Origin of the sequence: Klebsiella sp. YJ (genome assembly GCF_002108615.1) — a bacterium.
In the GTDB taxonomy this organism is placed as follows: domain Bacteria; phylum Pseudomonadota; class Gammaproteobacteria; order Enterobacterales; family Enterobacteriaceae; genus Klebsiella; species Klebsiella planticola.
This window is the reverse complement of the sequence record NZ_MTEG01000011.1, coordinates 57,672-173,014: the sequence shown is the minus strand read 5'-3', so window position 1 is coordinate 173,014 and position 115,343 is coordinate 57,672. Positions and strand designations below refer to the sequence as shown.

Genomic DNA, 115,343 nt, shown 5'->3' with positions numbered 1-115,343 from the left:
TGGAGTAGCAACGTGCCGCAGCTGACGCTCAAGGTCGACCGTGACCAGGCGTCGCGGCTGGATGTGCCGGTATCGCGGATCTTCAATAGTCTGCAAACGGCGTTTGGCGGGACGCGCGCCGGAGATTTCAGCATCAACAATCGCGTCTACCCGGTGGTGGTGCAAAACGAGATGCAGTGGCGCGAGCGGGCGGAACAGATCGGCGAGCTGTACGTGCGAAGTCATCACGGCGAGCGGATTCGACTGAGTAATCTGGTGACCGTGACCCCCACCGTCGGCGCGCCGTTTATTCAGCAGTACAACCAGTTCCCGTCGGTGTCGGTGAGCGGCTCCGCGGCGCAGGGCGTCAGCAGCCGCACGGCGATGGCGGTGATGGAGCACATTCTGCTGACGAATTTGCCGCAGGGGTATGATTACGCGTGGAGCGGCATCTCCTGGCAGGAGCAGCAGACCGGCAACCAGGCCATCTGGATAGTCCTGGCGGCGGTGGCGATGGCGTGGTTGTTCCTCGTCGCCCAGTATGAAAGCTGGACGTTGCCGGCCAGCGTGATGCTGTCGGTGCTGTTCGCTATCGCCGGGGCGCTGCTGTGGCTATGGATAGCCGGCTATGCCAACGATGTGTATGTGCAGATAGGGCTGGTGTTGTTAATCGCGCTGGCGGCGAAAAACGCGATATTAATCGTCGAGTTTGCCCGGGCCAGACGGGAAGAGGGGATGTCGGTTGTGGATGCTGCCCGCGAGGGGGCCACCCGGCGTTTTCGGGCGGTGTTGATGACCGCCGTCTCCTTTATTATCGGTATTATGCCGATGATGCTGGCCACCGGCGCCGGGGCGCAGAGTCGCCGGATTATCGGCACCACGGTGTTCAGCGGCATGCTGGTGGCGACGGCGATCGGGATTGTGTTTATTCCGTCGCTGTTCGTGCTGTTCCAGCGTTTACGCGAGTGGGGCCATCGCCGGATGTAGGCGCTCCGTGGCTGGCGTTGTGCGGTCCGGAGTCAGACATTGACGCCGCGGCCCGGGGCTCTGACCGGGCCGGGTTCATTTACTGTTTCGTCTCCACCGCAATCATGGTGACGAACGGGTGATACTGCCACGGTATGCTGCCGCCTTGTCGGTACATCTTTGAAATGGTGCCGTCGAGATAGAGCATCTGCCGCACGTTGAGCTTTGACTGCGCGTAGCAGGCGAAATCGTAGAAGTTGGTTTCGCGATCGCTGAGCATAAAAATCACCTGGCCCTGCCGGGTGATACCGACGCCATTGCGCAGCTTGCGTGAGCCGGCAGACGGCTTCAGGCGCCAGTTTATTGTGCCGTTTTCAATCAGCATTGGGCCGGACTGTACGGCGTAATCAATACCCGGCGTCGGCTTAAATTTGTCGATACTGACGATTCTCGCCCGCTCGCCTTGCAGATAAAATACCCCGCCGGGGCGGATAAAAAAGTTGCCGCCGCCGGAAGCGCGATTAAGCGGAACCTTCTGCACCCCCTTTTCGATATACAGCCCCAGCGGCGCGTAGCTCCTGGCGTAAATACCGCCGTTCATCGCCATCTGCACGCGCCCATCCTGATTGATATCCGCCAGCAGCGCCCGCAGCGATCCGAAGGCCTCGCCATCCGTTTTTTTCCAGTACATCGCGATGCGCTCGCGCTGCGGATTGACGCTATAGCTTTGTAGCGTCAGCGACGGGTCGGTGAGGGTGCATTTTCCGCTGGCCAACGCGGAGAGGGGAAGCAGCAGCGCTGGCAGCAGCGGCAGGAGGCGAAAAGTCATGAGAACGTTCCAGGTATGCCGCAGGAAGAGGCGGGGCGGCGAAATCAATATTGGCCGCAGTATACCTTTTTGCCGGACTATGCCGCCCAGATTTCGCAGTGCTTTTGCACCAGACCGATCAGCGAGCCGCCGCCGGCGACAAACTCACGCATCTGCCGGGCTTCGCTCTTCTCCTGCTGCAGCTGGCGCCCGATCGCCTCAAGGGCGCTGGCGGCATTGAGGCGATCGGCGTAGGGCATGAGGCGGGGGATCAGCTGTAAAATCTCCTCGCGAAGCTGGCGCTGCTCGCCGCTGTGCACATCGGTATTAATGCCCTCCAGCCCGTAGCGACAGGCCTGGTAGCGGTTAAAAGGGTACAGCAGATAGTCATCGGGGTGCGGTTTAAACGGCCTCTCCGTCAGCAGCCAGCAGGCGAGAGTCTGGATGAATCCGGCGGCATTGATGGCCTGCGCGCGAGTGAGCGGGGTATCCATCACCCGTACTTCGACGGTGCCAAAACGGGGGCTGGGGCGAATATCCCAGTGCAGATCCTTCATACTGTCGATCATGCTGGTATAGCTGAGACGCCGGAACAGGCGGGTAAACTCCTGCCAGCTGTTGACCCACGGCATCGGCCCGTTGTCAGGATACGCGGCGAACAGATTCAGACGCGAACAGGCAAAACCGCTGTCGGCACCGTCGAGCCACGGCGAGGCCGCATTCAGCGCAATACAATGCGGAACGAAGCGCGACAGCCCATGCAAAAGATAAATCGCATCATCGCCGTTCTGGCAGCCAACATGGACGTGCTGGCCGAATATCGTGGCCTGCTGCGCCAGATAGCCGAAGTGCTCCACGGTTTTCAGATAGCGCGGATTATCGCTGATTTGCTGGCGCTGCCAGGTCTGGAAAGGGTGGGTGCCGCCGCCGCAGATTTGCAGATGGTGCCGGGCGGCCGCGCGTAAAACCGCTTGCTGGATGGCGCCCAGCTGCGTCGAGGCCTGGTGGATATCGCGACAAACTCCGGTGGCGATTTCCAGCATGCTTTCGGTGATGTCATGTTTAGCCTCACCGACGCTCAGCCCGCTCTTCACGTCGTCGATAAGCAGCGAGGAGTCCTGGCTCAGGTCGTAGCCAGGCGGATTGACCACCTGAAGCTCCAGTTCAATCCCGAGGGTGAAGGGGGCGGAGCGGTGAAAGTCGGGTAGCGGCATGGTGACTCCCTGATTAGCGCGATAAACGAAGTATAGATGGCTTCGCTGCGGGCTGATAACCGCGCGGAAATGATGAATTTATTTTATAAAACGTGAGGCTAAGTGATTATCCGGCTTCGCCCGTGCGGCAATAAACAGGCTGGTGCAATTGTGCAACCACTTTCACTCTGGTGGTGCGTAAAGATAAGAGTTGTTTATTTTTTCAATTAAAATCATTTGGATATAATAGGTTGCTCTTATTTTATAAGCGCTTTCATACTTATTTTTCGCACTGATAAACTGGTATGCATCTTGCCTGTTAAATAACGACTTTTATTTAACAGGGACAATGTGATGCTAAATAACACCGTACTTTTGCGCAAACGTCATCTTGCCGTTGCTGTCAGCGGCGCGCTGGCGCTCTTTGCCTCCCTGCAGTCCAGTGCCTCTACTCTGCGGATCGCCATGACCGCCGCCGATATCCCCCTGACGCTTGGGCAGCCCGATCAAGGATATGAAGGCAACCGCTTCACCGGTATCCCGCTGTACGATGCCCTGGTCGAGTGGGATCTTTCGCAGGGCGAAAAGCCCAGTGGCCTGGTTCCGGGCCTGGCGACGGAGTGGCACGTTGACCCGCAGAATCAAAGTCGCTGGATTTTTACCCTGCGACCCGGCGTGAAGTTTCATGATGGCAGCGAGGTGAACGCCGACGCTATCGTCTGGAACGTCGATAAGGTGCTGAACAAAGCTGCGCCGCAATATGCGCCGGGGCAGATTGGCAACACGCTGTCCCGTATGCCGACGCTGATCGGCGCGGAAAAAATCGATCAATATACGGTCGCGCTGACCACCTCCGAGCCGGATGCACTGCTGCCGTACAACATCACCAACCTGTTTATTGTCTCGCCGACGGCCTGGCAAAAACAGTATGACGCGGTGCCGGCCAGCATCGGCGATGCGGCGGCCCGCAGCAAGCAGGCGTGGACGGCGTTCGCCGCTCAGGCGGTGGGCAGCGGTCCCTTTAAAATGGAAAAACTGGTTCCGCGCCAGCAGCTGATTCTCGATAAAAACCCGGATTACTGGAATAAAGCGCGCATTCCGCGGGTCGATAAAGTGGTGCTGATCCCGCTGCCGGAGGCCAATGCTCGTACCGCCGCGCTGCTGTCAAAACAGGTGGACTGGATTGAAGCCCCGGCGCCGGATTCTGTCGATCAGATTAAAGCCCAGGGGTTTAAAATCTACGCCAACACCCAGCCGCACCTGTGGCCGTGGCAGTTCTCCTTTGCAGAAGGCTCGCCGTGGAAAGATATTCGCGTGCGCAAAGCCGCCAACCTGTGCCTTAACCGCGCCGAACTCAAAAGCTATCTCGGCGGCTACATGACCGAAGCGACCGGTGTCTATGAAGCCGACAGTCCGTGGCACGGCAAACCCACTTTCCAGATCAAATACGACCCGGACAGCGCCCGTAAACTGATGACCGAGGCCGGATTTAGCGCCGCAAAACCGCTGCACGTCACGGTGGCGACTTCCGCTTCCGGCTCCGGGCAGATGCAGCCGCTGCCGATGAATGAATATATCCAGCAGAGCCTGAAAAGCTGCTTCTTCAATGTCGATATCAAAGTGACGGAATGGAACACCCTGTTTACCAACTGGCGTCTGGGGGCAAAAGATCCCTCGGCGAAGGGGATCGATGCGATCAACGTCAGCGCCGCGGTCAACGATCCTTACTTCGGCCTGATCCGCTTCTCGACCGCCAAAGCTTTCCCGCCGGTCGCCACCAACTGGGGCTACTTCTCGACGCCGGAGACGGAAAAGCTGGCGACGGCGGTGAAGCACGCCTTTACCCCGGCGGAGATGGATAAAGCCGCCGGAGAGCTGCACGCGGCGCTGGTGGATCAGGTGCCGTTCCTGTTTGTCGCCCATGACGTCGGGCCGCGCGCCATATCGCCTGCGGTGACCGGGGTGGTCCAGCCACAAAGCTGGTTTATCGATCTCAGCCTGGTGAGTAAGAAAGAGTAACCGCACAGGGGGAACAGATGATCAATACGCTGCTATACCGCATTCTGCTGGCCATCCCGACGATGCTCGGCGTGGCGCTGATCTGTTTTATGCTGGTGCAGATCGCCCCGGGCGACCCGCTGGTCTCGGTGATGCCGCCGGATGCCTCCGAGGCGCTGCGCCAGACATTAATGCAGGCCTATGGCTTTGATAAACCGCTGCCGCTGCAGTTCGTGCACTGGCTATGGCGGGCGCTGCATGGGGATTTGGGCATGTCGGTGGCGACGGGCCGGCCGGTGCTGGGCGAAGTGCTGACGGCGGTCAGCTATTCGCTGCGTCTGGCGCTGCTGGCAACCATTATCGGCTTTGTGCTGGGCAGCCTGTTTGGTTTTGTCGCCGGCTATTTTCGTAACAGCATCGTTGACCGCCTGGCGTCACTGCTGTCGGTTTTCGGCGTCAGCGTGCCGCATTACTGGCTGGGAATGCTGCTGGTCATCGTCTTCAGCGTCAAATTCTCCCTGCTGCCGGCCACCGGCGGCGGACCGATTGGCGAGATTGGCTGGCAGTGGGACCGGGAGCATCTGCAGTTCATGCTGCTGCCGGCGATTACGCTGTCGGTGATCCCGACCGGGATTATCGCCCGCACCGTGCGTTCGCAGGTGGCGGACATTCTTAGTCAGGAGTTTATCGTCGGCCTGCGCGCCCGCGGGCTGAACGAATCGCGCATCTTCCTTCACGTGGTGAAAAACGCCGCGCCGACCGCGCTGGCGGTGATGGGGCTGCAGGTGGGGTATTTGATGGGCGGCTCGATTCTCGTTGAAACGGTCTTCTCCTGGCCGGGGACCGGTCTGCTGCTGAATACGGCGATTTTCCAGCGCGACCTGCCGTTGCTACAGGGAACTATCTGGGTGCTGGCGCTGTTTTTTGTGCTGCTCAATCTGCTGGTGGATATTCTGCAAACCACCCTCGATCCGCGAATTAAGAGGAGCTGACTATGGTGGATACCGCGACGACGAAAATGGCGCCGGTTTCTCCGGTTCTGGCTGCCCGGCAGGGCTACTGGCGCGGCGTGTTTCGCCGCCTGCTGCGCGATCCCGGCGGCCTGATCGTCGGCGCCATCATTTTGCTGCTGCTGGCGCTGGCGCTGTTTGGCCCGTGGCTGATAGTCAAAGACCCTTATCAGACCTCGATGTTTTTACGCCTTAAACCTATCGGCAGCGACGGCTTTGTACTGGGTTCTGATGAACTCGGCCGCGATATGCTGTCGCGCCTGATTCTCGGCGCCCGGCTGTCGCTGTTTATGGGCATTGTTCCGGTGGTGTTCGCCTTTTTCATCGGCGGCGCCATCGGCATTATCGCCGGCTATACGGGGGGGAAAACCAATACCCTGATTATGCGCACCGTCGACGTGTTTTACGCTTTCCCTTCAGTGCTGCTGGCGATTGCGCTCTCCGGCGCGCTGGGGGCGGGGATTGGCAATGCGCTGCTGTCGCTGACGCTGGTGTTCGTGCCGCAGGTGGCGCGGATTGCGGAAAGCGTCACCGCCCAGGTCCGCCATATGGACTATATCGAGGCCGCCCGCGCTACCGGGGCCAGCGCCTTTACCATTATTCGCGTCCAGGTCCTCGGCAACGTGCTGGGGCCGATTTTTGTCTTCTCCACCGGCCTGATTTCGGTGTGCATGATCCTCGCCTCCGGCCTCTCTTTTCTTGGCCTGGGCGTGCGGCCGCCGGAGCCAGAATGGGGATTGATGCTCAACACCTTACGCACGGCCATCTACACCCAGCCGTGGGTGGCGGCCCTGCCGGGACTGATGATTTTTATCACCTCCATTTCGTTCAACATCCTCGCTGACCGCCTGCGCACGGCGATGGCGATTAAGGAGTAACGATGCAACCTTTTATCAATATCGACCTTGGCGGCCCGGCTCAGCCGCTGCTGAAGGTCAATCAGCTGTTGAAGTATTTTCGTGCCGGTGGCGCAAAAAGCCGTGAAGTGGTGCAGGCGGTGGATAACGTCAGCTTTACGGTGATGAAAGGTGAAACGCTGGGCGTGGTAGGGGAGTCCGGCTGCGGCAAATCGACGACGGCGCGCCTGCTGATGCAGCTGCTTAATCAGGACAGCGGCGAGCTGATCTTTGATGGCCTGACGGTGGGCTCCTCGCGCCTGCCGATGAAAGAGTATCGTCGTCAGGTACAGATGGTGTTTCAGGATAGCTATGCTTCGCTCAATCCGCGTATGACGATGGAGGAGAGTATCGCTTTCGGCCAGCGCGTACACGGAGTGAGCGCCAAAGATGCCAGCGAATATGCGCGCTATCTGCTGGCCCACGTTGGCCTCGAACCCGAACGTTTTGCTCACCGCTATCCACATGCGCTCTCCGGCGGCCAGCGTCAGCGCGTCAACATCGCCCGCGCTCTGGCAATGAAGCCGCGGCTGGTGATTCTCGACGAGGCGGTGTCGGCGCTGGATAAATCGGTAGAGGCGCAGGTTCTGCAGCTGTTGCAGGAGCTCAAGCGCACCCTTGAGCTGACCTATGTGTTTATCAGCCACGATCTGCACGTGGTGCGCTGGTTGTCGGATCGCATTCTGGTGATGTATCTCGGCGAGGTGGTGGAAATTGGGCCGGCGGAACAGTTGTTTACCCGCTCCGCTCATCCTTATACCCGCGCATTGCTCAGCTCGATGCCATCGATGGACCCGCAAAACCGCACCCTGACCTCGCCACTGAACGGCGATCCGCCGAGCCCGATATCACCGCCTGCGGGCTGTCGGTTTCATACCCGCTGTCCGCACGCCAGAGCGGTGTGCTCCGAGGTGAAACCGAAGCTCGAAAGCGTCGGCGAGGGGCATCAAAGCGCCTGCCTGATGGCCCAACCGTCGTCGCCCTGGCATCAGAACATCGCCATTCAGGAGGTGAGTCATGTCGCATGAGGCTTTTGTCCATATTCGCGATCTGCGGGTGGAATTTCGCCGCGATGGCCAGACGGTGAATGCGGTTAACGGCGTCTCTTTTGATGTCCATAAAGGCGAAGTGATGGCGCTGATCGGTGAGTCGGGGTCCGGTAAAAGCGTCACGTTGAGGGCGCTGATGCGCCTGCATCCGCCAACAAGCAGCGTGCTCTCGGGGACGCTACGCGTCGGCGATGAGGAGGTGCTGAAGATGAGCGCTTCCCGGCTGCGGGCCTATCGCGGCGCCCGCTGCGCGATGATTTTCCAGGAGCCGCTGTTGGCGTTTGACCCGGTGTATACCGTCGGTCAGCAGATCGTCGAAGGGTTGCGTCGCCACGAAGGGCTATCGCGTCAGGCGGCAAAAGAACGGGCGCTGGAAGCGCTGCGCCAGGTGCGGATCCCCAGCCCGGAACGGCGGCTGGACGCCTATCCGCATGAGATGTCCGGCGGGATGCGTCAGCGGGCGATGATTGCCCTGGCGCTGTCGTGTAATCCCCAGCTGCTGCTGGCGGATGAACCGACGACCGCGCTGGACGCCACGGTGCAGATCCAGATTCTGATCCTGCTGCGCGAACAGCAAAAGCAGCGCGACCTGGCGATTATCTTTGTGACTCATGATATTGGCGCCGCGGTGGAGATAGCCGACCGGGTGGCGGTGATGTACGCCGGGCGGATCGTCGAAGAGGCCTCGATGACGGATATTTTGTCCCGTCCTCGCCATCCCTATACCCAGGTGCTGCTGGGCAGCCGTCCCAAAGACGGCTTGAAAAAAGGCGACGCGCTGCACTGCATTCCCGGTTCGCCGCCGGATCTTTCCCGCTTGCCGCCGGGCTGCGCGTTCGCCGACCGTTGCCCGCATGCGAGAGCCGTTTGTACGCAAACTCAACCCGTGACCGAACAGGTTGGCCAGCGTCATGTGGTGAGTTGTCATCGCTGGCGAGAACTGACGACGGCCGTCGAAAAGCCGGCGCTGTATGCCTGAACGGTCGGCCGAATAAAAGAGGTGATACGCATGCAGGATGATAATCACGCATTTATGCCTTACCCGCCGCAGCCGGTACCTCACGCGCTGAGCGGGCCGCTCAGCGGGATGACCTTTGCCGTCAAAGATCTGTTTGATGTTGCGGGCTATCCCACCGGCGGCGGTAACCCGCATTTACTGGCGCTCTCCGGCATTAAACGCCGCACTGCTCCGGTGGTGCAGCGCCTGCTGGATAACGGCGCACGTTTTATCGGTAAAACCCACACCAGCGAGCTGGCCTACTCGATGAGCGGCCACAATGTGCATTACGGGACGCCGCGCAACGGCGCCGCGCCGAACCATATTCCCGGCGGCTCGTCATCCGGGTCGGCGTCGGCGGTGTCGAACGGCGTGTGCGATTTTGCGCTGGGTACCGATACCGGCGGTTCGGTGCGTACCCCGGCAAGCTACTGCGGCTTGTTTGGTCTGCGCCCCACGCACGGGCGCATTTCGCTCGACGGCTGCCAGCCGCTGTGCGCCACGATGGACACCTGCGGTTTCTTCGCTCAAACGCCGGAGGTCTTTCGGGCGGTCGCTGATTGCCTGCTGGACGCGAAGCCTCCGGCAATTGCCGGCGTGGCGCTGGCGTGCCATGACACCCTCTTTTCCCGCCTGCCGTTGCGCAGCCAGCAGGCATTGTTGCCCGTTCGGCAGCGGCTTGAGCGCGCGTTTGGCGCCATCACGCCGCTGAATGCGCCGCTGCCGGACATCGATGAGATCTATCTCGCCTTCCGGCAGATTCAGGGATTCGAGGCCTGGCAGGCGCAGGGGGAGACGATAGAACGCTATGGCCTGCAGTTGGGACCGGATGTGCGTGAACGCTTCTTATGGGGAAAAGCGGTGACGCCGGCGCAGTATGAGGCCGCCTGCCAGCGGCGGGAGCACGTTACCCACTGGTGGGATGCGCTGTTGGGCGACGCGATACTGGTTCTGCCCACCGTGCCCGACGGCGCGCCGCTGTTGACGGCGCAGGCTGAGGAGATTGAGACCACCCGGCGCCTTTCCCACGATTTATTGTTGATTTCGGTGATGACCCGGCGCCCGCAGGTGACGCTGCCGGTCGCCCAGGCCGGCGGTCTGCCGCTGGGCATCTCTTTTTTAGGGCCGCGCGGCAGCGATCGTCTGCTGGTGGAGCTGGCCGTTGCCTTCGCGCAAGGAGACAAAAATGAGCAGTGAGATTCTTTTCACCCCGGTTGCCGAGGCGACGGGTTGGCGTATTAACGGTGAGCGGTTATGGGATTCATTGATGGCGCTGGCGGAAATCGGCGCGACGCCGAAAGGAGGCTGCTGTCGCCTGACGCTCACCGATCTCGACCGACAGGGACGAGATTTAGTCATCGGCTGGGCGCAAGCGGCGGGGATGAGCGTTACCGTTGATAAAATCGGTAACGTGTTTATGCGCCGGGAAGGGCGCAATCCGCTGCTGCCGCCGATTGTCTCCGGCAGCCATATCGATACTCAGCCTACCGGCGGGAAATTTGACGGTAACTACGGGGTGCTGGCGGCGCTGGAGGTCGTGCGTACGCTGAACGACCTCGATATTGAAACCGAAGCGCCGATTGAAGTGGTGTTCTGGACCAATGAAGAAGGTTCGCGTTTTGTGCCGGTGATGATGGGGTCCGGCGTTTTTGCCGGCGTATTCCCGCTGGAAACCATCTATGCCGCGCAGGATGCGCAGGGAAAAACGGTGGGCGAGGAGCTGGCGCGTATCGGCTATATCGGCAGCCAGACTCCCGGCGATCATCCGATCGGCGCCTACTTTGAAGCCCATATCGAGCAGGGACCGATCCTTGAAGATGAAGAGAAAATCATCGGCGTGGTGCAGGGCGTGCTGGGGATCCGCTGGTACGATTGCGTGGTGACGGGGCAGGAGTCACATGCCGGGCCGACGCCGATGCGTCTGCGTCAGGATGCCTTGCAGGTGGCGACGCGGATTATGCAGGAGGTGGTGGCGATTGCCGGGCGGAGCGAAGAGGGGCGCGGCACCGTCGGGATGGTGCAGGTCTATCCCAATAGTCGCAACGTGGTGCCGGGCGAGGTGACGTTCTCTATTGATATGCGCAATCTCAGCGACGCGGCAGTGGATGATATGGACCGCCAGCTGCGCGCCTTTATCGCGCGCGTGCAGCAGGAGAGCGGGCTGACGGTACAGTTGAAAGAGGTCAGCCACTATCCGGCGGCGCCGTTTCATCCCGATTGCCGGCAGGCCATTGCCGAGGCGGCGGCACAGCTTGGCTATCCATCGCGGGAGATTGTCTCCGGTGCCGGGCATGATGCGGTGTATATGAGCTATCTGGCGCCGACGGGAATGATCTTTATTCCCTGCAAAGACGGGATTAGCCATAACGAAATCGAATATGCCTCGCCGGAACACGTTGCTGCCGGCGCAAACGTGCTGCTGCAGGTCATGCTGCAATACGCGCAGGTGGCGTAACCCGGAGTCGGGATTCCCCGGCTGGCGCTACGCTTAGCCAGGCTACGGCGTTGTGCTGCCCAGACCACGGACCGGTGGGGATGGTAGCCCGGATAAGGCGCAAGCGGCGCTACCCGGGGGAGGGCAGGCCATGGAGCCTGCCTATTCCAGCTGCGCCAGCTGGTGGCACAGCACCTCGACGCCGGGCGCAATCGCATCGGGATTGATGGCGTGAAAGCCCATGCGGAAAAAGTTTTCCGGCGGCGTGGCGTTGAGGAAATGGCGCGCGCCGGGTTCAATCAGCACCCCGGCATGGGCGGCACGCCAGGTCAGCTGCTGCGTATTGATCTGTTTCGGTGTCGACAGCCAGAAAGCATTGGCATGTTCGCTCCCGGGAATAATTCGGCACTCCGGCAGGTAGCGGTGCAGCGCATTATTCAGCCGCTCCCAGCGCTGGGCGGAGTCATAGTGGTAGCGGCGCAGGTGGGTTTCATAGTGCCCCTGGGCGAGAAAATGGGCCATCTGATACTGAATATTGGTGGGCGGGTGGCGGTAAATCAGCCGCCGCAGCGCGCGGGCTTCATCAATCAGGTCCGGGTCGGCCACCATAAATCCCAGCCGCAGGCCGGGAGAGAGCGCCTTCGACAGGCTGCTGACGTAAATCACCCGCCCGCTACGGTCGCTGGCTTTCAGTGCCGGTAGCGGGTTGAGGGTAAAGTTACTTTCCGAGTCGTAATCATCTTCAACGATCACCGCATCGTAGCGGGCCGCATGTTCCAGCAGCTGGCTGCGCCGCGCCTGGCTCATCGCCACCCCCGTCGGCACCTGGTGGCCGGGGGTGACGTAGTAGTAATCGCAGGGAGCATCGTCGAGCACGATCCCTTCTTCGTCCACCGGGTGCGGCACGATGTCGGCGTCCGCCAGCAGGAAGGTATTAATCGCTTCGCGGAAGCAGGGATTCTCCACGCCGACCCGGGTTCTGGACGACATCAGCAGGCGGGTGAGCAGGTAGAGCGCGTTCTGCGAGCCGAGCGTAATCAGGATCTCATCCGCTGCGGCGACGATGCCGCGCTTGGGCAGAACCCGGGTGCGGATCTGCTCAATCAGCATCGGGACGTCCTGGTCGATATGATCGACGACCCAGGCCGGATCGCGCACGCCGCCGTGCAGCCAGTTGGCCGCCGAACGCCAGGTGGTCAGCGGGAACTGGCGGGTATCCGGCTGGCCATAGATAAACGGATAGCGATAGTTCATCCAGCCGGCGGGTTTCAGAATCGACTCCTGCTGGCTGGGGGTGATTTGCAGTCGTGCGCCCCAGCGTGGTGCAGTACGCTCGTCATCCGGTGCACCCTGCACGGCAACCGTCGCGGCGGAATGCTGATAGTCGGGATGCAGATAGTATCCGCTGCGCGGGCGGCTGATGAGATACCCTTCGCTGACCAGACTCTCAAAAACCAGCGCCGTGGTATTGCGCGACACCCGCAGCTGGCTGGCCAGCTGACGACAGGATGGCAGCGGCGTGTCGGCGGAAAAGATACCGCTCAGAATGGCGTTAACCAACGTCTCCCGCACCTGTTCCTGTAAACCGCGACGTTGGTCGAACTCGACGTGCAAAAGGTGACGGATCATGCGGGGCTCCTTAGGTGAATACTCTGACTACCTTGCAGCAAATTCCATACCACCCTGAAAAAGTCTGACACACGGACGCAACGAAACTGGCTCTATCCGGAAAACAAAAACGCTCCCTACAGTAAAAACGCATTCATCAGTCGCGGAACGGAACTTCCGTCGGCACAAGTTTTGCAAAACCTTTTCATGTTCGGGAATGAACACGTCTGGCGAATTAATTAGGGGTGGCTTGATGAACAAATCGTTGGCTTCAATGTGTCTGGGCGCCGTTATGGCACTGGCTTTCTCTTATCACGCAGCGGCAGCAGATCTCCCGGAAATTGAAAAATCCGGCACCCTGAAAGTCGCGACCGAAGATGATTACGCGCCGTTTAACTTTATGAGTAACGGCCAGGCCGATGGCTTTAACAAAGATATGCTGGAGGAGCTACGCAAGTATGCGAAATTCCACGTCGACCAGAGCATCCTGCCGTGGACCGGCCTGTTAGCGGCGGTCTCCACCGGCCAGTACGATATGGCGTTAACCGGCGCGGTGATCACCGATGACCGTCTGAAGGTCTTTGACTTCACGCCGCCATGGGCTTCGGCGCAGCACTACTTCGTAAAACGCGCCGGGGATAATTCACTCGATACCATCGCCGACCTGAGCGGCAAAAAAGTGGGCGTCCAGGCGGGCAGCGCGCTGCTGGCGCGACTGCCTGAGCTGAAAGCGATGCTGGAAAAAACCGGCGGCAAGCTCGGGCCGGTGGTGGAGTATCCCTCTTACCCGGAAGCCTACGCCGACCTTGCCAATAAGCGCCTCGATTACGTGATTAACGTGGTGATTTCAGTCAACGACCTGGCGAAAGCCAAACCGAAGGTCTTTGCCAAAGGGCTGGCGGTGTCCGGTCCGGGCTATATGGCGTGGCCGATTCCGAAAAACTCCCCGCAGCTTTTGGCCTACATGACCAAGTTTATCAACCATATGCGTGAAACCGGCAAGCTTGCGGAGCTGCAGAAAAAATGGTTTGGCGAAACCTACGATAACCTCCCGACGGAAGCGATTACCAGCCCGGAACAGTTCCATAAACTGGCTGGTTTGTAACAGTTTGCGGCGGGTCACCGCCGCGTTTTTAATCCACAGGAGGGCCATATGGATGCAATTTCCTGGCAGTTATTGATTGAAGGCGCATGGACGACCCTCTGGATTTCGGCTATCGCTATCGCCTTTGGGGTGGTGATTGGCCTGCTGATCGCGCTGGTGAGGATGCTGCGTCTCCCGATTGTCGACCAGCTGCTGGTGGTCTATATCAGCCTGGCGCGCGCCACGCCGCTGGTGACGCTGGTGCTGTTTCTGTTTCTCTCGCTGCCCACGGTGGGGATTAATCTTGATAAAAACGTGGCGGCAATCGTGGCGCTGACCCTCAACACCTCGGCTTTTAACGCCGAAATCTGGCGCAATGCGTTTCGCACCTTCCCGCGCGAGCAGCGCGAGGCGGCAGAATCCGTGGGGATGCGCCGCTGGACCTATTTTCGCTACATCATGCTGCCGCAAATGTGGATCGAAAGCCTGCCGGCGCTGGTGAACGAAATGTCTTTCCTGATTAAAGGCAGCCCGGCGATTGCGGTGATCGGCGTGGTCGATTTGACCCGCGTGACCAATCGCATCTCATCCGTCACCTATGAGCCCCTGTCGCCGATTCTCGCGGCGGGTCTGCTTTATGTCGTGATCATCGGCATGCTGCTGAAGCTGCAGGGACTGGCGGAACGTAAAGCAAAACGCCTGGCACGATAACAACAGGAGGATCTATGAATCAGTGGGCCATTATCTGGTCAGCGCGCGACAGCTTTATTGCCGGCCTGATTGCCACTCTTGAGCTATTCATTGTGGCCGCCGTTGTGGGGTTAGCCATTGGCATTGTGCTGTGCTATTTGACCGAATATCAAAAGCGCTGGCTTAACCGCGTGATTATCGGTTTTGTCAGCCTGATGCGTGCAATTCCGTTCTTAATCCTCGCCTATCTGCTCTATTACGGCCTGCCGGAAGTGGGGATCAGTATGGACGCCTGGAGCGCAGGTCTGGTAGCGCTGATGATCTACCACGGCGCCTATTTCTTTGAAATCCTGCGCAGCCAGCGCCGGGTCTTCTCCGCCGGATATATCGAGGCCGCGGTGGCGCAGGGTTTTTCTCGCTACCAGATATACCGGCGGATTATTTTGCCGAATATCGTCTCATCGGCGCTGCCGCTGCTCGGCAACCAGCTGATTATTTGCCTGAAGGATACCGCTTTTCTCAGCATTATCACCGTTCAGGAAATTACCGCCGCGGCCAACAGCGTGCAGGCGACCTGGTTCATCCCGTTTAACGCTTTTATCGTCGCGATTGCACTCTACTGGGCGATCAGCATTTTGCTGGAGTTGCTGATTAAGCGACTGAGCGCCCTCGGAGCTAAAAGAGGAATGAGTCATGCCTGATACCACCGCAGTAAGCATTAAAAACGTCTCTAAACAGTTTGATAATATTGAAGTTCTGCGAGACATCAATCTGACCGTCGAAAAGGGGTCGGTGGTCAGTATCCTGGGGTCATCAGGTTCCGGTAAATCGACGCTGCTGCGCTGCATGAACTGGCTGGAACAGCCGGACCGCGGGGAGATTCATATCGGCGGCCAGCGGCTGGGGATTGATGAACAGAACGGCAAAGCCATGTCCCACCGCCAGCTGTCGAAGATTCGTGAGCGGGTGGGGATGGTGTTCCAGAGTTTTAACCTGTGGCCGCACCTGACCGTGCAGCAGAATGTCAGCGAAGCGCTGCTCCACGTCAAAGGGATGAAGCGCGATGCAGCCTCTGCAATAGCCATACAGCAGCTGGAAAAGGTCGGGATGGCGCACAAGGCCGACGCCTGGCCGATTACCCTCTCCGGCGGGCAGAAGCAGCGGGTGGCGATAGCCCGTTCGCTGGCGATGTCGCCGGAGGTGATTCTGTTTGATGAGCCGACGTCGGCGCTGGATCCCGAGCTGGTCAACGAAGTGTTGGGGGTGATGAAGGCGCTGGCGGCGGAGGGCTACACCATGGTGGTGGTGACTCATGAGATGGACTTTGCCCGCCAGGTATCGGATGAAGTGGTGTTTCTCGAAAAAGGGTTGTTGATTGAGAAAGCGCCGCCGGAGAAATTTTTCACCAACCCCGACTCTGAACGCGTACGCCAGTTTCTGCAGAGCCGCCGCTAATAAGAGGGGGCCCGCTCGCCTGCGGCCGCTCTCCCCGGTGGCGCTGTGCTTACCGGGGCTACGGGGTCGTGCGATCGGATAGACCGCATAAGGCGCTGGTGCCGCTAGCCGGGAAAATCCCCGCTGGCGCTGCACTTACCGGGGCTACGGGGTCGTGCGGTCAGGTAGCCCGCATAAGGCGCTGGTGCCGCTAGCCGGGAAAATCCCCGCTGGCGCTGCGCTTACCGGGGCTACGGGGGGCGTGCGATCGGGTAGCCCGCATAAGGCGCTGGTGCCGCTAGCCGGGAAAATCCCCGGTGGCGCTGCGCTTACTGGGGCTACGGGGTCGTGCGTCGGGTAGCCCGCATAAGGCGCTGGCGCCGCTAGCCGGGAAAATCCCCGGTGGCGCTGCACTTACCGGGGCTACGGGGTCGTGCGGTCAGGTAGCCCGCATAAGGCGCTGGTGCCGCTAGCCGGGAAAATCCCCGCTGGCGCTGCGCTTACCGGGGCTACGGGGGGCGTGCGATCGGATAGACCGCATAACGCGCTGGCGCCGCTAGCCGGGAAAATCCCCCACTGGTGCTGCGACCCGGGGAGATGTTCCGGCAGCAAGGTACATGGTTCCGTTCGTCATCAATCGGCAAAACAGGTTTGTGGCACATCAACGGAAACAGAGGGAGTCCTCTTTACAATCCCCGCTTGCGCGCAAAGAAATCGGCCGCCCGGCGCTCAGCCTGCGGTCGGCATCAACTCGATGCTACTGGTCCCGTCCCTGGCGTCCAGCCCCTGCTTTCCGACCTCCGTTTCGCCGATTTCAGCGGATACCAGAGCATCGCGTAAGTCTTGTTATTGCCGAATGACTACAGCTGCCGTCAGCGCTTTTCCCTGGCTGCAGACGGCTGGAAACAGGTAGCCCCGGTAAGCGCAGCGCCACCGGGGAGGGGGAGATAAATTGCGTTGGTCTACAATCAATCCCGGTCAATCGCGAACGGCTGCCAGGCCTGGCGCACCGGCATCACTTCTACGCGGTTGATATTCATATGATCCGGCAGGGTGGCGATGTAGAACATCTGCCCGGCGATATCCTGCGCGCTCAGAGGAGTGGTGCCGCGATACAGATTATCGGATGCCGCCTGGTCGCCTTTAGTGCGCACGAGAGTGAATTCGGTCTCGGCAATGCCCGGCGCCAGATCGGTCACCCGCACCCCGGTACCGAGTAGATCGCAGCGCAGGTTGTAGCTGAACTGCTTCACAAACGCTTTGCTGGCACCGTAGACGTGGCTGCCCGGATAGGGCCACTGACCGGCAATGGAACCGACATTGATGATACTGGCGCCGGCGCCGTGCTGAATGAGCGTCGGCAGCAGCGCGTGGGTGACGTTAACCAGACCGGTAACGTTGGTGTCGATCATCGTTTTCCAGTCCTGCAGGTCCACCTTCTGCGCCGGCTGCGGCGCCAGCGCCAGCCCGGCGTTGTTAATCAGCGTTTTGATATCGGCAAAGGCGGCAGGCAGCTCTGCCACCGCGGCGGCAACGGCCTCGCTGTCACGCACGTCCAGCTCGATAATATGTACCGGCACCAGCAGGCTCAGCCGGTCATACAATTTTTGCAGGCGCGCCAGACGACGCCCGCTCAGCACCAGCGACCAGCCCGCCTCGGCAAACACCTGTGCCGCTGCCTCCCCAAAACCGGAGGTGGCCCCGGTAATAAACACTACGTTGTTGGTGGTCATTTCACTCTCCTGTGCGCATTGTTGTCCTCACTATAAAAACGCCGTGCACGACCACACAGGGCCAGTTGTCAGGTGGCGTTGTGACACGGTGTCACAACTTTTTCGACCGACTGGCTCTATCCCTTTTTCCGCCGGGCGACCAATGATGGGGGGAACAACAATGACATCAGAGGGCAGGGTATGAAGCTGGCAATACAGAACGATGTAACGGTAAGCAACGATGACGTTCGCCAACTGGATCGCGCTTATGTTTTCCATTCGTGGTCAGTACAGGGCAACATCAACCCGCTGGTGATTGCCGGGGCCAGGGGCTGTGAACTGTGGGATTATGAAGGCAAAACCTACCTTGATTTCAGCAGTCAGCTGGTTAACGTCAATATCGGCTATCAGCACCCGCGCGTGCTGGCGGCGATGAAAGCGCAGCTGGAGGAGCTGGTGACGATTGCGCCGGCGACCGCCAACCTCGCCCGCGGCGAAGCGGCGAAACGCATCGTCGAGCTGGCGCCGGAAGGCTTCAGCAAAGTGTTCTTTACCAATGCCGGAGCCGACGCCAACGAGAATGCCATTCGCATGGCGCGGCTGTACACCGGACGCGATAAGGTGCTGTCGGCCTATCGTTCATACCACGGCAATACCGGCAGCGCGATTGCCGCCACTGGCGACTGGCGCCGCGTGCCGAATGAGTACTCCCGCGGCCACGTGCACTTTTTCAACCCCTACCTCTATCGCAGCGAATTTAATGCGGTGACGGAAGAGGAGGAGTGTCTGCGCGCGCTGGCGCATCTACGCAGAATCATTGAGTGTGAAGGCCCTGGCGCGATTGCCGCCATTCTGCTGGAGTCGATTCCCGGTACCGCGGGTATTCTGGTGCCGCCTGACGGCTATATGCAGGGCGTACGGGCGCTGGCCGATGAGTTTGGTATTGTGCTGATCCTCGACGAGGTGATGGCCGGGTTTGGCCGTACCGGCAGCTGGTTTGCCTTCGAGCAAGATGGCGTGGTGCCGGATCTGGTGACCTTTGCCAAAGGGGTTAACGCCGGGTATGTGCCTGCGGGCGGGGTGCTGATTAGCGATCCGATTGCCCGTTATTTTGACGACCATTTCTTTGCCGGTGGCCTGACCTACTCCGGCCATCCGCTGGCGATGGCGGCGATTGTGGCGACGATCGATGCCATGAAAGAGGAAAACATCGTCGAAAACGCGGCGCAGATGGGGAATCACGTCCTGCGTCCGGGGCTGGAGGCGCTGGCGGAAAAACATGCGATTATCGGTCATGTCCGCGGCCGTGGCCTGTTCCAGGCGCTGGAACTGGTCAGCGACCGCGAAGCTAAAACGCCGTTAACCGCGGCGGATATGGCGGCGATTAAGGGGGCGTTAACCGAAGCGGGTCTGCTGGCCTTTGTGGTGGAAAACCGCATTCACGTGGTGCCGCCATGCACCATCAGCGCTGAGCAGATTGCGAAAGGGCTGGCGATTTTTGACAGCGTATTCGCCCGCTTCGCCACTCTGGCGAAATAAACCAACCTTATTCCCGGATAGCGGCGCCAGCGCCTTATCCGGGCTATCCGACCGCACGACCCGGTAGCCCCGGTAAGCACAGCGCCAGCGGGGATTTTCCCGGCTGGCGGCGCCAGCGCCTTATGCGGGCTACCTGACCGCACGACCCCGTAGCCCCGGTAAGCGCAGCGCCACCGGGGATTTTCCCGGTTGGCTGGCTATCACGCCATCCGGTGTTCGCCCTGTATCAGCGCTTCACGGTCGAAGAAGTGCTGAATTACCCCCTCGGCCATAAACGCCGCCCGATCCGACATATGCGCAATCACATCGGCATCATGACTGACCAGCAGATAGGTCATACCGTGCTCCTGTTTCAATCGGTTCAACAGATTGAGAATTTCCGCCTGCACCGACATATCCAGCGCCGAGGTGGGCTCATCTAACAGCAGGATCTGCGGGCGCAGCAGCAGCGCGCGCGCGATTGCCACCCGCTGACGCTGGCCGCCGGAAAGCTGATGCGGATAACGACGCGCGGCGTCGGCGGGGAGCCCCACCTGTTCCAGCGCGGTGTCGACCCGCTGCCGGATGGCGTCGAGGCCGTGGATTTTCAGCGGTTCGGCCAGGGTACGCCACAGCGTATGGTTGGGGTGCAGAGAGGCATAGGGATCCTGAAACACCATCTGCACGTTGCGGCGCAGCTCGCCCTGAAAACGAACTCCGGGAGCTATCGCTGTGCCAAACAGCTGAACGCCGCCGCGCCACTCGCGCTGTAGCCCGGCGAGAACCCGCAAAATCGTCGATTTTCCGCAGCCGGAGGCGCCGATCAGACTGAAAGTTTCCCCGGCCTCAACGCTGAAGCTGGCGGCGGAAACCGCCGTTTTTTCCGCAAAAATGACCTGTAATGCATCGAGATTAACGACTGCCATGCGCCGCCTCCGTAAAGTCCTGGGTTCTGTCGAGAGTGGGCAGCATCTGGCCGTAGGTGCTCGCATCGGGACGACAGGTCCACAGCGTACGGGTGTAGGGATGCGTGGCCTGAGGCAGCTCGCGGGCGGGCATCTCATCGACCTGCGCGCCCTGATACATCACCAGCACCCGGTGGCAATGCTCCGCCACCAGCGGCAGATCGTGGCTAATCAGCAGCATCGCCATTTGCCGCTGCTCGCACTGTTCCACCAGCAGTTCGAGGATCTGATTGCGCAGGCGGGAATCGAGCGCCGAGGTCGGCTCGTCGGCAATCAGCACCTTCGGGTTGTTCAACAGCGCAATGGCGATCATCACCCGTTGCCCCATCCCGCCGGAGAGTTCGCCGGGGTAGCGGCTGAGTACGGGTAAATCGAGACCGACGGCAGCAACGGCGGCTTTCACCGCCTCCAGTCGCGCGCGGCGGCTCAGGCGCTGATGCAGCGTTAATGCCTCTTCCAGCTGTGCCTGAATGTTCTGTACCGGATTCAGCGCATAGCGCGGATCCTGCAACACCATGGCGATATCGTTGCCGCGCAGCGCGCGCCAGCGGCGTTCGTTGAGGGTCAGAAGATCGTGGCCCAGCACGTTCAGCGTTTCTGCGCTGACCACGCCCGGACGACGCACCAGCCCCATCAGCGCGCGGGCGGTCATCGATTTGCCGGAACCGGATTCGCCCACCAGCGCCAGCCGCTCGTTGCCGAGCGTAAAGTTGACGTTATTCACCACCCGGGCAGAGGGGTAGTCGATGCACAGCCCTTGAACGGCGAGTCGGGTATCAGTCATGTTGCGGCTCCAGAACATCGCGCAGGCCGTCGCCCAGCAGGTTAAAGGCAAGGCTGGCTATCAGGATCACCGCTCCGGGCGCGGCGGCAATCCACCACTGATCGAAAATGACCTGCATTCCGTCGGCGATCATCGCGCCCCATTCCGCCATCGGCGGACGTGCGCCGAGGCCAAGGAAGCCCAGTCCGGCGGCGGCGAGAATAATGCCGGCCAAATCCAGCGCCAGGCGCACGATGGCGGAAGGCAGGCACAGCGGCAAAATATGGCCAATCAGCAGCCGCCAGCCGCGAATGCCCATCATCTCCGCCGCGGCCAGATAATCGCTATGACGCAGACGCTGAATTTCGCTCCGCGCCTGGCGAGCGTAGGCGGGCCAGGTGGTGAGCGCCAGCGCCAGAGCACCGTTGACCAGCCCAGGCCCCAGCATGGCGACAAAGGCAAAGGCGAGGATCAGGCGCGGCATTGACATCACCACGTCGGTAAACCGCATCAGAATACGCTCCAGCCAGCCGCCGTAATAGCCGGAAAGAATCCCCACCAGCAGGCCGGCGGGGAGCGTAATCAGAGTGACTAACGCCACCAGCCCCAGCGCCGGGCGCGCGCCGTAAATCAGGCGGGAGAGCAGGTCACGGCCATAGCTGTCGGTGCCGAGCCAGTGCCGGGCATCGGGGCTTTGCAGGCGAGCCGCCGCATCCTGCCAGTTGGGATCGAGCGGCGCCAGCCACGGCGCGAACAGCGCCACCAGCAGGAGCAGCGCGATAACGATCAGCCCGCAAAAGGCGGCGGGGGAGCGACGCAGACGACGCAAAAACAGATAAGCCGGCATCAGCGCACCCTCGGGTCGGTCAACCGCACCAGCAGGTCGGTGAGGTTATTAATGAAAACAAAGCTGGCGCCAATCAGCAGCGTACCGCCCATGATCGCCGTGGTATCCCCGGCAAACAGCGCGGTAGTCAGATAGCGGCCAATTCCCGGCCACGAGAAGACGGTTTCCGTCAACACCGCGCCTTCCAGCATCGAGGTCCAGGCCAGGGCGATGACCGTCAGCAGAGTGCCGCGAATGTTGGGGAGCACATGACGCAGCAGAATCGTCATTTCGCTGGCGCCTTTGGCGCGCGCCAGCAGGATGTACTCTTTGTTCATCTCGCTGAGGCAGGCGGAGCGGGTCAGGCGGGTGATGCTGGCCAGTGAATAGTATCCCAGTAGCAGCACCGGCAGCAGCAGATGGCCGATGGCGTTTTTGAAGGCCTCTTTATCGCCGGAGAGCCAGGTATCAATCAGCACGAAGCCGGTTCGCGGTTCGACGGTATATTGATAGATATCGTCCAGTCGCCCGGGGCCCGGCGTCCACTGCAATTTGGCATAGAACAGCGCCAGCATCAGCAGCCCGAGCCAGAAGATGGGAACCGAGTTGCCGATCAAGGTCAAGGTGCGTACCGCCAGATCCCACGGGGAACCGGCGTAGCGGGCGCACAGCACGCCGGCAATCACCCCGAACAGCGCCCCGACGATCAGCGCCAGGGTGGCCAGTTCGAGGGTGGCGGGAAAGGTAGCGAGCAGGTCGTGCAGCACCGGCTGGCCGGTGGAGCTGGCCGTGCCGAGGTCGCCGTGGGCAAGGTTAACCAGATAGTGCCAGAACTGCACCGGCAGCGGGCGATCGAGCCCGAGCTGGTGGCGAACCTGATCGTAGGTCGACTGGCTGGCATGATCGCCGACGATTTGTAGCACCCGATCGACAGGTGAAAACGCGGAGAGCGCGAACGTGACGAGCAAGAGCCCGAAGAGCGTGAGTAGCAGGGTAAGCAGCCCCTGAAGCACGCGCGTGGAAAGATGTGGCATGGGAAGTCTCTTCATGCCGGGGGGCGGCTTCGCCTTACCCGGCCTACAAAAAACGAGAACCCGTGCCGGGTAAGCGTAACGCCACCCGGCAACAAGGGAAATTACTTGGTGACGTTATCGTACCAGACCATATCGGCGTTGAGGCCCTGCTGATAGCCTTTGACGTTATCGCGGACCACGATCTGCGTTTTCCCCTGATCAACAAACACATACGGCGAACTGCGCTGCAGCTCTTCCTGCATTTTTTTGTACAGTTCGAGGCGTTTTGCCGGATCCGCTTCGGCGACCGCCGCCTGGGTTTCTTTATTCAGCTGCGGGATCTGCCAGCCGTTCAGACCGGCGACGGTGCTGGATTTGCCATCATTCCACGCGAAGGCGCTGGCGTTGGAGTGGGCGTCAAAATAGTCCGGGATCCACAGGCGAATAGCTGCCTGGTGCTGCCTGGCACGCACGCGGGCATACACCTGGCTGCCCGCTGCCGGCAGCAGGTCAATCTTCACGCCGCCCTGGGCAAAGCTGGCCTGCATCGACTGGGCGATAGTAATGAACGGCGGTTTGTTCTCGACATCAAGAGTGAAGTGCGCGTCCTTAATCCCCGCTTTGGCGAGAATCGCTTTGGCCTTCGCCGGGTCAAATTTGAACGGATTATTATCCAGCGCGCCCGGCAGACCAACCGGCAGGAAGCTCTGATGCACAAAATACTGGCCTTTAAGCAGATCTTTGGTGATCCCGTCGTAGTCCACCAGCCAGCGCGCGGCTTCCCACAGGGCCGGGTTTTTCAGCAGCGGGTTCGCGCTGTTGCCGGTGTTGAAGGCCAGGTAATTCTGCTCGGCGGAGGGAATGCTCAGCACGTTAACGCCGGGTTTCCCCTGCAGGGCGGCTATCTGATCGGCGCCGAGATCGCGGGCGATATCGGCATCACCCTGTTGAATCAGCAGGCGGCGAGAGGCCGGATCGGGGACGTTTTTAATAATGATGCTTTTCAGCTTCGGCGCACCGGTAGGCGAGCTGTCGTTGGCCTCCAGCACGATGGCCTGATGCGGTTGATAGACGCGCATTTTGAACGCGCCGCTGCCCGCGGAGTGCATTTTCAGCCAGCTGTTACCGAAATCGTTGTCTTTGACGTTCGGCGCCACCAGCTTTTCATCCACGATGGAGGCGATCGGCGTGGAGAGGATATTCAGCGCCACCGCCGGACTGACGTCAGCGGTCCAGTGCAGCTGCAGCGTATGGTCATCGACCTTTTTCAGCTGGCTGGCGATGTTGTCCGGCTGCCAGCCGAGGACGTTGAGGATAAAAGCGGGGGACTTATTCAGCGTCACCGCGCGGGTATAGGAGAAAATAATATCTTCCGGACGCAGCGGATTGCCCGAGGCGAATTTGGCATCAGGCTTTAGCTTGATGGTCAAGGTTTTCGCCGCCGGGTCGGCCTGCCAGCTTTCAGCCAGAATCGGGGTGATTTTTTCAGGGTTGTCGCGATCTGGCTGAACCAGGCGCTGGTAGAGGCTTGGTACCGTCTGAATACTGGAAAGCTCATTGGCTTCTGCCGGGTCGAGGCTGACGATGTCGTCAAGGCCCTGGGCAACGACCAGGGTGGAGGGCGGCGTCGCGGCATGGACGGCGGCGGAGAGTGCGGTCAGCACCAGTAAAGACAGCAGTTTTTTGGTCATGTGCAATCCCTGAAAAAATGTTGTTTTGATTATTTATGCTTCGCTACGTTAGGCCGCTTCCCCGCAGTCGTAAAGTCAAAATACGGATAAGCTTATGCATAAAAAGAATAATTCATAGCGCTGGGTTATTAATGAAAAAAAGCGGCGGCGCGCTTTCTGTCCGCTGCGCTTCTTGATATAACAATTTCATTACAATTCAACGGGGTGCGGGCATGCCGGAAATCAATCAATATGGTCAGGTGGTGAATGATGTTGTCGCAGACTGGCAGGGGGCCAGGATCCTGAAACGCACGCCGTTAAGCGGGCGCTTTTGTCGGCTTGAGCCGCTGGAGGTGCAGCGCCATGCCGCCGATCTTTTCGCCGCCTACGCGTTGGGAGATGAGAGCGACTGGACATGGCTGGCCAGCACCTGCCCGGCAAGCGTGGAAGCGACGACCCACTGGGTGGCCGGTAAAGTCAACGATGATGCGCTGGTGCCGTTTGCGGTTATCGATCTGCGGACCGAGCGGGCGGTTGGGTTGGTCAGCTATATGGCCATCGATCGGGCAATGGGGACCGTTGAAATCGGCCATGTTACCTGGTCGCGGAAGATGAAGAATACGCCGCTGGGTACGGAAGCGGTGTGGCTGTTGCTGAAAAACGCTTTCGAGCAGGGCTATCGCCGGCTGGAGTGGAAATGTGATTCGATGAATATCGCCTCACGGCGGGCGGCGGAGCGTCTGGGTTTTACCTGGGAAGGGTGTCTGCGGCAAAAAATGGTGCGCAAAGGACGCACCCGCGATAGCGACCAGCTGTCGATCATTGATAGCGAATGGCCGCAGCGTGATGCGGCGCTGCGCGCATGGCTGGCGGCGGAGAATTTTGATGGTGACGGGAGACAGGTGAAGCGGCTGGAGGATTTTCGCTAATTGCAGCCTGCTGACAAAGTGCGTGCATCCGGAATTATCTGCGTTGCTCGGTGATTTGCCCGGCGGCGCTTCGCTTGCGCGGGCCTACGGGACTGGTGCCGGTTTGCTGAGCGGGCCTACGGGACTGATGTCGGTTTGCAAACCGGATTCTACGGGATAGCTTCCGGTTTGCAGAGCGGGTTCTATGGGGCAGACTCGCTGTCGTAGGCCGGGCAAGGCGTCAGCCGCCGCCCGGCAGAGATGTCAGGACACTAGCCAGAGCAGGCTTGCTATCGGACCTTATATTTGTGGTGCTCCGGGATTTGCCCGGCGGCGCTTCGCTTGCGCGGGCCTACGGGACTGATGTCGGTTTGCAGAGCGGGCCTACGGGACTGATGTCGGTTTGCAGAGCGGGCCTACGGGACTGATGTCGGTTTGCAAACCGGGTTCTACGGGATCGCTTCCGGTTTGCAGAGCGGGTTCTATGGGGCAGACTCGCTGTCGTAGGCCGGGCAAGGCGTCAGCCGCCGCCCGGCAGAGATGTCAGAACGCGAGCCAGAGCAGGCTTGCTATCCAGCAGCCTGACGACGCACCGGCGCGCCGTTGGCCACATAATAGCGCGCCGTGCTGCGCGGCAGCGGCTGGCGGCCGCGAATGGCATCGGCTATTTTCTCGCCAATCATGATGGTGGTGGCGTTGAGGTTGCCGGTGATGATCTGCGGCATAATTGACGCATCCACCACCCGCAGGCCTTCCAGACCGTGCACCCGGCCTTCGCCATCCACTACTGCCATCTCGTCGTCGCCCATTTTACAGGTGCCGCACGGGTGGAAAGCAGTCTCGGCGTGATTACGCACGAACTCATCCAGCTCGGCATCGCTCTGGCAGTCGAGGCCGGGGCTGATTTCGCGTCCGCGATATTTATCCAGCGCCGGCTGGTTCATGATGTCGCGAGTGATGCGTATCGCATCGCGAAACTCCTGCCAGTCCTGCTCGCTGGACATATAGTTGAACAGAATCGCCGGATGCTCGTGCGGGTCGCGTGATTTCAGGCGCACGTGGCCGCGGCTGGGCGAACGCATGGAGCCGACGTGGCACTGGAAGCCGTGCTCTTTCACCGCATTTGAACCGTTGTAGTTAATCGCCACCGGCAGGAAGTGGTACTGAATATTTGGCCAGGCGAACTCTTCCCGGCTGCGGATAAACCCGCCGGCTTCAAACTGATTGCTGGCGCCAATACCGGTGCCGCCGAACAGCCATTCGGCACCGATTTTCGGCTGATTCCACCACTGCAGCGCCGGATAGAGCGACACCGGCTCTTTGCATTCATACTGCAGATACATCTCGAGATGGTCCTGCAGGTTTTCGCCGACGCCGGGCAGGGCGTGAACCAGCGGGATATCAAACTGGCGTAGCAGATCCGGGTTGCCGACACCGGAACGTTGCAGGATCTGCGGTGAAGCGATGGCTCCCGCGCACAGCAGTACTTCTTTACTGGCCGTCGCTTTTGACGGCGCGGTGCTGTCGCCCTCCAGCCATTCGACCCCAACCGCGCGCTTACCGGCAAAAATAATATGGTCGGTCAGCGCATGGGTGCGAATCGTCAGATTTGGGCGCCCGCGGGCCTGGTCAAGATAGCCGCGGGCGGTGCTGGCCCGGCGCCCCTGGGGAGTGACGGTACGATCCATCGGCCCGAACCCTTCCTGCTGATAGCCATTCAGGTCGTCGGTGCGCGGATAGCCGGCCTGCACACCCGCTTCCACCATCGCATGGAACAGCGGATTATTATTCTGCTTCGGCGTGGCGACGCTCACCGGGCCATCGCCGCCGTGATAATCATTCGCGCCGATGTCGCGGGTTTCCGCTTTACGGTAGTAGGGCAGGCAGTCGAGATAGCTCCAGCTCTCCAGGCCTGGCGCGGTGGCCCAGTTGTCGAGGTCCATTGCATTACCGCGGATGTAGCACATGCCGTTAATCAGCGACGAGCCGCCGAGACCTTTGCCGCGGCCGCACTCCATGCGGCGGTTATTCATATACGGCTCAGGTTCGGTCTCGTAGGCCCAGTTATAGCGTCGGCCCTGTAATGGAAAAGCCAGCGCGGCGGGCATCTGGGTGCGGAAATCAAAACGATAATCCGGGCCGCCGGCTTCCAGCAGCAGGACGGTGGTGTGCGGATCTTCCGTCAGTCGTGTCGCCAGTACGTTGCCGGCAGAGCCGGCGCCAATAATGATGTAGTCAAATTGCAAACATGACCTCCTGGTTAAAATATGGAGTGAAACTGAGCCATCTCAACCTGGATGGATTTTACCTGGGTGTAGCTCTGGAGCGTCATCACGCCGTTTTCGCGGCCGATACCGGAGTGCTTATAGCCGCCGACCGGCATCTCCGCCGGGGATTCGCCCCAGCTGTTGATCCAGCAGATCCCGGCTTCAAGCTGATGAATCACGCGGTGGGCGCGATTTAAGTCCGGGGTGACCACGCCTGCCGCCAGACCGTATTCGGTGGCGTTGGCGCGGCGAATCACTTCCGCCTCGTCTTCATAGGTCAGAATCGACATCACCGGGCCAAAGATCTCTTCGCGCACGATGGTCATCTCGTCATGGCAGTCGCTAAAGACGGTCGGGGCCACCCACGCGCCGCTGGCGAAGGCGTCACCTTGCAGCACCCCGCCGCCGCACAGCAGACGCGCGCCTTCCTGCTTACCGCTCTCGATATAGCGCAGGACGTTGTCGCGGTGCGGGAAGCTCACCAGCGGGCCGAAGTTGGTCGTTTCATCAAACAGGTCGCCGGGACGAATTCGCGCCACGCGGGCGAGGATTTTCTCTTCGAACGCCGCTTTCGCGCGCGCCGGGATAAACACCCGGGTGCCGTTGGTGCAGACCTGGCCGGAGCTGTAGAAGTTGGCCATCATCGCGATATCGGCGGCGAGGTCGAGGTCGGCATCGTCGCAGACGATCAGCGGCGACTTGCCGCCCAGCTCCATGGTGACTTCCTTCAGCGACGAAGCGGCGGAGTTAGCCATCACTTTTTTGCCGCTGGCGACGCCGCCGGTGAACGAGACTTTGGCGATATCCGGGTGTTCAGTCAGATACCGTCCGGTTTCGGCGCCGATCCCCGGCAGGACGTTAAAGACGCCGTCCGGCAGGCCGGCTTCGCGGTAGATCTCCGCCAGTTTGAGGGCGGTCAGCGGGGTCACTTCGCTTGGCTTAAAAATCATCGCGTTTCCGGCGGCCAGCGCCGGCGCTGATTTCCACAGCGCGATCTGGATCGGGTAGTTCCACGCGCCGATCCCGGCAACCACGCCGAGCGGTTCGCGGCGGGTATAGATGAATGAACTGTCGCGCAGCGGGATCTGGCTGCCTTCCAGCGCCGGGATCAGGCCGGCGTAATACTCCAGCACGTCGGCGCCGGTAACGATATCGACAGCGGCGGTTTCGCTCAGCGGTTTACCGGTATCCAGCGTCTCCAGACGCGCCAGCTCGTCGTTACGCTGGCGCAGAATATCCACCGCTTTACGCAGGATCCGCGAACGCGCCATGGCGCTCATCGCCGCCCACACCTTTTGCCCCTGTTGGGCGCTTTTTACCGCCCGGTCGACGTCTTCGCGACCCGCGGCCTGGACTGTCGCCAGCACTTCCCCGGTGGCAGGGTTGAGGGTCTCGAAGGTTTTCCCGCTGGTGGCAGGGACGTAACCACCGTGGATATAAAGCTGCTGTTCGGCCATTCGGGACATGGTTTCCTCCATTATTGAGAAGTCGGTGGCAGATACTGGCTGATGAAATGGTCGGCGAGCGTTTCAGCGCGGGCTTTATCGAGCGGTTTACCGCTCAGCGCCGCGCGTAGCCACAGTCCGTCGATTAAGGCGGCGAGGCCATAACCGGCCTCCTGCGCCTGCTGGCGCGGCAGTTCGCGCTGAAATTCATAGACGATGTTCGACAGCAGACGCCGGCTGCTGACCTGCTGCAGGCGATAGAGCATCGGTTGATGCATGCTGCTGGCCCAGAAGGCAAGCCAGGCTTTCATCGCCGCGCTGCTTATCTGGCTGTCATCGAAATTACCCGCCACGATGGCCCGCAGCCGCCGTTCGGCGCTGGCGCCCGGCAGCGCGTGCAAACGGCTCAGTACCGCCAGCCGCAGTTGGCCGGTGATATCGCGCATCGTCGCTTCCAGCAGACCGTTCTTATCCTTGAAATAGTGACTAATGATGCCGGTCGATACGCCCGCCCGTCGGGCAATTTGCGCGATGGTGGCATCGTGCATTCCCACCGCATTTATCGCCTCGAGGGTCGCGTCAATGAGCTGCCGCTGGCGTATCGGTTGCATCCCCAGTTTGGGCATTTCGTTGGTTCCATTCATCAGATTTGTTTATCTATTAAAGCGGTTTTTGATTGGACGTTCAATATAAAATGTGTCTTAATTGTTGCGGTTTTGGATTTTAATAGTTACAAAAACAGTGGGGATACTGGATGACAGACCTTTCGCCGAGCAGAGAAAAGGACAAAATCAATCCGGTGGTTTTTTATACTTCCGCCGGACTGATTTTGTTGTTTTCCCTGATGACTATCTTCTTCAGCGATTTTTCAGCGGCCTGGATTGGCCGTACCCTGAACTGGGTTTCGACGACTTTTGGCTGGTATTATTTGCTGGCGGCCACGCTGTATATCGTGTTTGTGGTCTGCATTGCCTGCTCGCGCTTCGGTTCGGTGAAGCTCGGGCCTGAGCACTCCAAACCGGAGTTCAGCATGCTGAGCTGGGCGGCGATGCTGTTTGCCGCCGGTATCGGTATCGACCTGATGTTCTTCTCGGTCGCCGAACCGGTCACCCAGTATATGCAGCCGCCGGAAGGGGCCGGGCAGACCATGGAGGCCGCGCGCCAGTCGATGGTCTGGACCTTGTTCCACTACGGGCTGACCGGCTGGTCGATGTATGCTCTGATGGGCATGGCGCTGGGATACTTTAGCTATCGTTATAATTTGCCGCTCACCATACGTTCCGCCCTCTATCCCATCTTCGGTAAAAAAATCGATGGTCCAATTGGTCATAGCGTCGATATCGCGGCGGTGGTCGGGACAATTTTTGGGATTGCCACCACGCTGGGGATCGGGGTCGTGCAGCTTAATTATGGCCTGAACGTGCTGTTTGATATTCCGGATTCGCTGGGGGCGAAAGCGGCGCTGATTGTCCTGTCGGTGATTATCGCCACGATTTCGGTGACCTCCGGGGTCGATAAAGGGATTCGTATTCTCTCCGAGCTGAACGTGGTGCTGGCGCTGGGGCTGATTCTGTTCATCTTGTTTATGGGCGATACCGAGTTTCTGATGAACGCGCTGGTGCTGAACGTTGGCGACTACGTGAACCGCTTTATGGGCATGACCCTCAACAGCTTCGCTTTCGATCGCCCGGTCGAGTGGATGAACAACTGGACGCTGTTTTTCTGGGCCTGGTGGGTGGCCTGGTCACCGTTTGTGGGGCTGTTCCTGGCGCGTATCTCGCGCGGGCGCACCATTCGTCAGTTTGTGCTGGGGACGCTGATTATTCCGTTTACCTTCACCTTACTCTGGCTGTCGGTGTTCGGTAACAGCGCGCTGTACGAGATTATTCATGGCAATGTCGCCTTTGCCGAAGAGGCGATGGCCCATCCGGAGCGCGGCTTCTATAATCTGCTGGCGCAGTACCCGGCCTTTACCTTCAGCGCCTCGGTCGCCACCATCACCGGGTTACTGTTCTATGTGACCTCCGCTGACTCAGGGGCGCTGGTGCTGGGGAACTTCACCTCGAAACTCAAAGATATCAACAGCGATGCGCCGAACTGGCTACGGATCTTCTGGTCGGTCGCTATCGGTCTGCTGACCATCGGAATGCTGATGACCAACGGGATTTCGGCGCTGCAGAACACCACGGTGATCATGGGGCTGCCGTTTAGCTTCGTGATCTTTTTTGTGATGGCAGGGTTGTATAAATCATTGAAGGTCGAAGACTATCGCCGCGAGAGCGCCAGTCGCGATACCGCCCCGCGCCCGCTCGGCGTGCAGGATCGGTTGAGCTGGAAGAAGCGTCTGTCGCGGTTGATGAACTATCCGGGAACCCGCTATACGCGCCAGATGATGGAGACGGTGTGCTACCCGGCAATGGAGGAGGTGGCGCAGGAGCTTAAATTGCGCGGCGCCTATGTGGATCTGAAAAGTTTACCGCCGGAAGAGGGGGATAATCTGGGCCATCTCGAACTGCTGGTGCATATGGGCGATGAACAGAATTTTGTCTATCAGATCTGGCCGCAGCAGTATTCGATTCCGGGCTTCACCTACCGGGCGCGCAGCGGTAAATCAACCTACTATCGTCTGGAGACCTTCCTGCTGGAGGGCAGCCAGGGCAATGACCTGATGGACTACAGCAAGGAGCAGGTGATCACCGATATTCTCGATCAGTACGAGCGTCACCTGAACTTTATCCACCTGCACCGGGAAGCGCCGGGGAACAGCGTGATGTTTCCGGGGATGTAGGGAGCAGAAGGCTGCATGAGTAAAAAGGCGCCCCGTGGGCGCCTTTTTTCGAGCGAATGTCGCCATGCGCTCCGCTTACCAGCAGATAAATCCGCCATCAACGACCAAATCAACGCCGGTACAAAATGAGGCGGCGTCGCTGGCGAGGAACAGAGCCGGTCCCGCCATCTCTTCAACTTTTGCCATGCGCTGAATGGGCGTCTGGTTTTCAAACTCGCGGGTCTGATGGACCATTTCAGGACGGGTATTCATCGGCGTTGCGGTGTAACCCGGGCTAATTGAGTTGACGCGAATCCCTTTGCCGACCCACTCCATGGCAAGGCTTTTAGAGAGATGAATCACGCCGGCTTTGGCGCTGTTGTAATGCGCCTGTTCCAGCCCGCGGTTAACGATAATTCCGGACATCGAGGCAATATTAATAATCGAGCCGCCGCCGGATTCCAGCATCAGTTCCGCTTCCGCTTTACAGGAATTCCACACGCCGGTGAGGTTGATATCAATAACCCGCTGCCACTGTTCCGTCTCCATCTCCAGCGCCGGGTTGGCGTTGGCGATACCGGCGGCATTGACGGCGATATCGAGACGACCGAAGCGGCTTTTGGCCAGCGCGACGCCGGCGCGGAGATCGCTTAGCTGGCGCACATCCCCGGTGTAAAAGCAGGCTTCGCCGCCTATCGCTTCAATATGACTCACGGTTTCGGCCAGTCCCCCGTCTTCGCGCAAATCAAAACCGACGACGCGCGCGCCCGCGCTGGCGAGCCCGTAGGCGATCATCTGGCCAATACCACTGCCCGCGCCGGTGACAAAGGCAACGCGGTCCTGCAGGTTAAACAACTGTTGAGCAAAATCTTTTGCGATCATAGTGATTACTCTTGTGGTCAAAACCCTCGCGGGCATTAAGACATAATTAAGCCGCCGTCGATGTTAATCGTCTGTCCGGTGAGATAGCGCGCATCGTCAGAGGCGAGAAAGGCCACCAGCCCGGCAACATCTTCCGGTTTTCCTGCCCGTTTCATCGGTATTCCTTCTACCCATTCCGCCATCAGCTCGCCTTTGCCATAGCGCTTTTGTTCACTGCTGAGGATTTCGCCCCACACCCGGTCGTTGTAGTCCCACATTTCACTTTCGATAATCCCGGGGCAGAAGGCGTTGACGGTGATGTTCCACGGCGCCAGCTCATGAGCCAGGCTTTGCGTAATGCCGATAACGCCCATTTTGCTGGCGGCGTAATGCGGGGTGTAGATAAAGCCCTGGCGCCCCTGGCCCGACGAGGTATTGATCAAACTTCCGTAGTTCTGTTTGACCATATATTTGGCCGCTTCGCGACAGCACAGCCAGACGCCGGTTGTATTCACGGCCAGCACTTTTTCGAAATCGGCTTTTGGCATGCGATCGAAATAATCGATGGTGATCACGCCGGCGTTTTGAATTGAAACATCAATGGTGCCGAAGCGGGCTGCGGCCTGTTGGTACAGGGACTGGACCTGGGCTTCATCGGTGACATCAATCTCCAGCGACAGAATATCGGCCTGATAACGCTGGCGTAAGGTTTCTGCGGTTTCATGGACGCGCGGTGCATTAGAGACCATCACCAGCCTGGCGCCATCGCGGGCAAAGCGTTCGGCGATGCCGGCGCCAATACCCCGGCAGGCTCCGGTAATGACGATGGTTTTATTGTCAAAATTTCTGTGCATACTTTTTTCCCTTTAGCGAAGCCGGGCGGTGACGCCCGGCGGAAGAATCGGTGCTATGCGTGAATTAACGGGATGCCGCGCCGCTGGGATGAACCGTCGCCAGCTTTTCTTCATGGCGGCGCATGAGAATGACCTTGTTCTGTAGTTTCTGCTGGAACTGATCGACGACGACGGCGGTGACAATGACCACGCCTTTAATCACCATCTGCCAGAAATCGCTGACCCCCATCATCACCATGCCGTCGGCGAGGAAGACGATCACGAAGGCGCCAATAATCGAACCGGTCACCCGGCCCCGGCCGCCCGCCAGCGCGGTCCCGCCGAGAACGGTGGCGCCGATCGCATCCATTTCGAACATGTTGCCGGTCATCGGGTGCGCGGTTTGCAGCTGTGAGGCGACTATCAGCCCGACGAACGCGGCGCAGAGGCCGGAGAAGGCATAAACAAAGATTTTGGCCTTAACAATCGGGACGCCGGCCAGACGGGCCGCGGATTCGTTGCCTCCAATGGCGTAGATATAGCGGCCCAGCGGGGTTTTCGTGGTCAGCCAGTATCCCAGTAGCAGAAAAGCGATCATCAACCAGATCGGCAGATAAATTCCCAGGACGGTACCGGAGCCGAGGGTGGAGAAACCGGTGTTGCCCAGCGCTTCCATGCCGTTGAGATTGGGGTAAGTGCTGCCGTCGTTAAACAGCAGGGCAGAACCGCGGGCGACGTACATCATTCCGAGGGTACAAATAAAGGGCGCCACGCCAAAACGGGTAATCACGGCGCCATTAACCAGACCCACCAACACGCCAAAGACAGCCACGCACAAGATAACTTCCGGTACGTTGAAGAAGATGACGCTACCGTTCCATAAGGGCAGGCCATTGGTCAGCAGGGCACCGGCCACCATGCCGCAAATCCCGGCCACGGCACCGACTGAAAGGTCAATTCCCCCGGTCAGAATGACCAGCGTCATCCCGATGGCCAGCAGGCCGGTAATGGCCACATGCTGGGTCATGATCAGCAGATTTGAGGTAGTCAGGAAATTCGGTACCATCACGCTGAAAAACGCAACAACCAGCAGCAGAGCGATAAACGTTCTGGCCTTCAGCAGGTACATATAGATCATATATTTCTGGTTCATGATGGATTCCAGCCTGATTAATCTTGAGGTGTTGAAGCCGCGATTAATTTTTCGCGGGTGACCGCATGACGCGGTAGGTCGGCGGTAATACGGCCATCGGCCATCACCAAAATACGATCTGCCAGAGCCATCACTTCATCCAGCTCTGAGGAGGAGAACATCACGGCCAGCCCCTGTTGCGCCATTTTGCCAATCAGGTGATACACGTCCGTTTTGGCACCCACGTCGATGCCGCGCGTGGGTTCATCGAGGAAAACGACCTGCGGCTGCGTCATTAACGCCTTCCCCAGCACCACTTTTTGTTGGTTGCCGCCGCTCAGAGAGGTGATGGGAAGCTCGGGATCGCTCACTTTGATGGCAAGCTGCTGAATCATCTCTTTAACGCTGGCATGCTCTTTATGCGGATTCAGCCATTGCCAGGCGCGGCGAAACCCCTGAAGACTGAAATCGGAGAGCGTCATATTGGATTGAATGGACATCATCTGCACCACGCCTTCGCCCTGTCGGTCTTCCGGTACCAGCGCCAGCCCTTTTTTGAGTCTGGCCTGAAAAGGGGCCCTGCCGATATTTTCACCGTTGAGATGGATACTGCCATTCTGGCACGGCATCAGGCCGACCAGCCCTTTAAATAGCTCGGTACGCCCGGCGCCCAGCAGGCCGTAAATGCCGATGACTTCCCCTTTACATAAGGTAAAGGTCACATCATTAAGCTTGTAACCGCCGCTATGGTGCAGCGCGGTCAGACCGTCCACCGCCAGCACCGCTTCGCCTTTGGGGGCCGGTTGATAGTCGAAATGCTTTTTCTTATCGCCGACCATCTGTTCAATGATCCAGGGGATACTGGCATCGCTGACGGTCCGTTCGCTGATAAAACGGCCATCGCGGAAAATGGTAATGTGGTCGCCAATTTCCATCAGTTCTTCCAGACGATGAGAGATATAAATGATGGTGACGCCGCGCCGTTTAAGCTGTCCGATAACATTGAACAGGACTTTGACTTCAGACTGGCTGAGGGCGGAGGTGGGCTCATCCATAATCAATACGCGAGTATCTTTGGACAGGGCGCGCGCAATTTCGACCAGCTGCTGATGGCCAATACCCAGTTCGCCAAGCGGGGTATAGGGATCAACATCGAGCTCCAGCCGTTCCAGCAGTGATTTAGCCAGCTCGTATTGGTATTTTTCGTTGATTCTTCCTTTCTGGAAAAACTCATTAGCCATGAAAATATTATCCATGACATTCATATTCGGGAATAAATTCAGCTCCTGGAAAATAATGCTGATACCCTGTTTTTCAGCCTGGTGAGTCGAGTTTAATGAAACGGGAGAACCCTCGAGAATAATTTGTCCGGAGGAAGGAGTTTCGACACCGGCAAGCATTTTCATCATGGTGGATTTGCCCGCACCATTTTCTCCGATCAGAACGTTGACTTTATTTCGATACACCCGATAGTCGACGTTATCTAAGGCGATAACGCCTGGGTAAACGCGAGATAATCCGCGGGTTTCGATAATAACTTCAGCTTCGACTGGTTGGGGAGTGACGATTTCTTGCGCTGACATCTTATTGTCCTCCGGGGTGAATAATTTTCGCTGGTGTAATATCAGGGAAGGTTTGCGGTATATCCCAGGCGGAAAATACGCCATAGACCTCAACCATTTCGCCGGATTTTAGCTGTGCGCTGTGGATCATTTTTACGGCCTGTTCATTAATGGCCCGACCGTATTCACCAAACAGCACCTGGTCGTTAAAGTCTGCATAACTGGCACCGCTATAGCCATCGCGTAGCTGGGTCCCGCGTAGCGTCGGGCCAATTTGCACCACGATAGCGCTGCCGTTTTGCTCCTGTACGGTCATTTTTCCGCTGCGCGAGGTGGCGTCAAGCTTGATGACCTTGCCTTCAACCTTGACGAAGAAAATGCACGGATTTTCTTCCTGAGCGCGATAACCCAATGTTTTGCAAGCGCTGTCGAAATCTTTGGCCGCATGCAGCGCGGTCATTAACGCTTCCGTGGAGCGAGCCTGCGCCACTACCTGCGGCACAATTTTCTCCTGCCACGTCCGATCGATATTCGCCATGTGCGGATTGGGCGGGGATTTAAGATCGGCCAGCTCTTGCTGAGAGACAATGCGGCAGCCTCCCAGTGCGACGATGGCCAATGCCAGCCAGGTTTTTTTATACATGAGACTCTCCTGTGCGCCCCGCAAGGGGCGCAACAACCCGAACTCAGGACTTGATATTGAAGTCCTGAACTTTGTCTGCGTTATCTTTAGTGATCAGGATGCCGCGGAACATGACGCGCTGTTTCGCCGGTTTCACCCCTTTTTGCAGGAAGTTATCGAGGTCGGTCACCCCTTGCGCGGCGATGGACTGGGCCTGCAGCATCACGGTGGCCTGTAGGGTTCCCGCTTTAACCGCATCACGCTCGTCATTGCTGCCGTCGATGCCGACCACCACCACGTCCGTACGGTTCGCTGCTTTTAGCGCGGCGATAGCGCCCAGAGCGACGGGGCCATTACCGCAAATCACCCCTTTAACGTCCGGATGAGCCTGCAGGATGCTGTCCATAATGCGTTTGCCGTCGATTAACGTTCCTTTGGCATCCTGTCTGGCGACGCTGACCATGTCTGGATACTGGTCGATAACCTGATGGAAAGATTTAGAGCGGGTCACGCAGTTATTATCGGCAAGATTGCAGGTGAGCTCTGCGTATTTTCCTTTCTCCGCCATTTTCTCAACAAATACGTTGGCGACTTCCGAACCCGCCTGGAAGTTATTGTGCGTAATTTGCTCAAGTGCCACATCATCGACAGGAATTTCCCTGTTGATTAATACCACGGGAATGCCTGCTGTTTTGGCTTTTTCAATGGCGGCGACGCTGGCGGTTGAGTCGGCGTTATCGAGAATAATACCCTGAACTTTTTTACCAATGGCGGTATCAATAAGTTCGTTCTGTTTTTTGACATCTTCGCCATGTGACAGAACCGTCGTTTTATATCCCAGCTGTTTGGCTTTTTCACTGGCGCCTTTGGCTTCAGAGGCGTAATACGGATTATCCAGCGAGTTGACCATAATCATAATGGTGCCTTTTTCTACCGCCTGAGCGGAAAATGAAAAAGCGGTCAGGGTTGCAGCAGTTAACAACGTTAAACGTAATTTCATGACAATGTTCTCTCTATGTTGTTATTGTCGGGTACGGTGAAACAACGCAAGGCCTGAAAATCAGTTGTATGGTCCGGAGCTCTCCTTATGTTGATGATTCAGGTTCGTCGCGCAGCAGGATCCCTGGTGGGGCGTCAGGCGGACGGGGCCGGTTTCCATAATGTTCTGTCCACCGCATGGCGCCATTCCTGCCATCTTTTCTGTAAACGCAGATGGCGCGCCATATCGGGGCGAAATTCGCTGTGTTCGGTTAAGAACGCGCTTAAATCAGTCAGCGTTCCGGGATGAATCGCTTTACGGGCCAGCAGGGCCGCGCCAATTGCCGACAGCTCGGGGACATCGCTGCGCATCACCGGGCAACCCAGCAGATCGGCCTGGTATTGCATCAGCCAATCATTTTTTGTCGGCCCGCCATCGACCATCAGTGCTGCCAGGTGGAAGTCGTCATGCTGGCGCATGGCAACCACCACATCAGCAATCTGATAAGTGATGGATTCCAGCGCGGCGCGAATCAGGTGGGCGCGCTTGACGCCGCGGCTGAGTCCGCAGATAACCCCGCGCGCGCTGTCGTCCCACCAGGGGGCGCCAAGACCGGTCAGCGCGGGGACAAAATAGACGCCCAGCGTGGAATCGACGGAAGCCGGCAGGGTATTGAGCTCGTGGGCCAGTTCGCGCTCGGAGAGCTCGCTTAATCCCGTACTATCAGCCATCCAGGCCACCGCATCGCCGGTATGGGGGATGTTGCCTTCCAGGCCATAGATGATGCTGTCGCCATCGTGCCAGGCGATGGTGGTGGCCAGTGCGGCAATATCGCATTGGGCTGACTTCACCGGCGCCATGACCGACGATCCCGTGCCATAAGTGGCCTTAACGCAGCCCAGTTCACCGAGCGCGTGACCGAACAGCGCGGCATGTGAATCGCCGACCATCGCCATCACCGGGATGCCGTCAGGAATGGCGGCCAGACCGCGGGTATAACCGAATAACCCGCTGGAGGGTTTAATCTCAGGCAGCGCGGCGCGAGGGATCTGGAACAGCGCCAGCATTTCGTCATCCCATTGACCGGTATGTAAATTAAGTAACTGCGTCCGCGCGGCGTTGGAGTAGTCGCAGCGGAATGCTGCGCCTTGCGTCAGGTTCCACAGCAGCCAGCTATCGATGGTACCGAGGCAAATCTCGCCGCGCTCTGCCATCGCCCGGCCTTCCGGCAGCGACTCCAGCAGCCAGCGCATTTTTGAGGCGGAAAACAGCGGGGCAATCGGTAGCCCGGTGGTGGATTTAATTTGGGATTCTTTACGATCGCGGCGCAGCGCCTCACAGAAACCCGCGCTACGGGTACATTGCCAGGTGATGGCTGCGTTAATCGGTTTGCCGCTCTGACGATACCAGCCGATGGCGGTTTCACGTTGGTTGCTGATGGCTAATGCCGCCACGTTTTCTGCGCCAACGTGGTCGATAGCGTTGGCTATCACCTCCAGTGAGGCCTCGACTAACGCCTCTCCGGATTGCTCTACCCAGCCATCGCGCGGTGTCTGGATAGCTAACGGTTGAGAAAACTTCACAATAACGTTGCCATGGCCGTCAAGCACCACCGCTTTGGCGTTCGTGGTACCTTCATCGAGCGCAATGATGAACTCTTTCTGTGTTGCCAGCATTAGATAGTCTCCTGAGTCACACGTCGTCCTGGCGCGAAGGGAAGGGCGAGCATTCCTCGTTATCGCATTGCTGCTTAGCAGGCCATGATGTGACATTTCGTTATCACTTTTTTAATCACTGAATATATATTCGATAGTGATTATTTATTTAATACCTTAGCCAGAAAGTTTCTCTGGGGCCAGAGGGAAAGTTATCAATTGTGCTGGCAATCACACTTATCTGGATCGTGAAATGTGCAGGGGATGTTGAGGGGGTACGGCGCTTTAACTATTTATTAAATTGAAATATAAGCATTTATTTGATGTGCCTTTGCGTCTTCCTGAAGGGCGCAAAGGCATGAGAAAAGATGTTTTAGCGGCTGATTACGCGGTGACGAGCAGCCGGGCGGTAGGATAATCGGTGATTAAAATGTCAATATAACCGCCGGAGAGGGCGCCCTTGATGGCGGCGACTTTATCACTACCGCCGGCCAGCGCGACGACATTGGGGCATTTTTTGACTTTCTCCAGCGCCATGCCGATAACAGGATCTTCATCATCACGTAACACCGCCTGCCCGTTTTTATCGTAGTAGTGCAGGCAAATATCCCCGACTGCTCCGCGCTCCGCCAGCACCTGCAGCATATCTTCGTGGTAATAGTTGCCTGATGTTTTGAGCAACTGCGAAGGTTCGAGAATACCAATCCCGACGATAGCGATATCGACTTCATCAAAACGTGAAATCACATCGGCCACATCCTGGCTGGCAATCAGCCGGTTTTTCTCTTCCACCGAGCCTTCAATGCTTTGCGAAGGTAGCAGCCAGGCTTCACAGTTCAGCCGTTGCGCCAGCGTCTGAGTGAGGATCGTTGCCTGCACATTGCCATTAGGACCCACACCGCCCAGCAGTTGAATCACGCCGCTGGCTTTCAGGTTCTGCGCGTGAACCTCATCAACCATGGCCCGAATGGTCGAGCTCCAGGAGGAGACGCCAATCAGATCTTTTGGTCGTAGCCGCGTTTCAAGATAGTGGGCCGCCGCTGAACCGATGGCGCGTTTAATGGTGTGGTCGCTGGCATCCTCTTCGGTGTCCACCACGATGGCCTGCTTGATGCCGTAGCGATCCTCAATGCCTTTTTCGAGATTCAGGAAAATATTTGAGGGCTGTACGACGCTAATTTTGACCACCCCTTCTTTTTGGCAGCGGGTGATAGCGCGGGAGACAAATGACTGAGAAAGCGAGAGAAGTTGAGCAATGTCGGACTGCTTGCGTCCTTCAAGGTAGTAAAGAGTGGCAATCTTAACTAATAGCCGTTGTTCATCCTGCTTAGCCATATATATCCCCGAAAATCATTAACGTGCAGCCATTATGTTAGAGCCTGTAATCATACGCGAAAAAAAAAGACATTTAAGTGTGATGAGACTCTAACTTTTATCAATCCTCTAAAACAGCTATGGACAAAAACAGAACAGTGGTTGCATAATCGAATAAAGAATCATATATGAATATATATTCATTGTGGTTTTGGATCAACTGAAAAATTATCCAGGCGCAGGTATGCCTGATGGTGAGGAGGCAGAATGTTCCTGAGTCTGGTGCAGCGGCGAAAGCGCTGCGATGCGCTGCCAGGGGATATCTGGTTTTTTTAGTCCCTTACGGAATAAATATTCCAAGTTGAAATTAAATTCAGAGGTATTAAATGAATCCCTATAACTACGATGTTCAGGCACTTGAGCGTCAGGCTCGCGCGGTACGCCGCCACATTATCAGATTGAACGCCAACAGCCCTGCCGGCGGTCATACCGGCGCTGACCTGTCGCAGGTGGAGCTCTTAACCGCGCTGTACTTCCGCATTTTGAACGTTGCGCCGGACCGCATTGCCGATGAAGGGCGTGACATCTATATCCAGTCGAAAGGTCATGCGGTGGGCTGCTACTACTGCGTGCTGGCCGAGGCGGGATTCTTCCCGGTCGATTGGCTGAGCACCTATCAGCATGCCAACTCCCACCTGCCTGGCCATCCGGTTCGCCAGAAGACGCCGGGCATCGAGCTGAATACCGGGGCTTTAGGACACGGTTTGCCCGTGGCGGTGGGACTGGCGTTGGCCGCGAAAAAGAACCACAGCGCCCGCCGCGTCTTCCTCATCACCGGCGATGGTGAACTGGCTGAGGGGAGTAACTGGGAGGCCGCACTGGCCGCAGCACATTACGGTCTTGATAATCTGATCATTATTAATGACAAAAACAACCTGCAGCTGGCCGGGCCAACCCGCGAAATCATGAATACCGATCCGCTTGCCGAAAAATGGAAGGCCTTTGGTATGACCGTCACCGAATGTCAGGGAAATAATATGGCCTCGGTTGTCGCGACGCTTGAAGGATTAAAGCAGGAAGGAAAACCCAACGTCATTATTGCGAATACCACGAAAGGCGCCGGCATCTCCTTTATCCAGGGGCGTCCGGAATGGCACCACCGGGTGCCGAAAGGTGAGGAGATTGCGCTGGCGCTGGAGGAACTGAAAGATGAGTAATGCAGAACACCTGGCAAACGTGATGGTTCAGGCGTTTATTGATGCCGTAGAAAATGGAGTTGATCTGGTGCCTGTTGTCGCCGACTCAACATCAACCGCAAAAATAGCGCCGTTTATTAAACAGTTCCCTGACCGGCTGGTTAACGTCGGCATTGCCGAGCAAAGCATGGTCGGGATGGCAGCCGGGCTGGCGCTGGGGGGGAAAGTGGCGGTGACCTGCAATGCCGCGCCATTTTTGATTTCCCGCGCCAATGAACAAATCAAAGTCGATGTCTGTTACAACAACACCAACGTCAAATTATTTGGTCTGAACGCGGGAGCCAGCTATGGCCCGTTGGCGAGCACGCACCACGCGATTGATGACCTTGCGGTGATGCGGGGATTCGGCAACATTGAGATTTATGCGCCGTCATCGCCACGGGAATGTCGACAGATAATCGACTACGCCCTGCAACATCAGGGGCCGGTTTACATCCGTCTCGACGGCAAAGCGTTGCCGGAGCTGTATGCTGAAAACTATCGCTTTGTCCCCGGAGCCGTAAACACGCTGCGTGAAGGCCACGATCTGGCGCTGGTCGCTACCGGTTCGACGGTGCATGAAATTGTCGAGGCTGCCCAAGCGCTGGCAGAATCAGGGATTCAGGCGCAGGTGGTCAGCGTACCTTCGATTCGCCCTTGCGACACGCCAGCGTTACTGGCCGCGCTGAAGGGATGCAACGCGGTGATTACGGTTGAAGAGCATAATGTGAACGGTGGTCTGGGAAGCCTGGTCGCAGAGGTTATGGCGGAGGCTGGTATCGGTATTCCGCTGAAACGGCTGGGTATTCCTGATGGCGAATATGCGGCGGCGGCGGATCGTGGCTGGATGCGCCAGCACCACGGTTTTGATGCCCAGGCTATTATCTCCCTCGCGAAAACGATGTGTTGAGCCAGCATGGCGTTTCCCCCGTGCGGCTCTGACCGCGCGGGTTCTTCCTTTATTACCGGTGTTGCGTTTGGCAAAGCGTGATGACGCAGGGCTCAACCGCCATCCAATGCACCTGGTACATCTGCTGCTCAGTCCACAAAGTGACGACCTCGCCCTGAATGTCGGTTATCCGAAAGTGCATAAACCCTGTTCCTGACTGTTGCGCGATAGGCAGGGCCTTAAACCCGCTCTCTTTCGCCGAAAAAGCCAGCGTCAGAGCCAATTCGAAGGGCAGTCCGCTCGCCTTCAGCACCGCGCGTTCGGTCGGGCTGATAATACTGCTCTCCAGCTCCGTCGCCAGCGCGGGGGTGAGCACGTTTTCGATGTCGATACCGACCGGTCGGGCGGCGACGACGGCCAGCGCGCGGGTGTCGCAGTGGCTGATGCTGCCAGACCAGGGGACAGGCCACAGCGGCTGCCGCTGGTCACCTGTTCCGGGAACGCCTTTCACGCCAACAGCTTTCAGGGCGCAGGCCGCCGCGATACGCCCGGCAAGATGTTCCATCTGCCGTTTCCGGCCGCAATTTTCGAGCTGCTGATGGTGGGGGAGCCACAGGATATCGTGAGGCGCAAAGGTGGCCGGGTCGAAATCAATCTGATGCAGCCGATGGCCGGCAAAAAGAAAAGTCGAGTGTGTCGTTTGCATAGGGTCATCCTACGTCAGGATGCAGGCGAGGGGATAGCTTTGTCGTGGTCCTGTCAGGAGGCCAGATAGCCAGGCCGTCCTCCGGGGGAGAGAACGGCCTGGTCTTCAGGCGCGTAATCAGAACTGCGTGTTGACGCTCATATACCAGGTCCGGCCCGATTCGTTATAAGTCTCGGCGCCCGCGCCGTACATATAACCGGTATCGCCGCCGGTGGTCTGGGCATTACCCGCGCGCCAGTGGCGCTTGTCGAAGACGTTATCCACGCCGCCGGTCAGGCTGACGTATTTGGTGACGTCCCAGGTCGCGCTCAGGCCGAGGATGCTGTACGGACTCACCTCGTTCTTCTCGCTGCCGGTTACCGGCTGACCTTTGTAGTTATACTTCTTCGGTTCCTGCTTGCCGTACCAGGTGAAGGTCGACTGCACGGAAACATCCTGGTATATCTGCCAGCTCAGCGTTGAGTTCAGCGTATACTCCGGAATAATCGACAGACGATCGCCGGTCTCTTTGTTCTTACTCTGCAGCATATAGGTGATGTTGTTGGTCCAGTTAACGGTTTCGCTAACCGGGACGTTCAATGTCCCTTCCAGGCCTTCTACCACCGCTTTCGGTACGTTTTCCCACTGGTAAATATCGGTTTTCACTTTACCGGTACCGGTCTGGGAGATCGGCGCATAGCCGGCTTCAATCTTGTTGCGGTAGTCGTTACGGAACCAGGTCACCCCGGCCAGCCAGCCGTCGCGTTTAAACTCAAGGCCGACCTCTTTGTTGATGCTGGTTTCCGCTTTCAGGTCTTCGTTACCCATCATATAGCAACCGGTGCCGGTTGCACTGGCGTAACAGCCCTGGCCTTTACTGTACAGAATGTAGTTCGGGTTGGTCTGGTACAGGCTTGGCGCTTTATAGGCGCGGCCGATGCCCATTTTCAGGGTGAAGTCATCCCCGAGCCCCTGGGACAGGTTAAGCGACGGGCTCCAGTTGTTCCCCACAATGCTGTGGTGGTCAAAGCGCAGCGCCGGGGTCAGCATGGTGGAGTCGGTCAGCTCGATGTTGTCTTCGGCAAACAGCGAGAAGATCTCCGCCTGAGAATACGGGCTGCGGCCAGTGCTGGTTGAACCCGGAATGTCGCCGCCCATAAAGGTCTGGGTGTTGGAGGCCAGATCCTTCATCCGCTGCTGGTTCCATTCGGTACCCAGCGTCAGGTTCTGATTGACCCACAGGTCGAACGGAACGCTGACTTCACTGTGCAGCATCACGTCGGACAGGTCGATATCAGAGAATTGATCGCTGCTGAAAATCCCTTCCGTACCCCCGGCCAGGCCTTCGCCTTTACGCGAGTTGCGGGTGTGCTCGTACTGCGCCCAGTTGCTGGTGGTGATGCCGTTATCCCAGCCGCCGTTCCAGGTCACCGAGTAGGTCTGGCGATAGAGACGGTTGGTCTCTTTGCCGTAGTTCTTTTTCACCAGATCGTTAGTATTGGTGTTCTGCGTATCCCCGGCGTACAGGTTGCCCTGGCGGCTGTAGCCCGCCTCAAACTCCAGCGAGTTCATCGGCGCAAAATCCCAGCGCACGACGCCGTTGATATTTTTGTTCTCTACCCCTTCACGGCCGGCCGGTAGCGTATCGGCGTAAATACCGGTACGTTCTGACTGATGGCCCTGGTTGATATCCCAGGCATCGGCCTGGGTTTTATCGAGGTTGCCCAACAGGCGGAAGCTGAAATCGCCGCCCAGCGGGCCGTTCAGACTGAAGTTGGTGCGTTTGGTGGAGCCTTCATCTTTGTGCTCCGGGGCGTTCATGTAGGTGTTCCACGAACCGTGCCACTCGTTATCACCTTTTTTGGTGATGATATTGACCACGCCGCCCGCGGCGCCGTTGCCGTAGCGGACCGCCGCCGGTCCACGAATGACTTCAATGCGCTCAATCAGCTCCGGCGGGACCCAGTTGGTATCGCCGCGGGTATCGCGCTCGCCGCGCCAGCCCAGGCGGATGGAGTTACGGCTGGTGACCGGTTTGCCATCAATCAGGATCAGGGTATTTTCCGGGCCCATGCCGCGGATATCAATCTGGCGGTTATTCCCGCGCTGGCCGCTGGTGGAGTTGCCGGTCAGGTTAACGCCCGGCATGGTGCGGATAATTTCGGAGACATCGCGAGCGGGGGGACGTTTACGAATTTCCTCGGCGGTGATCGTCGATACGCCCGGCGCCTGCAGGTTTTGTTCGGCGGCAGTGACCACCATCGTCTCTTCGGTGGCCGCTTTTTTACTGTCGAGGGTCTCTTCCGCACACAGCGGGAAGGCAACCCCATAAATTCCCAGATTGACCAGCAAGGTCAAGGATTTGATCTTGTTATTCATTTTACGTCCTGCTTTCCGTTGCCGCATGCCCCTGGAACCCCTTCCCACCGGGAGGGGAGGCGGCAGAAATGTGGTCAGTAGAGGGCGAAGGCATTCCATCGCTGACCAAATGGCCCTTTCTGACATGTGTAATTAGAAGTGACTCTTCCCAAAGTGCGGTAATACGCTATTGCAAATGCAAATAGTTATCAATAATATTATCAATAAAAATTACGTTTATTGAGAAAAATCACGGTAAACATAGGGTTAATGACGGAATGTTAATGACAGGAAGTGATGACTGGTGGCAGGGGATCTTCGGTCCGCAGGCCGAGGCCGTTGGCGATAGCTACCGGGTGACCTTCTGGTGGCGGGATCCGGCGGGCAGCGAAGAGACCTCGTTGACGAAGCGGGTGTGGATTTACATCACCGGCGTCACCGACCATCATCAAAATGCCGTACCACAAACCCTCAAGCGCGTGCCCGGCACCGATGCCTGGCAATGGCAAACCACGCTGTCTCCCGCCTGGCGCGGCAGCTACTGCTTTATTCCCTCCGATCGCGATGACGATTTTGCCCCTGAGATTTTCAACGGCGGCAGCCCGGACCGCACTCTGCTGCGGGAAGGCTGGCGCAGACTGCTGCCGCGAGCGATAGCCGATCCGTTAAACCCACAAAGCTGGAAAGGCGGGCGCGGCCACGCCGTTTCGGCGCTGGAGCTGCCGCTGGCACCGGAACAACCGGGCTGGTCGCTGCGTAATGCGCCTTATCAACCGCCGGTGTGCATTGAATGGCACAGCGCCCGACTGGGTAATACGCGGCGGATATGGGTTTACACCACCGGAGAGGCCGTTGCCGCAGAGCGTCCGCTGGCGGTGCTGCTTGATGGCCAGTTCTGGGCCGAGAGTATGCCGGTTTGGTCCGCACTGGCCGGGCTGACGCGCGAGGCAAAGCTGCCGCCAGCGGTCTACCTGCTGATTGATGTCATCGATAACGAACACCGGAGTCGGGAGCTGCCCTGTAACGCCGATTTCTGGCTGGCGGTGCAGGAAGAACTATTGCCTCGGGTACAGCAAATCGCGCCTTTTAGCGACCGCGCCGATTGTACCGTGGTCGCCGGTCAGAGCTTTGGCGGCCTGGCGGCGATGTTTGCCGCGCTCTACTGGCCGCAGCGCTTTGGCTGCGTGCTGAGCCAGTCTGGCTCCTACTGGTGGCCGCATCGCGGCGGCGCGCAAACCGGCCTGCTGATCGAACGCCTGAGCCAGGGAGTGCTCCGCCCCCACGGGCTGCGAATCTGGCTGGAAGCCGGAGAGCGTGAGCCGCTTATTTTTCGCGCCAATCAGGCGCTTTTAACACAACTACAGCAGACACAGCAGACGATTTTCTGGCGTCAGGTTGACGGCGGGCACGATGCGCTTTGCTGGCGCGGTGGGCTGACGGCTGGGCTCATCCAGCTCTGGCAGCCGTTGAGCCGCGCGCAATAACAAAGTGCGCTTCAGACTCAACATCCTTCCGCATACCCCGAGGCGCTAGCCAGGGCGAAAGCCGACAGGAGGATGGCGAGTAAAGACAGGAGTTTGGTATGCAATTCAGCAACCCCTTCGATAATCCGCAAGGGCAGTTTTACATTTTGCGCAACGAACAACAGCAGTACAGCCTGTGGCCGCACCACTGCGCGCTGCCGCAAGGCTGGGTAGTGGAATGCCCGCCGCAGTCCTTAGAGGCGTGCAACAGCTGGCTGGCGGCGAACTGGTCAACCCTTACCCCTGCCCACTATGCAACCTCAAGGAGCCGGACATGAGCACTCGTTTACCGCTGGTCGCGGCGCAGCCTGGGATCTGGATGGCGGAGCGCCTCTCTACGCTGCCCGGCGCATGGAGTGTCGCCCACTATGTCGAGCTGCGCGGCAACCTGGACCCGGCGCTGTTGGGACGGGCGATCGTCACCGGTCTGACGCAGGCCGACACCCTCAGCATGCGCTTTTGCGAAGATAACGGCGAAGCCTGGCAATGGGTCGATGAGCAGCGCGCTTTTGCCGAACCTGACTATTGCGATCTGCGCGAGGCGCGCGATCCGCACGACGCCGCGCTGGCGATAATGCAGGCCGACCTCGGACAGAATTTACGCGTGGATGGCGGCAATCCGCTGGTTTGTCACCAGCTGCTGCGCGTGGCGGATGACTGCTGGTACTGGTATCAGCGTTATCATCATTTGCTGGTAGATGGCTTCAGTTTCCCCGCTATTACCCGCCAGATTGCGGCAATTTATCGCGCCTGGCAACGCGGGGAGGCGACGCCGGCGTCGCCATTTACCCCTTTCGCTGAGGTTGTTGAAGAGTATCAGCGCTACTACGGCAGTGAGGCCTGGCAGCGCGATAAAGCATTCTGGATGGAACAGCGCAAAGCCCTGCCGTCACCGGCGTCGCTCTCTGCTGCGCCGCTGGCGGGGCGGGCGACCAGTAGCGATATCTGGCGTCTGAAGCTGGATCTGGATGCCAGCCTGTTCAGCCGCCTGGCCGCCGGCGCACCGCAGTGCCAGCGAGCCGATCTGGCGTTGGCGCTGACCACCCTGTGGCTCGGCCGTTTATGCAGCCGCATGGACTATGCGGCGGGCTTTATCTTTATGCGGCGGATGGGATCGGCGGCATTGACCGCAACCGGTCCGGTACTGAACGTCCTGCCGCTGGCGATACATATCGATGGGCAAGAAACCCTGGCGGAGCTGGCGCTGCGTCTCAGCGCCCAGCTGAAAAAGATGCGCCGCCACCAGCGCTACGATGCTGAACAAATCGTGCGCGATAGCGGCAAAGCGGCGGGCGATGAACCGCTGTTTGGCCCGGTGCTCAATGTGAAAGTTTTTGATTATGTTCTCGATATTGACGGTATCGACGCGGTGACCCACACCCTGGCGACCGGTCCGGTCAACGATCTGGAACTGGCGCTATTTCCGGATGAGTCCGGCGGACTGTCGCTGGAGGTGCTGGCGAACAAAGCGCGCTATGACGAAGCAACGTTGCGCGCTCACGTGGCGCGTTTATCCGCGCTGCTGACCCAGTTTGCCGCCGATCCGGCGCTACGCTGCGCAGAGGCCAATCTGCTTTCGGCCGACGAGACGGCGCAGCTGGCGCAGGTCAATGATACCGGCGTGGCGCTGCCGACGACGACGCTCAGCGCCCTGGTGGCTGAACAGGCGGCGAAAACGCCGGATGCCCCGGCGCTGGCGGATGCCACCCGGCAGTTCAGCTATCGGGAGATGCGTCAGCAGGTGGTGGCGCTGGCGCGGTTGCTGCGTGAGCGCGGCGTCAAGCCGGGCGACAGCGTGGCGGTGGCGTTGCCGCGTTCGGTGTTCCTCACCCTCGCGCTGCACGGCATCGTCGAGGCCGGCGCGGCCTGGCTGCCGCTGGATACCGGGTATCCGGACGACCGCCTGCGGATGATGCTGGAGGACGCGCGTCCTACGCTGCTGATTACTGCAGAAGATCAGCTGGCCCGCTTCAGCGATATTCCGGGTCTTGAAACCCTGTGTTATCAGCAGCCGCTTGCGGCGGATGATGACACGCCGCTGGCGCTCTCACAGCCGGAGCATACGGCGTACATCATCTTTACCTCCGGCTCCACCGGGCGCCCGAAAGGGGTGATGGTCGGGCAAACCGCGATCGTTAACCGTCTGCTGTGGATGCAAAATCACTATCCGCTTACCGCCGGGGATGTGGTGGCGCAGAAAACGCCGTGCAGCTTTGATGTGTCGGTATGGGAGTTCTGGTGGCCGTTTATCACCGGCGCACAGCTGGTGATGGCCGAACCGGAAGCCCATCGCGATCCGCAGGCGATGCAGCAGTTCTTTGCCCGCTATGGAGTGACCACCACCCACTTTGTGCCATCAATGCTGGCGGCGTTCGTGGCTTCGCTGGATGCTGAAAACGTAACGACCTGCCGGACGCTGAAGCGCGTCTTCTGCAGCGGGGAAGCACTGCCAACCGACCTGTGCCGCGAGTGGGAAGCGTTGACCGGCGCGCCGCTGCATAACCTCTATGGCCCGACCGAAGCGGCGGTGGATGTGAGCTGGTATCCGGCCTGCGGGGCGGAGCTGGCGGCGGTCACCGGCAACAGCGTGCCTATCGGCTGGCCGGTATGGAATACCGGGCTGCGTATTCTCGATGCCACTCTGCGGCCGGTTCCGCCGGGCGTCGCCGGGGATTTATATCTGACCGGCATACAGTTGGCTCAGGGGTATCTGGGCCGCCCGGATCTGACCGCTTCGCGCTTTATCGCCGACCCGTTTGCCGCCGGTGAGCGGATGTATCGCACCGGCGATGTGGCGCGCTGGCTGGATAACGGCGCGGTGGAGTACCTCGGGCGCAGCGATGACCAGCTGAAAATTCGCGGACAGCGTATTGAGCTGGGCGAAATCGACCGCGTCATGTCCGCGCTAGCGGACGTTTCCCTGGCAGTAACCCACGCCTGCGTTTTCAATCAGGCGGCGGCGACCGGTGGCGATGCCCGCCAGTTGGTCGGCTACCTGGTGTCAGAGTCCGGCCTGCCGCTGGATACGGCAGCGCTGAAAACGCGCCTGGCCGAACAGCTGCCGCCGCATATGGTGCCGGTGGTGTTGATTCAGCTAGCGGAACTGCCGCTGAGCGCCAACGGCAAACTGGATCGCAAAGCGCTGCCGCTGCCGACGTTGGGCACCGCGCGCGGCGGTCGTCCGCCGGAGCCGGGTATTGAAGCCACGGTCGCGGAGGCCTTCAGCCGGCTGCTGGGCTGCGAAGTGAACGACATTGAAGCCGATTTCTTCGCCCTCGGCGGTCATTCTCTGCTGGCGATGCGCCTGGCGGCGCAGCTTAGCCGCGAGCTGGGACGTCAGGTGACGCCCGGGCAGGTGATGGTGGCCTCGACGGTGGGAAAACTGAGTGCGCTGCTGGCGTCCGATCTCAGCGATGAGCAAGCGCAGCGCCTGGGCTTTGATGCGATTCTGCCGCTGCGCGTCAGCGACGGACCAACGCTGTTCTGTTTCCATCCGGCATCGGGTTTTGCCTGGCAGTTCAGCGTGCTGGCCCGCTATCTCAGCCCGCGCTGGTCGATTACCGGCATCCAGTCGCCGCGACCGGAAGGGCCGATGATGAGCGCGGCAAACCTCGATGAAGTGTGCGAGCAGCATCTGCAGACCTTGCTGGCGCAGCAGCCGCACGGGCCCTATTACCTGTTTGGCTATTCCCTCGGCGGGACGCTGGCGCAGGGCATTGCTGCCCGTTTGCGTCAGCGCGGCGAAGCGGTGGCGTTCCTCGGCTTGCTGGACACCTGGCCGCCGGAGACGCAGAACTGGGCGGAGAAAGAGGCTAACGGTCTGGACCCGGAGGTACTGGCCGAGATTGAACGTGAACGAGAGGCCTTCCTTGCCGCCCAGCAGGGGCAGGCTTCCGGGGAACTGTTCCGTGTCATCGAGGGCAACTATGCCGATGCGGTACGCCTGCTGACCACCGCGCATAGCGCGAAGTTTGATGGCAAAGCGACGCTGTTTGTGGCTGAAAAAACGCGCCAGGCGGGGATGGATCCACAGGCGGCGTGGGGACCGTGGGTGGGTGAGCTGGAGGTCTTTAGCCAGAACTGCGCCCACGTGGATATTATCTCCCCGCAGGCCTTCGAATCGATTGGTCCGGTAGTGCGGGAGATTTTGGGGTAGCCCGGGGAAGATTGCCGGGTGGCGGCTGCCGCCTTACCCGGCCTACGGGACGATGCCGAGCCCGCGGAAGGAGACAGAACGGCAGGCCCGGTAAGCGCAGCGCTCCCGGGCGAAGCCCCGATGGTCCGGTAGTGCGGGAGATTTTGGGGTAGCCCGGAGAAGATTGCCGGGTGGCGGCTGCCGCCTTACCCGGCCTACGGGACGATGCCGAGCCCGCGGAAGGAGACAGAACGGCAGGCCCGGTAAGCGTAGCGCCACCGGGCGAATCCCCGATGGTCCGGTAGTGCGGGAGATTTGGGGTCGCTGCGGGGAATATTACCGGGGTGGCGGCTGCCGCCTTACCCGGCCTACGGGACTATGCAGAGCCCGCGGAAGGAGGCAGAACGACAGGCCCGGTAAGCGCAGCGCCCCCGGGCGAATCCCCGATGGTCCGGTAGTGCGGGAGATTTTGGGGTAGACCGGAGAAGATTGCCGGGTGGCGGGTGGCGCCTTACCCGGCCTACGGGACTATGCAGGGCCCGCGGAAGGAGACAGAACGACAGGCCCGGTAAGCGTAGCGCCCCCGGGCGAATCCCCGATGGTCCGGTAGTGCGGGAGATTTGGGGTCGCTGGGGGAATATTACCGGGGTGGCGGCTGCCGCCTTACCCGGCCTACGGGACGATGCAGAGCTCGCGGAAGGAGACAGAACGGTAGGCCCGGTAAGCGTAGCGCCACCGGGCGAAGTCCGCAGTGAGGGGATTTACCGGCGCCCCAGCGGCACGACCAGCGGCGTATGGGCGACCGGATCGTCAATGATCATGCAGCGCAGGCCGTAAATCTGCTCGATCAATTCGGCGGTGACAATCTCTTTCGGCGCCCCCTCGGCAATGATTTTACCCTCGCGCAAGGCAATCAAATGCGTTGCGTAGCGGCAGGCCTGGTTGAGGTCGTGCAGTACCGCCGCCAGGGTATACTCCTTTTCGCGGTTGAGCTCGCTCAGCAGCTCCAGCAGATCGATTTGATGGCTGATATCCAGCCAGGTAGTGGGCTCATCGAGCAGCATAATGGCCGTTTCCTGCGCCAGCACCATGGCAATCCAGGCCCGCTGCCGTTGGCCGCCGGAGAGCGTATCGACGCTTTGTCGTGCCAGATCGGTTATTCCGGTCGCCCTCATGGCGCTGTTGACCGCGTCATCATCCTCTTTACGCCAGCGGGTAAACAGCGGCTGATGCGGATAGCGGCCGCGCGCCACCAGCTCCTGAACGGTAATATCCCCCGGGGTGGTGGCATTTTGCGCCAGCAGACCGATGCGTTTCGCCACCTCTTTGCTGGCATAGCGCTGGATCTGCTCACCGTCGAGATAAACATGGCCGCTGGCCGGCGTCATCAGGCGACTCAGGGTTCGCAGCAGCGTCGATTTCCCGCAGCCGTTAGGGCCAATGATTGCGGTGAAATGGCCGTCAGGAATGGTCACATTCAGCGATTCGGCGATGGTCTTTTTGCCGTACGCCAGGGTTAGCTGGTCGCCGCGCAAACGGGTCGTTTCGGCGGTCATTTTTTGCGGGACTCCTGAATTAATAGCGCGATAAGATAGATGCCGCCGAGGCTGACGGTCACCACTCCCACCGGCAATTGATAGGGCATAAACAGGCGCTGGGCGCTGTAGTCAGCCAGCGCCAGCAGCAGCGCGCCGCAGAGCGCCGATTGGGTTAATCCCCAGCGCGCGGTGCCGCTCAGGCGGCGGGCGATATGCGGCGCGACCAGGGCGATAAACGAGATCGGTCCGGCTAACGCGGTGGCGGCGGCGGTCAGTACCACGCCCACCAGCATCATCAGCAGGCGCGAACGTTCTACCCGCACGCCGAGCGCGCAGGCGGTATCGTCGCCCATCTCCAGCAGGCGCATGCGCCGGGCAAGCAGTGCCGCCGCTATCAGCATCAGCACAATCAGCGGCGCGGAGGGCCAGGTTTTTCCCCAGGTCAGGCCATTGAGCGAGCCGGCATTCCACAACCCGGCGGAGAGAGCGGTCTCCAGCGAGGCGCGCAGCAGCAGCCAGGTATTGAAGGCCACCAGCATGGCGCGAACGCCGATGCCGATAATAATCAGGCGAAAAGTTTCAATGCCGTTGCGCCAGGCCAGCAGCCAGACCACCAGCGCGGTCAACACGCCGCCGGTCATCGCCGCCAGCGCAATCGCCGTCAGGTTCTGGCCGAACATCACCATCGCCACCAGCACGCCACTCCAGGCGCCGGTGTTGAAGCCCATCACGTCCGGGCTGCCCAGCGGGTTGCGCATCAGCGACTGAAAAATGGCGCCGCTGACGCCAAGTCCCGCACCGATCAGCAGGGCCATCAGCACCCGCGGCAGTCGCCATTCGGTGACCACCATGGTGATATTACGCGGCGCATCGCCCAGCAGAGCGGAAAGCACCTGCTCGACGCTTAACGGCACCAGACCGCTGCCGAGGCCCCAGAGGGAGACCAGCAGGCTGGTGGCCAGCAGAATCAGACAGCTGAGCAACAGTCGGCGAGAAGGGGCTATCATATTGCACCTCCGCGCGGCTGACGGCGCACCAGCCAAATCAGCACCGGCGCGCCGATAAAGGCGCTGACCACCGATACTCGCAGTTCACCGGGGACCAGCAGGCGACCCAATACATCGGCAAACAGCAGCAGAGCAGGGGTTGCCAGTAAGGTGACCGGCAACGACCAGCGATGGTCAGCGCCCACCAGCCAGCGCGACATATGCGGCATCATCAGGCCGATAAAGGCGATGGGGCCAACTACCGCCGTGGCACTACCGCAGAGCACGGTAATCGCCAGCAGGCCGATAACCTGAGTGCGGGCGACCCGGCTGCCGAGCGCGGTGGCGGTATCATTGCCGAGACTCAGACTGTTCAACGCCCGGCTTAACAACAGCGTCACAGCGGCGGCAATCACCACCGGCAGGAGGACGATTTTCAGCGTCTGCAGCGTGCGAATATCCAGCGAACCGGCCTGCCAGAAGCGCAGCTGGTCGTAAACATCGGGGTTGAGCAGCGCAATGCCGTTGGAGAGCCCTTCCAGCACGGCCGCCAGCGCCACGCCGGCTAGCGTCAGACGTACCGGACTGAGCTGACCGCCGCCCTGACTGCCGGTAAAGGCCACCAGCAGCGAGGCGCCAAACGCGCCGCAAAACGACATCAGCAGCTGTTCCTGCGGGGAGTGGATGCCAAACAGCGCGGCACCCAGCACAATCGCGAAGCTGGCGCCGGAGTTCACGCCGAGAATGCCGGGATCGGCAAGGGGATTACGCGTCAGAGTCTGCATCAGCGATCCTGCCAGGCCCAGCGCGGCGCCGGCCAGTAGTCCCGCCAGGGTTCGCGGCAGCCGGGCGTCCAGCACGATAGTACAGTCGGCGCTCTGACAGGTACCGGAAAAAGCCTCCACGACGACGCTCACTGGAAGAGGTTTGGCGCCAATCAGCAGGCTGAGAGCGATAGCAAAGGCTAAAACGAGTAACAGACCAGGTACGGCAACGGCGCGCACCGTGGTCGTAGAAAACGACATAATTCACATCCCTGACATGATAATGATAGTAATTATCGTTATCGATTCTATTCAGTTATGTTAGCATGGCGGCCCACAAGAATGGTATACGCAAAATCATTCAGAATGCATCGCGGCGGCAAACGCACGCTTGCCTGGAAGTATCGCTAACCGTATGACCGGGTTAAGGAAGTGCAGCCAATAAGTACGCTGCCTGAACGATCGCGCGTTGATGGAAAATAATAACAAGGCGCTGTAATGAACCGACAATCCCGGCTGCTGAACCTCAGTCTGCTGCAAACCCATCCGGCGTTTCGCGCCGTCTTTATCGCCCGTTTTATCTCGATCCTGTCGCTTGGCCTGCTGGGCGTGGCGATTCCGGTACAAATCCAGATGATGACCCACTCCACCTGGCAGGTCGGGCTCTCGGTCACGTTGACCGGCTGCTCAATGTTTGTTGGCCTGATGGTCGGCGGCGTGCTGGCGGATCGCTATGAGCGGAAACGTTTGATTCTGCTGGCGCGGGGAACCTGCGGCGTGGGGTTTGTCGGTCTGTGCCTCAACGCGCTGCTGCCTGAACCGTCGCTCATCGCTATCTATCTGCTGGGTATCTGGGACGGTTTTTTTGCTTCGCTGGGCGTGACGGCGCTGCTGGCGGCGACGCCGGCGCTGGTCGGGCGTGAAAACCTGATGCAGGCCGGGGCGATCACCATGCTGACGGTGCGCCTGGGATCGGTGATTTCGCCGATGATCGGCGGTCTGCTGCTGGCCACCGGCGGCGTGGCCTGGAACTATGGCCTGGCGGCGGCGGGCACCTTTATCACCACCCTGACCCTGCTGCGCTTGCCGCTGCTACCGCCGCCACCGCAGCCGCGGGAACACCCGCTGAAGTCGCTGCTGGCGGGGCTGAAGTTCCTCTTCAACAGCCCGCTGATTGGCGGAATTGCTCTGCTGGGCGGTCTGCTGACGATGGCAAGCGCGGTACGGGTGCTTTATCCGGCGCTGGCCGACGGCTGGCGGATGTCGGCCTCGCAGATTGGCTTGCTATATGCCGCTATTCCGCTGGGGGCAGCGCTTGGGGCGTTGACCAGCGGTCAGCTGGCGCAAACGGCAAAACCGGGCGCTCTGATGCTGATGACGACGGTCGGCTCATTTGTGGCCATCGCGCTATTTAGCCTGATGCCGTTCTGGGCATTGGGCGCGCTGTGTCTGGCGCTGTTTGGCTGGCTGAGCGCGATCAGCTCGCTGTTGCAGTACACCCTGATTCAGACCCAGACGCCGGAAGCGATGCTCGGGCGGATTAACGGTCTGTGGACCGCGCAGAACGTTACTGGCGATGCCATTGGCGCCGCGTTGCTGGGTGGGCTGGGGGCGATAATGACGCCGGTCGCGTCGGCGAGCGCCAGCGGTTGGGTGCTGGTGATTGTCGGCGTAATTCTGATTGGGCTGCTGGGGGAGCTGCGTCGTTTCCAGCGTCCTGAAACGGTCAGCGAGGTCTGAAACCGCTAGCCCGGATAGCGGCGTCAACGCCTTATCCGGGCCACAGAGCGATGATTGGCGGCAGGGCGCAGCGCCTGCCGGGCCTGAAGGTTAGCCGAAGAGGGTGGCGAGACGCTGCAGTACCAGCATGGCGCTGTAGTAATCGAGACGGAATGTTTCTGTACCGAGCGGATAGACGCGCTTGTTCTCTACCGCCGGGAGGTGCGCCAGCAGTGGGTTGGCGTAAATCGCATCGGCATCTTTTCCGTCACCGGCGAACAGGAACAGGCTGTTGCCATTGAGGCCTGCGGCTAAATTTTCGCCGCCCAGCTGGATAATGTCATGGCGTTTCCCCTGGCTCTGGCTGGCATGCAGACCGGCGGGTAAGGTCGCCAGTTTAAAGCCCAGCTGTTCAAGCATCTGACCTTGAGCGGATTCCGGCGTCCACAGGTTGGCGCTGTGGGCGGCGGCGGTATAGACCAGCGCGCTGACCGGCTGCGGCGGGAGTTTCATCTGTTGCTTCAGGGTGGCGAGCTGCTTATCAAATTCAGCAATACGCGCGGTCGCCTGTTTTTCCTGGCCGGTGATGTGCCCCAGTTCGGTCAACAGCGCCTGCCAGCTTTTGTCATCGTAATTAATGATAAGCGTTGGAGCGATGGTGGAGAGCTGGTCATACAGCGCGAGGGCGGAATCCCCGCCGGTAGCGCTAATCAGAATCAGATCCGGCATTTGTGCGGCTACGGCCTCGGCGCTGGGTTCGCCGATGTACAGGCGCGCGAGCTTACGTTCTTTCGCGACGGCGCTCCACTGACGCAGAAATCCCCGATCGTCGGCCACGCGGTTGTTCGGCGTGGTTGCGCCGCTGGCGACCACCGGCGCGTCAATCGCCAGTAAGGATCCGGTGAGGGTGACACTGGTGGAGACGATGCGCAGGGGTTTGCTTTCCAGCGTATGTGCGCCGCGGCTATCGGTGACCTGACGAGGCCAGTCGGCTGCCAGAGCTGAGGTAATTCCTAAAAGCACCAGCCCGCAGGCCAGCAGGGTACGGCGACATAATGTGGACAAATTCACGAATTCGCATCCTGATTCAGTTGGGATAAATGCGTCTCATTTTCAACTTTGTCGTGCGCGGATGCAAGCCTAAGTCGCACAACATGCCGTTTGTACGGTTGACATGGCAGGCAATACCTTTTAGGTTAGCCAACCAAAATATAAATGATAATTATTCGTAATATCTTTATCGTTTTTGGAGGATGATATGGAAACGTCACTGGCCGAGGATGTACAGGAACAAAAAATGACCCTGTTGCCGGAAAGCTTCTTCTTTATGTCGCCGTACCGCAGTTTTCGTACCGCGGGCTGTTTTAGCCGTTTTTCCCACTCTGCCGCCGATGGCGCGCTGCTTGATGGGGAGTTTCAGCGGAATATGGCGGCCGCGTTCACTGACGCGAAGGCTGCCGGGATCCGTAAGCCGGTGATGGTCGGCGCTATCCCGTTTGATACCAACCAGCCTTCCGAACTGTTTATTCCAGAGAGCTGGGAGAATTTCTCCCGCACCGGTAAACAGCAGTCGGCGCGCTACTTCACCGCCCAGACGCCAATGGATGTCGTGGAGCGTCAGGAGATTCCTCAACAGGATGCGTTTATGGCGATGGTTGAGCGGGCCGCCGGGCTGACCGCGACGCCGGAAGTGGACAAGGTTGTCCTGTCACGCCTGATCGATATTACCACCCGCGAGCGCGTGGACAGCGGCGCGCTGCTCGAGCGTCTGATCGCGCAGAACCCTGCCAGCTTTAACTTCCACGTGCCGCTCTCCGACGGCGGCGTGCTGCTGGGCGCCAGCCCGGAGCTGCTGCTGCGCAAAGAGGGCGATCATTTCAGCTCCCTGCCGCTGGCCGGCTCGGCCCGCCGCCAGCCGGATGACGTACTGGATCGCGAAGCGGGTAACAAGCTACTGGCTTCCGGAAAAGATCGCCACGAGCACGAACTGGTGACCCAGGCGATGAAGGCGGTGCTGACGCCGCGCTGCCGTGAACTGTCGCTGCCGGATTCCCCACAGCTGGTCACCACGCCAACGCTATGGCACCTGGCGACGCCGATTGAAGGTACCGCGCTGGCGCAGGAGAACGCGATGTCGCTGGCCTGCCTGCTGCATCCTACCCCGGCTCTGAGCGGTTTCCCACATCAGGTGGCGAAACGACTGATTGCCGAGCTTGAACCGTTCGACCGCCAGCTGTTTGGCGGCATTGTTGGCTGGTGCGATGACGAAGGTAACGGCGAATGGGTGGTGACGATTCGCTGCGCTCGCCTGCATCAGCGTACGCTGCGTCTGTTTGCCGGCGCGGGGATTGTTCCGGCCTCCTCTCCGCTGGGAGAGTGGCGTGAAACCGGCGTCAAACTGACGACCATGCTGAATGTGTTTGGCTTGAATTAAGAGGCAATGATGATTGCATTTAACCGCTGGCCGGAAAGTTTTGCCGCCCGCTACCGCGAAAAGGGCTACTGGCAGGATTTGCCGCTAACCAACCTGATTACCCGTCACGCCGACAGCGACGCCATCGCCATTATCGACGGTGATAAGCAGCACAGCTATCGTCAGTTCAATCAGCAGGTGGATAACCTGGCCTCGTCGCTCCAGCGTCTGGGGCTAAAGCGCGGCGAAACCGCGCTGGTGCAGCTGGGCAACGTCGCCGAATTCTACATCACCCTGTTTGCGCTGCTGCGTATCGGGGTGGCGCCGGTGAATGCGTTGTTCAGCCATCAGCGCAGCGAGCTGAATGCCTACGCGACGCAAATTGAGCCCGCGCTGCTGATTGCCGATCGCGAGCATGCGCTGTTTGCCGATGATCATTTCCTGAATGGCTTTGTTGAGCAGCATGCGTCAGTACGGGTTGTGCTGCTGCGCAACGATTGCGGTGAATACGATCTGGCGGCGGCGATCGCGCGGCCGGCGGAGAACTTTATCGCGAATCCGACACCTGCCGATGAAGTGGCCTTTTTCCAGCTCTCCGGCGGCAGTACCGGGACGCCGAAGCTGATACCTCGCACCCATAACGACTACGACTACAGCATCCGTCGCAGTAACGAAATTTGCGGCATCAGCGCGGAAACCCGCTACCTCAACGCGCTGCCCGCCGCCCACAACTACGCGATGAGCTCGCCGGGTTCCCTCGGCGTGTTTCTCGCCGGTGGTCGGGTGATTCTGGCCGCCGATCCGAGCGCGACGCTCTGCTTCCCGCTGATTGAACAACATCAGATTAACGTCGCTTCACTGGTACCGCCGGCGGTCAGCCTGTGGCTACAGGCGATCCGCGAAGGGGCCGGGAATGAGCAGCTGCGTTCGCTGACGCTGCTGCAGGTTGGCGGCGCGCGCCTGTCGGCAACGCTGGCGGCGCGGATTCCGGCGGAGATTGGCTGCCAGCTTCAGCAGGTCTTCGGCATGGCGGAAGGGCTGGTGAACTACACCCGCCTCAACGACAGCCCGGAGCGCATCATCAATACCCAGGGTTGCCCGATGTGCCCGGACGATGAGGTCTGGGTGGCAGATGCCGACGGCAACCCGCTACCACGTGGCGAGGTGGGACGTCTGATGACCCGGGGTCCATACACCTTCCGCGGCTACTACAAAAGTCCACAGCATAACGCCGAAGCGTTTGATGCCGACGGTTTTTACTGTTCCGGCGATCTGATCTCGATCGACGAAGACGGGTACATCACCGTGCAGGGGCGTGAAAAAGATCAGATCAACCGCGGCGGCGAGAAGATCGCGGCGGAGGAAGTTGAAAACCTGCTGCTGCGCCATCCGGCGGTGATCCATGCCGCGCTGGTCAGCATGGAAGATAGCCTGCTGGGCGAGAAAAGCTGCGCGTATCTGGTGGTGAAAGAGCCGCTGCGTGCGGTAGCGGTACGCCGTTTCCTGCGCGAACAGGGCGTCGCGGAATTTAAACTGCCGGACCGTGTGGAGTGCCTGGATGCGCTGCCGCTGACGCCGGTGGGCAAAGTCGATAAAAAACAATTACGCCAGTGGCTGGCTTCACGCGAGCCGGGCTGAAGGAGAAGAGAGAATGGCCATCCCGAAATTACAGGCTTACACGCTGCCGGAAGCCAGCGACATCCCGGCGAACAAAGTGAACTGGGCTTTTGAGCCATCCCGCGCTGCGCTGCTGATCCACGATATGCAGGAATATTTCCTCAACTTCTGGGGCGAAGACAGCGCTATGATGGCGAAAGTCGTTGCCAATATTGCCGCGCTGCGTGATTTCTGCAAACAGAATAACATTCCGGTGTTTTACACCGCGCAACCGAAAGAGCAAAGCGATGAAGATCGCGCCCTGCTTAATGATATGTGGGGGCCGGGCCTGACCCGTTCGCCGGAGCAGCAGCGCGTGATTGCCGCGCTGGCGCCGGATGAACACGACACCGTACTGGTGAAGTGGCGCTACAGTGCGTTTCACCGCTCGCCGCTGGAAGAGATGCTCAAAGAGAGCGGCCGCGATCAGCTGATTATCACCGGCGTCTATGCCCATATCGGCTGTATGACTACCGCTACCGACGCCTTTATGCGCGATATTAAGCCGTTCTTCGTCGCCGATGCGCTGGCTGACTTTAGCCGTGAAGAACATCTGATGTCGCTGAAATATGTTGCCGGTCGTAGTGGCCGCGTAGTGATGACCGAAGAGCTGCTGCCGCTGCCGGCATCAAAAACGGCGCTGCGTGCGCTGGTGCTGCCGCTGCTCGATGAATCCGACGAGCCTATGGATGACGAAAATCTGATCGACTACGGTCTGGACTCGGTACGTATGATGGCGCTGGCCGCCCGCTGGCGCAAAGTGCACGGCGATATTGACTTCGTGATGTTGGCGAAAAACCCGACCATTGACGCCTGGTGGGCGCTGCTCTCCCGTGAGGTGAAATAATGGCCGCGCTGGATTTTCAGGGGCAAACCGTTTGGGTCACCGGCGCCGGTAAAGGGATTGGTTATGCAACGGCGCTGGCGTTTGTTGAAGCCGGCGCCCGGGTGAGCGGTTTCGATCTCGCTTTTGAGGGGGATGACTATCCGTTTGCCACCCACACCCTGGATGTTGCCAATGCGCAGCAGGTGGCCGAGGTGTGCGGGCATCTGCTGAAAGGCATCGATCGGCTGGATGTGCTGGTTAACGCCGCGGGGATTCTGCGCATGGGTGCGACCGATGAGCTGAGTCTGGAGGCATGGCAGCAGACTTTCGCCGTCAACGTCGGCGGCGCGTTTAACCTGTTCCAGCAGACGATGGGCCAGTTCCGTCGCCAGCAGGGCGGGGCCATTGTCACCGTTGCCTCCGATGCCGCACATACGCCGCGCATCGGCATGAGCGCCTACGGCGCCTCAAAGGCGGCGCTGAAAAGTCTGGCGCTGACCGTGGGCCTCGAGCTGGCGGGCAGCGGCGTACGCTGCAACCTGGTTTCGCCGGGCTCCACCGACACCGATATGCAGCGCACGCTGTGGGTGAGTGAGGATGCCGAGCAGCGCCGTATCCGCGGTTTCGGCGAGCAGTTTAAGCTCGGGATCCCGCTGGGTAAAATTGCGCGTCCGCAGGAGATTGCCAACACGATTCTGTTCCTCGCTTCCGATCACGCCAGTCATATCACGCTGCAGGATATCGTGGTGGACGGCGGCTCGACGCTGGGGGCGTAAATGGCCTGGAAACGTCAGCTGACGCTGGAGGCGCTTAATGCCACCAGCGAGAATACGATGGTTGCTCACCTGGGGATTGTCTACACCCGGCTGGAAGAAGGGCTGCTGGAGGCGAGTATGCCGGTTGATGCGCGTACGCATCAACCGTTTGGTCTGCTGCACGGCGGCGCCTCCGCGGCGCTGGCGGAGACGCTGGGGTCGATGGCCGGCTGGCTGATGACCGAAGAGGGGCAGTGCGTGGTGGGGACCGAGCTGAATGCAACCCACCATCGGGCGGTCTCGAGCGGTCGCGTGCGCGGCGAGTGTCGCCCTCTGCACCTCGGGCGTCAGAACCAGAGTTGGGAGATTGCGGTGTTTGACGAGCGGGGCCGCCGCTGCTGTACCTGCCGCCTGGGGACCGCGGTCCTCGGCTGAGGCGCTCTGCTCCCGGCTGGCGGCGTGAACGCCTTAGCCGGGCTATGGATTAACAACCGTCTGTGGTTTTGTCGCCTGGGGAAGGCACAATATTTCATCTCCGGGAGCGGCCTCCGTGTGGCAATACTCTGCGGCCGACTCCCCGGTGGCGCTGCGCTTACCGGGGCTACGGGACCCGGGCTAAGCGCTCTGCTTTCCCGGCTGGCGGCGTGAACGCCGTAACCGGGCTACGGATTAACAACCGTCTGTGGTTTTGTCGCCTGGGGAAGGCACAATATTTCATCTCCGGGAGCGGCCTCCGTGTGGCAATACTCTGCGGCCGACTCCCCGGTGGCGCTGCGCTTACCGGGGCTACGGGACCCGGGCTAAGCGCTCTGCTTTCCCGGCTGGCGGCGTGAACGCCTTAGCCGGGCTACGGATTAACAACCGTCTGTGGTTTTGTCGCCTGGGAGGCGCAATATTCCATCTCCGGGAGCGTCCTCCGTGTGGCAATACTCTGCGGCCGACTCCCCGGTGGCGCTGCGCTTACCGGGGCTACGGGACCCGGGCTAAGCTCCCTGTTTTCCCGGCTGGCTCTATGCTTAGCCGGGCGACGGGTCGGTGCACTAAGGTTGCCTGGAGCAGGCGTTTACGCCGCGATCCGGGGGTTGTCTGACCACGTATCATGTAGCGCTTTCTTGCTGACGATACATTCCATTTTCCCCCCAGAAGTGATCTCGCTAGCAATGTGAGATAAATCCCTGTCTTTGTACGACATCTGTACGGTTTCAATGTTGTTAAACCCGGCGTTGTGTTCTAGAAACAAAATGTAACATCCTGATTACCTTACCGGTGGAACGCAACGATGAATCATTCAGGGAAATACCTCATCTGGACATTGCTCTCGGTTGTCGGAGCCTTTGCCCTCGGCTACATCGCCTTAAACCGAGGTGAACAGATTAATGCGTTATGGATTGTCGTCGCGGCAGTCTGCATTTATCTGATCGCCTATCGTTTCTACGGTCTCTACATCGCCAAAAATGTGCTGGCGGTTGACCCGACGCGCATGACCCCCGCCGTACGGCATAACGACGGCCTTGATTATGTCCCGACCGATAAAAAAGTGCTGTTCGGTCATCATTTTGCGGCGATTGCCGGTGCGGGGCCGCTGGTAGGACCGGTGCTGGCGGCGCAGATGGGCTATCTGCCGGGGATGATCTGGATCCTCGCCGGGGTGGTGCTGGCCGGCGCGGTGCAGGACTTTATGGTGCTGTTCGTCTCTACGCGCCGCGACGGGCGTTCTCTCGGTGAGCTGGTGAAAGAAGAGATGGGGCCAACCGCCGGAGTGCTGGCGCTGGTGGCCTGCTTTATGATTATGGTGATTATCCTCGCCGTACTGGCGATGATTGTGGTGAAAGCGTTGACCCACAGCCCGTGGGGCACCTATACCGTGGCCTTCACTATTCCGCTGGCGATCTTTATGGGGATCTACATTCGCTACCTGCGTCCGGGACGCATCGGCGAAGTGTCGGTGATTGGCCTGGTGATGCTGGTGTTCGCGATTGTTTCCGGTGGATGGGTGGCGGAAAGCCCGACCTGGGCGCCGTGGTTTGATTATACCGGCGTACAGCTGACCTGGATTCTGGTGGGCTATGGTTTTATTGCCGCCGTTCTTCCGGTGTGGCTGCTGCTGGCGCCGCGTGATTACCTGTCGACCTTCCTGAAAATCGGCACCATCGTCGGGCTGGCGATTGGTATTCTGATTATGCGCCCGACGCTGACCATGCCGGCGCTGACCAAATTTATTGACGGCACCGGCCCGGTGTGGTCCGGCAGCATGTTCCCGTTCCTGTTTATCACCATCGCCTGCGGTGCGGTCTCCGGCTTCCATGCGCTGATTTCATCCGGAACCACGCCTAAGATGCTGGCGAATGAGGGCCAGGCCTGCTTTATCGGCTATGGCGGTATGCTGATGGAGTCCTTTGTCGCCATCATGGCGCTGGTGGCGGCCTGCGTTATCGATCCGGGCGTCTACTTTGCGATGAACAGCCCGATGGCGGTGCTGGCGCCGGCTGGCACCACCGATGTGGTGGCCTCTGCCGCGCAGGTGGTCAGCAGCTGGGGCTTTAGCATTACGCCGGACACGCTGCGCCAGATAGCCAGCGAAGTGGGTGAGCAGTCGATCATCTCGCGAGCCGGCGGCGCACCGACGCTGGCGGTGGGGATGGCCTACATCCTGCACGGTTCGTTGGGCGGTCTGATGGATGTCGCCTTCTGGTACCACTTCGCCATTCTGTTTGAAGCCCTGTTCATCCTGACGGCGGTAGATGCGGGCACCCGTGCGGCGCGCTTTATGCTGCAGGATTTACTGGGCGTGCTCAGCCCGGGCCTGAAGAAAACCAACTCGCTGCCGGCCAACCTGCTGGCAACCGGGCTTTGCGTGCTGGCATGGGGATACTTCCTGCATCAAGGGGTTGTTGACCCGCTCGGCGGCATTAACACGCTGTGGCCGCTGTTTGGTATCGCTAACCAGATGCTGGCGGGGATGGCATTGATGCTGTGTGCGGTGGTACTGTTTAAAATGAAGCGCGAACGCTATGCCTGGGTCGCGCTGCTGCCGACGGCCTGGCTGTTGATTTGTACCCTGACCGCCGGCTGGCAAAAGTCGTTCAGTCCGGATACCAAAGTCGGCTTCCTGGCGATTGCCAATAAGTTCCAGGCGATGATCGATAGCGGCAATATTCCTGCCCAGTACACCGAATCACAGCTGGCGCAGCTGGTCTTTAACAACCGGCTGGATGCGGGATTAACCATCTTCTTTATGGTGGTCGTGGTGGTGCTGGCGTTCTTCTCCATCAAAACCGCGCTGGCGGCGTTGAAAGAGGACAAACCGACGGCGAAAGAGACGCCTTATGAGGCGTTACCTACCGCTGCACAGCCGATGGCGGCTCAGGCGAAGCGCGCACATTAAACCCCACCCCCTTTCCGCATGCCGGAAAGGGGGACCATGAGAGAGCACTATGTTTGATACCCTTTCGAAAGCCGGGAAGTATCTGGGTCAGGCGGCGAAAATGATGATTGGCGTGCCCGATTACGATAATTATGTCGAGCATATTCGCCAGACGCATCCTGAGCAAACGCCGATGACCTATGAAGAGTTCTTCCGCGAGCGACAGGATGCACGCTACGGCGGAAAAGGCGGCGCGAAATGTTGTTAAGCCCTTCCTTCAGGCATTAAGTCCCCCATCAACATCCAGACCGGTGCCGGAGATTTGTCCGGCCGCCGGGCTGGCCAGAAAGGTCACTGCGGCGGCAACGTCATCCGGCTGACCGTAATGTCCGACGGCAATAAGCTGACGCTGCGAGTCGGCCTGCTCCCCGTTCGCCGGGTTCATATCGCTATCGGTCGGCCCGGGATGCACCAGGTTTACGGTAATACCGCGCGGCCCGAGATCGCGGGCGAGGCCACGGGTCAGCGAGTTGAGCGCAGATTTGGTCATGGCGTAGACCGCGATGCCCGGCGAGGCGACGCGGTTGGCGAGGCAACTGCCGATATTAATAATGCGCCCTCCTGCGGGTAGATGCGGCAGCGCTGCCTGGATGGCGATCACCACGCCACGGATATTGACGTTGATCAGCGCGTCGATATCTTCCAGCGACAGCGACTCCAGCGGGCCGCCGCGGGCAATCCCGGCGTTATTTACCAGAATATCCAGCCCACCCAGGGTCTCGACCGTGCGCGTGACGGCCTGCTGAATCGCCTGGGCGTTCGCGCTGTCGGCCTGAATCGCCGCGCCGCGGCGGCCGAGTGCCACAATCTCGTCGGCAACCGCCTGTGCTTTATCGGCGGATTTTTCATAAGTGATAACCACATCGGCGCCCGCCTGCGCCAGCGACAGCGCAATGGCGCGGCCAATTCCGCGACTGGCGCCGGTAACCAACGCTCTTTTACCCGTTAACTCGATCTGCATGATGACCTCGTACTGTGAGTGGGAGATGCATCATTAGGTATAGAGCGAGATTCCTGTCCGTCAATGCACCTGTCTGCGGAAGTTTTCCACTTTCTCAAACGCGGCGGCCAGGCTTTGCGGCGTCAGTTCCACCGGCAGGAAGTGGATCGACTCCACCGGACGCAGGGTATGGGCAATGACCCGCTCCAGTTCGTCGCGGTTGTGGATATCCACGTCAAGTTCCGCCAGGGTGGTGGGCAGGTTGAAACGCTGCCAGGCGTTGATCAACTGGGCCAGCACGTCGTCCTGACCCAGCAGGGCGCTTTGCACCAGAATGCCGTAGGCAACCTTGGTGCCATGAAGGAATTTATCAGTCTGCGGCAGGATCGTCAGGCCGTTATGCACCGCATGGGCGGCGGCGACGCGGGTATAGCGCTCACCTAAGCCGCCGACCATCCCGCCGCCGGCGATAATGGCATCCGTCACATCGCGGAACGCCTGCGACAGTTCGCCGCGCTGTTGATCCGCCAGCGCGGTTTCACTGCTTTGCAGCAGAACGTCGCGAATGGCCAGCGCGCCGTTAATCCCCAGACGCACGGTCAGCGGCAGCGTTTCCGGCTGCGGTGCCAGCACCACTGCTTCATACCATTTCGCCAGCGTATCGCCGATTCCCGCCAGCAGATATTCCGCCGGCGCGTTAAGGATGATTTGCGGTTCCACCAGCACCAGGAAGTTGGCGTCATCAAAGATTTCAAAATGCAGCGCCTGCCCGGCGTCGTTGTACCACACCGACAGCGGGGTCCACGCGGCGCAGGTGGCGGCGATGGTCGGGATGGCCACCACCGGCAGACCCAGCCGCCGGGCCACGGCCTTGGCGGTATCCAGCAGCGCGCCGCCGCCGACGCCAATCACCACGGCGCGGTCATCTCCGGCTTCCGCGACCAGCTGCGCGACGTCGCTTTCGCTGCAGTGCCCGCTAAACAGCACTTTTTTGGCGCCGACGGCATGAAACGCCTCCGGCAGGAAGGGCTGCGCACCGGCGATGGCGCGCTCGCCGTAGATCCAGATGGCGCGGGCAAGCTGCTCGTCGCTGTAAAAATCGTGCAGGTGGGCAAGGCTGCCGTTATGGGAAAAATAGTTAGCCGGGCCGGGTACCACGCGGATATCGCTGTTGCTCATGAACGCTGTCCTTATTTCGTTTCGCTAACCTGATGTTATGTCTGGACATCCGGATGGCTAATATTATTTCGTTTTATCTTATGCCTTTTACGCAGTTGTCAGTCAAGGTCGGCTGTGAAAAATTCGTTAAATCAGAATATTAATCGTAAAGGTCCCGGCGGATGACAGCGAATCGTCTTGAGATGAACAACATTAATCTGGCCTTTTCCGGTTTCAGGGCGCTGAGCAATGTGGCGTTCACCCTGCGGGGAGGGTCGGTACACGCGCTGACCGGTGCTAACGGGGCGGGGAAATCGACGCTGATGGCGGTGCTGTGCGGAACGCACGCCCATTATGAGGGCGAGATTGTCATCAATAATCAGCCGGTGAGCGTTCGCTCGCCGCGGGATGCGAAACAGCTGGGCATTCATCTGGTGCAGCAGGAGGTCGATGTGGCGCTGGTGCCCGGCCTGTCCATTGCGGAAAACATTATGCTGGATCGTCTGGCGGAGCCGGGGCTGGGCTTTAGCTGGCGCGCAGTGCGCGAGCAGGCGCGCGAGGCCCTGGCCCAGCTGGATATTACGCTCGATGTGCGTCGCCCCATCGACAGCTGTACCCTGGCGGAGAAGCAGCAGATTCTGCTGGCCCGCGCGCTGTCGCACCATTGCCGGTTTTTGATTCTGGATGAACCCACCGCGCCGTTGGATCAGCATGAAAGTGAGCGCCTGTTTACGGTGGTGCGCCGCCTGCAACAGCAGGGGATCGGCGTGGTGTTCATCTCCCACCGTATTCATGAGCTGAAGGCTATTTGCGACACCCTGACGGTATTGCGCGACGGCAAGCTGATTGAAAGCAGCCCGATGAACGATCTGAGCGGCGAGCAGATCGTCGAGAAGATGCTCGGCCATGAGCTGAGCGATATCTTCCCGCCGCAACGTCCGCCGCACGGCGAAGAGATTCTGTTACAGGTTGACGGTCTGCACGATGAGGGGCTGCTGCAGGATATTTCGCTGCGTCTGCGCAAAGGCGAAATTCTTGGTATCGCCGGCCTGGCCGGCGCGGGAAAAACTGAACTGTGCAAAGCGCTGTTTGGCGCCAGCAAAAGCCGCCTGACCCGCGGGGAGTTGAACAGCCAGCCGTGGCGGCCTCGCGACCCGGCAGATTCCGTGCTGCGCGGGCTGGCGCTGGTGCCGGAAGAGCGGCGCAAAGAGGGCATTTTTATCGAAGAACCGATCGGCATGAACCTGGCGGTCAGCGCCGATAACAGCTTTTCGCGCTGGAGCCTGTTCGGCCATCGCCAGGCGTGGCGCTGGGCGGAAGAGGTGATCGCCCGGATCGGGATTCGTACCACCGGCCCGGCCCAGACCCTGCGCCGGCTTTCCGGCGGTAACCAGCAGAAAGTGGCGATCGGCAAATGGCTGCGCGGCAACGCCAACGTCCTGATATTCGACGAGCCGACCAAGGGCGTCGATGTGAAAGCCAAAACCGACCTGTTCACCCTGATCGACGGCCTGGCGCGAGACGGGAAGGGGATTATCTATGCCTCGGGCGAATTCTCTGAGCTGGTGGGATTGTGCGATCGCATTTGCGTGTTGTGGGACGGCCGTATCGTCGCAGAAATTCCGGGCGCTGAGGCCCGGGAAGAGACACTTCTTTATTACTCCACCGGAGGAGCAGCAGCGTGAGTAAGGCCCTGGCAGTTAACGCGACGGCATCGGGTCGTCAGCGATTTTTTGATTTTCTTTATAAATGGGGCATGTTGCTGACCGTGGTGGCGCTGATTGCTGTTTTTGGCCTCGCCTCGGACAACTTCCTCGACCCGTTCAACATCATCAACATTTTGCGCTCCATCGCCATCGTGACGGTGATTGCGATTGGCGTCTCTGTTTCGTTGACCATTGGCGGCTTTGACCTGTCGGTGGGGTCCACGGCTTCACTGGCAAACGCGCTGGTGATTTCGCTGTTTGTCTGGCACGGCTTCGGCACTACCGAGGCGATCCTTGTCACCCTGGCGCTCTGTACGCTGGTGGGGCTGTTCAACGCTTTTTTGATTGTCGTACTGCGCATTCCCGACATGCTGGCCACCCTCGCCAGCCTGTTTGTGATTCAGGGCGTGGCAATGACCTACAGCTACGGCGGATCGATTACCGAGAACATGGTATTGCCGAGCGGTGACATGGCGGAAGGCGTGATTCCGGCCGCCTTCGGCTCGCTGGGACAGGTGCCTACGATTGTGATCGTGATGCTGGTGGTGACCGTGGTTGCTCAGCTGGCGCTCTCGTTCACCACGCACGGGCGGAGAATGTACGCCATCGGCGGAAACCCAGAGGCCGCACGGCTCTCGGGGCTGCGCATCACCCGCTATAAAGTGGCGGCCTATGTTATCGCCTCGCTGCTGGCCGGGCTGGGCGGCATTTTACTGGCCTCGCGCATCGGTTCCTCGCAGGTTAATGCCGGCAGCGGCTACCTGATGGATGCGGTGGCGGCGGCGTGGATTGGCTTTTCGCTGGCGGGATCCGGCAAACCGAACGCGCTGGGGACGCTGGTGGGGGCGGTGATTCTTGGCGTACTCTCCAACGGCCTGGTGATGCTGTCGGTGCCGTACTACGCCATGGACATTATTAAAGGGCTGGTGCTGGCTGGCGCGCTCGCACTGACCTACTTTCAGCGCCGCACATAACATTTTACAGGGTAAACACCATGAAAAAGATAACGCTTTCACTCATCGCATTGGGGTTGTTCAACTCTGCGGCGGCCTTTGCTGAAACCCCGACGCCGATCCCGGCGGCGATTGCCGAACATAGCGGCCCGATTCGTATCGCGGTGATCCGCAATCTTGGATCCGACGATAACACCACCCAGTTTGTCTCCGGGGCCATCCAGGAGGGTAAAAAGCTCGGTTTTAAAATCAGCACCTTCCTGAGCAACGGCGATGATGCCAAATTCCAGGACTTCGTTAACCAGGCGATTAGCCAGAAATACGACGGCATTATTCTCTCCCAGGGACGCGATCCGTACTCGACCGCGCTGGTGAAAAAAGCGGTGGATGCCGGAATTAAAGTCGCCGTATTCGATACGGCGGTCAACGGTGAGATCCCGGGCGTCACCGTCACCCAGCAGGACGATGCTTCGCTGACCGAGCTCTCCTTTGGCCAACTGGTGAAAGACTTCAACGGCAAAGCCAACATCATCAAACTGTGGGTCGCCGGCTTCCCGCCGATGGAACGCCGCCAGGCCGCTTACCAGACGTTGCTTAAGCAAAACCCGGGGATTAAAGAGCTGGAGTCGATTGGCGCCGTCTCGTCCGACGTGCAGGGCGATACCGCCAATAAAGTGGGTGCGATTCTGGCTAAATACCCGAAAGGCAAGATCGATGCGATTTGGGGAACCTGGGATGCGTTCAGCCAGGGAGCCTATAAAGCGCTGAAGGAGAACGGTCGCAGCGAAATCAAACTCTACAGCATTGATATTTCTAACCAGGATCTGCAGCTGATGCGTGAATCCGGCAGCCCGTGGAAGGTGAGCGTGGCGGTGGATCCGAAGCTTATCGGCGCCACTAACGTGCGCCTGATCGCCAATAAGATTGCCGGTGAACCGACCCCTGCAACCTATGACTTCAAAGCGGCGGCTATTCCGCAGGCGCTGCTGGCGGCGCAGCCGGGGGCAGTTAACGTTGCCTCGCTGGGTAAAATCATTCCGGGCTGGGGCCAGACGGAAGACTTTATCGCCCCGTGGTTCGCCACGCTGGAAGCAAAAAACAAGTAACGCCCGCTGGCGCTGCGCTTACCGGGTCTGTGGTCTGGCAGGTCGGATAAGGCGCCGCCACCATCCGGCAAAAGGAGCTCAAGGTGATTGAATTACCGCGCCCCGACTACAGCCGCAATATGCGGCTGATTGGGCATAGCGATCAGGGAGGACGCCCGGACGGCGTCCAGCTCATGGTGCACCGTGGCTTTGCGTATATCGGCCATATGGTGTCGCAGGGTTTTTCGGTGGTGGATGTGCGCGATCCGGCGCGTCCGCAAGCGGTAAACTACATTGCCGCGCCGCCGGGGACCTGGAACGTGCATTTGCAGGCGCATGATGATCTGCTGCTGGTTATTAATGCCCGCGATCTGTTTGCCGACACCCGTTTTGCCGACGAGAAGGTTTACTACACGCGTTCGGTGGGTGAAACGGTGAGCGACGTGCAGGATAAGGGCTGGAGCGCCGGGCTGCGGATTTTTGATATTTCACGTCCGGAGCATCCGCGCGAGATTGGCTTTTTGTCACTCAGCGGTATCGGCATTCATCGGATCTGGTACGTTGGCGGGCGTTGGGCCTACGTTTCCGCGCTGATTGACGGTTTTAGCGATTATATCTTCCTGACTATCGATCTGGCGGATCCGCGCAAGCCGGAAGTGGCCGGACGCTGGTGGTTGCCGGGGATGAACCTGGCGGCAGGGGAGACGGCGGACTGGCCGCAGGGCAAGCGCTACGCGTTGCATCACGCCATTATCGCCGGGGACACCGCTTACGGCAGTTGGCGCGACGGTGGCCTGACGCTGCTCGACGTGAAGGACAGAACTCAGCCGAAGCTGATTAGCCATCGTAACTGGAGCCCGCCGTTTGGCGGCGGAACCCATACGGCGCTGCCGCTGCCGGACAGGGATCTGCTGGTCGTGCTGGATGAAGCGGTGCTTGATAATCAGCAGGATGGCGAGAAGCTGATCTGGCTTTTTGATATCCGCGAACCGACAAACCCGGTGAGTATCGCCACATTCCCGCAGCCGGATGAAGCCGACTACGTGGCGAAAGGGGCGCACTTTGGTCCGCATAATCTGCATGAGAATCGCCCCGGCAGCTTTATCAGCTCAACGCTGATTTTTGCCACTTACCAGAATGCGGGCGTTCGCGCCTACGATATTTCCAACCCTTATCGCCCGGTGGAGACCGGGGCGCTGGTCCCGGCCGCGCCGGCAAAAATGATGGATACCCGTCCGGGTCGCCCGCAGGTCATTCAGTCCTGCGATGTGTTTGTCGATGCGCAGGGGATTATCTACAGCACGGATTACAACGGTGGGTTGTCGGTGATTGAGTATCTCGGGTAGGTTTTTTGCCGGGTGGCGCTGCGCTTACCCGGCCTACAAAACCCCGGACGATATGCCGGATAAGGCGTCAGGAGCGTAGGCGGGGTAAGGCGTCAGGACGATATTCCGGATAAGGCATCAGGAGCGTAGGCGGGGTAAGGCGTCAGGACGATATGCCGGATAAGGCATCAGGACCGTAGGCCGGGTAAGGCGTAAGCCGCCACCCGGCATACAGGCCGCGCTTAGCTGTACTGGCGCACTCGCGCCACCAGCTCTTCGACGCTATCGATACGGTCGGCAATCACAATCAGGAGCGTAGGCGGGGTAAGGCGTCAGGACGATATGCCGGATAAGGCATCAGGAGTGTAGGCCGGATAAGGCGTCATGACGATGTGTCGGATAAGGTATCAGGACCGTAGGCCGGGTAAGGCGTAAGCCGCCACCCGGCATACAGGCTGCGCTTAGCTGTACTGGCGCACTCGCGCCACCAGCTCTTCGACGCTATCGATACGGTCGGCAATCACAATCAGCGCTTTACCCAGGGCGATCGCGTGGCGCAGGCACTCGTGGCGCATGGCCTCATCCTGAATCGTCTCTATATCGGCGACATGGGACAGGCCGATGCTACGGCGAATCAGCTCGGTGCCGCAGAAGCCAATCGCGTCGTTCCAGACTTTTTTCAGGAACGCGCAGGCATAGCCGGGGTAGGCCAGCGCCGCATCGCGCGTTTTCTCCGCTGCCAGAGACTGGAAGCGTTCGGCAAACGTATTCCACAGCGACTGAATATCGTGCAGACGCTGTTCGCGAGCCGCGGCCGCATCGCGAATGCCCAGATGCCCCGGCAGGCCGCAGTAGTTCAACAGCAGGTTGCCGATGGCGGTACCGATATCAAAACCTATCGGGCCGAAATAGCCGAACTCCGCATCGATGGCTTTAAAACTGTCCTCGGCAACAAAAATGGAACCGCTGTGAATATCGCCGTGTAGCAATGCTTCGGCATGCGAGAAGAAGCGATGTTTCAGCGATGCGACTGCCAGCCTGAGCGACGCGTCGTCACGCAGGGCGGCCACTTCAGCTTCCAGTTCGGCCGGGTAGTTATTGCGTTCGTGAACCTGGTACGGGTCGTTGAAAAACAGGTCTTCGGTGATTTCGCACATCTCCGGATTGATAAACCGGGCGACCTGAGCCTTTTTCTCATGCGGATGGAGGTAGAAATCACTGGTATGAAACAGCGCCTGGGCCAGATATTCTCCCAGCTGGCTGGCGGCCTGCGGATAGTAAACGTTGTTAATCAGCTCGCCGCGCCAGATACGATGATCGGAAAGATCCTCCATCACCATCACCGCCAGCTCGGGGTCGAAGTGGTGGATTTTCACCGTGTGCTGCGGAGCGTGCTGGTAGTGCGCCACCAGGGTTTGCGCCTCGAGACGAGCGCGGTCGAGGGTCAGCGGCCAGGATTCCCCTACGCAGCGAACGTAGGGCAGGGCCTGCTTCACGACAACGCGGCTCACGCCGTGAGTATCATAAATCTTAAAGACCAGGTTGAGGTTACCGTCCCCCACTTCCTGCGCGGACACCAGCTCCGACGGGTCATCGATGCCGCCAAATTGTTGTGCGTATGCCACGGCATCGCCGGGGGTGAAGGTATGGTATTGCGACATTGCCTCGATCCTCAAAAGTTCTGATTAAGCCGTTCAGACGTCTATACTTCTGGATTTCATCCTGACACAATGTGATACAACAACGCAACAGGGATTTAACGATATGCAGACACTACAGACCACCAGCCTGCGGGTAAGCGAAAATCAGCTTTTTATTCTTGATCAGCAGGCATTGCCGCAGGAAAAACGCTGGCTGGCGGCGGATAACGTTTCGTTGCTGGTGGACCATATTCACGCCCTGCGGGTACGCGGGGCGCCGTTAATCGGCCTGTCGGCCAGTCTGCTGCTGGCGCTGCTGGCCCGGCGCGGCCTCAGCCGGGATGAACTGGCTCAGGCGCTGGAAACGCTGCGCGCCGCGCGCCCGACGGCGGTAAATCTGATGAATAATCTCGATCGCATGAAGCTGGCGCTGGCGGAAGAGAACTATGCCCAGGCGCTGGAAGAGGAAGCGCTGCGCCTGATCGCAGAAGATAAACAGCTGTGCGCCAGCATCGCCGAAGCGGGAAGCGCGCTGGTGAAGCCGGGCAGCCGCCTGCTGACGCATTGTAATACCGGCGGTCTGGCCACGGCGGGCGTAGGGACGGCGCTGGGAGTGATTGCGCTGGCCCATCAGCGCGGGCTGGTGGAAAACGTCTGGGTCGACGAGACGCGCCCGCTGCTGCAGGGCGGTCGGTTGACCGCCTGGGAGCTGGGTGAACTGGGAGTGCCTTATCGGCTGATTACCGATTCGATGGCCGCCAGCCTGATGGCCAAAGGGCAGGTTGACGCCGTATGGGTCGGGGCTGACCGTATCGCAGCTAACGGCGATGTGGCGAATAAGATAGGCACCTATTCCCTGGCGGTACTGGCGAAGTATCACGCTATTCCGTTCTACGTGGCGGCACCGCAAACCACACTCGATAGCCACTGTCCGAACGGCGAGGCGATTCCGATTGAGCAGCGGGCGGCAGCGGAAGTGACCGGCGTCGCCGGCAGCTTTGGCGCGGTACAGTGGGCGCCGAAAGATGCCGCCGTTTACAATCCGGCATTTGACGTCACTCCCGCGGCGTTAATTAGCGGCTGGGTGCTGGATAGCGGCGTGGTCACCCCGGAACAGGTGGCGGCCGGGGCGTTTGCGCCGAAAAAGGCCTGAGTCAAAGCGCAGTTATTCCCCTCTGTTTATGGGTAAAGTGCACCTTGTAAAATTGCCCGGTGGCGGCTGACACCTTACCGGGCCTTCGGGACGGGCTCAGATCGGGTTTTGTAGGTCAGGTAAGGCGCCAGCCGCCACCTGACAAGCGTGCGGGCACGATTGCCCAATCACGGCAGAACCATATCGACCTCCGGAGCAGAGTGCGGGTCGATATGCCGGCCGAGGGTTGTCAGCGCCGCCTGGTAAGGGCACAGGGTCCCGACGGCGGTCGTCTGGCAGCCTGGCTGACGCCACTCCTGGCGCAGCAGCGGATGCTGGCTGTCCGGTATTTGCAGACGACGTAAATCGTCCAGGCTTTGCGCCTGGAAGTAGACGCGCAGGTAGCGTTTACCGCTATGGGTATCGCGCCAGCGTTCCAGTACCAGGCTGCTGCCCGGCGGGATATTGCCCCGGCTGTATCCCGGCAACTGCCAGCTAAAATCCATTAACGTACGCACCATGGCGATATTGGTATCGTGCGCCACCAGCAGCAGCCAGCGCACGTCAGGCGTGGCGCCTTCTTTTACCCCCTCCAGCATGGCGTTGAGCAGAATCGAACCGCGTTTTTGCGCGGTATAAAACACGTCGTTGCTCAGATCGTAGTTCTCCGTCAGCAGCGGCAGCAGGGCGGTGATCTGGCTGGAGCGGGTGATGTTGCCCCACGCCAGCTGGCTGAGAGGCAGGTTTTCGCTCCAGCCCAGGCGCAGCGTCTCAACCATATTGGCCATCACGCTCAGTCCGCTAATCGACGTTTTGCCGCTTTTGCTCTGCTCGACCTGCCACGGCTGGTCGAACGCCGGACAGGGCTTGCCGGGCACGCAGACCGCATTTTTCAGCAGCTGAATCACCGGAGCCAGCGCCTGCCGACGCAGTGCCAGATCGCCGGCTTTTTCCTTCACTGCCGCCAGCTGGCGGGCGGGATCGGTTTGCGTGGCGGCAAATTTCTCGGTCTGAAACAGCGGATCGGCGTCGCCGCTGACGTGATGAATGGCTACGCCACAGCCGGGAAAGGCGCCGTCCACCAGCGCCTGGGCGGTGGCCCGCGTGCGCTGCAAGGGACTGGCGCGAACGTAAATCTCGCCGTTCGCCGGGCAGCCCGCCGTCAGCAGACCGAGCTGGCGAAAGCGCAGGCCCTCTTCGCGCCCTTTATTGACCACCGCGGCATAACCATGGCCGGTCAGCTCGCCGTCGTGGGTGGCCCACTGGGGCCACGAACGCTGAGTCGCGGCGTCGATGGCTTCCCGGTTGCCCGGTGTCGGCGGGCGAATGCCGTGGCGGCTGAGTTCAACCACTTTTTCCAGCTCAAACTGCGCGGCGGCATGCCCCGGTGCGGCCAGCAGCGGCAGGGCGCAGGCAAACAGCAAGCGTAGCAAAACCTGATGTCGTACAGGCATCATAAAATCTTCCTTATCGGTTAAAGGGTTATGACGAGAATGAGGTCTGACGTTCTATCGCGTGTCGCCTGGCGACAATCGCAGCGGTGGTAAAACAGAATAGCGCGGACATCAGGCCGGCGCCTACCCAAAACAGCGACAGCGTACTGAAGTCGTACAGCGTTTTGCCATTTTCGATAATCGACGTTTTATCGATGATGATGCCGGTGAGAAACTCGCCGAGTCCCGCCCCCGCGTAGCTGGCGATACCGATGGTGCCGAGCGCTGCGCCCGCGGCTTTACGCGACGAAATATCGACCGCAATCAGTCCGCCAAGGAAGCAGGTCAATGCGCCAATGGTGGCGCCGAAGATAATCATCGCCAGAATGTCGGTGTAGTAGCCGTGCGGCGACCAGAGCATCAGCGCAAAGCCGGCGGTGTTGAGCAGGCTGATAAACCCGGCCATCACGCTGCGGTTACGCGGGAAGAGGCGGTCGGAGAGCATGCCGGCGATAATGGTGCCGGCAATACCCGCGATGGCGTTAACCCCGATAATCCCGGAGGCTTCAAGGGTAGAGTAGGCTTTATCCTGCTCGAGAAAGAAGATCCCCCACGAGTTCACCGCGTAGCGGTCGATATACATAAACGCCGAGGCCATCGCCAGCGTCCACAGGGCCGGGTTGCGCAGCGCCAGCAGCTGATTTTTAAACACCGAGCCGCGGGCCTCCGCCTCTTCCTGCGGTTCGTCGCGAATCACGTTGATTGACGGGAAGCCGCAGCTTTGCGGTGAATCGCGCATAAACAGCAGCAACAGCGCCACCCCGACGGCGCCGAGCGCTGCCGTTGATAAATAGCCCATTTGCCAGCCAAAGGCCGCAATGACGGCGGCGATCACGATGTAGGTCAGCGCTTCGCCGATGTTGTGGGCGGTTGACCAGATCCCATAAAAGGTGCCGCGCTCTTTATATCCGTACCAGCGTGCCAGCGATACCGCACAGGGACCGACCCCCATCGATTGCGCCCAGCCGTTGATTCCCCAGAAAACCGCCAGCAGCAGGGCATTGCTGGTCATCCCCATCATCAGATTCATCCCGGCGCTCAGCAGCAGGCCGAGACTCATATAGCGAACCACATTGGCATGATCGGCAACGAAGCCATTAACCAGTTTGCCGATGGCGTAGCTGAAAAACAGCGCCGAGCCGATCATTCCCAGCTCGGTAGGAGAAATACCCAGCTCGACGAGCGCGCTTTTGGCGACGGTAAATGACAGTCGGCAGACGTAAAAGGTCACGTAGGCGACGGTCATGGCTAAAAAAGTTTGCCAGCGCACGCGGCGAAAGCGTTGTTCATCGAACTGCACGCCTGCCTTGGGCGGAGAAGCGCGAAAAAATGCGATAATTCTTCCAGACATAATGGTATCTCCGAAGGTCGGAGGCCTGACTGATTAGTGTGGTTCGTCCGTGAGGTTTAACCCGTCATACTTCAAGTTGCAGATGCGTTGGCTGCGTTCGCTCATCCCAGTCACTTACCAGAGTAAGCTGCTGGGGATTAATGAGAGGCTCTTGCCTCTCACCGGAGGCCAGCCTTCGGCTGGTCAAATTCGTTCCCGACGAATTTGTCACGCACTTGCCGCCTTTCTGTAATTCGAATTATTTAGGGTATGTTGTCGTTGTGTAGAGTACATAATCAGATAAAGCCTGACCCGATACGGTTAAGGTAATGGGTGACAAAGCATGGTTTTTAATTGTGGATAGAGCCTCTTGCTGGCCAGCAGCAGCGGGTTGCCATGACGAATCCCATCCTCCGCCAGATAGTCATTGCTCAGGCCGCCGGCTTCGCGCATCAGCACCAGCCCCGGCAGCGCGTCCCATGGGTTCATATGCGGTTCGTAGTAACCGATGAGCCTGCCTGCCGCTGCCCAGGCACTCATCAGCGCCCCGGAGCCGTTGCGGATAAACATGCCGCCATCGCTCAGCAGCGCATCGAGAAAGGGCAGAAAGATCGCCGGCGTCACGCGGTGCGAGGTCCCGACGCCCATCACTCCCTCTTTGACCGTCGCCGCCGGATGCGGGGCGATGGGCGCATCGTTGAGCCATGCGCCCTGGCCTTTCAGGGCGTGGAACAGCTCGCGATGGTTGGGGTCGAACACCACGCCGATAACCGGTTCGCCGTCGGCGACGATGGCCATCGACAGGCACCAGGTGTGCAGGCCGTTAAGAAAACAGCTGGTGCCGTCGATAGGGTCGACAACCCACAGCACGCGGGCGTCAGGCATCTGTGTTCCGCTTTCCTCGCCGAGAAAACCATCCTGCGGAAAGGCGCTGATAATGCGCTGTTTAACAAACTCCTCGACCCGCTTATCGGCGACGCTAACCACGTCCTGCAGGTCGTCGCCTTTATGATCTACCGCCAGCCGGTCACGCTGCTGGTAGTATTCGAATGCCAGTTCAGCACCGGCTTGCGCCAGCTCGCAGGCCAGGCGATAGCGGGCCTGCAGCGCATCTGATTCCAGGGATTTCATGCTTATTCTCCTTTTTGCACACGTGTGCATTATGCGTAAAAAAAACAGCCCCGAAGGGCGAAGTGAGTGTGGATGGATTAAAAAAATTATTCTGTGATCGTTCTGGCATAAAATGAATATTTCATTTTGTGCTCTGACGAACAATCAGTTTCACCGGCACTTCGCGATGACGTGACGGCAGGTTGAATTTAGCGATCCTCGTGACCAGCAAATCCACCGCATGGTGGGCGAGCAGGGCGGTATTCTGCTGCACGGTGGTCAGCTGGTAGGGCTGCCAGTCCGCCTGCGGGATATCATCAAAGCCGATAATGGCAGGTAGCGGAGCGGCAGGATTGTCGGCCCGCAGACCGTCCAGCGCGCCGAGCGCCAGCATATCGGTGGCGCAGAACAGCGCCTGCAGCTGCGGATGCGCGGCAAGCAGCTGCCTGGCGGCGCGAAAGCCCGCCTGATAGCCGCTGCTTTCGCAGAAGTGCGCGGCAACGTCTATGCCTTGCGTATGGGCAACGAACGCGTCGTAGCGCTGGCGGGTGCTGAAGTTATCCAGACTTTCACCGATAAACCCGGCCTGTCGCCACTGGCGCTGAACAAACAGGTCGGCCACCAGCTTCGCCCCCTGCGCGTTGTCGCTGCATACGCGATCGCAGCCGGCCAGATCGGCGTGGCGGTTGATCAGCGTCACCGGGATTTTCCGCTCCAGATACTCCTCCGCCAGCGACAGCGGCGGCGCTCCGGAGGTGATAATGACTCCTGCGACGTGATAGCTCAGCAGCTGCTTGAGCGACGGGGCGAGCTGCTGCGGATCGTCGGCGTTCATCAGCAGCGGCATAAACCCATTGAGCGCCAGTTGGTGGACCAGCGGCGACAATAGCTTGCTGCGGAACGGGTTATCAAACCCGGCGGTGACGATGCCGATAAAGTTGCTGCTGCCGGTATTCATCGCGCGGGCGATGATATTGACCTGATAGCCCAGCGTTTCCGCCGCGGCGAGGACCTTCTGCCGGGTTTTTTCCGCCACCGATGCGCCGGGCGTAAAGGTGCGGGAAACCGCGGAACGGGAGACGCCGGCGAGTCGGGCAACATCCTCAGCCTTAATCCATTTTTTTTCGCTCATAGTGTCAGGGTACGGGTTGTTCTTAGTGAGCCCATGCCGACGCATGGAGCCCATGGCCGGCACAAAAAAGTAGTTAGAAGGTATCACATAAATCCCTGCGCGAGCAGCGGGTTGACGCGGGATGCGTACCGCGTCAACGTCACGCTTATACCGGGTAGTGAATCTGTTCCGCCTGGCGCTGCAAAATGATCTTGCCGTGACGAATGGAGGTCAGCACTTTGGCCTGGCGGCGCAGCGCATCATAGTCGTTTTGCGCATCAAGGATCAGCAGGTTTGCCGGGCGACCTTCGGCAATGCCGTAGTTGTCGCCGAGACACAGCGTGCGGGCGCTATTGTCGGTAATGAGATCGAGGCAGCGCTGCAAATCTTCATAGCCCAGCATATGGCAGATATGCAGGCCGGCGTCGAGAATGCGCATGATGTTGCCGTTGCCCAGCGGGTACCACGGATCCTGAATCGAGTCCTGAGCAAAACAGACGTTGATCCCGGCGCGGTCCAGCTCCGCCACCCGCGTCACGCCGCGGCGTTTCGGCCAACTGTCGAAGCGCCCCTGCAGGTGAATGCTTTCCGTCGGGCAGGAGATAAAGTTGATGCCGGAGGCCTTGAGCAGGCGGAACAGTTTCGAGCAGTAGGCGTTATCGTAGGAGCCCATCGCGCAGGTATGGCTGGCGGTGACCTGTGCGCCCATGCCGCGAACCCGGGCCTCTTCCGCCAGCACTTCGAGGAAGCGCGACTGCGGGTCGTCGGTTTCATCGCAGTGCACGTCCACCAGGCAGCCGTGGCGCTGGGCCAGGTCCATCAAAAAGCTCAGAGAGCTGACGCCCTTATCACGGGTGTTTTCGTAGTGCGGAATGCCGCCCACTACGTCGGCGCCCATTTCAATGGCGCGGGTCATCAGTTCGCGTCCGCCGGGGAAGGACTCAATGCCCTCCTGCGGAAAGGCAACGATCTGCAGGTCGATAAGATGGGCCGCCTCTTTTTTCACCCTCAGCATCGCTTCAAGCGCCGTCAGGGAGGGGTCGGTGACATCGATGTGGGTGCGCACGTGCTGTACGCCGTTATCGCGCAGCATACCGATAGTTTTCAGCGCCCGCTGGCGCGTATCTTCAACGGTGACGCTCTCTTTACGCTGGCTCCAGCGGGCGATCCCCTCGAACAGCGTACCGCTCATATTCCACTCCGGCTCGCCCGCCGTCAGGGTGGCATCGAGGTGGATATGCGGCTCGACGAACGGCGGGATAACCAGCTTTTGCTGTGCGTCGATATCGCTGGCTTCAGCCGCCTGCGCGGCGGCCTGCGGGGTGATGCTGTTAATCAGACCGTCCTGTAACTCAAGGGTATAGAGCGCTTCTTGATGGCGCAGACGCGCGTTGATAATTTTCATGGTTGTTCCCGTAAATGGTTTTGCGACATACGCCAGATAGCCAGGGCGACCGAGGCGTTGAGATGAAATTGCGGATGGCTGACCGGATTGCGAGTCAGCTTTTCAATACGTTGAATACGCTGATGCAGCGTGTTGCGATGAATGCCCAGCCGCTCGGCGGCCCTGACCACGTTACCGCTCTCCTGCAGCAGCGTTTCCAGCGTCTCCAGCAACAGCCATGGGCTTTTGCGATCGGGTTCGATCAGGCAGCCGAGGGTGTCGTGCATAAAATCGCTCAGCAGGGTGGGATCGCTGACGGCGGAGAGCAGCTTGATAAAGCCCAGCTGCTGGTAGTCGCTGATGCGCTGGGCTGGACGCAGGCTATCGCTGAGGTCCAGCGCCTGACGCGCCTGCGACAGCGCGCGCGGATATCCCTGCTGCTGCTGCACCGGCGCCGAAAGACCGCACAGCAGCGATAGCCCGTCGTCGCCTTCCGCCAGCGCATGCAGCCACGCCTGGAGCCACTTTTTCTGCTGATAAAACTCGCCTTCTTCATCCGGGAGCAGGAAGAGAAACATATTGCTGCGTTCGACCAGCGGAAAGGGGTTGCCCTGCTGATTGAGCTGCTGCTGCAGGCGCTGGCGCACGGTGCGGCGGGCCTGCTGGAGCCAGGCTTCGGCCTGCTCCGGCGGAAGCTGGCGAAACAGGCGCTGGATTCCTTCAAGGCGCAGCGCCGCCACCCGCAGCGGGCGGGTAAAATCCAGCTGCTGGTGGAGCGCGCGTTGATGCAGGATTTGCAGGTCGGGATAGTCGCCGGTTAACAGCTGTAGCAGAATATCGCGCTGCGATTGCAGGGCATTCTCGCTGCGCACCAGCGCGGTACCGATGCGTTCGGTCACAATCACCATCTTCAGTAGATAGGGCTGTTCGATCAGCGGAATACCCAGCTCGTCGGCCAGCGCGATCAGACGCGGCGGGATCGCCTGAATATATTGGTCACCGGTGAGGATCACCATCCCGGCGATCCCGCGCTGCTTACCTTCCATCAGCAAATGGATCAGGTTGTCTTCATCGCGGGGATGGTTGATCCCGGTGATAAACACCAGCTCCCCGCCCATGATCCATTCGGCGATGTTTTCATTTTCCGCCACGTAGTACCAGCGCACCGCCAGCTGTAGTCCCTGTTGACCCGCGCGCAGGCGCAGGGCGGAGAGTCCCTCGAGGGCGAGGATTTCGCTGACCGTCAGGCTCATGACTACTGCTCCGCGACCGAATCAGCGGCGGGCTGACGTTTGCTCAGACGTGTCAGCGCGATATAGACCAGCGCAGAAACGGTAATGCCAACCAGCGGGGCGATCCACGGCGACAGGTAAGCCACCACCGCACCCACGGCGTAGGCGCTAAGCCCCAGCCAGTTAAAGCGTGGTAAGCGGGCGGTGTGCAGCAGCGGATAGCGGCCGCCGCGATAAAACCAGTAGTCGGCGAGGATAACGCCGCCGATGGGCGGAATAATGCTGCCCAGCAGCACCAGGAAAGGGATCAGCATTTCATACATCCCGCCAATGGCCAGCAGAATACCGACGCCGGCGGCGACCACGGTCAGAGTGCGGCGGCGCTCGCTGCGCAGCAGATGGCAGGCGGCGGCCGAGACGTTATAAATCGTCGGCCCCTGAATGGTCAGCAGGTTGAGACACAGCATCACCACCGCGGCGACCGACAGCCCCTGCAAAATCAGCACTTCCACAATATCGGCCTGCTGGTAGACGATGGCGCACCAGGCGCCGGCCACAATCATCAGCCCGTTACCGATAAGGAAACTGCTCATGCTGGCGACGATAGCGGTGCGGCTGGAGTTGGCCAGCCGCGTCCAGTTGGTCGCCTGGGTCGCGCCGCTGGCGAAGGTGCCGAAGACCATAGTGATCGCCGCCGACCAGGTCATGGTCTCGCCCGGTTCGATTTTGGTCATTGCCTGCCAGCCGCCGGCGTGGTGGGCGGCAAGGTACATCGAGACCACCAGCAGAATGAACATCAGCGGCACCGATACGCGTGACAGCGCATCCAGCCCTTTGTAGCCCACCAGCGCGGTGACGCAGAACAGGATACCGAACAGGATCATCAGCGGGATGGTCATGGCGGCGGGCAGAGCGAGGATTTTGACCAGCGAGATGGCGACCGTCGCAGTACCCCAGGCGTACCAGCCCAGTTCGGCGAAGCCGAGAATAAAATCGGCGAGCTTGCTGCCGATTTCACCGAAACAAAAACGTCCCATCAGCACGGTATTCAGCCCGCTGCGTGCGGCAATCCAGCCGAGGGAGGCGGCATACAGAGCCAGCAGAAAGTTACCGATCGCCGCAATCCACAGGAGATTGACGATGGAAAAAGAGACGCCTAGTTTGCCACCGGCGAACATCGTGCCGGTAAAAAAGGTAAAGCTGAACAAAACCATGGAGATCGAAAACAGGCCCTTACGCCCGGAGGCGGGCGCTTCGACGAGCGGAAAATCATTGCTGTTTGACATTGTGGAACCTCTGAGTGGCTATCCGAATGGCGATGGCAGAGAGGTAGCAAGAGATATGCCAACAAAATCAAGGCAGGGGTGACACAATGTGATGGGCAGTGTGCACATAAAAAGTCGTTTATCAGCCGATGGCTGCCAGAAGAGTGTGCACGGTGCAAAGTTTTGCCCCGCGATGGGGCAGCGGCTGACAGATTACGCAGGCAGGCGCTGAGATTTAGCGATTGTGACCGCACTTCTGTCGGGTGGCGGCTGGCGCCTTACCCGACCTACGGGGCGGATTGGGGCCGGAATTGCTCTGACGGGTTGCGGGCTTGAGGCTGTTCGCGATTTTGTCGGGTGGCGGCTGGCGCCTTACCCGACCTACGGGGGCGGATTGGGGGCCGGAATTGCTCTGACGGGGTGCGGGGTTGAGGCTATTCGCGATTTTGTCGGGTGGCGGCTGGCGGTTTACCCGAACTACGGGGGCGGATTGGGGCCGGAATTGCTCTGACGGGTTGCGGGCTTGATATGAAGGGTGGATCTCGTAGGCCCGGTAAGGCGTCAGCCGCCACCGGGCAATGCCCGAGACGCGCACTTTATCAACAATCAGACAGGGACTGGCGGCGCGGGGTTGCCATGCCTGCAATCCCGCAAATCACGATCTTGTCGGGCATAATCGTCTCTACGCATTTTGCGCCCGGTTTCTGCAGGCGCATCGCACTTCTTTCCTACAGAACGATCCCCCGTCTTTTTGAACCCGGATAGTCGGTAATAGGGGCTTCATGAAAACCTCCGGTTATATCATTGTTAAAAACAGTAATTTCATATGCATTTCTGATATAACCATTATCAATGTAAGCCTTTCCTGAAATATTGTTCACTTAAGCTAGCGGTGTTAGTATCGGGTAAATAGCCATTTAGACGGCTAAAGAACCTTTGACCAGGCTATTTTATGGGCCATTTTGGACCCGGGCAGTGCTCACACAAACGCGTAGAGTTTTGAACGCCTTTGATGGCGGCCCGAAGGGTGAGCGTAGCGAATACTCCTCACGTACTTCCTGTACGCTCCGGGTGTTCCGCGCTGTCCATGTCCAGACTGCCTGCAACAATAGCGCCTGCCCGTAAAGGTTCTCAAATTAACATCGCTAAACTAAGGAACTGCTATGTGGCAAGAAAGACTCGCGCAACTGGTCACCACCTGTCATTGGATCGGCGCGAAAGGCTGGGCGCCGGCAACCGGCGGCAATATGTCGGTGCGTCAGGATGAGACCTGGTGCTGGCTTAGCGAGTCGGGACGCGATAAAGGCAGCCTGACGACGGAAGATTTCCTGCAGGTCGAGATCGCCAGCAATAAAGCGCCTTCCGGGCGTAAACCTTCTGCTGAAACCGGTCTGCATACCCTGGTGTATCGTCTGTTCCCGGAAGCGAACGTCGTGCTGCACGTCCATACCGTCAACGCCACCGTACTGTCGCGGATTGAAAAAAGCGCCACCCTGGCGCTGCAGGGCTATGAGATGCAGAAAACCCTGACCGGCCAGCACAGCCATCTCGATACCGTACCGGTGGCGATTTTCGATAACGACCAGGATATCGACGCCCTGGCGGCGCGCATTGAAGATTATGCGCAGACCAACCCGCTGCGCTACGGCTTCCTGCTGCGCGGCCACGGCCTGACCTGCTGGGGCAAAGATATTAACGAGGCCCGCCGTCAGCTGGAAGGTCTGGAGTTTCTGTTCGAGTGCGAGCTGATGCGCCGCCGCTACGAGCGCGACTAAATTTCACTCCACTAACGGGTCAGGCATGGATTTTTATCTCGGAATCGATATCGGCACCTCGCGCGTTAAGGCGGTGCTGTTTGATGAGCACTTTCAGGCTCGAGCCAGCACGGCGGAGAGTACCGGCCCGCGCCTGTCGACGAACGGTCATGCCGAGCAGGATATGGCGCAGCTGTGGCAGTCGGTGATGGCCATTTTGCAACAAATTGCCCGACAGCCGGAGCTGAAGACCGGACGTCTGCGGGCGATCGGCCTTGCCGGGCAGGGCGAAGGCGTCTGGCTGAGCGATGCCGAGGGCGAACCGGTTGGCCCGGGGATCCTGTGGAGCGATACCCGCAGCCGCGAGCTGATGAGCGAGCTATTACGCCGTCCGGGCTTCGACCGGCGCTTTTTCTCTGACACCGGCACTCACCTGCAACCGTGCAATACCAGCATGCAGCTGAGCTGGCTCCGGCACTATCAACCGGAGCGGCTGGCGCAGGCTCATTATCTGTTTTTCGCCAAAGACTGGGTGCGTTTTCGCTTAACCGGGGTGGCGGCGCTGGATTTTACCGACGCCAGTACCTCGCTGCTCAATCAGCACAGCGGAGAGCTGTCGGAGGTGGTGCTTAACGAAATGGGGCTGGCCGATCTTCAGCACCTGTTCCCGCCGCGGCTGGCCCCCGATGCGCCGGCCGGCACGCTGCGCGATGAGGTCGCCGCCCTTACCGGACTCCCCGCCGCCACGCCGGTGGCCGCCGGGGCGCTCGACGTGTGCAGCGCCGCGCTGGGCTGCGGAGCGGTCAACGATGGCGATATCTACACCATTCTCGGTACCACCTGCTGTACCGGGATTGTCTGCCACGGTCGCCAGGCGGTGAATGAGGGGACACGCTATGTCACCCACACCGAGTCGGGGAGCTTTATCAATCTCTTCCCGATGCAGGCCGGCACGCCGAATATTGACTGGCTGCAACAGCATATTTCCCTGACGCCGGACCTCCAGTTGCTGGAGCAGTCTATCGCCGATGTCGAACCGGGCAGCGGCGGCGTTTTCTGGCAACCCTATCTCAACGGCGAACGCGCGCCGTTTTTCAGCCCCGATGCGCGGGCCGGGTATTTTGGCATCAGTCAGCACACGACCCGCGCGGAGCTGCAGCGGGCGGTGTTTGAAGGACTGGCTTACGCCATCGTCGACTCGCTTCAGGGCTACCCGCAGGGCGGCGAACTGTACCTGACCGGCGGCGGCGCGGCCTCGGCGACCTGGCTACAAATTATTGCCGACTGTAGCGGGCGCACGGTGGTCTCCAGCACCTTTAATGAACTCAGCGCTCGCGGGGCGGCGATTCTGGCGGCCCGTAGCGTCGGCGCGCTGGCGCACTATCCAACGCTGGAGCAGACCCGCTATCAGCCCGATCCGCAGGCCCACGCTCGCTACGCTGCTCTGTACCCGGTTTACCGGCTGCTGCGCGAGCAGATGCTGCCCGTCTGGCAGGCCCGACAGGATGCCCTCCACCGTCTTTCTCAGGAACAACATTCATGAAAATCGTTTTTACCGCCGAACATTCCGGCGATCTCACAGCCTTTCAGCAACTCGGCGAGTTGCTGGTGGCAGGCTGGGCGCTGGGCAAACCGAAACTGAGCGCGGGCCAGCTGATTGAGCTGGCGCATGATGCCGATGTTCTGGTCACCAGCTATGACGATGTGACGCAAGAGGTGATCGCCGCCTGCCCGCGACTGCAGGTCATCGCCTGCACCCGCGCCAATCCGGTGAACATTGACACCAAAGCCGCTCAGGCCCGCGGTATCCGCGTGCTCTATACGCCGGGGCGCAATGCGGACGCCGCGGCGGAGCTGACCATCGGGCTGATGCTGAGCCTGGCGCGGCATATTCCGCAGTCCCATGCGGCGCTGAAACGCGGTGAATTTACCCGTGCTGAGAACGACACCCAGGCTACTCAGAGCGGACTGCGCCGCGATGTGGTGTGGGACGTGAGCCCGGAGAGTCCCTATGAAGTGTTTAAAGGCAGCGAGCTACGCAACAAAACCCTGGGGCTGATTGGCTATGGCAATATCGGTCGCCGCGTGGCGCGTATTGCGCGGGCGTTTGGCATGGCGGTGCTGGTGGTGGATCCGTTTGTCGCCGCCGAAGATATCAACGAACCGGGTCTACAGAAAACGACGCTTGAGGGACTGTTCCGCGAGGCGGATATCGTCAGCCTGCATCTGAGCAGCGGCCCGCACAGCGATGGTCTGGTGAGCGCGGCGTTGTTGAATAGCATGAAGCCCGGCGCGCTGTTGATTAACACTTCGCGGGCCGCGGTAGTGGATGAAGAGGCGTTGATTCACGCGCTGCGTCATGGCCCGCTCGGCGGCGCGGCGCTGGATGTCTATCACCGCGAACCGCTGTGGCGCGACCATCCGTTTATCACCGAGTTTGATAACGTGATCATCACGCCGCATATTGCCGGCGCGACGCGGGAGAGCATCGCTAAGCATACGGCGATGATTGCCGCCGACCTCCAGCGCTATGTCGCTGGCGAGCCGCTACTCTATCAGTGGCGCTAAGCCGCTCTTGCCGCCGCGCGATGCGGCGGCGAAGCTTTTTATCCGCGCCGGTTTGCCGCCATAAAGTCCTGCGTATGCTGCCAGTCCACCACGCCGGCATCCGATCCCATCCCGGTCGCCACCAGCGCGGCGACGGCGGAAGCCACCTCGCACGCCTCTTTGATGCTTAACCCGCGGGCCAGCGCGGCAATAAAGCCGCCGCAGTAGCTGTCGCCGCAACCGGTGGTATCCACGGCATTGACCCGATACGCCGCGATATGTTCGATGCCACCGTCGCCGGTCAGCATCCACGAGCCGTTTTCGCCATCCTTCAGAATGCAGGTTCCGACGCCCAGCTCGAAGAAGAAGCGGGCGATGTCGGCGGGGTCGGTGCGCCCGCTGAGGTAGCTTGCCTCTTCCAGCGAAGGCATAAAGTAGTCAACCGACGGCAGCAACGGGCGCAGCAGTTCCAGCGTGTTCTCATTCGGGGCGATCAAATCAAAACTGGTGACAACACCCCGGGCCTTCGCCGCCCGCAGCAGAAGGGCGCTTTGCCCGCGATCCATCGCCGCCAGCAGGCCGCTGCCGCCGTGGTGCAGGAAGCGGCAGTCGAGAATCGCGTCAAACTCTTCTTCGCTGACGAAAAGGGCATCGGAAGCGCCCCGGCAGTGCAGCGCCGGGCGCTCGCCGTTGGGACGGATCGGCAGGATCGTCGCCGACGTTTCCTGCTGCGCCGTGCGCTGGATCAGCGAGCAGTCGATCCCCAGCCGCGTATAGCTGGCAAGGATAAAATCGGCTTTTTCATCTTCGCCAAGGCAGGCGACCGCGGCGGTACGAATGCCCAGCTTTGCGGCGTTAATATTGGCTCCGGCGGCGGTACCGGCGGGGTTAAGGCGAATTTGTTCGATAAAGGCCACCCCGCCGCGCGGCGGGATGTCAATCACCGGGCGACCGGCGATATCAAGAATAGTCAGGCCGACAAAGACGGCGTCAAAGGCTGCCATAGGTGCTCCACTTAACGATGGGTTTGGCGCAGACGCGCCTGCCAGAAGGAGAGGGCCAACGCTACCACCAGAATCACGCCAACCAGCGCATCTTTCACCAGATAGTTGAGCCCCATCAGGTTCAGGCCGTTATCAATAATGGCGAGGAACAGCACGCCGCCGAGAGTGCCGGCGATGCTGACCCGACCCAGTCGGTTAAAGGCGGTGCCGATAAATACCGCGGCGATAGCGTCCATCAAATAGGCCTGACCGGCCAGCGGGGTAAACTGGCGCAGGTTGGCGGAAAGAATAACGCCGCCGACGGCGCACAGCGCGGAGGCCGCCACCAGAACCCACAGCAGAGTCCGGCGATCGCGGATCCCGGCGATTCGCGCCGCTTCGCCGTTCTGGCCGATGGCGCGGACATATTTGCCAAACAGCGTGCGTTCGGTAATCAGCCAGGCCGCCAGCCACAGCGCGAGGACAATCACCACCGGCGTTGGAATGCCGGCGATATTGCCGACCGCCAGGTCATGATACTCAGGCGCCATTCTGCGGTAGGAGATAGAGCCGCCGCCGTCGGTATAGATGCGCTCGGCGCTGCTGGCGATAAACCAGGTGCCGAGGGTGGCGAGGAACGGACGAATCTGGCAGATAAGGATCAGGAAGGCATTCAGCAGGCCAATCATCACTCCGCCAAGCAGGGCGCAGCCCACCGCCGCCTGCCACGGCAGGTGCCAGGTTTTTAAGGCGACCAGCGCAAAGGCGGCGCCGAAATCGAGCGCTACGCCTACCGACAGGTCGATGGCGCCGGCGCTGACGATTAAGGTCATCGCCATCGCCACAATCAGCAGAATGGCGCTGCCCTGGAGTAGATTCGCCCAGTTATCGAGGGTCAGAAAGACCGGATTGGCCCAGCCGAACAGGGCGACCGCCAGCAGGGTGATAATGCCGAATCCGGCCCGCGACAGCCATGCCAGCGGGCTGCTGCCCGACCGGTTGGTTGAGGATTTGAGCGTCAGCTGACTCATCAGCGGCCTCCTTGATGCCTGACCGCCGAGGCCGCCAGAACGATGAGGATCAGGCCGCCCTTGATGGCGCCCATCCAGAAGATATTCACCCCCAGCAGGCCAAGGCCGTTAGAGAGCGCGTTGACCAGCACCGCGCCGAGCAGCGCGCCCCAGATGGTGACCACGCGACGCCGCGAGAACGCCGCGCCGATAAAGGTGGCGAGGACGGTTTCCAGCAGCAGCGGCGTCGCCGTGCCGCTGGAGCTACCGGAGCCCTGGCTGAGCAGCGGCAAAATCGCCAGCCCGGCGGCGATTCCGGCCAGTAGCCAGACCATAACCGTCAGACGACGGACGTTGAGACCGCTCATCTGCGCCATATCGCGGTTACCGCCTACCGCCTGTAAATGCTGGCCGAAGCGGGAGTGATGGAGCAAGAACTGAAACAGCACGAATACCGCCAGCAGGTAGATCAGCGGCCAGGGAACCCCGAGCACCGCGTTGTCGCGAAAAGCGACCATTAGCGGGTCGTTGACCGCGATGCGCCGCTGGCCGGTCAGCAGATCCGTCAGGCCGGTAAAGGCGACGGAGGTAGACAGCGTCGCCAGCAGCGGCGGCAAGCCGGCGGCGAGCACCAGTATCGCGTTCACCGCTCCGCAGGCGAGAGATACCGCGATCAGCAGCAGTAACAGCAGCAGATACGGGGTGTTCCATTCGACCATACCGAGGCTCAGCAGGGCGACGCCGAGCACGGCGATAGCGGGAAGCGAGAGGTCGATACCGCCGGAGACCACGTCATCGCCGCCAACGGCAATCACGCACACCAGGCCGAAACAGAGAATCGCCAGCGGCACGCTCTGCACCAGCATCATGCTGATATTCTGCCAGCTTAAAAAGAAAGGCGACTGGAGGCTAAGCCAGACCAGCAGCGCAAAAAAGAGAATCAGCGGGAATTTTTCGATAAGCGTCGTTATGCCCGGAAGCGGGCGGCGCTGGATACCTGCACTCATACCTGTTGTTCCTGTCCACCGTTAATCGTCGCCAGCAGCGCGTCGAGCGTCAGCCCCCGGGTCGGGAGATTGGCCACCAGCTCGCCGCGCCACATCACCAGGATGCGGTCGCAAAGGCCCAGTAGCTCCGGCGCATCGCTGGAGGAGACCAGTACCGCGCGTCCGCGATCCGCCAGCTCGCGGGTGCGCTGATAAATATCGCTGCGGGCGCCGATATCGACCCCGAGAGTGGGTTCATCGAGAATAAAGAGCCGTGCGTCGGTACCCAGCCAGCGGGCCAGAATGGCTTTTTGCTGATTGCCGCCGCTCATAAAACGCACCGGCAGTTCCGGACGACCCGGGCGGATAGAGAGTTGGTCTATCCAGCTGCGCGCTTTTTCCAGCGCCCGACCGCGATGTTCCCAGCCGAGGGTGGCGGTCTCCGGCAGGGAGGCGAGATTAATATTGTCGGCGGTGGAGAAGGGAAGAATCAGCCCCTGATGGCGGCGGTCGCGCGGCACCAGCGCCATCCCGGCGCGGGTGGCCTGATACGGCGTACGCAGCCGCTTCGGCTGGCCGTCGATGCTAATCGTGCCGCTGCGGGCGCGGCGTAGCCCGTAAAGCAGATCGACCAGCACGTCGCGGCCGGCGCCCAGCAGACCGGCGACGCCGACGATCTCTCCCGGCTGAATATCAAAGGTCATCGCGTTTAATTGCGCGCCGTCGCTGAGCTGGCGCACCGACAGGACCGGTACGGCGGCATCGACCTGATGAGCGCTACTCTGGCGCGGAGTATAGAGCTGTTCGATATCGCGCCCGACCATCATTTTAATCAGCGCGTCGGTGTTTTGCAGGAGCTCCCGGTCGGGATAGCCGACGACTTCGCCGTTACGCAGTACCGTGCCGCGATCGCACAGGGCGGCGATTTCATTGAGATAGTGAGAAATATAGAGAATCGCGATCCCCTGCTGCCGCAGGCGCAGAATCGCTGAGGAGACCAGGCTGGCTTCCTGCGCTTCCAGCGGCGCGGTAGGCTCATCGAATACCACCAGCTTTGCCGCGCCGTCGATCAGCGCGCGGGCTATTTGCACCAGCTTGCGTTCAGCGAGGCTGAGGTCGCGGATCAGGCGGCGGGGATTGATGTCCAGCTGCCAGCTGTCGCGGAAAAACGCTTCGGTGGCGGCATTCATTCGCCGCCGGTCCAGCGCCCCCCAGCGGGTACGGTACTCCTGGCCGAGGAACACCGATTCCGCCACCGTAAAGTGGGGGATCAGGTTGAGCTCCTGGTGAATCACGCGAATGCCCAGCGCTTCAATCGCCGCCGGATGACCAAGCGGCAGCGGCGCGCCGTCCAGGGTGGCGTTGCCGCTATCGGCCTGGTAGACGCCGGCGAGGATTTTGATCAGCGTCGATTTTCCGGCGCCATTCTCGCCGATCAGACCGTGAATTTCGCCGGGATTCAGAAGCAGCGTGACCGCATTTAATGCAGTCACGTTGGCAAAGCTTTTGCTGATCTGGTTCATCGCCAGACCAGCGGCGGGGTTAGCCCCGCCGGAGGATTGAGTGATCACTGCAGTTCGCCATATCCCAGCTGTTTGTAGACTGCTTTCGCCTCCTGCGGCCCTTTAACCGGGACCACCGGAATAAAGGTCTGCAGCGGCAGTTTCTCTTTGGCGAAGTAGCGCGCGACGTTGTCGGCGGAGGTCTGGCCAATCAGATGCGGCTGCTGAGCCACGTTGGCGACGAACGGGCTATTCGGTTCGGCCATGATCTCCAGCGTTTCCGGACCGGCATCGATAGCGGTAACCTTCACGTCTTTATCGCGGCCGGTCTCTTCCAGCGCCTGGACAATGCCGATAGCCGGCTGATCCCAGCAGGCGACATGGATGGCATCGAGTTTGCCTTTAGGATACTGGCTGAGTAATTCGAGGGTTTTCTTACGCGCGTCTTCCGGGGAATTGGCAAACTGTTCGGCCAGCTCCGGCTGGATAATATGAATATCCGGATAATCCTTAAGGACATATTTCCACTGATCGTAGCGAATGCCACAAATACGCAAGGAGCTGGAGAACGCATTGAATACGGCAACGTTACCTTTACCGCCTAATTCATCGGCCATATAGCGGCCAATGGTCGAGCCCAGGGTGTAGTTGTCGGAAGTGGTGTTATTGACCGAATATTTTGACACATGGTCAACGGTAAATACCGGAATGCCGGCATCGCGCAGGGCTTTAAATTTAGGTTCGACAGCGCTGTCGCCGAGAATACTAATTACCGCATCGACTTTACGTGACAGTAAAATATCATGGTTGTTGGCATGGACCTGATTATCACGGCCGCCGTCGACGCCAATGACCTTGCCACCGAGTTTCTCCACCTCCTCCGTTGCGCCTTTGTAGGCTTCACGATCCCAGAAGTGCTGAGTGCCAACCACGGCGACGCCGATGGTTTTCCCCTGAAGCGACAGGGCTTCGGCGGCTGATGCGCTAATGGAGACGAGCGAGAGCAGACCCAGTGCGGCGGGTAATAATTTTTTTCTCTGCGACATTCTTATTATGATCCTGTGATGAAGGTGGCTGCGGAGTCGTAGCATGACAATAACGAGCACGCAACCTCAAATACGAAATATGTCTAAGTTATTCCAACAATGTTATATCGCAGGATTAGCCGAGGAAAACGTAATTTTATCATTAGTAAGCTGAAAATATTTCATGATGCATAATTTAATCCTCTTTTATATTGTGGATATTAAAACTGATGCGTTATTTTTAGTGCAAATAATCATTGCTGCTTAATTATTATGGTTTAGTTGACGGGAAATCTGGTAAATAACCCGGAGGACCGCGAAGTGTGAGGGGTTAATTGCTATATATGCAGCATATTATATGGCGGGTGGCGTTTTATCTTGCCGAGGATAGCGCTCTATTATAGCGCTCTTTAGCGGGTGAGAAGAAAACAGGCACTATGAGAAAACAGCATAATCTGACCGTGATGCACTGGGGAACCTGGCAGGTTCAGGCCCGCGATGGCCATATCGCTGCGGTCACGCCGGTCCCCTGGGATAAGTCTCCTTCACGTATCGGTCAATCACTCCCCGATGCGGTCACCGGCAATGCGCGCATTCGCCGTCCGGCGGTGCGAGAAGGCTATCTGAAAAATGGCCCGGCTTCCCGCGAGGGGCGGGGCACAGAGCCTTTCGTGGAGGTGAGCTGGGAGGTTGCGCTTGACCTGCTGGCCCGCGAGCTGACTTCGCTGAAGACGCGCTGCGGCAACGAGGCGATTTTTGGTGGCTCTTACGGCTGGGCCAGCGCCGGGCGTTTTCACCATGCCCAGAGCCAGCTGCATCGTTTCCTGAAAACCTTCGGCGGCTACACCGCCAGCACCAATACCTACAGCAGCGCCGCCGGGGAGCGCATTTTGCCGCATGTGCTCGGGCCGCTCAGTCCGCTGCATCGCCAGCATACTCACTTCTCTGAGCTGGCGCGCGAGTGCCAGCTGTTTGTCGCCATCGGCGGTTTACCGCTGCGTAATGCGCAGGTCAACGGCGGCGGCGCCAATGACCATATGCTGAAGCACTGGCTGGATAAAATGCAGGAAGGGGGAACGCGCTTTGTCAACATCAGCCCGGTGCGTAACGATCTCAGCGCCGTGGAGAGCGCGCAGTGGCTGGCGATTCGTCCGGGCACCGATACGGCCCTGCTGCTGGCGCTGTGCCACGTGCTGATAGTGGAATCTTTGTACGATGCGCAATTTGTCGCCAGCCATACGGTAGGCTTTGAACCGTATCGCGCTTATCTGCTCGGCGAGAGCGACGGGATAGCGAAAACGCCGCGCTGGGCGGCGGCGATTACCGGTATTGCTGAACAAGACATTGTCTCTCTGGCGCGGATGATGGCCAGCCAGCGTACGATGGTGAATATCTCGTGGTCCATTCAACGCGCGCGCCAGGGGGAACAGGCCTACTGGGCCACGGTAGCGCTGACCGCGCTGCTGGGGCAAATCGGTACGCCGGGCGGCGGGTTGGGCTTCGGTTACGCCTGCACCAACCTGGCGGGAGCCTCGCGTAAAGCGTTCTCCGGCCCGCGCTTACCGGCCGGAGAAAATGCGGTCAGCAGCGTGATCCCGGTGGCGCGACTGGCGGATATGCTGCTGCATCCCGGCGAGGAGTACGAGTTTGACGGCCAGTGTCTGCGCTATCCCGATATCCGCCTGGTGTACTGGGCGGGGGGGAACGCGTTCCATCACCATCAGGATCTCAACCAGCTGTGTGAAGCGTGGCGGCGGCCGGAAACGGTGGTGGTCCACGAGCAGTACTGGACCGCGCAGGCTAAATTCTCCGATATCGTGTTGCCGGTAACCACCTCGCTGGAGCGTGAAGATATCGGCAGCGGTGGTCACGACGGCTTTATGATAGCCATGAGCGCCCAGATCCCGCCGGTGGGTGAGGCGCGCGATGATTACGCGATTTTCTGCGATCTCGCGGCGCGGCTGGGCATTGGCGAGCAGTTTAGTGAAGGGCGGGACGCCGGCCAGTGGCTGCGGCAGATTTATGAAGCCTCCCGGCCGCGGGCGCAGGAAGAGGGGATTGAGCTGCCTTCGTTCGATGAGTTCTGGCAGCAGGGCGTGCTGGAATATCGTGCCCCGGAAAAACCGCAGGTCTTTCTGGCGGAGTTCCGCGCCGACCCGCAGCGCTATCCGCTATCCACTCCCTCCGGCAAAATTGAACTCTACTCGGCAACGATTGCCGCTTTTGGCTATCGCGAATGCCCAGGCCACCCGTGGTGGGATACGGAAGAGGCGGCCCGGCAGCAGGCGGAGGCCGGGCGCTGGCCGCTGCATCTGCTCTCCAGCCAGCCGCGCACCCGTCTGCACAGCCAGTACGATCACGGCAGCGTCAGCCGGGCGACGAAAATTCAGGGCCGCGAGCCGCTGTGGATGCATCCGCAGGATGCGCAGGCGCGGGGCATTGTCGAAGGCAGCGTGGTGAAGGTGTATAACGCCCGCGGGGCGATTCTCGCCGGGGTGCATCTTAGCGAGCAGATCCTCAAGGGGGTGGTGCAGATGTCAACGGGAGCCTGGTACGACCCGCTGGATCCGAAGGTCAAAGGTTCGCTGGACAAGCATGGCAATCCGAACGTATTGACCGAAGATCGCGGCAGTTCGCGCCTGGGTCAGGGCTGTAGCGCCCAGACCTGCCGGGTGGAGATCGAACCATGGCGTGAACCGTTACCGCCGATTACCGCCTTCGATCCGCCGAGGTTTATTAGGGGTTAGGGAGTGGGTGTTGCCCGGCGGCGCTTCGCTTGCACGGGCCTACGGGAAGCTGCGGACGTTGTCGGTCAGGTCAGGCGTAACCGCCAGCTGGGACAGGGCTGTAGCGCCCAGACCTGCCGGGTGGAGATCGAACCATGGCGCGAACCGTTACCGCCGATTACCGCCTTCGATCCGCCGAGGTTTATTAGGGGTTAGGGAGTGGGTGTTGCCCGGCGGCGCTTCGCTTGCGCGGGCCTACGGGAAGCGGTGGACGTTGTCGGTCGGGTCAGGCGTAGCCGTCAGCTGGGACAGGGCCGGTTTATCGCCCGCCCAGGCTGCGGAGCAAACCCAGCTGCGCGGGCCTATGGAAAGCTGGGGACGTTGTAGGCCGGGTCAGGCGTAACCGCCAGCCGGGACAGGGCCGGTTTATCGCCTGCCCAGGCTGCGGAGCAAACCCGGCTGCGCGGGCCTACGGGAAGCTGTGGCTGTTGTCGGTCGGGTCAGGCGTAGCCGCCAGCTGGGACAGGGTCGGTTTATCGCCCGCCCAGGCTGCGGAGCAAACCCGGCTGCGCGGGCCTACGGGAAGCTGGGGACGTTGTAGGCCGGGTCAGGCGTAGCCGCCACCCGGCATTATTGCATTGCGGCGTTATGCCAGCCGCGGGTAGGCGTCGGCGATATCGTCGCCGGTAAATTTCGCTACCCAGCCTTCCGGGTTGTCGAAAATGCGGATAGCGGTGAAGTTGGGTTCCGAGCCCATATCAAACCAGTGCGGCGTATCGGCCGGTACCGAAATCAAATCGTTCTTCTCGCACAGTACCTGAAACACCTCGTTGCCGATATGCAGGCAGAACAGCCCGGCGCCTTCAACAAAAAAGCGAACCTCGTCTTCACCGTGGGTGTGTTCGTTGAGAAACTTCGCGCGTAGCGCCTCTTTCTGCGGATTATCGGCGCGCAGGCTGATCACGTCCCAGCTCTGGTAGCCTTTTTCAGCGACCAGTTTGTCAATGGCGTGCTGATAGGCCTCAATCACCGTTTCCGGCGTCGGGGAGACACCTAGATCGCGGTCGGCCTGCCAGCGTTCGAAGCGCACGCCTTTGGCGTTGAGCTGCTGCTGGATTTCATCGCCGTCGGTGCTTTGCCAGAGAGGGGTACCGGCGTCTTTTTCTGAATAAATCGTTAATGCGCTCATGCTGGGATCTGCTCCGGATGAATGTCGTCAAAACGCTGAACTTGCGGGTGATGGCTGGCAGGATCGCGGTCGCCGCGCACCAGCTGGATCGTACGAAAACCGGCGGCTTCTGCCGCATCCAGCTCCTGATGAATATCGGAGAGGAACAGAATCGTTGCCGGATGATGCCCCAGCTGTTCGGCAATATTGCGATAGGACTGCGTTTCTCGCTTGGCTCCCGTCAAGGTATCGAAATAGCCACTGAACAGATGAGTAATATCACCTTCGTCGCTGTAGCCAAATAACAATTTCTGCGCCGCGATGGAGCCAGAGGAATATATATATAAATCAATTCCCTGGGACTTCCATTTTTCCAGCGCGGGCAGAACGTCCGGATAGAGATGGCCGGTAAAGTCGCCATTAACATAGCCTTCGCGCCAGATAATACCCTGCAGCGCCTTGAGCGCCGTTGACTTGCGGTCTTCGTCCATAAAGGCCAGCAGGGTATCAATCAGTTCGGCGGTGCTGGCGGCGGGGTTACCGATTTCTGCTCGCAGATTATCAAGGATCGTCTTCACCGGATCGGCGTACTGTTGCGCGGTGACAAAGGCCGCGAGCCGCTCGCGGGCGTACGGAAACAGAACGTTGTGGACAAAAGAAATGTCGCTGGTGGTGCCTTCAATATCGGTCACGATAGCGCGGATCATGGTTTCTCCAGAGTGGGCGGTGCGCCGTGATGGGCTGCTTCAGGCGAGAACCGGTATAACATTATCATTTAGACGTCTAAGCGTCTTGATTGCCAAATATTAACATCGTGTTATAGTGGCTTCAACAACAGCATTACAATCGGTAATTATAAAATGAGTAATAAGCCACTGATTCCTGAAAGTAAACTTCCTTCTCTTGGCACCACCATATTTACACAAATGAGCGCGCTGGCGCAGGAACACCGGGCGATCAATCTGTCGCAGGGGTTCCCGGATTTTGACGGGCCGCGCTACCTGCAGGAGCGCCTGGCGTATCATGTCGCTCAGGGGGCTAACCAGTACGCGCCGATGACCGGTGTCCCGGCATTACGTGAAGCGATCGCCGATAAAACCGCCGAACTGTACGGCCATCGCCCGGATGCAAACAGCGATATTACCGTCACGGCGGGGGCGACCGAAGCGCTCTACGCGGCGATCACCGCGCTGGTACGCGCCGGCGACGAGGTCATCTGTTTTGACCCCAGCTACGACAGCTACGCGCCGGCCGTAGAGTTATCCGGCGGCGTATTGAAACGTATCGCTCTGCAGCCGCCGCATTTTCGCGTTGACTGGCAAGAATTTGCCGCAGCGCTTAGCGAGCGCACCCGGCTGGTGATTCTCAATACGCCACATAACCCGTCGGCGACGGTCTGGCAGGGCGAGGATTTTGCCGCGCTGTGGCAGGCGATTGCCGATCGCGAAATTTATGTGATCAGCGATGAGGTCTATGAGCATATCTGCTTTGCGCCGCACGGGCATGCCAGCGTACTGGCACACCCTCAGCTGCGCGAGCGGGCGGTGGCGGTCTCTTCATTTGGCAAAACCTTCCACATGACCGGCTGGAAAGTGGGGTACTGCGTGGCGCCGGCGGCAATAAGCGCCGAGCTGCGCAAGGTTCATCAGTATCTGACCTTCGCGGTGAATACGCCCGCCCAGCTGGCTATCGCCGACATGCTGCGCCATGAGCCGCAGCACTATCGCCAGCTGCCGGAATTCTACCGCGAGCGGCGAGATCTGTTTGTCGATGCCCTGCGCAGTAGCCGTCTGGAGATTCTGCCCTGCGAGGGCACCTACTTCCTGCTGGCTGACTACAGCGCGATTTCCGATCTCGACGATGTGAGCTTCTGCCGTTGGCTGACGACCGAGGTGGGCGTCGCGGCGATCCCGCTGTCGGTGTTCTGCGCCGATCCGTTCCCGCACAAACTCATACGCCTGTGCTTTGCAAAACAGCCGGCAACTTTGCTGGCCGCAGCGGAACGTCTCTGCCAGCTGTAGCTATTTTACGGTCCACGCCTGAGAAAATTGCCGGTCGCCAAACAGTTCGGCAAGACCATTAATTTGTTTCAGGCGTAACACTTCGTCAGCATCCATACCCAGCTCTTGACTGATTTTAGCGTCAGACCAGCCAAGATTCGCCAGTTCATGGACGATACTCGACATGGCCGGGATCTGGTGGCGGCCCCGCGCGCGGTTATGGCGGATAGTGGCGGCCATCAGCGTATCGCGAGTGGCTGAATGGTTTTCCAGGCAGGTGACCGGGAGATAGCCGTTCAACTGCTGTTTTAACGGCGCTTTGTTGCTGGCCAGCTCGTGACGATGGAATCCGTCAACGATGGTGTAGCGCGCCTCATCTTGTCTGAGCACCACGATGGGTTGCGTAAAACCGTCCGTTTCCAGCGAAGTGAGCAGCAGACGTTTTTCCGGCGGGGCGAGGTTGTTGGGGTTGTAATCATTTGGCGCAACGCTTTCCTGTTTTACCCACAGCACACAGTCAACGGGATGCGATTTGAACGGACTGTAGTCGTGCAAAAGCTGGCGAAAAGCGTTCAGCGCCTCAATGCGTTCTGCCTGCGAAAGCGTGTTCAGATAGCGCTCAAGATCCTGCATTATTTGTTGTTGCATAGGATTCCCCACTGCTGGCGTTTTTGACTCATTCGTTCGCGGTAGCGCCGGTAATGGCTGGATTTGGTTGGACTGAAAGAGAGCATGCGGCACCAGTAATCGTTATTCAGTAGCACCTTGCAGATACGTCGCCAGGACGGAATATCCTTCGCGCCGGTATCGGCCTTCTGGAGGTCAGGTATCTCCTCCATCCCCTGCTTTTGATACCAGCGCAGATAGACGGCAATTTTATTCCGGTAATGCTCGGCCGTTTTTTCCGGCATGCTGTCGAGTAAAAACAGGGCGTAGCTCTTCCAGCTATGATGTCCGGGCTTCTCCAGCTTGCGATGCCCGTAGAACTGGTTATCCTGGCCGGCGTAGATGCCGCCGCCGCACGCGCCGCTCACCCGCTGACACATGGCGGCCCAGCGTTCAGGTTCCAGTACGTGATAAAGCCAAAGCCCCTGGCGTTGTTCCGGACCGAAAGGTTCACAGATACGCATGTAGCGCAGCGGTACGCCGGCCTGATACATCAGATTATAGAGTGGGTTACAGGCGAGTCCGCTTTTGGCAAACCAGGTCCAGATATCAGCGGTTTTCCAGTCATAAATAGGGTAGGCGTACCACGCGTGGCCCCCCGGCGCTGCGGTGGTCCAGGGCTTGTCATCGGCAAAGCGCTGTTTGCGGCGCGACGAGATGGTGATGAATCGGTTAAGGGATTCATCCGCGCGGATGCCGACTAAGACCGCCGCGGGACGGTTAGCGGAAAACCAGTCGGCGAATTCGCGAACAAAGTTTTCGAAGCTCATCCCCGGGGTGTAAAAAGAAAAATAGCCGGGGTCGGTAATGGCATGTGGAGGAGGCTGGCGTACCCATGGGGTGCCTGGTTCCCAGCATTGCCATTCCGGAGCGAACTGGCTGAGTGAGTTCTGCGTGGTTAGCGGCAGAGCAACCCAAAAAAATCGTTCGATGACATCCTGATACGTTTCCCGCAGCGCTTCACAATGGGTAATGGTGCAGGAAAACTGCGCTTCCCAGTCGATAAACAGCACGCTAATTTTGCGGCCCGTACGTCGCGCGTGAAGCGCGGTCAGATGTAACATCAGGGTGGAATCCTTGCCCCCGGAAAAAGAGACACAGATACGTGGGAAATTATCCATCACCCATTCAATGCGTTTCTGCGCGGCCTGCAGAACGGACTCGGGTAACGGAAGTTTTATTAATGTCACGGTCTCTGTTCCTTAACTGCAGTTGACGATCTGATTGCATATCATGCTACGACAGAAAGCCATCATCGTCATTCTTTATGCTGTGCATTTGTGTGGTGTATTGGTTTTTATTAAACCATTCAAGTTATGAATTATTTATCTGAGGTTGCGGCTGGATTATCTTGTCGATCAGCGAGGAGAATATGGGCGTATTTATCTGCGTCTGGTGATAAATCATGTAGATCATAATAGATGGCGCCGGAACGGGCAGCGGTATTAATTTCAGATTGAAAAGCGGGTGGTTAAATAGAGCTTTAGGAACAAAGCCGATAAGGTCGGTCTGGTTAATCATATTGACAATCGCTATCAGAGAATCGCTGCGAAAGGCAATCATTCGCTCCGGAAAACTTTTTTTCATGTGCGCATGAAAGTTCTTTATGCCGACCTCACTGGAAAGATAGGCGGCGAAACTTTCCCGCATGATGGCCTGCCGATCGTTGAGTTCATCGGCCCGCGGATGGTGTTGGCCACAGACCAGTACCATCTCAGCCTCCCGGAAGGGCTGACAGAGTGTCTCCGCGCTTTTACAGGGGGACAAACTGAGTATCAGGTCCGCCTTGCGCTGTGAGAGTAGACTCTCCACCGACCCGCTGGTGAGCTGCAGGTCATGGTGTTCCACCTGCATATTGCCGCTCTGGTAGAGGGCGTGGATGAATTGTGACGCATCGGGGGTAATAAATAACTGTGGGCTATAAATGACAAAACGTTTTTTAAAGTTGGCCGGGTTGGCCATAGAAATCGTTTTCTCAAGCTGGCTTAAGTTTTTTTCGAGGAGATAATGCAAGTTGACGCTCGTTTTGGTGGGCGTAATTCCTTTCCCCGAACGAATAAACAGAGGATCGTTAAGCTGAGTGCGCAGGCGTTGCAGTGACTGGCTGACGGCGGAGGGGGTAATAAACAATGTTTCCGCCGCCCGACTGATGCTCAGATGTTGATAGATGCATTCAAAAATAACCAGCAAGTTAAGATCGAATTTTTTCAGGCCGTAAAGATTCGCCATGGCTAATGTCCAGATTAAGTCGTGGTGATAAAAATGATTAATATTTTGTATTTTATTTTTTGTAATTATTGATTTGGTGAATTCATGCTGGCGTTTATTCTTCGCCATTACTGAATGTATATGACTGGAGAGGCGTAAGCCAGGTTCTTTTTGCTCAGGAACCTGGCCAGAAAGCAGAGCTGAGGGGTTACTTTTCTCCCATCATGACCTGCAGCTTGTCGGCTTCAGGCAGCCCGACCACCTGCTGCAGCATATTATCTTTGTTCATGTAGTAAATGGCCGGCGTTGCGTTCGCGCCGAGTTCATCCATTAGCTGCTGATTCTCGCTGACGATCTTCATTTTTTCCGGGGAGAGATGAGCCGGGAGCTTAATAGGCATTTTACCGGCGGATTGTTCGTAATCACGCCAGGTTTTCGCCGGATCCTGAGTGGCGAGAATTGCGGCGGCCGTTGCCGGGCTTTCGGGTTTGATGACGCCAACCAACAGCGTGCGAATCTGTACTTTGCCTGACTCTACCCACGGACGCGCCTGTTGCCAGAATTGCAGGCAGTACGGGCAGAAGGGATCGGCAAAGACATACAGAATGATCGGCGCCTCCTTTTTCCCTTCCTGTAGCCAGCTGGCGGCCTCCATTTTCTTCCACATCGCCTGGCCTGCCGGCGTATAGAGCTCTTTCTGGAACAGCTGTTCGCTCAGGTTATTGCCATTTTCATCGTACATATAGCCGGAAATGGCGTGCTTGCCGTCGGGGGTCAGATAGATAGCGACCCCCATATCCTGATACTTCCCCAGCCATCCCTTCACTCCACCCGGCGCTTCAAAGGGCTTAATAATGGTAATTCCCTGTTTTTCTATCGCTTTTACGGGAGCCGGGAGATCTTCAGCCTGGCAGAAAAAGGGTAAAAAACTCAGAAAAAACAGACGCTTTAACATGATTATTCCTTTTAAATCAATGTATAAGGTGGAAAGATGATGAAGCCTATCACAGCTATAGGTAAGACCTGCTCGCGGGCGGATTGCCCTTTAATACTGCGGATGGTGTAATCGGCCTTGCTGTTACATTAAGGTAATGTAGAGCGCAACACATAGCCAGCTTGTCTGGCACTGAACCTACCTGCGGGTATTTCAGGTAACGGGGCCGCCTGAACAGGGCGGCCTTTTTACTTTCAGTGCCACGGGATGCAAAAGTAACGAAACGCGGCGATTGTCGCGACGGGTTCACAAAGCTGTCTTGTTCCGGTTGTTAGATATCGCTTATTGATTTGATAATGCAAACGCATTGGTCGAATCAGGAAAAGTTCGTTAACTTAGACCTCAACGAAAACACGGAGGAAGTATAGATGTCCTTGATTAACACTAAAATCAAACCTTTTAAAAACCAGGCATTCAAAAACGGTGAATTCATCGAAGTTACCGAAAAAGACACCGAAGGCCGTTGGAGCGTATTCTTCTTCTATCCGGCTGACTTCACCTTCGTATGCCCGACTGAACTGGGCGACGTTGCAGACCATTACGAAGAACTGCAGAAACTGGGCGTAGACGTGTACTCCGTTTCTACCGATACCCACTTCACCCACAAAGCATGGCACAGCAGCTCTGACACCATCGCGAAAATCAAATATGCGATGATCGGCGACCCGACTGGCGCCCTGACCCGTAACTTCGACAACATGCGTGAAGACGAAGGTCTGGCAGACCGCGCAACCTTCGTTGTTGACCCGCAGGGTATCATCCAGGCTATCGAAGTTACCGCTGAAGGTATCGGCCGCGACGCATCTGACCTGCTGCGTAAAATCAAAGCTGCTCAGTACGTTGCTTCTCACCCAGGTGAAGTTTGCCCGGCGAAATGGAAAGAAGGTGAAGCGACTCTGGCTCCGTCTCTGGACCTGGTCGGTAAAATCTAAAAATTCCGGCGTCTTTCATGCCACAGGTGTGTTGGCAACGCTTAATTACCCCGGTCACTTACTTATGTAAGCTCCCGGGGCTTCATAAGCTTGCCGCCTTCCTGTAACACGAAATGCTTGCGAATTTATCCTCAAGCGGGTGCATCTGCGCCCGTTTTATTCCAACACCATGATGCAAGCCGCATTCAGGCCGCCCGCAAGGCAGCTTGCATGATGATGTTTTTTAAGCAGGAGATTAAAAATGCTCGACACCAACATGAAAACCCAGCTCAAGGCCTACCTTGAGAAACTGACCAAACCTGTTGAGCTGGTTGCCACGCTGGATGACAGCGCAAAATCGGCAGAAATCAAGGAACTGCTGGCTGAAATCGCCGAACTGTCGGAAAAAGTGACCTTCAGAGAAGATAACAGCTTGCCTGTCCGCAAGCCCTCGTTCCTGATTGCCAATCCTGGATCCCTCCAGGGGCCGCGCTTTGCCGGTTCTCCGCTGGGACATGAATTTACCTCTTTGGTGCTGGCGCTGCTGTGGACCGGCGGTCATCCCTCTAAAGAGACCCAGTCACTGCTCGAACAGATCCGCGATCTGGACGGTGATTTTGAGTTTGAAACCTATTACTCGCTCTCTTGTCATAACTGCCCGGATGTCGTGCAGGCGCTGAACCTGATGGCGGTACTGAATCCGCGTATCAAACATACGGCGATTGACGGCGGGACTTTCCAGAATGAGATTACCGACCGCAACGTGATGGGCGTTCCGGCTGTCTTTATGAATGGCCAGGAGTTCGGTCAGGGTCGTATGACGCTGGCGGAAATCGTCGCTAAAGTCGATACCGGCGCCGAAAAACGGGCGGCGGAAGAGCTGAATAAACGCGATGCTTACGATGTGCTGATCGTCGGTTCCGGCCCGTCAGGCGCCGCAGCGGCGGTCTATTCTGCGCGTAAAGGCATTCGTACCGGCCTGATGGGTGAACGTTTCGGTGGCCAGGTGCTGGATACCGTGGATATCGAAAACTACATCTCTGTACCGAAAACGGAAGGGCAGAAGCTGGCCGGGGCGTTAAAAGCGCACGTCAGCGACTATGCTGTGGATGTGATTGACTCTCAGAGCGCATCGAAACTGATTCCGGCTTCGGTAGAAGGCGGCCTGCACCAAATTGAAACGGCCTCCGGCGCGGTGCTGAAAGCACGCAGCGTGATCATCGCCACCGGGGCAAAATGGCGCAACATGAACGTGCCGGGTGAGGATCAGTACCGCACCAAAGGGGTGACCTATTGCCCACACTGCGACGGCCCGCTGTTTAAAGGTAAACGCGTGGCGGTTATCGGCGGCGGTAACTCCGGCGTTGAAGCGGCCATCGATCTGGCTGGTCTGGTAGAACATGTGACCCTGCTGGAGTTCGCGCCGGAAATGAAAGCCGACCAGGTCCTGCAGGATAAAGTCCGCAGCCTGAAAAATGTCGATATCATTCTCAATGCGCAGACCACTGAAGTGACGGGCGATGGTAGCAAAGTGACCGGCCTGCAGTATCGTGACCGGGTCAGCGGTGATGAACACCATATCGAGCTGGCGGGGATTTTCGTGCAGATTGGACTGCTGCCGAACACCAACTGGCTGGAAGGCACCATCGAGCGTAACCGGATGGGTGAAATTATCATCGACGCGAAATGTGAAACCAACGTCAAGGGCGTGTTTGCCGCCGGCGACTGCACAACCGTACCGTACAAACAGATCATTATCGCCGCGGGCGAGGGGGCGAAAGCTTCCCTGAGTTCGTTCGATTATCTGATTCGTACCAAAACCGCATAATAAAGTAAGACTACACCTGCATATAAAAGAGGCTACCCCAGGGTAGCCTCTTCTTTTATCGTTCGGTGTTAGCGAACGACCATCACCGGAATATGGGCGTGGCGGATGACGCTTGAGGCATTAGAGCCAAGTAAGTGCGTGCTGATAGACGGGTTGCGCGAACCAATCACCACCACATCGGCTTTAATTTCGTTCGCCAGTTCATTCACCATGTCCCGCACGTTACCAAAGCGGACGTGCATTTTAATCCGCGAAGGGTCGATGCTGAAATGACCGGCCATTGTTTTCAGACGCGTTTCCGCCTCGTGCTGTAGATGCTCTTCAAAACGGCGCAGATCGGCGGTAAAGCGGCTCATTGTGAAGCTGGACGATCCGGGTAATACGTGGAGCAGGTGAATAATCCCATCCTGCTGAGCCAAAAATTCCGCGTGGCGGACGGCCTTGTCGCTCAACTCCATCTCAAAAACATCAACGGGCATAATGATAGTTTTATACATATGCATTCCTCCTTGTTCGACTGTTTCTATATCAACACATTATAGGAAGATATAGTGTCATTCAGCTCGCAAAACTGTCAGCTCAGACGAAGAGAGGGGTAAAATTTTGTCAGCGCCAGGAGAGAGGGGGGGGCAGAAAGAGGATGCGAAGACATCCTCTGAATAAAGCGTGAAACGCCTCAGGCAGCGGGATAATTAACGATGAAACTCACCTGCGGCTTCCGGCTGGTAAAGCAGCTCCAGTACTTCGAGATGGGCCGATGCCCCGCCCGGTAATTCCCAGTGGATCGCACTGCCGACTTTCAGGCCGAGCAGCGCGGCACCAACGGGGGCGAGCACGGAAAGTTGGGTTGCGCTGTCGGTCACCTGCGAGGGAAACACCAGTGTCCGCACGCGTTCTTCACCGCTGGTCAAATCGCGAAATCTGACTTTACTGTTCATGCTGACAACATCATGCGGCATCGCTTCGGGCGCCAGCATTTGTGCACGATCCAGTTCGTCGTTCAGCGCATCTGCCACCGGGGAATTCGCGAAAGCCGGCTGTTCGAGCAGCCTGTCGATGCGTTCTGCATCGAGCTCATTAATGATGATTGCGGGTCTGGTCATCGCATACTCCGTGTTATCCAGGAACCTGTCCGTAAAAGAAAACCCTCACCGAAAAGGCAAGGGTTAATGTCGTCCCATCATACTGAGACTTGTCGGCGGTTTGAAGTGATTAAACGCACATTAAGTGATGATCGCCGAAAGGGACATATGAAATTTATGATACTGCCGTCGCAAGTGAAAAATCTGTCTTATCCTTTTTAAGCGGTATCAGGTAGTACCCTTCCAGTACAGGAGACTGAAATGAGCGGTTTTGACAAACTTACTCTTAACGACGGTAGTTATCTGTATTTTAAAGACTGGGGCAGCGGGCAACCGGTGGTGTTCAGCCACGGCTGGCCGTTAACGGCTGATGCTTTTGAAGATCAAATGTTGTTTCTTGGATCGCATGGATTCCGTGTGATTGCTCACGATCGTCGGGGGCATGGTCGTTCGGCGCAGCCCTGGGATGGCCACAACATGGATCGCTATGCCGACGATCTGGCTCAGCTCACCGCCCATCTGAACTTAGGTGATGCCATTCATGTCGGACACTCAACCGGCGGCGGAGAAGTCGCGCGTTATATCGGCCGGCACGGGACTGACCGAGTGGCGAAAGCGGTGCTGATTGGCGCCGTGACGCCGATTATGATTCAGACGGATTTTAACCCGAACGGCGTACCCAAAGCGGTCTTCGACAGTATCAGAGAGGGCGTTATCGAGGATCGCGGGGCGTTCTTCTATGAGCTGAGCGCAGCTTTCTACGGCTACAATCGGGACGGCGCCAAAGAGTCAAAAGCGGTACGCGAAGGGTTTGTCGAGCAGGGGTTGCAGGGGTCAATCAAAGCGCTTTATGACTGTATTAAAGCGTTTTCTGAAACCGATCTCCGTGAGGACCTGCGTAAGATGACAATCCCGACGCTGGTGATTCATGGTGATGATGACCAGATTGTCCCGTTTGAAACCTGCGGTAAAGTGGCGGCGCAGCTACTGCCTGACGGCGAATTAAAGGTCTATCAGGGTGGGTCTCACGGGATCTGTACAACCCATAAACACCAGATTAACCAGGATTTGCTCGATTTTATTCGCGCATAATCTACCGGCGGCTTACGCCGCCGAATCATCAGTTGCCGGCTTTATCAATGATAAATTGTTTGCCGCAATTCCCCGGATGAGGCTGGGGCAAGAGGCTATTGGCTGAAAGCGGCTGATTGATGGCCTCCGCTTTGATGGCGATTTGCATTTCGGTTAAATAAGCCGGATTGCCGTTACAGGTCAGCTTAAATGCTTTCACGCTCTGCTGACCATATGCCTGCGCGACCGCGGTATCGAACTCATCGCGGCTGACGCTCTGCCCGTAGTGTTTCGCCAGAAAGAGGCCCAGCGGGCTCTGCTTCACTTCACTATCAAGACGCACCATTGTGCCAAAGTAGCTATCGGGATCGAAGCCAAAGCAGACGCCGTGTTTCGCATACTCATAACGCTCGAGACACGAATTGCCGCCGGCTCCTGGCATTACGCTATTGAGTTTATTCGCCATCTCGAGCGACAGCCCGGTTTCAGCGGCCTGGCATTTACGCCCGGCTTTAACTTCAGGCATGTTGGGGACAGGGCGGGTGGCACAGCCAAAACGCATCCAGCGCCGATCGTCGACGCCCCGGGCAGCAATGGATTTTGGCAAGCCAGGCCAGAGGCCATGTACCGTCAGGAAATCCGCTTTATTCGGTAATTCCTGCTGCAAGCGACACTCTTCCGGCTCGCTACGGTTTCTGTCATGCATGCTCTGGCAGAATCCCGTTTGCCATGACAAAGCCAGTACATAACGGTCGAAATCGCCATACTGCGTTGCGGTGAGTGGTTCAGCGCCGGCCTGGGTTGCCGTCAGTAAAAGGGCAATGGCGACGAAATCCTTCCTGAACATTTTTAATCCTGATAGTGGGTGACAATGATTTACAGGAAATGATTAAAGCATAAAAAAGGCGCCTGCTGGCGCCTTTTCGCGTTTATTAAAGTGCGCTACCGGGCACCAGAACTTCGGTGGCGATAATCACCACCAGCAGACCGACGATAACCGGAACAGAGGTCCGTTTCACTACTTCAAAGGGGGAGATTTTGGCCATCCCGGCAACGGCTACCACCACGCCCGAGACCGGCGAAATAGTCCGACCCAGGTTTGAAGCCTGTAGCATAGGAATGGACAGATAGGCCGGGTTGATGCCTGAAGAGTGGGCTAATTTCGGGATCATCTCGACGAAGGCGTAAAACGGCGCGTTACCGGAACCGGTGGTCATTGCCGCCAGCATGGTCAGAATCACCAGCACCAGCATTAAAATGATGCTCGCCGAGCCAAATGATGTGGCGATTGAGATCAGGCTATTGATAAAGCCAATGGTGCTCAGGCCCTGAGCAAAGACGCCTGCGGCCACTAACAGCATGACGACGCCGGCGAAGGCATCGGCCATGCCGCGGTAGGCGACTTCCAGTCCGGCGAAAACATTTTTGGTATTAAAGCCGCGAACGAACTCCAGCACGGCCGCCAGCAGCATGCAGAGTACGAGGATGGCAATAATATGCAGCTCCGGGCCCCATTTCCCGTCGAAAATCAGTACGCCGATAATCGGCGTAAAGGGCAGAAGGGCGTAGAAGGAGGGGGCGGTAGTGGTGATCTCATTCACATCAAGCATTTCGTGAACGACATTCTCTTTTTTATCCAGATAGCGCTGCCAGAAGTAGTGGGCAATGGCCATGCTGATAATCGCGACGATGGAGATCGGCAGCGTGGTTTTAAACGCGAAGTCGATGAGCGGCATTTCTGCGGCTTTGGCGGCCAGCACCACGTCGCCGGAGGTCGGAGAGAGGATAATCGCGGCCGGCGAGGCACAAATTGCCGCCGCGGCGCCGCGGCTGATACCGACGTTCACCATCACCGGGAACAGCGTGGCCATCAGCAGAACGCCCAGACCGGTTGCCGAGGAGACGGCCAACGACATCAGACAGGCCACGAAATAGGCGGCGATCATCAGCAGATAGGGGGAGTTAATATAGCGCAGCGGCTTTGAGGCCAGCTTTACCACCATATCGTTAGCGCCAATATGGGTCATATAGGTGGCGAAGCCGCAGAGCATCATAATCATCATGCCCAAATCGCCGCCGCGGCTCATCAGGAGGATTTTGACGTATTCGATGATATCGGTCGCGGAATACCCCGTGCTTTTCGTATCGCCGGGTAAAATCTTGTGCCCCATCAACGCGCTGACGATGAGTAACGCCAAACCGCCGACGAACAGCACGCCGGTGGCGGAATACCCTTTTATGATATAGCGGGCAACACCCACAATGACCACAACCCCGATCAGGATCTCAACTAGCGTAAGCATTTTTTACCCCTAAGCCTTTTACCCAAAGAATCTGCTAATAAATAAAGTGAAGAGAAAATTAAGTGAGCGAATGTGCCTAATTAATGGGCGAAACATGCTGACGCAAATCAATAAACCGATGAGAACCCTGCAATCATCAGCGGAGGGGCGGCCGCTATCACAAAACGACAAGGTGAAAAGGTTGCTGTTTTTCCGATCATAAATCAGAAACTTACCTAATTTCGTTAAGGTAATATTAAGATTATACTTGTTAACTTATTGCGCTTTAAAATCGATATTGGTAAGAGATAAGTGTTGAGACAACGTCATTTCGTATTGTTTTTTCTTGGTTTTTTGGGGTTAATGCTCTCTTGTGGCGCGGCTAACGCGTCGTTTACGTCGACGATTCGCGATGGGTATAACACCTTAAGTGATAACGTCGTGCAAACCTGGCAGGAACCTGAACACTACGATCTGTATGTTCCCGCGATTACCTGGCATGCCCGCTTTGCCTATGACAAAGAAAAGACCGATGGGTATAACGAGCGTCCGTGGGGGGCTGGATTCGGGGTTTCGCGCTGGGATGATAAAGGTAACTGGCATGGCCTGTACCTGATGGCTTTTAAGGACTCTTTTAACAAATGGGAGCCGATTGGCGGCTATGGCTGGGAGAAAACCTGGCGTCCGTTAGCAGACGACAATTTTCATCTTGGTCTGGGGTACACGCTGGGCGTGACGGCGCGAGATAACTGGAATTACATTCCCATTCCGGTCATTTTGCCACTGGCATCCATTGGTTATGGTCCTGCAACCTTCCAGATGACCTATATCCCCGGGACCTACAACAACGGTAACGTCTACTTTGCCTGGGCCCGTTTTCAGTTTTAGAACTGGCATAACTTAGCAACAAATGAGCTAAGTCGTTTGTCCCGTGAAAAAACAACAACTAAGGCGTGACCTCCTAAAAAAGATAGCGATATTTGTCACTTTTTAATAAAGTTGCACTGGACAAAAGGCATCACAATTGATGTACTGGTGTCCGACACAGTATCAGTGTCGTTTTTTCATATAAAGGTAATTTTGATGTCTAAGATTAAAGGTAACGTTAAGTGGTTTAATGAATCCAAAGGATTCGGTTTCATTACTCCGGAAGATGGCAGCAAAGATGTATTCGTACATTTCTCTGCAATCCAGTCCAACGGTTTCAAAACTCTGGCTGAAGGTCAGCGCGTAGAGTTCGAAATCACTAACGGTGCCAAAGGCCCTTCTGCTGCAAACGTAAACGCTATCTAAGCATTGCGTCAGTAGAATATAAAAACCCGCTAAACGCGGGTTTTTTTTTGCCTGCCGTTAGCGACTGGCAGCGTGGGAAAAGAGCCAGAATGCCGTTGCCGTCATGGCGAATGAGCCTAACAGATTGACCAGAATATTCAGCAGCGCCCAGCTGAAACGGCCCTGTTGCAGCAGGAAAACGACCTCCGATGAGAAGGTTGAAAACGTCGTCAGCCCGCCGCAAAAACCGGTCGTGATCAGCAGTTTCCACATTGGGTCAATGTTTGTCAGGCGGTTAAACCATGCCAGCCCGGCGCCAATGATGAATGCGCCCAGCAGGTTTGCCGCGAGTGTGCCGATGGGAATAGCGTGATGCATTGGATTGAACTTCATTCCAAGCCACCAGCGCAATACGCTGCCGGTACCGCCACCAACAAAAACGGCTAAAAGTAGTTGTGACACTCTCATTCCCTGCTATTTGGTTAATACAGGGGTTTGAGTGTAGCGCGTCAAATACGTCGCTGGCTACGAAATACCTGACGGGAGAAGAGAATGCGGGTTGCTGCGGGACAATTTGCCGTTACGGCGGACTGGCGAGTCAATGCGCGTACCTGCGTGGCGTTGATGAACCAGGCGGCCGGGCAGGGAGTATCATTGCTGGTATTACCGGAAGCGTTGCTGGCGCGCGACGACAGCGATCCGGATCTCTCGGTAAAGTCGGCGCAGGAGATTGATGGCGGTTTTCTGCAGCTGTTGCGTGATGAAAGCCGGAATTATAGTTTAACCACGGTGTTGACGCTGCATGTGCCTTCGGGTGAGGGGCGAGCGACGAATACGCTGGTGGCAATACGCCAGGGCGAGGTTATTGCCCAATATCAGAAGCTCCATTTGTATGACGCGTTTGCGATGCAGGAGTCGCGACTTGTTGATGCCGGGCAACAGATCCCGCCGCTGATTGATGTCGACGGGGTGCGCGTGGGCCTGATGACCTGTTACGATTTACGCTTTCCTGAACTGGCGTTAACGCTGGCACTTAACGGTGCTGAAGTGCTGGTTTTACCCACCGCGTGGGTAAAAGGGCCGATGAAGGAGTATCATTGGGCCACGCTACTGGCGGCCAGGGCTCTGGATACGACCTGCTATATTGTGGCGGCAGGTGAATGCGGAACCCGCAATATTGGCCAGAGCCGCATTATCGACCCGATGGGAACGATAATGGCGGGGGCAGGGGACGGGCCGCAGATGATTACTGCCGACATTTCGACAGCGTCGCTGCGCCAGGTTCGCGAGCGTTTGCCGGTGCTGAAGAACCGCCGCTTTGCGCCACCGCAATTATTGTGATGTTTTTTTAAACAAGGCTTGATTCACCTTGTTACAGATTGCTATTGTGTCCGCGCGTCAAATAGCCGTTAATTGTTCGCGTGTATGATGGCGTATTCGCAGCTTGTTTTAGAGAAGAAGGTTAGCTATGGGTGAGATTAGTATTACCAAACTGCTGGTTGTCGCAGCACTGATTATTTTAGTGTTTGGTACCAAAAAATTACGTACGCTGGGTGGAGACCTGGGTTCCGCTATCAAAGGCTTCAAGAAAGCCATGAACGACGATGACGATAGCGCAAAGAAAACCAGTGCGGAAGAAGACGCTCCGGCACAAAAGCTCTCTCATAAAGAGTAATTAAAGGCGCGTTCCCCGACAGCGGGAGGGCGTAACCGACAGGCGAAAGTCTGGACGTTGAAGAGGCTGCAGCGATAAGCGTTGCGGCCTCTTTTTATTGCTTGTTCGCGAAGATGCGGAAAAAATGCAACCAGTTGTTACCAGTGGCCAGGGAAACGTCAGACGGGCGGGGTAAAAACAGATCGCCGCGCGAAAGCGTTCACGCGGCGATTGCCGGGCAGTGAGTTTTACTTCACTTCCATCCCTTTGGCTTGCAGGTCGGCATGATAAGACGAACGAACGAACGGACCGCAGGCGGCGTGGGTGAAGCCCATCGCCATCGCTTCGGCTTTCATCTCTTCAAACTCGTCCGGGCTAACGTAGCGCTGAACCGGCAGGTGATGGCGGCTTGGCTGCAGATACTGGCCCAGGGTGAGCATGGTCACGCCATGGCGACGCAGGTCGCGCATGACGTCGATGATCTCTTCGTTGGTCTCGCCGAGACCGACCATCAAACCTGATTTAGTCGGGATCTCCGGATGCGCTTCTTTAAAGCGCTCCAGCAGTTTCAGCGACCAGTTGTAGTCGGCGCCCGGGCGAACCTGACGATACAGACGCGGCACGTTTTCCAGGTTGTGGTTAAACACATCCGGCGGAGTCACCGTGAGGATATCCAGCGCGCGATCCATACGGCCACGGAAGTCAGGGACCAGGGTCTCAATCTTTATTGTCGGGTTTTTCTCACGAATAGCGCTGATGCAATCGGCAAAGTGCTGAGCGCCGCCGTCGCGAAGATCGTCGCGGTCAACGGAGGTCACGACGACGTAACGCAGGCCCATATCGGCGATAGTTTGCGCGAGTTTCTGCGGTTCGTTGGCATCCGGGGTCACCGGACGACCGTGCGCAACGTCACAGAACGGGCAGCGGCGGGTACAAATCGCGCCGA

Annotated in this window: 98 protein-coding genes and 1 pseudogene (2 of these 99 cut by a window edge); 46 read left to right on the top strand and 53 right to left on the bottom strand. The window is 58.8% G+C overall.

Annotated elements, in window-relative coordinates:
- Nucleotides 1-966, top strand: the 3' portion of a protein-coding gene (locus BV390_RS13270) for an efflux RND transporter permease subunit (protein ID WP_047664314.1). The gene continues 2,127 nt to the left of window position 1, outside the view; only the last 966 of its 3,093 coding nucleotides appear in the window; its start codon lies off the left edge, out of view; its stop codon occupies nt 964-966.
- 79 nt (nt 967-1,045) lie between these two features.
- Here the strand turns inward: BV390_RS13270 and BV390_RS13265 are convergent, their stop codons facing one another.
- Together BV390_RS13265 and BV390_RS13260 are read right to left on the bottom strand one after the other, a co-directional pair.
- Nucleotides 1,046-1,774: a phosphodiester glycosidase family protein gene (locus BV390_RS13265; RefSeq protein WP_032696451.1), complete on the bottom strand. Its 729-nt coding sequence runs from the start codon at nt 1,772-1,774 to the stop codon at nt 1,046-1,048.
- Nucleotides 1,775-1,851: 77 nt separating this feature from the next.
- Complete coding sequence (locus tag BV390_RS13260; RefSeq protein WP_085397010.1) at nt 1,852-2,967, bottom strand: YbdK family carboxylate-amine ligase; 1,116 nt, start codon at nt 2,965-2,967, stop codon at nt 1,852-1,854.
- Nucleotides 2,968-3,300: 333 nt separating this feature from the next.
- Between BV390_RS13260 and BV390_RS13255 the strand changes: the two genes are divergently transcribed.
- The 7 genes from BV390_RS13255 to BV390_RS13225 are packed head-to-tail and all read left to right on the top strand — an operon-like array spanning nt 3,301 to nt 11,351.
- On the top strand, nt 3,301-4,965 hold the full coding sequence (locus BV390_RS13255) for an ABC transporter substrate-binding protein (RefSeq protein ID WP_032696449.1): 1,665 nt from the start codon (nt 3,301-3,303) through the stop codon (nt 4,963-4,965).
- A 17-nt stretch (nt 4,966-4,982) separates the two neighbouring features.
- A complete protein-coding gene (locus BV390_RS13250) occupies nt 4,983-5,936 on the top strand; it encodes an ABC transporter permease (protein ID WP_004859222.1) in 954 nt (317 codons plus the stop codon).
- A 2-nt stretch (nt 5,937-5,938) separates the two neighbouring features.
- Entirely contained in the window at nt 5,939-6,832 is an 894-nt protein-coding gene (locus tag BV390_RS13245; protein WP_032689017.1) for an ABC transporter permease, read from the top strand.
- Between the two features lie 2 nt (nt 6,833-6,834).
- On the top strand, nt 6,835-7,878 hold the full coding sequence (locus BV390_RS13240) for an ABC transporter ATP-binding protein (protein ID WP_032689015.1): 1,044 nt from the start codon (nt 6,835-6,837) through the stop codon (nt 7,876-7,878).
- The gene (locus BV390_RS13235; protein ID WP_032689013.1) at nt 7,868-8,878 is read left to right on the top strand and encodes an ABC transporter ATP-binding protein; all 1,011 of its coding nucleotides are present in this window, start codon (nt 7,868-7,870) and stop codon (nt 8,876-8,878) included. The genes BV390_RS13240 and BV390_RS13235 overlap by 11 nt, the downstream gene beginning before the upstream one ends.
- A 30-nt stretch (nt 8,879-8,908) precedes the next feature.
- Nucleotides 8,909-10,093, top strand: coding sequence for an amidase (locus tag BV390_RS13230; protein ID WP_032689012.1), 1,185 nt, complete (start codon nt 8,909-8,911; stop codon nt 10,091-10,093).
- Nucleotides 10,083-11,351: a Zn-dependent hydrolase gene (locus BV390_RS13225; RefSeq protein ID WP_032700609.1), complete on the top strand. Its 1,269-nt coding sequence runs from the start codon at nt 10,083-10,085 to the stop codon at nt 11,349-11,351. The genes BV390_RS13230 and BV390_RS13225 overlap by 11 nt, the downstream gene beginning before the upstream one ends.
- Nucleotides 11,352-11,492: 141 nt before the next feature.
- Here BV390_RS13225 and pdxR read toward each other — a convergent pair whose 3' ends face one another.
- The gene (pdxR, locus tag BV390_RS13220) at nt 11,493-12,959 is read right to left on the bottom strand and encodes a MocR-like pyridoxine biosynthesis transcription factor PdxR (RefSeq protein ID WP_032689010.1); all 1,467 of its coding nucleotides are present in this window, start codon (nt 12,957-12,959) and stop codon (nt 11,493-11,495) included.
- A gap of 232 nt (nt 12,960-13,191) precedes the next feature.
- Here pdxR and BV390_RS13215 point away from each other — a divergent pair, with 232 nt between their 5' ends.
- The 4 genes from BV390_RS13215 to BV390_RS13200 are packed head-to-tail and all read left to right on the top strand — an operon-like array spanning nt 13,192 to nt 16,167.
- Nucleotides 13,192-14,043, top strand: a complete 852-nt coding sequence (locus tag BV390_RS13215) for a transporter substrate-binding domain-containing protein (protein ID WP_032689009.1) — start codon at nt 13,192-13,194, stop codon at nt 14,041-14,043.
- A gap of 48 nt (nt 14,044-14,091) precedes the next feature.
- Nucleotides 14,092-14,733 carry an amino acid ABC transporter permease gene (locus BV390_RS13210; RefSeq protein ID WP_032689008.1) on the top strand — a complete coding sequence of 214 codons (642 nt, stop codon included), beginning with the start codon at nt 14,092-14,094 and terminating at the stop codon, nt 14,731-14,733.
- A gap of 14 nt (nt 14,734-14,747) precedes the next feature.
- Complete coding sequence (locus tag BV390_RS13205) at nt 14,748-15,413, top strand: amino acid ABC transporter permease (protein ID WP_032689007.1); 666 nt, start codon at nt 14,748-14,750, stop codon at nt 15,411-15,413.
- A complete protein-coding gene (locus tag BV390_RS13200) occupies nt 15,406-16,167 on the top strand; it encodes an amino acid ABC transporter ATP-binding protein (protein ID WP_032689006.1) in 762 nt (253 codons plus the stop codon). The genes BV390_RS13205 and BV390_RS13200 overlap by 8 nt, the downstream gene beginning before the upstream one ends.
- A 947-nt stretch (nt 16,168-17,114) precedes the next feature.
- Here the strand turns inward: BV390_RS13200 and BV390_RS13195 are convergent.
- Nucleotides 17,115-17,879, bottom strand: coding sequence for an SDR family NAD(P)-dependent oxidoreductase (locus BV390_RS13195; protein WP_004859254.1), 765 nt, complete (start codon nt 17,877-17,879; stop codon nt 17,115-17,117).
- Nucleotides 17,880-18,059: 180 nt separating this feature from the next.
- Here BV390_RS13195 and BV390_RS13190 point away from each other — a divergent pair, with 180 nt between their 5' ends.
- A complete protein-coding gene (locus tag BV390_RS13190) occupies nt 18,060-19,397 on the top strand; it encodes an aspartate aminotransferase family protein (protein ID WP_032689004.1) in 1,338 nt (445 codons plus the stop codon).
- Nucleotides 19,398-19,597: 200 nt separating this feature from the next.
- Here the strand turns inward: BV390_RS13190 and BV390_RS13185 are convergent, their stop codons facing one another.
- The 5 genes from BV390_RS13185 to BV390_RS13165 all read right to left on the bottom strand — a co-directional run bounded on the left by BV390_RS13185 (nt 19,598) and on the right by BV390_RS13165 (nt 24,634).
- Nucleotides 19,598-20,302, bottom strand: a complete 705-nt coding sequence (locus tag BV390_RS13185; RefSeq protein WP_032700606.1) for an ABC transporter ATP-binding protein — start codon at nt 20,300-20,302, stop codon at nt 19,598-19,600.
- A complete protein-coding gene (locus tag BV390_RS13180; protein ID WP_032696444.1) occupies nt 20,289-21,125 on the bottom strand; it encodes an ABC transporter ATP-binding protein in 837 nt (278 codons plus the stop codon). The genes BV390_RS13185 and BV390_RS13180 overlap by 14 nt, the downstream gene beginning before the upstream one ends.
- On the bottom strand, nt 21,118-21,951 hold the full coding sequence (locus BV390_RS13175; RefSeq protein WP_032688988.1) for an ABC transporter permease: 834 nt from the start codon (nt 21,949-21,951) through the stop codon (nt 21,118-21,120). The genes BV390_RS13180 and BV390_RS13175 overlap by 8 nt, the downstream gene beginning before the upstream one ends.
- Nucleotides 21,951-22,964: an ABC transporter permease gene (locus tag BV390_RS13170; protein WP_004859271.1), complete on the bottom strand. Its 1,014-nt coding sequence runs from the start codon at nt 22,962-22,964 to the stop codon at nt 21,951-21,953. Before BV390_RS13170 ends, BV390_RS13175 begins: the two co-directional genes overlap by 1 nt.
- A gap of 101 nt (nt 22,965-23,065) precedes the next feature.
- Nucleotides 23,066-24,634 carry an ABC transporter substrate-binding protein gene (locus BV390_RS13165; protein WP_032700605.1) on the bottom strand — a complete coding sequence of 523 codons (1,569 nt, stop codon included), beginning with the start codon at nt 24,632-24,634 and terminating at the stop codon, nt 23,066-23,068.
- 212 nt (nt 24,635-24,846) lie between these two features.
- Between BV390_RS13165 and BV390_RS13160 the strand changes: the two genes are divergently transcribed.
- Nucleotides 24,847-25,542, top strand: coding sequence for a GNAT family N-acetyltransferase (locus BV390_RS13160; protein ID WP_032688986.1), 696 nt, complete (start codon nt 24,847-24,849; stop codon nt 25,540-25,542).
- Between the two features lie 548 nt (nt 25,543-26,090).
- On the opposite strand, the gene betA is transcribed toward BV390_RS13160, so the two are convergent.
- The 3 genes from betA to betI are packed head-to-tail and all read right to left on the bottom strand — an operon-like array spanning nt 26,091 to nt 29,859.
- A complete protein-coding gene (gene betA, locus BV390_RS13155; RefSeq protein ID WP_032700604.1) occupies nt 26,091-27,767 on the bottom strand; it encodes a choline dehydrogenase in 1,677 nt (558 codons plus the stop codon).
- Between the two features lie 14 nt (nt 27,768-27,781).
- Nucleotides 27,782-29,254, bottom strand: a complete 1,473-nt coding sequence (betB, locus tag BV390_RS13150) for a betaine-aldehyde dehydrogenase (RefSeq protein ID WP_032688983.1) — start codon at nt 29,252-29,254, stop codon at nt 27,782-27,784.
- Nucleotides 29,255-29,265: 11 nt separating this feature from the next.
- A complete protein-coding gene (gene betI, locus BV390_RS13145; protein WP_032688981.1) occupies nt 29,266-29,859 on the bottom strand; it encodes a transcriptional regulator BetI in 594 nt (197 codons plus the stop codon).
- A gap of 128 nt (nt 29,860-29,987) precedes the next feature.
- On the opposite strand from betI, the gene BV390_RS13135 reads away from it, so the two are divergent.
- On the top strand, nt 29,988-32,021 hold the full coding sequence (locus tag BV390_RS13135; RefSeq protein ID WP_032688979.1) for a choline transporter: 2,034 nt from the start codon (nt 29,988-29,990) through the stop codon (nt 32,019-32,021).
- Between the two features lie 75 nt (nt 32,022-32,096).
- On the opposite strand, the gene BV390_RS13130 is transcribed toward BV390_RS13135, so the two are convergent.
- The 8 genes from BV390_RS13130 to BV390_RS13095 all read right to left on the bottom strand — a co-directional run bounded on the left by BV390_RS13130 (nt 32,097) and on the right by BV390_RS13095 (nt 40,979).
- Complete coding sequence (locus BV390_RS13130) at nt 32,097-32,882, bottom strand: SDR family oxidoreductase (RefSeq protein WP_032688977.1); 786 nt, start codon at nt 32,880-32,882, stop codon at nt 32,097-32,099.
- Between the two features lie 35 nt (nt 32,883-32,917).
- Nucleotides 32,918-33,715 carry an SDR family oxidoreductase gene (locus tag BV390_RS13125; RefSeq protein WP_032696439.1) on the bottom strand — a complete coding sequence of 266 codons (798 nt, stop codon included), beginning with the start codon at nt 33,713-33,715 and terminating at the stop codon, nt 32,918-32,920.
- A gap of 64 nt (nt 33,716-33,779) precedes the next feature.
- Nucleotides 33,780-34,847 (bottom strand): ABC transporter permease, encoded by a 1,068-nt coding sequence (locus BV390_RS13120; RefSeq protein ID WP_032688974.1) that lies wholly within the window; start codon nt 34,845-34,847, stop codon nt 33,780-33,782.
- A 17-nt stretch (nt 34,848-34,864) separates the two neighbouring features.
- Nucleotides 34,865-36,409, bottom strand: a complete 1,545-nt coding sequence (locus tag BV390_RS13115; RefSeq protein WP_004859306.1) for a sugar ABC transporter ATP-binding protein — start codon at nt 36,407-36,409, stop codon at nt 34,865-34,867.
- A gap of 1 nt (nt 36,410) precedes the next feature.
- Nucleotides 36,411-37,031: a DUF2291 family protein gene (locus BV390_RS13110; protein WP_046852967.1), complete on the bottom strand. Its 621-nt coding sequence runs from the start codon at nt 37,029-37,031 to the stop codon at nt 36,411-36,413.
- Nucleotides 37,032-37,074: 43 nt separating this feature from the next.
- Entirely contained in the window at nt 37,075-38,010 is a 936-nt protein-coding gene (locus BV390_RS13105; RefSeq protein WP_032688971.1) for a D-ribose ABC transporter substrate-binding protein, read from the bottom strand.
- 134 nt (nt 38,011-38,144) lie between these two features.
- On the bottom strand, nt 38,145-39,665 hold the full coding sequence (locus tag BV390_RS13100) for an FGGY family carbohydrate kinase (protein ID WP_032696436.1): 1,521 nt from the start codon (nt 39,663-39,665) through the stop codon (nt 38,145-38,147).
- A 363-nt stretch (nt 39,666-40,028) separates the two neighbouring features.
- Nucleotides 40,029-40,979: a sugar-binding transcriptional regulator gene (locus BV390_RS13095; protein ID WP_032688967.1), complete on the bottom strand. Its 951-nt coding sequence runs from the start codon at nt 40,977-40,979 to the stop codon at nt 40,029-40,031.
- 365 nt (nt 40,980-41,344) lie between these two features.
- On the opposite strand from BV390_RS13095, the gene BV390_RS13085 reads away from it, so the two are divergent.
- Both BV390_RS13085 and BV390_RS13080 read left to right on the top strand, forming a co-directional pair.
- Nucleotides 41,345-42,175 (top strand): transketolase, encoded by an 831-nt coding sequence (locus tag BV390_RS13085; RefSeq protein ID WP_032688965.1) that lies wholly within the window; start codon nt 41,345-41,347, stop codon nt 42,173-42,175.
- Nucleotides 42,168-43,103 (top strand): transketolase family protein, encoded by a 936-nt coding sequence (locus BV390_RS13080; protein WP_064384186.1) that lies wholly within the window; start codon nt 42,168-42,170, stop codon nt 43,101-43,103. Before BV390_RS13085 ends, BV390_RS13080 begins: the two co-directional genes overlap by 8 nt.
- Before the next feature lie 52 nt (nt 43,104-43,155).
- Here BV390_RS13080 and entD read toward each other — a convergent pair whose 3' ends face one another.
- Together entD and BV390_RS13070 are read right to left on the bottom strand one after the other, a co-directional pair.
- Nucleotides 43,156-43,788 carry an enterobactin synthase subunit EntD gene (entD, locus tag BV390_RS13075; protein ID WP_064384185.1) on the bottom strand — a complete coding sequence of 211 codons (633 nt, stop codon included), beginning with the start codon at nt 43,786-43,788 and terminating at the stop codon, nt 43,156-43,158.
- A gap of 117 nt (nt 43,789-43,905) precedes the next feature.
- Complete coding sequence (locus BV390_RS13070; protein ID WP_085397009.1) at nt 43,906-46,146, bottom strand: TonB-dependent siderophore receptor; 2,241 nt, start codon at nt 46,144-46,146, stop codon at nt 43,906-43,908.
- 218 nt (nt 46,147-46,364) lie between these two features.
- Here BV390_RS13070 and fes point away from each other — a divergent pair, with 218 nt between their 5' ends.
- From fes to entF, 3 genes are all read left to right on the top strand, one after another.
- A complete protein-coding gene (gene fes, locus BV390_RS13065) occupies nt 46,365-47,609 on the top strand; it encodes an enterochelin esterase (RefSeq protein WP_223849391.1) in 1,245 nt (414 codons plus the stop codon).
- A gap of 98 nt (nt 47,610-47,707) precedes the next feature.
- Nucleotides 47,708-47,926, top strand: coding sequence for an MbtH family protein (locus BV390_RS13060; RefSeq protein ID WP_032688956.1), 219 nt, complete (start codon nt 47,708-47,710; stop codon nt 47,924-47,926).
- Entirely contained in the window at nt 47,923-51,804 is a 3,882-nt protein-coding gene (gene entF, locus BV390_RS13055; protein WP_085397008.1) for an enterobactin non-ribosomal peptide synthetase EntF, read from the top strand. The genes BV390_RS13060 and entF overlap by 4 nt, the downstream gene beginning before the upstream one ends.
- A gap of 740 nt (nt 51,805-52,544) precedes the next feature.
- Here the strand turns inward: entF and fepC are convergent.
- The 3 genes from fepC to fepD are packed head-to-tail and all read right to left on the bottom strand — an operon-like array spanning nt 52,545 to nt 55,332.
- Nucleotides 52,545-53,339 (bottom strand): iron-enterobactin ABC transporter ATP-binding protein, encoded by a 795-nt coding sequence (gene fepC / locus BV390_RS13040; RefSeq protein WP_085397006.1) that lies wholly within the window; start codon nt 53,337-53,339, stop codon nt 52,545-52,547.
- Nucleotides 53,336-54,328, bottom strand: a complete 993-nt coding sequence (fepG, locus tag BV390_RS13035; protein ID WP_032700596.1) for an iron-enterobactin ABC transporter permease — start codon at nt 54,326-54,328, stop codon at nt 53,336-53,338. The genes fepC and fepG overlap by 4 nt, the downstream gene beginning before the upstream one ends.
- Complete coding sequence (gene fepD, locus BV390_RS13030; protein ID WP_032700595.1) at nt 54,325-55,332, bottom strand: Fe(3+)-siderophore ABC transporter permease; 1,008 nt, start codon at nt 55,330-55,332, stop codon at nt 54,325-54,327. The genes fepG and fepD overlap by 4 nt, the downstream gene beginning before the upstream one ends.
- 237 nt (nt 55,333-55,569) lie before the next feature.
- Here fepD and entS point away from each other — a divergent pair, with 237 nt between their 5' ends.
- Nucleotides 55,570-56,811 carry an enterobactin transporter EntS gene (gene entS / locus BV390_RS13025; RefSeq protein ID WP_032688951.1) on the top strand — a complete coding sequence of 414 codons (1,242 nt, stop codon included), beginning with the start codon at nt 55,570-55,572 and terminating at the stop codon, nt 56,809-56,811.
- Between the two features lie 90 nt (nt 56,812-56,901).
- On the opposite strand, the gene fepB is transcribed toward entS, so the two are convergent.
- Nucleotides 56,902-57,861 carry a Fe2+-enterobactin ABC transporter substrate-binding protein gene (gene fepB, locus BV390_RS13020; RefSeq protein ID WP_032688949.1) on the bottom strand — a complete coding sequence of 320 codons (960 nt, stop codon included), beginning with the start codon at nt 57,859-57,861 and terminating at the stop codon, nt 56,902-56,904.
- 187 nt (nt 57,862-58,048) lie between these two features.
- Between fepB and entC the strand changes: the two genes are divergently transcribed.
- The 7 genes from entC to BV390_RS12985 all read left to right on the top strand — a co-directional run bounded on the left by entC (nt 58,049) and on the right by BV390_RS12985 (nt 66,072).
- Nucleotides 58,049-59,224, top strand: a complete 1,176-nt coding sequence (gene entC / locus BV390_RS13015; protein WP_032688948.1) for an isochorismate synthase EntC — start codon at nt 58,049-58,051, stop codon at nt 59,222-59,224.
- A gap of 9 nt (nt 59,225-59,233) precedes the next feature.
- Nucleotides 59,234-60,841 (top strand): (2,3-dihydroxybenzoyl)adenylate synthase EntE, encoded by a 1,608-nt coding sequence (gene entE, locus BV390_RS13010; RefSeq protein WP_085397005.1) that lies wholly within the window; start codon nt 59,234-59,236, stop codon nt 60,839-60,841.
- 13 nt (nt 60,842-60,854) lie between these two features.
- Entirely contained in the window at nt 60,855-61,706 is an 852-nt protein-coding gene (gene entB / locus BV390_RS13005) for an enterobactin biosynthesis bifunctional isochorismatase/aryl carrier protein EntB (RefSeq protein ID WP_032688945.1), read from the top strand.
- Nucleotides 61,706-62,461, top strand: coding sequence for a 2,3-dihydro-2,3-dihydroxybenzoate dehydrogenase EntA (gene entA, locus BV390_RS13000; RefSeq protein WP_046852961.1), 756 nt, complete (start codon nt 61,706-61,708; stop codon nt 62,459-62,461). The genes entB and entA overlap by 1 nt, the downstream gene beginning before the upstream one ends.
- The gene (entH, locus tag BV390_RS12995) at nt 62,462-62,875 is read left to right on the top strand and encodes a proofreading thioesterase EntH (protein ID WP_032688942.1); all 414 of its coding nucleotides are present in this window, start codon (nt 62,462-62,464) and stop codon (nt 62,873-62,875) included.
- A gap of 844 nt (nt 62,876-63,719) precedes the next feature.
- Entirely contained in the window at nt 63,720-65,825 is a 2,106-nt protein-coding gene (gene cstA / locus BV390_RS12990) for a pyruvate/proton symporter CstA (protein ID WP_032688941.1), read from the top strand.
- A 49-nt stretch (nt 65,826-65,874) separates the two neighbouring features.
- Complete coding sequence (locus BV390_RS12985) at nt 65,875-66,072, top strand: YbdD/YjiX family protein (RefSeq protein WP_032688939.1); 198 nt, start codon at nt 65,875-65,877, stop codon at nt 66,070-66,072.
- A gap of 9 nt (nt 66,073-66,081) precedes the next feature.
- Here the strand turns inward: BV390_RS12985 and BV390_RS12980 are convergent, their stop codons facing one another.
- On the bottom strand, nt 66,082-66,825 hold the full coding sequence (locus BV390_RS12980) for an SDR family NAD(P)-dependent oxidoreductase (protein WP_032688938.1): 744 nt from the start codon (nt 66,823-66,825) through the stop codon (nt 66,082-66,084).
- Nucleotides 66,826-66,885: 60 nt separating this feature from the next.
- Entirely contained in the window at nt 66,886-67,983 is a 1,098-nt protein-coding gene (locus BV390_RS12975) for an oxidoreductase (RefSeq protein ID WP_004859384.1), read from the bottom strand.
- A gap of 161 nt (nt 67,984-68,144) precedes the next feature.
- Between BV390_RS12975 and BV390_RS12970 the strand changes: the two genes are divergently transcribed.
- The 4 genes from BV390_RS12970 to BV390_RS12955 all read left to right on the top strand — a co-directional run bounded on the left by BV390_RS12970 (nt 68,145) and on the right by BV390_RS12955 (nt 73,052).
- Nucleotides 68,145-69,647 carry a sugar ABC transporter ATP-binding protein gene (locus BV390_RS12970; RefSeq protein WP_032696426.1) on the top strand — a complete coding sequence of 501 codons (1,503 nt, stop codon included), beginning with the start codon at nt 68,145-68,147 and terminating at the stop codon, nt 69,645-69,647.
- Nucleotides 69,644-70,642 carry an ABC transporter permease gene (locus BV390_RS12965; RefSeq protein ID WP_032688935.1) on the top strand — a complete coding sequence of 333 codons (999 nt, stop codon included), beginning with the start codon at nt 69,644-69,646 and terminating at the stop codon, nt 70,640-70,642. Before BV390_RS12970 ends, BV390_RS12965 begins: the two co-directional genes overlap by 4 nt.
- A gap of 20 nt (nt 70,643-70,662) precedes the next feature.
- On the top strand, nt 70,663-71,727 hold the full coding sequence (locus tag BV390_RS12960; protein WP_032688934.1) for a sugar ABC transporter substrate-binding protein: 1,065 nt from the start codon (nt 70,663-70,665) through the stop codon (nt 71,725-71,727).
- An 83-nt stretch (nt 71,728-71,810) separates the two neighbouring features.
- Nucleotides 71,811-73,052, top strand: coding sequence for an LVIVD repeat-containing protein (locus BV390_RS12955; RefSeq protein WP_047664355.1), 1,242 nt, complete (start codon nt 71,811-71,813; stop codon nt 73,050-73,052).
- A 440-nt stretch (nt 73,053-73,492) separates the two neighbouring features.
- Here the strand turns inward: BV390_RS12955 and mtnK are convergent, their stop codons facing one another.
- The gene (gene mtnK, locus BV390_RS12950) at nt 73,493-74,692 is read right to left on the bottom strand and encodes an S-methyl-5-thioribose kinase (RefSeq protein WP_032688932.1); all 1,200 of its coding nucleotides are present in this window, start codon (nt 74,690-74,692) and stop codon (nt 73,493-73,495) included.
- Nucleotides 74,693-74,795: 103 nt separating this feature from the next.
- On the opposite strand from mtnK, the gene mtnA reads away from it, so the two are divergent.
- Nucleotides 74,796-75,824, top strand: coding sequence for an S-methyl-5-thioribose-1-phosphate isomerase (gene mtnA / locus BV390_RS12945; protein ID WP_032688931.1), 1,029 nt, complete (start codon nt 74,796-74,798; stop codon nt 75,822-75,824).
- Between the two features lie 167 nt (nt 75,825-75,991).
- Here mtnA and BV390_RS12940 read toward each other — a convergent pair whose 3' ends face one another.
- The 7 genes from BV390_RS12940 to codB all read right to left on the bottom strand — a co-directional run bounded on the left by BV390_RS12940 (nt 75,992) and on the right by codB (nt 84,749).
- Nucleotides 75,992-77,260, bottom strand: coding sequence for a histidine-type phosphatase (locus BV390_RS12940; RefSeq protein ID WP_085397004.1), 1,269 nt, complete (start codon nt 77,258-77,260; stop codon nt 75,992-75,994).
- 25 nt (nt 77,261-77,285) lie between these two features.
- Entirely contained in the window at nt 77,286-78,647 is a 1,362-nt protein-coding gene (locus tag BV390_RS12935) for an MFS transporter (protein WP_032688929.1), read from the bottom strand.
- Nucleotides 78,648-78,947: 300 nt separating this feature from the next.
- Complete coding sequence (locus tag BV390_RS12930; protein WP_046852957.1) at nt 78,948-79,757, bottom strand: inositol monophosphatase family protein; 810 nt, start codon at nt 79,755-79,757, stop codon at nt 78,948-78,950.
- Nucleotides 79,758-79,878: 121 nt separating this feature from the next.
- A complete protein-coding gene (locus tag BV390_RS12925) occupies nt 79,879-80,868 on the bottom strand; it encodes a LacI family DNA-binding transcriptional regulator (RefSeq protein ID WP_032688925.1) in 990 nt (329 codons plus the stop codon).
- Between the two features lie 145 nt (nt 80,869-81,013).
- The gene (gene codA / locus BV390_RS12920; protein WP_032696421.1) at nt 81,014-82,252 is read right to left on the bottom strand and encodes a cytosine deaminase; all 1,239 of its coding nucleotides are present in this window, start codon (nt 82,250-82,252) and stop codon (nt 81,014-81,016) included.
- Nucleotides 82,249-83,484 carry a PucR family transcriptional regulator gene (locus tag BV390_RS12915; protein ID WP_085397003.1) on the bottom strand — a complete coding sequence of 412 codons (1,236 nt, stop codon included), beginning with the start codon at nt 83,482-83,484 and terminating at the stop codon, nt 82,249-82,251. Before BV390_RS12915 ends, codA begins: the two co-directional genes overlap by 4 nt.
- 2 nt (nt 83,485-83,486) lie before the next feature.
- The gene (gene codB, locus BV390_RS12910) at nt 83,487-84,749 is read right to left on the bottom strand and encodes a cytosine permease (protein WP_032700587.1); all 1,263 of its coding nucleotides are present in this window, start codon (nt 84,747-84,749) and stop codon (nt 83,487-83,489) included.
- A gap of 1,142 nt (nt 84,750-85,891) precedes the next feature.
- Here codB and BV390_RS12905 point away from each other — a divergent pair.
- From BV390_RS12905 to BV390_RS12895, 3 genes are read left to right on the top strand one after another with little or no spacing between them, the layout of a single operon-like run.
- A complete protein-coding gene (locus BV390_RS12905) occupies nt 85,892-86,503 on the top strand; it encodes a methylthioribulose 1-phosphate dehydratase (protein WP_032688919.1) in 612 nt (203 codons plus the stop codon).
- A gap of 25 nt (nt 86,504-86,528) precedes the next feature.
- Complete coding sequence (locus BV390_RS12900; RefSeq protein ID WP_085397002.1) at nt 86,529-88,025, top strand: FGGY-family carbohydrate kinase; 1,497 nt, start codon at nt 86,529-86,531, stop codon at nt 88,023-88,025.
- The gene (locus tag BV390_RS12895) at nt 88,022-89,050 is read left to right on the top strand and encodes a 2-hydroxyacid dehydrogenase (RefSeq protein ID WP_085397001.1); all 1,029 of its coding nucleotides are present in this window, start codon (nt 88,022-88,024) and stop codon (nt 89,048-89,050) included. Before BV390_RS12900 ends, BV390_RS12895 begins: the two co-directional genes overlap by 4 nt.
- 38 nt (nt 89,051-89,088) lie before the next feature.
- Here the strand turns inward: BV390_RS12895 and BV390_RS12890 are convergent, their stop codons facing one another.
- The 5 genes from BV390_RS12890 to BV390_RS12870 are packed head-to-tail and all read right to left on the bottom strand — an operon-like array spanning nt 89,089 to nt 94,556.
- Nucleotides 89,089-90,033 (bottom strand): carbohydrate kinase family protein, encoded by a 945-nt coding sequence (locus BV390_RS12890; protein WP_085397000.1) that lies wholly within the window; start codon nt 90,031-90,033, stop codon nt 89,089-89,091.
- Nucleotides 90,034-90,044: 11 nt separating this feature from the next.
- A complete protein-coding gene (locus BV390_RS12885; RefSeq protein WP_032696416.1) occupies nt 90,045-91,043 on the bottom strand; it encodes an ABC transporter permease in 999 nt (332 codons plus the stop codon).
- Complete coding sequence (locus BV390_RS12880; RefSeq protein ID WP_085396999.1) at nt 91,043-92,029, bottom strand: ABC transporter permease; 987 nt, start codon at nt 92,027-92,029, stop codon at nt 91,043-91,045. The genes BV390_RS12885 and BV390_RS12880 overlap by 1 nt, the downstream gene beginning before the upstream one ends.
- Nucleotides 92,026-93,531 (bottom strand): sugar ABC transporter ATP-binding protein, encoded by a 1,506-nt coding sequence (locus BV390_RS12875; RefSeq protein ID WP_163923324.1) that lies wholly within the window; start codon nt 93,529-93,531, stop codon nt 92,026-92,028. Before BV390_RS12875 ends, BV390_RS12880 begins: the two co-directional genes overlap by 4 nt.
- A 44-nt stretch (nt 93,532-93,575) precedes the next feature.
- Nucleotides 93,576-94,556, bottom strand: coding sequence for a sugar ABC transporter substrate-binding protein (locus tag BV390_RS12870; RefSeq protein ID WP_032688908.1), 981 nt, complete (start codon nt 94,554-94,556; stop codon nt 93,576-93,578).
- Nucleotides 94,557-94,972: 416 nt separating this feature from the next.
- Between BV390_RS12870 and BV390_RS12865 the strand changes: the two genes are divergently transcribed.
- Together BV390_RS12865 and BV390_RS31935 are read left to right on the top strand one after the other, a co-directional pair.
- Nucleotides 94,973-97,282, top strand: coding sequence for a molybdopterin-dependent oxidoreductase (locus tag BV390_RS12865; RefSeq protein ID WP_085396998.1), 2,310 nt, complete (start codon nt 94,973-94,975; stop codon nt 97,280-97,282).
- Between the two features lie 81 nt (nt 97,283-97,363).
- Nucleotides 97,364-97,477 (top strand): annotated as a pseudogene (locus tag BV390_RS31935) (hypothetical protein); the annotation flags it as partial.
- Nucleotides 97,478-97,907: 430 nt separating this feature from the next.
- Here BV390_RS31935 and BV390_RS12860 read toward each other — a convergent pair.
- Nucleotides 97,908-98,450, bottom strand: a complete 543-nt coding sequence (locus tag BV390_RS12860; RefSeq protein ID WP_032688906.1) for a 1,2-dihydroxy-3-keto-5-methylthiopentene dioxygenase — start codon at nt 98,448-98,450, stop codon at nt 97,908-97,910.
- On the bottom strand, nt 98,447-99,136 hold the full coding sequence (gene mtnC / locus BV390_RS12855; RefSeq protein ID WP_032688905.1) for an acireductone synthase: 690 nt from the start codon (nt 99,134-99,136) through the stop codon (nt 98,447-98,449). Before mtnC ends, BV390_RS12860 begins: the two co-directional genes overlap by 4 nt.
- A 168-nt stretch (nt 99,137-99,304) precedes the next feature.
- Here mtnC and BV390_RS12850 point away from each other — a divergent pair, with 168 nt between their 5' ends.
- Nucleotides 99,305-100,450 carry a pyridoxal phosphate-dependent aminotransferase gene (locus BV390_RS12850; protein ID WP_165556137.1) on the top strand — a complete coding sequence of 382 codons (1,146 nt, stop codon included), beginning with the start codon at nt 99,305-99,307 and terminating at the stop codon, nt 100,448-100,450.
- On the opposite strand, the gene BV390_RS12845 is transcribed toward BV390_RS12850, so the two are convergent.
- The 4 genes from BV390_RS12845 to dsbG all read right to left on the bottom strand — a co-directional run bounded on the left by BV390_RS12845 (nt 100,451) and on the right by dsbG (nt 104,258).
- The gene (locus BV390_RS12845; RefSeq protein WP_032688901.1) at nt 100,451-101,077 is read right to left on the bottom strand and encodes an IbrB-like domain-containing protein; all 627 of its coding nucleotides are present in this window, start codon (nt 101,075-101,077) and stop codon (nt 100,451-100,453) included.
- Nucleotides 101,062-102,285: a phosphoadenosine phosphosulfate reductase gene (locus tag BV390_RS12840; RefSeq protein WP_046852949.1), complete on the bottom strand. Its 1,224-nt coding sequence runs from the start codon at nt 102,283-102,285 to the stop codon at nt 101,062-101,064. The genes BV390_RS12845 and BV390_RS12840 overlap by 16 nt, the downstream gene beginning before the upstream one ends.
- A 124-nt stretch (nt 102,286-102,409) precedes the next feature.
- The gene (gene citR, locus BV390_RS12835; RefSeq protein WP_085397021.1) at nt 102,410-103,324 is read right to left on the bottom strand and encodes a DNA-binding transcriptional repressor CitR; all 915 of its coding nucleotides are present in this window, start codon (nt 103,322-103,324) and stop codon (nt 102,410-102,412) included.
- A gap of 187 nt (nt 103,325-103,511) precedes the next feature.
- Complete coding sequence (gene dsbG / locus BV390_RS12830; RefSeq protein WP_032688896.1) at nt 103,512-104,258, bottom strand: thiol:disulfide interchange protein DsbG; 747 nt, start codon at nt 104,256-104,258, stop codon at nt 103,512-103,514.
- A 407-nt stretch (nt 104,259-104,665) separates the two neighbouring features.
- Here dsbG and ahpC point away from each other — a divergent pair, with 407 nt between their 5' ends.
- A complete protein-coding gene (gene ahpC, locus BV390_RS12825) occupies nt 104,666-105,229 on the top strand; it encodes an alkyl hydroperoxide reductase subunit C (protein ID WP_004859485.1) in 564 nt (187 codons plus the stop codon).
- A 241-nt stretch (nt 105,230-105,470) separates the two neighbouring features.
- Nucleotides 105,471-107,036: an alkyl hydroperoxide reductase subunit F gene (ahpF, locus tag BV390_RS12820; protein WP_032688894.1), complete on the top strand. Its 1,566-nt coding sequence runs from the start codon at nt 105,471-105,473 to the stop codon at nt 107,034-107,036.
- A gap of 68 nt (nt 107,037-107,104) precedes the next feature.
- Here the strand turns inward: ahpF and uspG are convergent, their stop codons facing one another.
- Nucleotides 107,105-107,533 carry a universal stress protein UspG gene (gene uspG / locus BV390_RS12815; RefSeq protein ID WP_004859493.1) on the bottom strand — a complete coding sequence of 143 codons (429 nt, stop codon included), beginning with the start codon at nt 107,531-107,533 and terminating at the stop codon, nt 107,105-107,107.
- Nucleotides 107,534-107,728: 195 nt separating this feature from the next.
- Nucleotides 107,729-108,139 (bottom strand): nucleoside diphosphate kinase regulator, encoded by a 411-nt coding sequence (rnk, locus tag BV390_RS12810; protein WP_032688893.1) that lies wholly within the window; start codon nt 108,137-108,139, stop codon nt 107,729-107,731.
- A gap of 240 nt (nt 108,140-108,379) precedes the next feature.
- Here rnk and BV390_RS12805 point away from each other — a divergent pair, with 240 nt between their 5' ends.
- Entirely contained in the window at nt 108,380-109,210 is an 831-nt protein-coding gene (locus BV390_RS12805) for an alpha/beta fold hydrolase (protein ID WP_032696407.1), read from the top strand.
- Between the two features lie 28 nt (nt 109,211-109,238).
- Here BV390_RS12805 and rna read toward each other — a convergent pair whose 3' ends face one another.
- A complete protein-coding gene (gene rna / locus BV390_RS12800; protein ID WP_032688891.1) occupies nt 109,239-110,036 on the bottom strand; it encodes a ribonuclease I in 798 nt (265 codons plus the stop codon).
- Nucleotides 110,037-110,121: 85 nt separating this feature from the next.
- Entirely contained in the window at nt 110,122-111,492 is a 1,371-nt protein-coding gene (gene dcuC / locus BV390_RS12795) for an anaerobic C4-dicarboxylate transporter DcuC (RefSeq protein ID WP_032688890.1), read from the bottom strand.
- Between the two features lie 291 nt (nt 111,493-111,783).
- Here dcuC and pagP point away from each other — a divergent pair, with 291 nt between their 5' ends.
- Together pagP and cspE are read left to right on the top strand one after the other, a co-directional pair.
- Entirely contained in the window at nt 111,784-112,359 is a 576-nt protein-coding gene (gene pagP / locus BV390_RS12790) for a lipid IV(A) palmitoyltransferase PagP (RefSeq protein ID WP_032688888.1), read from the top strand.
- Nucleotides 112,360-112,554: 195 nt separating this feature from the next.
- Complete coding sequence (gene cspE / locus BV390_RS12785; protein WP_004859511.1) at nt 112,555-112,764, top strand: transcription antiterminator/RNA stability regulator CspE; 210 nt, start codon at nt 112,555-112,557, stop codon at nt 112,762-112,764.
- A gap of 57 nt (nt 112,765-112,821) precedes the next feature.
- Here the strand turns inward: cspE and crcB are convergent, their stop codons facing one another.
- Nucleotides 112,822-113,205, bottom strand: coding sequence for a fluoride efflux transporter CrcB (gene crcB / locus BV390_RS12780; protein ID WP_004859513.1), 384 nt, complete (start codon nt 113,203-113,205; stop codon nt 112,822-112,824).
- A gap of 90 nt (nt 113,206-113,295) precedes the next feature.
- On the opposite strand from crcB, the gene BV390_RS12775 reads away from it, so the two are divergent.
- Nucleotides 113,296-114,084, top strand: a complete 789-nt coding sequence (locus BV390_RS12775; protein ID WP_032688887.1) for a deaminated glutathione amidase — start codon at nt 113,296-113,298, stop codon at nt 114,082-114,084.
- Between the two features lie 127 nt (nt 114,085-114,211).
- Entirely contained in the window at nt 114,212-114,418 is a 207-nt protein-coding gene (tatE, locus tag BV390_RS12770) for a twin-arginine translocase subunit TatE (RefSeq protein WP_004859519.1), read from the top strand.
- A gap of 227 nt (nt 114,419-114,645) precedes the next feature.
- Here the strand turns inward: tatE and lipA are convergent, their stop codons facing one another.
- Nucleotides 114,646-115,343, bottom strand: the 3' portion of a protein-coding gene (gene lipA / locus BV390_RS12765) for a lipoyl synthase (RefSeq protein ID WP_085396997.1). It continues 268 nt past the right edge of the window; the window shows 698 of its 966 coding nt (coding positions 269-966); the start codon falls outside the window, past its right edge — the gene reads right to left on this strand; its stop codon occupies nt 114,646-114,648.

Coding starts and splice junctions, on each gene's coding strand:
- BV390_RS12805 (WP_032696407.1), top strand. CDS start 108,380: ATGAGCGGTTTTGACAAACTTACTCTTAACGACGGTAGTTATCTGTAT.
- BV390_RS12980 (WP_032688938.1), bottom strand. CDS start 66,825: ATGCAGATCGAGTTAACGGGTAAAAGAGCGTTGGTTACCGGCGCCAGT.
- entE (WP_085397005.1), top strand. CDS start 59,234: ATGATTGCATTTAACCGCTGGCCGGAAAGTTTTGCCGCCCGCTACCGC.
- BV390_RS13170 (WP_004859271.1), bottom strand. CDS start 22,964: ATGCCACATCTTTCCACGCGCGTGCTTCAGGGGCTGCTTACCCTGCTA.
- entD (WP_064384185.1), bottom strand. CDS start 43,788: ATGCAAACGACACACTCGACTTTTCTTTTTGCCGGCCATCGGCTGCAT.
- betI (WP_032688981.1), bottom strand. CDS start 29,859: ATGCCCAAACTGGGGATGCAACCGATACGCCAGCGGCAGCTCATTGAC.
- ahpF (WP_032688894.1), top strand. CDS start 105,471: ATGCTCGACACCAACATGAAAACCCAGCTCAAGGCCTACCTTGAGAAA.
- BV390_RS12880 (WP_085396999.1), bottom strand. CDS start 92,029: ATGAGTGCAGGTATCCAGCGCCGCCCGCTTCCGGGCATAACGACGCTT.
- cspE (WP_004859511.1), top strand. CDS start 112,555: ATGTCTAAGATTAAAGGTAACGTTAAGTGGTTTAATGAATCCAAAGGA.
- BV390_RS13100 (WP_032696436.1), bottom strand. CDS start 39,665: ATGCTGGCAACACAGAAAGAGTTCATCATTGCGCTCGATGAAGGTACC.
- BV390_RS13125 (WP_032696439.1), bottom strand. CDS start 33,715: ATGCACAGAAATTTTGACAATAAAACCATCGTCATTACCGGAGCCTGC.
- BV390_RS13130 (WP_032688977.1), bottom strand. CDS start 32,882: ATGATCGCAAAAGATTTTGCTCAACAGTTGTTTAACCTGCAGGACCGC.
- BV390_RS13205 (WP_032689007.1), top strand. CDS start 14,748: ATGAATCAGTGGGCCATTATCTGGTCAGCGCGCGACAGCTTTATTGCC.
- BV390_RS13095 (WP_032688967.1), bottom strand. CDS start 40,979: ATGGCTAAGCAGGATGAACAACGGCTATTAGTTAAGATTGCCACTCTT.
- BV390_RS13260 (WP_085397010.1), bottom strand. CDS start 2,967: ATGCCGCTACCCGACTTTCACCGCTCCGCCCCCTTCACCCTCGGGATT.
- BV390_RS12895 (WP_085397001.1), top strand. CDS start 88,022: ATGAAAATCGTTTTTACCGCCGAACATTCCGGCGATCTCACAGCCTTT.
- mtnC (WP_032688905.1), bottom strand. CDS start 99,136: ATGATCCGCGCTATCGTGACCGATATTGAAGGCACCACCAGCGACATT.
- dcuC (WP_032688890.1), bottom strand. CDS start 111,492: ATGCTTACGCTAGTTGAGATCCTGATCGGGGTTGTGGTCATTGTGGGT.
- entB (WP_032688945.1), top strand. CDS start 60,855: ATGGCCATCCCGAAATTACAGGCTTACACGCTGCCGGAAGCCAGCGAC.
- BV390_RS13235 (WP_032689013.1), top strand. CDS start 7,868: ATGTCGCATGAGGCTTTTGTCCATATTCGCGATCTGCGGGTGGAATTT.
- BV390_RS13185 (WP_032700606.1), bottom strand. CDS start 20,302: ATGGCAGTCGTTAATCTCGATGCATTACAGGTCATTTTTGCGGAAAAA.
- BV390_RS12775 (WP_032688887.1), top strand. CDS start 113,296: ATGCGGGTTGCTGCGGGACAATTTGCCGTTACGGCGGACTGGCGAGTC.
- BV390_RS13135 (WP_032688979.1), top strand. CDS start 29,988: ATGACAGACCTTTCGCCGAGCAGAGAAAAGGACAAAATCAATCCGGTG.
- rna (WP_032688891.1), bottom strand. CDS start 110,036: ATGTTCAGGAAGGATTTCGTCGCCATTGCCCTTTTACTGACGGCAACC.
- BV390_RS12865 (WP_085396998.1), top strand. CDS start 94,973: ATGAGAAAACAGCATAATCTGACCGTGATGCACTGGGGAACCTGGCAG.
- BV390_RS13115 (WP_004859306.1), bottom strand. CDS start 36,409: ATGTCAGCGCAAGAAATCGTCACTCCCCAACCAGTCGAAGCTGAAGTT.
- BV390_RS13255 (WP_032696449.1), top strand. CDS start 3,301: ATGCTAAATAACACCGTACTTTTGCGCAAACGTCATCTTGCCGTTGCT.
- BV390_RS13165 (WP_032700605.1), bottom strand. CDS start 24,634: ATGACCAAAAAACTGCTGTCTTTACTGGTGCTGACCGCACTCTCCGCC.
- BV390_RS12905 (WP_032688919.1), top strand. CDS start 85,892: ATGTGGCAAGAAAGACTCGCGCAACTGGTCACCACCTGTCATTGGATC.
- dsbG (WP_032688896.1), bottom strand. CDS start 104,258: ATGTTAAAGCGTCTGTTTTTTCTGAGTTTTTTACCCTTTTTCTGCCAG.
- uspG (WP_004859493.1), bottom strand. CDS start 107,533: ATGTATAAAACTATCATTATGCCCGTTGATGTTTTTGAGATGGAGTTG.
- BV390_RS13190 (WP_032689004.1), top strand. CDS start 18,060: ATGAAGCTGGCAATACAGAACGATGTAACGGTAAGCAACGATGACGTT.
- BV390_RS13105 (WP_032688971.1), bottom strand. CDS start 38,010: ATGAAATTACGTTTAACGTTGTTAACTGCTGCAACCCTGACCGCTTTT.
- BV390_RS13240 (WP_032689015.1), top strand. CDS start 6,835: ATGCAACCTTTTATCAATATCGACCTTGGCGGCCCGGCTCAGCCGCTG.
- entS (WP_032688951.1), top strand. CDS start 55,570: ATGAACCGACAATCCCGGCTGCTGAACCTCAGTCTGCTGCAAACCCAT.
- BV390_RS13085 (WP_032688965.1), top strand. CDS start 41,345: ATGAATCCCTATAACTACGATGTTCAGGCACTTGAGCGTCAGGCTCGC.
- BV390_RS13110 (WP_046852967.1), bottom strand. CDS start 37,031: ATGTATAAAAAAACCTGGCTGGCATTGGCCATCGTCGCACTGGGAGGC.
- BV390_RS13120 (WP_032688974.1), bottom strand. CDS start 34,847: ATGAACCAGAAATATATGATCTATATGTACCTGCTGAAGGCCAGAACG.
- BV390_RS12930 (WP_046852957.1), bottom strand. CDS start 79,757: ATGAAATCCCTGGAATCAGATGCGCTGCAGGCCCGCTATCGCCTGGCC.
- fepD (WP_032700595.1), bottom strand. CDS start 55,332: ATGTCGTTTTCTACGACCACGGTGCGCGCCGTTGCCGTACCTGGTCTG.
- BV390_RS13175 (WP_032688988.1), bottom strand. CDS start 21,951: ATGCCGGCTTATCTGTTTTTGCGTCGTCTGCGTCGCTCCCCCGCCGCC.
- codA (WP_032696421.1), bottom strand. CDS start 82,252: ATGAAAATTATCAACGCGCGTCTGCGCCATCAAGAAGCGCTCTATACC.
- BV390_RS12935 (WP_032688929.1), bottom strand. CDS start 78,647: ATGTCTGGAAGAATTATCGCATTTTTTCGCGCTTCTCCGCCCAAGGCA.
- BV390_RS13245 (WP_032689017.1), top strand. CDS start 5,939: ATGGTGGATACCGCGACGACGAAAATGGCGCCGGTTTCTCCGGTTCTG.
- BV390_RS13160 (WP_032688986.1), top strand. CDS start 24,847: ATGCCGGAAATCAATCAATATGGTCAGGTGGTGAATGATGTTGTCGCA.
- BV390_RS12985 (WP_032688939.1), top strand. CDS start 65,875: ATGTTTGATACCCTTTCGAAAGCCGGGAAGTATCTGGGTCAGGCGGCG.
- BV390_RS12940 (WP_085397004.1), bottom strand. CDS start 77,260: ATGATGCCTGTACGACATCAGGTTTTGCTACGCTTGCTGTTTGCCTGC.
- BV390_RS12885 (WP_032696416.1), bottom strand. CDS start 91,043: ATGAGTCAGCTGACGCTCAAATCCTCAACCAACCGGTCGGGCAGCAGC.
- BV390_RS12870 (WP_032688908.1), bottom strand. CDS start 94,556: ATGTCGCAGAGAAAAAAATTATTACCCGCCGCACTGGGTCTGCTCTCG.
- ahpC (WP_004859485.1), top strand. CDS start 104,666: ATGTCCTTGATTAACACTAAAATCAAACCTTTTAAAAACCAGGCATTC.
- BV390_RS13070 (WP_085397009.1), bottom strand. CDS start 46,146: ATGAATAACAAGATCAAATCCTTGACCTTGCTGGTCAATCTGGGAATT.
- fepG (WP_032700596.1), bottom strand. CDS start 54,328: ATGATAGCCCCTTCTCGCCGACTGTTGCTCAGCTGTCTGATTCTGCTG.
- pdxR (WP_032689010.1), bottom strand. CDS start 12,959: ATGATCCGTCACCTTTTGCACGTCGAGTTCGACCAACGTCGCGGTTTA.
- BV390_RS13200 (WP_032689006.1), top strand. CDS start 15,406: ATGCCTGATACCACCGCAGTAAGCATTAAAAACGTCTCTAAACAGTTT.
- betB (WP_032688983.1), bottom strand. CDS start 29,254: ATGTCCCGAATGGCCGAACAGCAGCTTTATATCCACGGTGGTTACGTC.
- rnk (WP_032688893.1), bottom strand. CDS start 108,139: ATGACCAGACCCGCAATCATCATTAATGAGCTCGATGCAGAACGCATC.
- BV390_RS12860 (WP_032688906.1), bottom strand. CDS start 98,450: ATGAGCGCATTAACGATTTATTCAGAAAAAGACGCCGGTACCCCTCTC.
- entH (WP_032688942.1), top strand. CDS start 62,462: ATGGCCTGGAAACGTCAGCTGACGCTGGAGGCGCTTAATGCCACCAGC.
- entF (WP_085397008.1), top strand. CDS start 47,923: ATGAGCACTCGTTTACCGCTGGTCGCGGCGCAGCCTGGGATCTGGATG.
- mtnK (WP_032688932.1), bottom strand. CDS start 74,692: ATGTCGCAATACCATACCTTCACCCCCGGCGATGCCGTGGCATACGCA.
- BV390_RS13210 (WP_032689008.1), top strand. CDS start 14,092: ATGGATGCAATTTCCTGGCAGTTATTGATTGAAGGCGCATGGACGACC.
- BV390_RS13230 (WP_032689012.1), top strand. CDS start 8,909: ATGCAGGATGATAATCACGCATTTATGCCTTACCCGCCGCAGCCGGTA.
- tatE (WP_004859519.1), top strand. CDS start 114,212: ATGGGTGAGATTAGTATTACCAAACTGCTGGTTGTCGCAGCACTGATT.
- BV390_RS12915 (WP_085397003.1), bottom strand. CDS start 83,484: ATGAGCCTGACGGTCAGCGAAATCCTCGCCCTCGAGGGACTCTCCGCC.
- fepC (WP_085397006.1), bottom strand. CDS start 53,339: ATGACCGCCGAAACGACCCGTTTGCGCGGCGACCAGCTAACCCTGGCG.
- codB (WP_032700587.1), bottom strand. CDS start 84,749: ATGTCAAACAGCAATGATTTTCCGCTCGTCGAAGCGCCCGCCTCCGGG.
- BV390_RS12875 (WP_163923324.1), bottom strand. CDS start 93,531: ATGAACCAGATCAGCAAAAGCTTTGCCAACGTGACTGCATTAAATGCG.
- BV390_RS12975 (WP_004859384.1), bottom strand. CDS start 67,983: ATGAGCAACAGCGATATCCGCGTGGTACCCGGCCCGGCTAACTATTTT.
- BV390_RS12890 (WP_085397000.1), bottom strand. CDS start 90,033: ATGGCAGCCTTTGACGCCGTCTTTGTCGGCCTGACTATTCTTGATATC.
- BV390_RS12960 (WP_032688934.1), top strand. CDS start 70,663: ATGAAAAAGATAACGCTTTCACTCATCGCATTGGGGTTGTTCAACTCT.
- BV390_RS13195 (WP_004859254.1), bottom strand. CDS start 17,879: ATGACCACCAACAACGTAGTGTTTATTACCGGGGCCACCTCCGGTTTT.
- citR (WP_085397021.1), bottom strand. CDS start 103,324: ATGGCGAATCTTTACGGCCTGAAAAAATTCGATCTTAACTTGCTGGTT.
- BV390_RS12845 (WP_032688901.1), bottom strand. CDS start 101,077: ATGCAACAACAAATAATGCAGGATCTTGAGCGCTATCTGAACACGCTT.
- BV390_RS13265 (WP_032696451.1), bottom strand. CDS start 1,774: ATGACTTTTCGCCTCCTGCCGCTGCTGCCAGCGCTGCTGCTTCCCCTC.
- BV390_RS12900 (WP_085397002.1), top strand. CDS start 86,529: ATGGATTTTTATCTCGGAATCGATATCGGCACCTCGCGCGTTAAGGCG.
- BV390_RS12970 (WP_032696426.1), top strand. CDS start 68,145: ATGACAGCGAATCGTCTTGAGATGAACAACATTAATCTGGCCTTTTCC.
- BV390_RS13180 (WP_032696444.1), bottom strand. CDS start 21,125: ATGACTGATACCCGACTCGCCGTTCAAGGGCTGTGCATCGACTACCCC.
- BV390_RS12925 (WP_032688925.1), bottom strand. CDS start 80,868: ATGAGCGAAAAAAAATGGATTAAGGCTGAGGATGTTGCCCGACTCGCC.
- BV390_RS13215 (WP_032689009.1), top strand. CDS start 13,192: ATGAACAAATCGTTGGCTTCAATGTGTCTGGGCGCCGTTATGGCACTG.
- entC (WP_032688948.1), top strand. CDS start 58,049: ATGGAAACGTCACTGGCCGAGGATGTACAGGAACAAAAAATGACCCTG.
- BV390_RS13080 (WP_064384186.1), top strand. CDS start 42,168: ATGAGTAATGCAGAACACCTGGCAAACGTGATGGTTCAGGCGTTTATT.
- mtnA (WP_032688931.1), top strand. CDS start 74,796: ATGCAGACACTACAGACCACCAGCCTGCGGGTAAGCGAAAATCAGCTT.
- BV390_RS13250 (WP_004859222.1), top strand. CDS start 4,983: ATGATCAATACGCTGCTATACCGCATTCTGCTGGCCATCCCGACGATG.
- entA (WP_046852961.1), top strand. CDS start 61,706: ATGGCCGCGCTGGATTTTCAGGGGCAAACCGTTTGGGTCACCGGCGCC.
- BV390_RS13225 (WP_032700609.1), top strand. CDS start 10,083: ATGAGCAGTGAGATTCTTTTCACCCCGGTTGCCGAGGCGACGGGTTGG.
- cstA (WP_032688941.1), top strand. CDS start 63,720: ATGAATCATTCAGGGAAATACCTCATCTGGACATTGCTCTCGGTTGTC.
- BV390_RS13060 (WP_032688956.1), top strand. CDS start 47,708: ATGCAATTCAGCAACCCCTTCGATAATCCGCAAGGGCAGTTTTACATT.